This window comes from Hafnia sp. CBA7124, from assembly GCF_002355555.1.
In the GTDB taxonomy this organism is placed as follows: domain Bacteria; phylum Pseudomonadota; class Gammaproteobacteria; order Enterobacterales; family Enterobacteriaceae; genus Hafnia; species Hafnia alvei.
Map to the genome: position 1 here is coordinate 2,703,780 of NZ_AP017469.1, position 115,343 is coordinate 2,819,122.

The following is a 115,343-nucleotide window of genomic DNA, read 5'->3' on the forward strand; positions in this document are numbered from 1 at the left end:
AAAAAAAATGCAATAAATCGAGCGAAAAAAGCAATTATGACTAAAGTTATTGGCTGCCGGGCCGATGGTACAAACAGAGAAAAACACGTTGTCGCTGTGTTTAATGACAGAACAGGCTAGCGCCAACTAACCAGTGAGATAATGACAATGAGCATAGATCGCACCCATTCGCTGAGTGGTGTAAGCCCGATTCAGCCAAGAGAAGCATCCGAAATTCAGCAACAGAAACGCAAAGAGGCAGCCAGCCAACCTGCGGTTGACGGCGCACAGGTTAAATTAAGCGATGCGCAGTCACGCTTGATGCAGCCTAACGGCCAAGATATCAACGTTGAACGCGTTGAAGCATTAAAGCTGGCTATCCGCAACGGCGAACTGAGCATGGATACCGGAAAAATTGCCGACGCGCTGTTGCAGGACACCCACGATTTACTGAAATCAAACGACTGACAGGTAGTCATTTATGCCCGGAACGTTAGACGTGCTGCAACACATGTTGGACACCCTGAAAACGCTTGAAGTTGAGCTCGAAAACGAACAGTCACTATTGTGTGCCGGTCGTGTAGACGCAGTGCGTTTACAGGCCGCCACGTTAGAAAAAGAGAATCTGCTCGCCACGCTTCGCCATCAGGAACAGCATCGTCATAATACCGGCGATCAAGCCCCCTATTCAGAAGATGCCGAACTTTCCACGCTGTGGCAAAACATCATGGATCTCACCAAGAGATTACACGATATGAACCAGCACAACGGCATGTTGCTTAACCAACACCTCACTCGCAATCAAGGCGCACTAGATACGCTGAAAAGCCGTCATGGCCAGTCGCTGTATGGCCCTGATGGACAAGCGCAAAGCGGGATGATTACGGGTAGGAAGTTGAGTATTTAGTTCTTACTTTCAGAAATACCCCCTCCCAGCCTCCCCCCCTTCGCAGGGGGAGGAGCAGATTAAGATATTCTTATATCTCGAAGATAGCATTTGTACTTCCCCACCTACGGCATAGATAACCTCCCTTTTTTAAAAGAAAAGCAGATCGAGGTTCCTAGATATCTACACGGTTTGGTTCCCTCCCCCATTAAAGGGAGGGATGGGTATTAGCGCTCGTCAATGTTTAAAAAGGTGAGATGGTTCGCCTCAGCGATAATTCACAATCACCTGCTGACTCACCACACGCACCGGTGGGTAAATCACGCCTTTCCCCGGGATTTGTAGCGTCATCGTCAACGGAGATGCGGCGGATTCGCCTTGTAGCGCAGAGCTTTGTCCATTGGCACTGTCCAGCCAAAAGCAACGTAGCGGAGAGCAAAGCTGTACTGCTAATCCTGCTGGCGCAGGATTGAGCAGTTGATAACGCCAAACCACATCTTGAATCGTGGCTCCAGCAGGAATTCCCACCGAAGGACTTAACGAACGTGACGTGACGCTTACGCCCTTATGGCTGAGCGTTGCACCAGTGCTATCCGCCGACCAACTACCGCCCGCGGCGCTGGCACAACCGGATGAGATCATCAAAAGAGCGAGTGAGATTACGCGTTTCATTATGCTGAACCAATGGTTGACGTCATTCGTATCTGGCGGTTGTCGCTGATTTCCATATTTGACAATACCACCAACTGAGGCAACGAACGGTGCAAGAAACGCGCGAGCAGTGGGCGCAGCGCATGGTTGACCAGCAATACCGGCGGTGCGCCGAGCAATTCCTGACGCTGCAATGCCTGTTGCGCCTGCTCTAATAAGCGATCGGCCAAACCGGGTTCTAAACCACCACCGCCTTGTAATGCCTGTAATAACAAGCGCTCAAGCGGCGTGTCCAAACCAATGACTTGAATCTCGCCTTCGCCTGGGAACCACTGTTGAGTAATCGCACGGCCTAGCGCCACGCGGATCACCGACGTCAACTCATAAGGATCGCTTTGCGTCGGCGCATGTTCAGACAGCGTTTCAATGATCGTACGCATATCGCGGATTGAGACCTTTTCCGCCAGTAGATTTTGCAGAACTTTGTGCAACGTCGTGAGGGTGACGGTGCCCGGGATCAGATCGTCGGTCAGCTTAGGCATTTCCTGCGTAACGCGCTCTAACAGCTGCTGGGCTTCTTGGCGACCAAACAGTTCGCTGGCATGATTTCCAACCAAGTGGTTGAGGTGCGTTGCCACCACCGTGCTGGCTTCGACCACGGTGAAGCCTTGAATCTGCGCTTGTTCACGCAGGGCGTTATCAATCCAAATAGCAGGCAGACCGAACGCCGGATCGACCGTGGCTTCGCCTTCTAAGGTGCCCGCCGCGCTGCCCGGATTAATCGCCAACCAGCGGCCCGGATGTGCCTCACCGCGTCCCGCTTCAATCCCTTTGAGCAGAATACGATAGCCTGACGGACTGAGCTCCAGATTGTCACGGATATGTACCACCGGCGGTAAAAAGCCCATGGTTTGTGCAAACTTCTTACGAATGCTGCGGATACGCCCGAGCAATTCGCCGTTTTGTTGGAAATCGACCATTGGGATCAGGCGATAGCCCACCTCCAGACCCAGCGGATCTTCAAGCTGGACATCTTCCCACGTGGCTTCGACTACCGGTGGCGCTTCAGGGATGGCTTGCTCTGCCTGCGAAGGTGCCGCGCGCCCTTCTCGCTTGCTGATCCAATAGGCAATACCCAGTAGTGCTGCGGTAAATAGCAGGAACACCAGATTTGGCATCCCCGGAACAAGGCCCAATAGCCCGAGCACCGAAGCACTTAAAATCATGACGCGTGGATTGCTAAACAGCTGGTTCACCATCTGCTCGCCAACGTCTTGATCGGTACTGACGCGCGTCACGATCACACCCGCCGCGGTGGAGATAACCAGCGCAGGGATCTGCGCAACCAGCCCGTCACCGATGGTCAGCAAGGTGTAGGTTTCCGCCGCTTGCCCAACGGGCATACCGTGCTGAATAACCCCCACCAGCAGTCCGCCAACCACGTTGAGCGCCATGATCATCAGCCCCGCAACCGCATCACCGCGCACGAATTTACTCGCACCGTCCATGGAACCGTAGAAGTCGGCTTCCTGCGTCACTTCGGAGCGGCGTTTTTTCGCCTCATCTTCACCAATCAAACCGGCGTTAAGATCGGCGTCAATCGCCATCTGTTTGCCCGGCATACCGTCTAAAACAAAGCGAGCTCCAACTTCAGCAATACGCCCCGCACCCTTGGTGATAACCATGAAGTTGATCAGCACCAAAATGATGAAAACCACGATGCCGATGGCAAAGTTACCGCCTACCAAGAAGTGACCAAACGCTTCGATAACCCGACCCGCTGCGGCACCACCGGTATGCCCATCTAGCAAGATAACGCGCGTGGATGCCACGTTCAGCGAGAGTCGCAGTAAGGTGGAGAACAGCAGGATAGTGGGGAACGCCGCAAACTCCAGCGTGCGCTGGGTAAACATCGCCACCAGCAGCACCATAATCGACAGCGCAATGTTGAAGGTAAACAATAAATCTAGAATGAATGGCGGCAGCGGTAGCACCATCATGGAAAGGATCATCAGGATCAGGATTGGGCCAGCCAGCACCTTCCACTGGGCTCCATTCATTCCCTGTATGCGTAATAACGCAGCCAAATTACTCATCGGTGGTCTTCTCTCCGGCAAAATCCAGTGCTTCCGGCACTGGCAAGTTTTGTGGTTTCTTCGGTGCTAAACCGCCCTCTTTCTGCCAACGTTTTAGCTGGTAGACCCACGCTAAAACTTCGGCAACCGCGGCGTAAAGCGTGGCGGGAATATGGTGCCCAATCTCGCTGTGTTTATAGAGCGCACGGGCGAGCGGCGGTGCTTCTAGCTGAGGGATTCGATGCTGATTCCCCAGCTCTTTGATACGTAGCGCGATTTCTCCGGCTCCTTTCGCTAAAACTTTGGGAGCACTCATTTTGTTTTCCTGATACTGCAAGGCCACCGCATAGTGTGTCGGGTTGGTCACAATCACATCGGCCTTAGGTACATCGCTCATCATACGGCGGCGCGCGGCAGCACGCTGTTGCTGGCGAATGCGTCCCTTGACGTGGGGATCGCCCTCTTGTTCTTTAAATTCGTCTTTGATTTCCTGCTTGGTCATTTTGAGTTTGTTGATGTTGCTCCAGATCTGGTAGAAGACGTCGAACGCCACCATCGGCACCAGCCCTAATACAATCAACAACCCGCACATCCCAATCAGATGCAGCGCATCACCCATCGCGTCGAGTGGCGACTCTGCAATTAAGGCCAGCATTTGTCCCCAGTAATGCCAGATAAACCACCCGGCAACCCAGCTAACCAGAACCACCTTCAGCACGCCTTTCAACAACTCCGCTAACGCTTGGCTTGAAAACAAGCGCTTTAATCCCGACAGCAGACTCATCTTGCTTAAATCAAACTTGATCGAACCCGGATTAAAGAAAAAACCGCCGATCAGCATCGGCGCGGCCCAGCCGACCATCATCAGCCCCAACAGCACGGGCATGAGCGCCGCCACGGCCTGCTGCAATAAGTTGCCAAGCTGGCGCAACATCTGTTTGTCATTGCTTATTAATAGCTGGTCGAACTGTAAGCCCTGCGAAATCATCGCCGAAAGCTGGCGCGCCAAATGCTCTCCGCCGATCAATAGAATAGAAATACCCGCCGCCAGCATCAGCATCGAGGTGAGCTCACGCGAACGCGGTACTTGCCCTTTCTCACGTGCTTTTTCAAGTTTGTGGGATGTGGGGTCTTCTGTTTTTTCTAGATCGCTATCTTCTGACACCGCGCAATCCCAAGGCTTTTGCTAAAGATGAAAATTAGTCAGTGCATAGGATGACAGATGAGAAAAAAAGCCATGGCGAGAATAAAGGGGGGAAATTTAGGTTTATTGCGGGATCGTTTGGGGTTGCTCCTCCCCTTGCTTGGGGAGGAGGAAAAACAAAGAGGGACACAGTGCTAAAGGTTAGCAATCAACCACTTTGGTTAAATCGCTCTTCTCGGTATCCGCGCTATCTTGAGCGAAGAAATCCAAATTAAAATAGGTGTCTTCGGTCAGCAGCTCGACTTTGTGCCAGTATTGCGGCGGTGAAACGCCAAATTGGCCTGCATTGATAGTGACTTCAATTTCTGGCGTCTGCGCCTGTTCGTTGGCAAAACCATAATATTTGACCGCGCCCTGCATCACAGAAAGTCGGCCATATACACCGGCTTTGGTGTTGTGGTGGCTTAGCAGCGCCGCAGGTACGGTCTGACGATTGAAGAACGGTGTGCTACGAGTAACATGATAGTTTGCTGGGATCTTGAACATAGTCTTCACCTTTTCATTTTATATTGAGAGCTGACGCAGCAGCGCCAAACCTTGCATTTGTGCGGTGCCGCCCGCGATATAACCCACTAATTTATCGTCGCGATAGGCCTTTGCCAGCAGGCTGTCGGCATCCTGTTCGATCTGCCAATCTACGTCGGCAGCCCGTGTTTCCCCCGCTAGCTGTAGCGGGAAACGCGGCGTTTTTACATTGACCGGCATCACCGGCAGCGTGACGTGGGTCGGTTCACCCGCGATCGTTTTAGCCAACGCGGCGGCACACTGCGAAATCGGCTGTAAGAATGGCCATAAGCGACCATCGATCTGCGCCACATCACCCAAGGCGTAAATATCGGGATCGGAGGTACGAAGCTGGCTATCAACCACGATGCCGCGTTCAACGTTCAGCCCCGCCAGTGCTGCAAGCTCGCTATTTGGGCGTAGGCCTGCGGCACAAATAACATGGTCGAACTCGCGAGCTTCTCCGTTAGTAAAAGTCGCTCGCACGCCGTGAGGCAGACGCTGTAGCATCTCCAACGTATTGTTCAGTAACAGATCGCAAGATAGCGTTTGTAACGTTTCTGCCAGTCGCTGCGCGGCAAAATCAGGTAAAAGATTCGCCAGAAGCTGCGCGGAAGGATCGCATACGCTAACCTGTTTACCCGCAACGGCGAGATCGTGCGCAATTTCAGTGCCGATCAAACCACCGCCGAGCACCAAAACTCGCTCGCCTTGCATCATTCGTTCACGCAGGTGGCGATATTCTTGCAGGCTGTTGAGCGTTTTGATGTCATCACTCGCATCTCCCGCTACCGGAGGAACAAAAGCGCGAGCCCCCGTGGCTAAAACCAGTTTGCTATAGGCCAACGTACGACCGTTGACCACAATCGTTTGTTCCGCGGGATGAATTTCCTCAACGCGCTGTTCGGTGAGCAGCATCATTTTTAGCTCTTGGCGCAGTTCCTGAGCGGTTTTGCGCGTCAACTGCTCTGCGCTTTGTTGCTGGCTAAAAGCATGGCTCAGCTGCGGTTTGGCGTAATCTACGCCGTCATCGGCGCAGATCATCACTAACCCTGAGGTCGGCTGTAACCGGCGCACATTGCGCGCCAGTTGCAGCCCTGCATGACCACTTCCAACAATAATGACAGGATGATTCTCAGCCATAGTCTGTTCCTCAATCGGCAGGATAGAAGTCGTCTTTACCCATCAGGCACACTGGGCAGAGGAAACTGTCTGGCACGTCTTCCCATGCGGTACCGGCCGGAACGCCCTGATTTGGCTCGCCAAGTTCAGGATCGTAAACCCATGAACAGGTGCGGCAGATCCATTTACCTGAAGAGGATTTTTCTGCGCCTGCGCAACCGCTGTCACAACATGCTGGAGCACCAAGCTGACGGGCAAATTCAGCGCCGAAGGCTTCACACTGAGCAACCGCGTCTTCGGTCGGTTTCCACTCGGCTTTGATGCCGCGCATCATCATAAATCCGCAATCTTGCAGGCGCGAAGAGATACGGTCGACGGCACCACCGCTCCAGCCGTGGCTACCAAACGCCGCCGCGGCTTTGCCGGTAAAGCGCAGGCCCTGCATCTCTTCTAGTAACCCTGCCACCTGCGGCAGCATCACGTTATTGACCGTTGGAGATCCAACTAAAATCCCTTTGGATTTAAACACTTCGGTCAGTACGTCATTCTTATCTGAGTTTGCCAGATTGAACTGTTTGACCACCACGCTAGGATCGGCCTGACGAATACCGCGAGCAATCGCCTCAGACATGGTGCGCGTGCCGTTCCACATGGTGTCGTAAATCAGGGTAATTTGGTTTTCCTGATAGCTGTCTGCCCATTTGAGATAGTTTTCAACGATCTGCGCCGGATTATCGCGCCAGATAATGCCGTGCGAAGTACAGATCATATCGAGCGGCAAATTCAGTGATAACACCTCTTCAATCTTTTTCGTGACCAGTTTGCTGAACGGCGTCAGGATATTGGCGAAGTACTTGATGCATTCGTTATACAGTTCGTTTTGGTCAATTTCGTCATTGAACAAACACGCACTGGCGAGATGCTGGCCAAAAGCGTCGTTACTAAACAGCAGAGCGTCTTCCGTCATGTACGTCATCATGCTGTCTGGCCAATGCAGCATTGGCGCTTCAACGAACACTAATTTTTTGCCGTTGCCGATATCAATAGAATCGCCGGTTTTTACCACGCGGAAATTCCAGTCTTGGTGATAATGACCTTTGATGGAGTTCACGCCGTTGGCGGTGCAGTAAATGGGGGTGTTCGGAATTTTGGCCATCAGCGCAGGCAATGCGCCGCTGTGGTCGCTTTCTGCGTGGTTGGCAATGATGTAATCAATTTTATCTAAATCGATTTCACGCTCTAAATTCGCCACAAATTCGGCGGCGTAAGGTGTCCAGACGGTATCGATCAGAACGTTCTTTTCTTCTTTAATCAGATAGCTGTTGTAGCTAGAGCCTTTGTGAGTCGAGTATTCGCTGCCGTGAAATTCGCGCAGTTCCCAGTCTTGTTTACCAACCCAGTAGACGTTGTTTTTTACCTGAATAGCCATGACCCACTCCTGATTATTGCTCTTTCTCAAATATGCATTTCAAATGCGACTTTGAAATTATAGTATTTAATATGCATTTCAAATGCAACTTAAAGAATGCACTTTTTCTTAGGATAACCCTTGAGGAGTATCTGCGAGGTTTGGTTGCTAAAACAAAAAACGCCAGCAAGATGCTGGCGTTAGAGTTGTAAGTTTAGGCTCTTATCTCATTCATATTTCAGCTAAATCTTCTGGAACAGTCCCTCACCTAGGTAGTGGTTTTTATCTTTCACTCCCGGCAAAACAAAGAAGTATCCACCGCCAATCGGTTTGATATATTCCTCTAACGCTTCGCCGTTCAGGCGTTTTTGCACGGTAATAAAGCCTTTATCCAGATCGTGCTGATAGCACACAAACAGCAATCCCATATCCAACTGGCCGGAATTGGATACGCCCTGTGAATAGCTGTAGCCCCGACGCATCATTAAGCTGCTGTGCGTTTCTTGAGTGCGAGGATTAGCCAGACGAATATGCGCATCCAGCGGAATCACTTTTCCCTCAGGATCCTGAGTGTAATCCGGTTCATCGTGTTCATGCGTCATGCCGAGTGGCGCGCCGCTCGCTTTATCACGACCGAAAATTGTTTGCTGCTCTTGCAGCGGTGTGCGATCCCAAAACTCCACGCGGAAACGAATAATCCGCACCGCCTGATAACTGCCGCCCACCGCCCATGCTGGTTCTTTTTGGTCAGCGGTGACCCACACGATGTCGTTCATCAGAGGCTTGTCGTCGGCGTTTGGGTTTGCCGTACCATCTTTGAACCCCAGAAGATTGATCGGCGTTTCTTTGCCGTGGCTTTGTGCCGCATGGGTTGAGATGAAACCCTCCCGCCGCCAGCGCACGCTGAGTAGGTCGGGCGTGTATTTGATAATGTCGCGCAGTGCGTGGATCACGCTGTCGTTGCTGTTACTGCAAATTTGGAGCAACAGGTCGCCGTGACAGATCGCCGCATCCAGCGAGTCATTAGGGAAACGCGTCATTTTTTGCAATTGAAGCGGCTTGAGCGCAGCCAAGCCAAAACGCTGATCGAACAGGGAATCCCCTACTGACACGGTAATCGTCAAATTATCAGGATAAATGTCCGGCCCCATGATGCCGGAATCCATCGGTGGCAATTTGGCATCTGCGTGCGGGGCTTCGCCGCCGTGCGTCAAAAAGGCAATCCGCTCGGTGAGCAGTTTCATTAAGCGTTGTAAATCTTGAGCATTCGTCGCCAGCACGTCAAAAGCCACCAGCATGGCTGAAGCCTGCTGCGGCGTCAGTACGCCAGCCTGGTGTTCCCCATAGAAAGGCTGCTTCTGCCAGCGCGCATTCTCGGGGGATTTATCCGTCGCTAACGGTTTGGTGCCGGTATCGGCCTTCACTGATCCACCTAATACCAAGGCGCCGCTTAATACGCCAGCGCCTAACAGTAAACGGCGGCGGGAAGGCATTTCGGCCTCCCCTGTCAGCCCGGTGATCGGGCATCCTTTACCACTCATTTCTCTAACCCCAGTATTTCGAATCCCAATTTTGTGCAACTAGCGTGCTAAGCGCATCGAGGATCTTAATCGAGCCCTAACACACCACGCAGCTGTGCCAAATCTTCTGCCAGCGCAGTGATCGGTCCTTTCATCGCATTGCGATCTGCGGTGGTGAGTTTTTCATAGGACTCATAGCCGTCTTTGGTGCGGTATTTGTCTAAGATGGAATCAACGGTTTTAAAGTTGGCGTCAATTTTGGCGAGCAGTTGAGGATTCGCTTTTTCCAGCATCGGACGCAGCAGATTCACAATCTTTTGCGCACCATCGACGTTGGCACGGAAATCCCACAGGTCGGTGCGGCTGTAGCGATCTTCTTCACCGCTAATTTTGCTTGCAGCCACTTCTTCGATAAGACCTGCCGCGCCACCGACAACTTTGCTTGGAGCAAAGGTCAGCGTCGTCACGCGGGTTTGTAGTTCGAGCACGTCTTTCATCAGACGATCCGCATAGCCGTCCATTCCTTTGGTGGTTTTGTCACCAAACAACACTTTTTCTAGACGGTGGAAACCGGTGAAATTAGGATCTTGGGCCTTTTGTTCGTAGTCGTCTTCACGCGCATCAATGCTGCCATCGAGATCGGAGAACAATTCTGCAATCGGTTCGATACGTTCATAATGCTGACGCGTTGGAGCATAAAGTTTTTGTGCCGTTGCCAGATCGCCTTTTTTCACTGCATCGGTGAAGGCTTTAGTCTGCTCAACCAGCTGCTTAACTTCTTGCATGACATAAATTTTGTATTCTGCAATCGGCCCCACCAGCGCCATTGCGTCAGTCTTTACCGCGGCTGCGCCGTCGGCGGCTTGAACAATGATTTTTCCTTTCGGATTACTGAGCAGCCCGCAGGTCATATCGTATTCGCCCGGCTCAAGGGTTGCCGTCATTTTTTGGGTGAACCCTGGGGCGATGTTTTCGCGCTCTTCCACCACCATGACGCCTTTAAGGATTTCCCATTCCAGACCTTTTTGGCTGTTGTTATGCACGATGAACTGGGTTTTTCCGGCAGGAATTGTGAGCGTCATCGGCTCGCACTGTTTGTCATTGACCGCGATTTTCACCTGCGGCAATGCGTCAGCGGCAAGTGCCGCGGTCGCAGGTAAAGTCAGTAAAGCTAAAGACAGCGCAGTGCGGCGAAAAGTCGTGCTAGACATAGAAATAACTCCCTGAAAAATAGGATAATAGTATTGAAAACTCATTAGCGTGAATGATCTGCTTTACCGTTTACCGCCGCGACATCTGTGCGCTGTGGCATGAAGAAGAAAATCAGTGCTGGGATCAGATACAGGAAATAGACCAACACTTCGCTCACCGAAGGGGCCTCTTGATAGCCTAAAATGCCTTCTAAAAAGGTTCCTAACAGTGAATGGGTTGAAAGCACGTCGGTGAGATTGAAGGCGATATCTTGCAAATAATTCCATAGTCCAGCCTCATGGAAAGCGCGGATAGCACCTGCGGCAAGGCCTGCAGCAACAAACAGAATGAAGAGGCTTGTCCATTTAAAGAACTTAGCTAAGTGCAGTTTTATCCCCCCCCAATAAATCATCATGCCGACGAGAATTGCTGCGACCAAACCCAGTACCGCGCCGATGGGCGCCTGAACGCCAACATCTTGCTGAAATGCCGCCAATAGGAAGAAGACCGACTCTAGTCCCTCTCGCGCCACGGCGAAGAAAACCATCGCTACCAGCGCCCAGCCCTGACCTTTGCCTGCGCTGAGTGCGTTATCAATCGCCCCTTCGATATGTGTTTTTACCGAGCGGGAAACTTTACGCATCCAGAAAACCATGTAGGTCAGAATGCAGACCGCGACCACGGCAACCAGTCCCTCGAACAATTCCTGCTGTTTTTGTGGGAATTCGCCAGTAGTTTCATTGATGAAGATCCCCAATCCTAAACAGAGCGCAGCGGCGAGGATTACACCAATCCAGACGACGCCCAACCACTGCGAACGCTGGGTTCTCTTTAAATAACTGGCGATAAGACTGACGATCAACGCAGCCTCAAGGCCTTCGCGGAACATGATGAGGAAGGGAACAAACATGCTTTTCTCTCTTGCCTGCGCACAATGCGCATGTAAAGAACCGTAAAAATAATGATACCGATTATCATTACGGTTAATAAAAAAACAAGCGTTCACCTCATATTATTTGTGAATTAAAGTGTGGCTAGTTGTTACCTTCTGGTATTTGAAATGAAAATAACTTTTAAAAACAAAGCAATGGTTTTTTTAAGTGGGATTTTTTGCAGAGAAAGAAAGAACCATGCGAGTGAAAAATAGGCATCGACATCACTGGAAAGTTATTCAATTTTTATCACCATAGACATCGGTTCTTTTCACTATTTATCTGGGCCAGCTTAGTCTATTTTATAATTCATTCCTTATTTGAATATCTTTGAATATCCAAATATTCAATAAGATAAACAGTTTCTGTTTATTCTTTAGCCCGATGTATTGAGGAGAGAAGCATGAGTTTTTCAGTTGGTGATAGCGTGCAAAAAACCAGCGGTGGCCCACGTATGACTGTTGTCGCGGTTAACGACAATGAGATTACCTGTTCATGGAATGAACTAGGAAACGAAAAACAGGAAACTATAGTGGCTTCCCATCTGGCCCTCTATCAAGAAGACGGTGATTTTGGCGTTTGCTAATTACTGGTAAATTTTCATCTAATCAGCCCAATGATTTAACGCCGCATTGATAACCCAAGCGGCGTTTTTTTTATTACAAAATATCATTCACTATGGAAACGCTCAGCCGTTTTCACTCGCTGAGTTCTTATCACCTGAAGCCTTGATAGCTTAAGGCTATCTTAAGTTTGGCTCGCTAATCTGCCCCACTATAAAGCGGTTTTATTTATTACGCTTAATTCTTGTCCACTGTTCTATAAGACATGGTCATTTAACAGGTTTTGGGGAGCGTTTACCTTGCAGCGAAAGGCGTTGAGAGTCAGTTTTTTATCACTGACCATTATTTTGGCCATTTACTTTACTCTCGTAGTTAACTTACCGATTTTATTGCATTTCTATCGAATTTTGACTTCGCTAGATAACTATAAGCTTGGCTTTGCATTTTCAATCCCACTGGTGCTGATTGCTGCCCTGAACTTTGTTTTTACACCGTTCACGTTTAAACCGATTTTCAAACCTTTCTTTTGCGTCATTCTGGTGGTCAGCGCCTTTGCTAGCTATGCACAATTGAAATACAAGATCATTTTCGATCGATCGATGATTGAAAACATTTTTGAAACCAATCCCGCCGAAGCTTCGTCGTACTACAATTTCTCGGTGGTATTGTGGGTGTTATTCACCGGCATTCTGCCCTGCGTGATATTAATGAGAACCCAGATTATCTATGCGCACGGCTTTCTCGCCCGCTTTGGGCTGCGTTTAGTTTCTATGCTGGTGTCACTTTTGATTATTGCGTTGGTTGCTAGCCTCTATTACCAAGACTACGCGTCCGTTGGACGTAATAACCGCTCGCTCAATTTGGAGATTGTGCCAACTAACTATCTCTATAGCGCTTCGCAGTATATTAATCGCCGCTATCTGACCAAACCCATTCCGTTCCGTAAAATCGGTGACGATGCGAAACTGGTGCAGAAAACGGGCAGTAAACCAACGCTGGTCTTTCTAATCGTTGGGGAAACGGCTCGCCATCAGAATCAGCAGCTACAGGGATATGCTCGCCCAACCAACCCTTATACCAGCCAAGAACCCGACCTGATTTATTTCTCAAAGGTCAGTTCATGTGGTACAGCAACGGCCATTTCAGTGCCTTGTATGTTCTCGAATATGCCGCGTACACACTTTGATAATAACATTGCCCGCAACAGTGAAGGATTGATGGATATCTTGCAAAAAGCAGGGGTGTCTACTTACTGGAAAGACAATGATGAAGGATGTAAGGGCGCCTGCGATCGCATCCCAACACAAATAGTGCCAGCGAACAGCGACAAAAATCTTTGCGATGGCGAAACCTGCTACGATGCCGTGCTATTAAACGATTTGGATAAGCTCATTCCAGCAGATGGGAAAAATAAGACGCTAGCATTCCACCTTATCGGCAGCCATGGTCCAACCTACTATAAACGCTATCCTAAAGAGTTTCGTTTCTTTGTCCCTGACTGCCAGCGTAGTGATATTGAAAACTGTACCCAGCAGGAATTAGTGAATACCTATGATAACACCATCCGGTATACGGACTATGTTGTGAGCCAGTTCATTCAACGGCTTAAAGGATACGAAAAAGACTATAACGTTGCGTTGTATTATGTGTCTGACCATGGTGAATCATTGGGCGAAGACGGTTTGTATTTACATGGAACACCTTATAAGTTTGCACCTGATGAGCAAACTAAGGTCCCAATGGAAATGTGGCTATCAGATGGCTTTGTTCAAGCCAATGGAATCGATCGTGATTGTGTCGCCAAGCTGGCCAAGACAAACGACTATTCACACGATAATCTCTTCCATACCATGCTGGCCATGATGAATGTGCAGACTAAGGAATACGATCCTAGCTTGGATATTCTTAAAAGCTGCCGGACAGCGAAACCGTGATAGCGCCATGAATAGGATGATCGTTATCACAATTTGAATTATTAGAAAGCCACGAATACAACGTGGCTTTTTTATTTGAATTAAATTACTCATAACAAATGCACCACATTCCTTAGAGTTAGAGAGCAGAGGAAACTCCGGTAATAAAACTTCCGCCATAATGGCCTTGTATTTGTAAGCACTAATCCCCTTGCGGAATAAACTCTTCCGCAGATTAACAACCTGAATGAACACGCCTCCACTTCATATTTGTTTTTATAATGTAAATTATTAGTTTAATTGAAAAAATAGATAATAAATGTCACAATTCAGCTATTCAGAGAATTTTCAGTTCTACTGTAATCTACAGATATCATTCTCCTATACGCTTGAATGTATGCGGTGAAATTATATTTTTACATTAACTCTAACCGACTAATGCGAACTCGCGATGGCTTTTAAATTCAGCTCAAACTTGAGAAAACAAATAACGGCGTTTATTGTCACTCTGCTTTTTTTCCCCATCGCTCGCAGTATCTCTCCGCATGCCGTTATCTATTACGAGAACGTTCATTTAGCTTATTTACCCGTCAGTTTAGCGACGGCAATGATCCTGCTATTTGGGCGAAATGTATTAATCCCGCTGACGGCGGCGTACTGCCTCAGCTATCTGATGATCCCTTTCTTCACGCCCTCATCGGCAGTGGCAATGACCTTGAGTATCGTTATCCCTTTGGCTGGCTGCTCATGGATCGTTGAGATAATTTTAGGCAAACGCTGGCGCTATAATATCGGCAATAAAGGGATCGGTGTACGCCTGTTTTGGCTAGGGCTAATTGCCCCATTCTGGATGAAGGTCATGATTGTGGCTTGCGGCACGCTCATCGACGCACCGCCAACGCTTGAGCGCTATTTTAGTCTGAGTGCTGATGTCTATACGCTGATCAATATTCAAAATCTGATCATCGCTGCGGTTATCTTTAGCATCATATTCTATTACGGCATAAGAATGTTGCTAAATTGGCGCTATGCTCGAACCTTTTTCTTGTTTGACCTAAAGTTGGCAGTGAGCAATGAAGGCCGCTTAATCAATATCTGTTGGTTTGTATTACTTGCCCTATTCTTGATTGTATTTTGCTTACCCTTCAATACCGTATTGTTTTCAGGCTTTGTTGCCCCCGCGATATTTGTTCATTTTAACTACGGCATCAAACGCTTTAGTACCCGCTTAATCATTATGCTGTGGTCGTTTACTGCTCTTATGCTACTAACCTATAGCAAAAGTTTTTTACACATCGCCAATAATGCCTTTGAGCTTACCTTTATCTCCTCGGTATTTATCGCATTCACTGTTTCTATTTTTTATCTGTCGATGATGTTTAAGAAAAGTGATTGGATGCAGAAAGTCTACGCGCTAATGGCGTTGACCGATCCCATGACGAAGCTACCCAATTTACGTGCGCTCGAACATCATGTCCGCGCACATACTAAAGGCGTGCTGTGTCACCTGCATCTTTCCAGCCTTGAGTTGCTTAGCCGTCATTATGGGCTTCGTATGCGGATCCATTGTAAACAAAGTATTGCTGCCATCATCCATAGCCACTTAGACAGCGGTGAGCATGTATATCAATTGCCTAGCTGCGATTTACTTATTTTTCTATCTGGCAGTGAAGACGAGAATATTCCCCGTTTAAATGCACTCCGCCAAAAGCTCAAAGAATATCCGCTAAGCTGGAATAATATTCAGGTTGAACTGCACTATGGATTATCTTACGGCGAATTTAATCGTGACACCGATAACCTTCATCGCTGCATTGGCCAGCTAAGTTATCTGTGCGAAAAAGCATGTGAAGAGGATCGTCTCTTATGCCTCGATGAAGGCAATCAGGTCGTCGCAAGTCAGGTTTCAGACCGTGTGGTGCTGTTACAAAAAATCAAAAATGCCCTTAATGAAAATAACATCATGCTGCATGCACAGCCGATTGAGCACAAAAATGGCACCCGCTATTACGAAATTTTGGCACGTCTAAAAGATAACAATGAGATTATTACGCCAGATAAATTTATTCCTTTAATTGCAGAATTTAACCTGAGTCCACGCTTCGATCTGCTGATGGTAGAAAACGTGGTCAAATACATACGGTCGCAAAATCTAGATACAGAAGAAATATGCTTCTCCGTTAATCTGATGCCTCTAACGTTGATGCAGCACCGTATTGCCGAGCGCATCATTGCTATTTTTGAACAACACCAAGTTCCCCCTTCTGCCGTTGTTTTTGAAGTGACCGAAGAACAAGGCTTCATCAATGCCGCGGCTGCCCACCATTGCATCAGTACGTTACGCGACTATCATTTTCAAATTGCCATTGACGACTTTGGTACCGGATTTGCCAACTATGAGCGATTAAAAAAGTTGAATGCCGACATCATCAAAATCGATGGTTATTTCGTCAAAAACATTACTAGCAACCGCGTTGATCAGATGATCATAAAATCTATCTGCGAAATTGCGGGGGAAATGAAATTAAAAGTCGTCGCGGAATACGTGGAAACACAAGAACAGCGCGATGTATTGATCACCTTGGGCGTAGAGTATCTGCAAGGGTATCTTTTAGGCAAACCCGAGCCTTTAATTATTACATAGCAACATATTGATTTATTTATTCAAGCGAGCAACAGCGTGGGCTTAATCACAGACTAATTGTAAAAAAAGTGATTATCTACGCGCCTTAGTTTACTGTTTTATCCTTACGCTTTTTCATGATAAAACAGTGGTGAATAAACCATCATGTTGCGAGCATTCTAATGATTAAGTGGCCTTGGAACGCAGGTGAAAATCGCCCTCTTGCCAATTATCCCTGGGATGAGGCGTTAGCTATTCCTCTGCTTGCAACCCTCACACCAGCCGAATCGTATAAATTAACGCTGATTGCCTCAAAATTCTTACAGCTGAAACGCATTGTTCCATTACAGGAGCTCTGTCTTTCCCCCTTGCTTGAGGCTCGCATCGCGTTACTCTTTTCACTCCCCGTGCTCGAACTTGGTATTGATTGGCTTGATGGCTTTCATGAGATTCTGCTCTACCCTGAGCCTTTTATTTTTCATGAAGAATGGCAAGATGACATCGGCCTCGTTCATACCGGCCCTATGGTGCAAGCAGGACAATGTTCGGCGCAGGGACCGGTTATCTTGAACTTGATGGATGTGAAAGACTCTTTCGATCTTTCTGGCTATAACCTTATCATCCATGAAACGGCACATAAGCTCGATATGCGTAACGCTGGCGTCGCTACCGGTATTCCCCCCATTGCGCTTAAAGACGTTGCTCAGTGGGAATATGATCTGCAAGCGGCGATGAACGCGATTCAAGACGAAGTGGACGTTGTCGGAGAGGCAGCCACCAGCCTTGATGCTTATGCAGCAAGCGAACCAGCAGAATGCTTTGCAGTGCTTTCTGAATACTTTTTTAGCGCACCGGAACTACTCTACGGACGTTTTCCCTGCATGTATGCGCATTTTGTAAAATTCTATCAGCAGGACCCACTTGCTCGACAGCAGCGCGCACAGGCGAGCGATCTGTGCGCCATGAATGTTAAATAGCTATTCGTGCTGTTCTCTCATTGACCAGAATAGTGCGTTGGAAATGACGCAGAGAGAATTCAGGGTCGTGGCTTATCGCTATCACGGTAGTTCCTTGATGACGATTTTCTTCCAACCAAGCTTCAAAAATCCCCATCCAATACGGATCAAAATCTCGGCTCGGCTCGTCTAAAAGGAGTAAGGGGGGCCGCATAGCACATAGGCACGCAACGGCGACCATACGGCGCTGTCCACTGTGTAAATCGAGCGGGTGTTTATTCGCAACGTCGGCTAAGCCACATGTTTCGAGAGCATGTTGAACTCGCGCCTCAATAATTGCCGACGACAAACGCTGTAACCGCAGTCCAAACCGGATTTCATCTCGTACTGAACTATGGAACAACTGACGTTCAACTTCCTGAAATAAAAAACCAATCTGGGCCGATTTTTCTACTGACTTCAATTGCGCAAGATCTACGCCATTCAAATACACCGATCCACTGCTCGGTTTAAGTAAGCCCGCAGCGAGCCGAAGCAGAGTCGATTTCCCCGCACCGTTTTCTCCGGTAATCACCCATTGTTCACCATGTTTGATATGCAAGTTCACATCTTGAAGGCAGTCACTCTCCGCCTCCCAACCAAACGCCATATTTTCTATGTTTAGCATCGCTGGCAGCCTCGCATAAAAGGAGTAAACACCTGCGATATCTCATTGAGACTCTGAGTTTCTTGCAGCAATTCCGTTTTCAGCTGTTCGGGCAATACCACTTGTTGCATTAATGACGTAGGAAGCGCTTCATCAAAAGAGCTAGTTCTGCCTTCTTTCAGTAATACACGCTGCGGGCAATAATCTGCCGCAGGGAATAGACGATGTTCAAGCATAATCACCGAACACTGCAACTCTTGCACATAGCATTGAATAGCATCCAGTACTTGGTACGTTGCCTCTTGGCTTAATCGCCCTAACGCCTGATCGAGCACTAATAATTTTGGGTGCATGACCAAAGCACAGGCGAGTAATACCCTCTGCGCTTCGCCACCCGATAGCGTTTGAGGGTTACGTAACCGGAGATGTTGGCACTTAAAGCGCGTCAACGCAGTCTCCACCCGACTCATTATTTCAGCTTTAGGCAATGCTAAATTCTGTGGTCCAAAGGCTATTTCATCCTCAACGGTAAAGCAGCAGCCAGAGAACTGTAAATAGGGCGATTGTTGAACCCACTGGCAAGTGTGCTTCATCTCATTCTCAAGCAAAATGTTGCTCCCCAACACCTCGCCCCTACCGTCAACATGCCGCAACGAGCGAGCCTCAAGAACGCCAACCAAAAATTTAGCCAGCAGACTTTTTCCAGAACCATTGCCCCCTAGAACGGCAAGCCATTGTCCTTCTTCTAGCTTTAAGGTTATTGGCCCTAGCTGAAAAACATCGTGCACATCCACCACTAGCCGATCGATATCGAGTGATAAAGCCAAAACGCACCTCCTTCGACGAGCAAACAGCAAAGTAAAACAACGCGTAAAAAGGGCTCCCAGCGATGTTCGAAGATAGGTTTCAGCACGGTACGATGTGGATAGCGACGAAATGCCCGCGCATCTAGCGCAGAACTTCGCGTAGTTAAATCATTGAGGCTTTGCAATAGTAGAGGTGAAAGCAATGGCACAATCGTTTTCAGCCGCTGAATAAGGGTCCCATCAAAACTCACGCCACGCGCGCTTTGCGCTTCTTTAATCGAGGCTAATTGCTGCTTAAGCTGCTCCTTAAGCAGCAGAGGGCCAGCGCACAAATAAGCGATGCCAACAGGTAAACGGCTAGAGAATAAGGCAGCAACAAACAGCTGAGTGGGCACCTTTTGCAGCCACAGTTGGGCGGCGGCAACGAAAACGAGCAGGCGTAGCCACAATTCGACGGCAAAGATGGGAGCGGCAAAACTGATTTTGTCACTATGAGAAAACAACGATTGCAGCCAGTGGCTATGAACGAGCCACAGCCCCATCCCCATAGGGATCATAAATGCCATCACAATTTTGATACGCCAGCGAGCTTGTGGCCACATCATAATCATGGCCACAGGCGCCATGCTCCACCCCATGAGAATCGGCAGAGGTAGAAACAGCGCGCTAACGGAATACCAGAGCCAGAGCGCTAGCCATGTGAAAGCATGCATTAACGTATCGGAGCCATATGAGGGAAATTATGGCGTGTGCGCTCTGGCATGCGGCGTAGAAGCGCCCATACGATCAACGCGGTTAAGATTTTATCAATGAGATTCACACCGACAACGGTGAAGGCAACGGACTCTTGCAGCCCTTCGCCCACAGCATGCAAATAAGCCACCACGAAGTCAGCACCGCTTCCTGTCGCCCCACCAAACAGATAAGATCGAATAGGCACAGCGACTACCGTTAAACACAATGTGATTACTACGCCAGTTATCACGACACGGCCAAACGATTTAAACCACCCCGCACGCGCCATCACACCGGCAACACAGCCAATAACCATGGAAACAGGCGCAAAAGCAGCCGCAATCGGGCCAGTTAAAAGCCCCCAGAGTAAGTTAGTCACTAGCCCTGTAAACAACGCAACCCACGGTCCCGCCAGCACTGCGCATAGCACCGTGCCAATCGAATCTAAAAAAAGTGGCAGTTTAAGCATAGAAATCATCTGCCCTGCGATCATGTTAATCGCGACACAAATGACAATCAGAACTAAGCTACGGCTAGAAAATTGGCGTTTCTCTTTCATTTACGCTCATCCTTAAGATTGTTGCGGGGTGCGATAGCTAACTCTCCGTAGCCAGATAAAACACAGTGCTGACGCGAAAAATCGGCATCACACAGCTCACCAATGATGACTTCTAACGTCGTTCTAACGATATTTCCAGGCATAACATGGCCGCCGATCATTCGTCCGGTTTCATCGGCAACCGACATGTGCAGATGTTCGAATTGGCTATCTAAAGTTCCACCGAGGGCGATAACTTCAAATTTCCCTTCAATTAAGCTAGTGCGCTCGCATCCAGCGTACCGCAATGAAACGGTCGAGAGGCTTCCAACTACCGAAGCGATCCAACCAGCTTTAATATGATTATTGGCAATAAACTGCCTTAACTCGGCAATTAACTCTGTTCCCGGCAGCAGTCTGAGGGGATAGAACTGGCTCGATGAGACTAAATCCTTAGCACGCATAAGTATTCCAGTATGTGATTAAACCGCACAATAGTAAGAAAAATAAAAGAGTTACTTTGCGATAAAGAACAAAGTTTTAGCTTTTTGTGCACTTAATCAGCAATCAATCTCACTATTTTAATTAGCCGTTGACAGTCACCGCCGTGCTCGCTAATATCTGCCCCGTTCAAACGATTCCTCTGTAGTTCAGTCGGTAGAACGGCGGACTGTTAATCCGTATGTCACTGGTTCGAGTCCAGTCAGAGGAGCCATATTTGAAAAGCCTGCTTAAGGAAACTTAAGCGGGCTTTTTGCTTTTTGGTTTTCAGCAAAAAAGCTTGCTTCGCTTTTCAGTCATAATTAGTGGCAAAGAGACAAATATTCATCATTCTGCTTAGAAGATAAGCGAACAGCGTAAAAATAGCGATTTAGGCTTTACAGTCTCATGGCAGGCCGCTATTATTCGCCTCGTTCAAACGATTCCTCTGTAGTTCAGTCGGTAGAACGGCGGACTGTTAATCCGTATGTCACTGGTTCGAGTCCAGTCAGAGGAGCCATATTTAAGAAGCCTGCTTAAGGAAACTTGAGCGGGCTTTTTGTTATGTTAATCTAAGAAACTTGATCCACTGAAATTCATATAGTTGCCCGCCATCTATTCAACATACACCCACTTTTGCAGGTTTTATCTTTCAAATGCATACAAGCCAACAAATGATGAAAAATCATCTATATAATTCAAAAAAATCAACGTGATGAAGATAAATTAATCAAATAAACCTTATTTCATTTTTAACGCTTTACAGCCGAATACGTACTCGCTATTATTCGCCCCGTTCACACGATTCCTCTGTAGTTCAGTCGGTAGAACGGCGGACTGTTAATCCGTATGTCACTGGTTCGAGTCCAGTCAGAGGAGCCATATTTAACGCCTTGCACTTCGAAAGAAATGCGAGGCGTTTTTCATTTCTAGACTTGAAACTTTATTGCTCACAAATTAGATCTTGTGGAACTTGTATTGCATCCACACCATACCGTCCTGCAGTGTTTCAACCGATTTGAGTTCCAGTGCCTGACCTGCGGCTGGAAGTTCGTCTGCTTTTCCACGATATTCAAATATAGAAGACACCCCAGAAAGACCATCAATGCCTGGATAAATAAGCAAGCTCAGTGCATCTAACAGCCCTGCTTTCAGGAAGGTGCCATTGATCGTCCCACCGCCCTCAAGTCGTAGGTGAGTAAAGCCAAAGTCACTGCCGAGAACATCCATCGCCTTCGACATATCTTTTCCATCAGAGCCTGCAAAAATCCAAGAAACATTGCATTCACGCAGGTGCGCTAAGTAACGGTCGGAGACCTGCTTATTTAGCAAAGTAATAAAATGATAGTCAGAGTTCTTTTCATACATCACTTTTCCGTTTGGGTCGGTAACGATGAAAATACGTTTACCTGAACGTGCCGCATTATAATTTTCACTGCTTTGCGTTGGGGCTTCGCCCCGATGCTTAAAGCTATTCAGTGACAGAAACTCTTGCAGAGTGACTCGTCCGAGAATTGTGGCTTCCCCTCCCACCTTTTCCGCCACACGGAAATAGATATCTAATACTTCATCCGTGGTCTTGCCACTGAATGGCTGACTATAACGAGTAGTGACCAAACGTCCATCGACAGTAGCTTCCATATGAACAGTAATTTGCGGTTTCATCATGCAGTCCTTATTTCATAATAATGGCACACCGGTGTCTCACTGATTCTCTATTTGCTCAGCCTCCGGCTCCATAAAAATGTTCAATATCGATTGATATGAGCACTTTCGACGAAGAGAAATACTATCGTTCAGCGTGATGAATGTAATGCCTGATACAAGCAAATTATTGCCCAATTCTCTCACATCATAGTTAGAGCATTTGTATTCCGAATCAGCCGCAACTATGCTGAACACCTGAAATATCTCCGTGCAAATGTGATGAAAACAATTTACGGCCACTTAAAACAACAGCTGCAAGATCTACTCCCTGCTACAGGCAAAACGAGTTCATTAATTGATGGGCTTGAGCTTATCCGACGCGATCGCGCTGCACGCGATGAAAGCTGTATATACCAGCCAGCGATTGAGTTTATTGTGCAAGGACAGATGGAATCGCTGACCGGCAATGAACGGTTGGCGTATGGTGAAGGCCAGATTATGGTCACTGGCATCGATGCACCTTGCATAATCAATGACATCAAGGTTGCGGCTGATGCACCTTTTCTCTGCGTAGATCTCGTTTTGGACTTAGCATTAGTTACTGAAATATCGGTAAATATGGGAACAATCAACCCTTGTAATTCACATAAGGGAATTTGCGTTATTCCGTCCACACCAGAAATAGCCGATGCTTTTTTGAGACTAATTCGTCTGTTACACACGCCACAGCACATCGAAGTGCTTGCCCCGTTGATCATCCGGGAGATTCACTATTACCTGCTCATTGGAGAGATGGGAGAATACCTACGTGCTTTAGCGACCGAAGGCTCTCACAACCAGCGCGTGGCGAAATCAGTCAGCCGGCTACGAGATAACTTTCTCGCTCCACTGGAAATTGAACAACTAGCCAACCTCGCTCATATGTCGGTCTCAACCTTTCACCGTCATTTTCGTAAAGTCACCTCTTTTAGCCCCCTGCAATTTCAAAAACGCCTGCGTTTGTATGAGGCTCAGAGGTTAATGCTAGTGGAAGAACTTGATGGTGCTACTGCAGCGTTTCAAGTTGGATATGAAAGCGCTTCCCAGTTCAACCGTGAGTACAAGAGAGAATTTGGCAATCCACCGCAGCGTGATGTCGATCGGATGCGTGTAGCCAGCGTTTAACACCGCACAATCCTTGCTGCGATATTGATGTAAACTGCAATTGCAGCACAACCCTGTACCATAACCTGCTAAAAAAACGACATTTTGCTGATTTGCTAAGCAATCAAACCGGATATTTGTTTTTGAGCTTTACAAGGTAGGGTAAGCTCGCTAATATTCGCCTCGTTCAAACGATTCCTCTGTAGTTCAGTCGGTAGAACGGCGGACTGTTAATCCGTATGTCACTGGTTCGAGTCCAGTCAGAGGAGCCATATTTAAGAAACCTGCTTAGGAAACTAAGCGGGTTTTTTGCTTTTTATTACACACCTTATATTCAAACCGAATCTAAGCGAGCGAGGGATTTCATAAAAAAATACGCATGGTGTGATAAGAATGGAACAACCTAATGGGGGTGCAGGCAGAGCGGAGTGCCCTGCCTGTGGGATAGGATCTTACTTAGCTTCGCCTTCGCCCAACGCTTTAAGCTTTTTGGAAAGCTCACGACGCTCTTTAGACAGATCGGCGTTCTTGATGATGTAGTCATCAACACGATCTTCGTAGTTGCCACGCATATCGGCAATGATCGCCTGAATCGCTTCAACACTCATACCTGGCTTGATGTATTCACTCAGGTTGTCTAACAACAACACGCGTTTCTGGTTATCACGGATTTTTTTCTCATTATCCACGATTTCACGCTGTAACTTGTTTTTACGGCGGAACATACGCACAAATTCCAGAACGTTTTGGAAAGTCGGCTTATTCACATTTTCCATCTTGATACCTTTGCTTAAGTAGAAAACTTCAAATCAGGCTGTGACTAACAAGATACCGTTTCACGGCTTCGAGGTATAGCCTCTCACTATTCTTATATTACCCAGTTTAGCCACTCGGCAACATGATAAAAACACCTCGAATAGTGAATAAAGATGACTAAATGCTGCAATTTCGAGCAAACGCATCGATTTTGGGCGAAAAAAATCCGGGCAAGCCCGGATCTAGGTATCTACGCTTAAATGCGCAAAATATTAGTCTTGCAGCCACTCGGTGTGGAATACGCCTTCTTTGTCAGTGCGCTTATAAGTATGTGCGCCAAAGTAGTCGCGCTGCGCCTGAATCAGGTTAGCTGGCAGTACCGCCGAGCGATAGCTGTCGTAGTAAGAAATCGCAGCAGAGAAAGTTGGCGTTGGGATACCATTCTGTACAGCGTAAGACACCACGTCACGCAGCGCTTGCTGGTATTCATCAGCAACTTGCTTGAAGTACGGAGCCAGCAGCAGGTTTGCAATTGAGGCATCCTGAGCATAGGCGTCAGTGATTTTCTGCAGGAACTGTGCACGAATAATGCAGCCGGCACGGAAGATTTTAGCAATCTCACCGTAGTTCAAATCCCAGCTGTATTCTTCTGATGCAGCACGCAGCTGAGAGAAGCCCTGCGCGTAAGAAACGATTTTACCGAGGTACAGTGCACGGCGAACTTTCTCGACGAACTCAGCTTTATCACCGCTAAAGACCTGAGCTTTCGGCCCAGACAGTACTTTAGATGCTGCGACGCGCTGATCCTTCAACGAGGAGATGTAACGCGCAAACACTGACTCGGTGATCAGTGACAGCGGCTCACCCAGATCCAGAGAGCTCTGGCTGGTCCATTTACCGGTGCCTTTGTTTGCAGCTTCATCCAAGATCACATCAACCAGATATTTACCTTCTTCATCTTTTTTGGTGAAGATATCTTTGGTAATGTCGATCAGATAACTGTTCAGTTCACCTTTATTCCATTCGGTAAAGGTTGTTGCCAGTTCATCGTTAGACAGATTTAAACCATGTTTCAGCAGAGAATACGCTTCAGCAATCAGCTGCATATCACCGTATTCGATACCGTTGTGAACCATTTTCACATAGTGGCCAGCGCCATCAGAACCGATGTAGGTTACGCATGCTTCGCCGTCTTCTGCAACTGCAGCAATTTTTTTCAGGATAGGAGCAACCAGTTCATAGGCATGCTTCTGACCACCAGGCATGATCGATGGCCCTTTCAGCGCACCTTCTTCACCACCAGAAACACCGGTACCAATGAAGTTAAAACCTTCGGCAGACAGTTCGCGGTTACGACGAATCGTGTCTTGGAAGAAGGTATTACCGCCATCGATCAGGATGTCGCCTTTTTCCAGATAAGGCTTCAGAGAATCGATAGTCTTATCGGTAGCTTCACCAGCCTTCACCATCAACAGGATACGACGAGGCTTCTCAAGGGATTCAACGAATTCCTGTACCGTATAATAAGGTACTAAATTCTTACCCGGGTTCTCAGCAACGACTTCGTCGGTCTTGTCCGTGGAACGGTTAAAGATGGATACGGTATAACCGCGGCTTTCGATGTTGAGCGCAAGGTTACGCCCCATCACTGCCATACCGACAACGCCGATCTGTTGTTTGGACATTGGAAACTCCTGTCTAAGGGATGATACCTGCGAGGACTCTCCTCACAGCACATGTGTGGCAGCTATGTTAACTCAGCTTGCAGTTAATGGGATAGCGATTGATGCGATAGATGTTTCAAGCGTTCAGAAGGTGTACGCATACGTTTGCTAAAACTGTGAGTTTAAAATATAAAAAAAGCCCGCAAGCGGGCTTTTACATTTAGTTCACGAACTCGCGTGCTCACTAAGGATTAATCGCCTCCAAATAGATCGCGGGTATAGACTTTATTCGCCACATCCATCAACGGCTCATCCATGCGGTTAGAGATAATAATGTCAGAACGTGCTTTAAATGCGTCCAGATCGCGCATCACTGGCGAATTAAAGAAGCTATCTTCTTCCATCACCGGCTCATAGATCACTACCTCAACGCCTTTCGCTTTGATGCGTTTCATGATCCCTTGAATCGACGACGCCCGGAAGTTATCGGAACCGCTCTTCATGATCAAACGGTAAATACCTACCGTTTTGGGCTGATGCGACAAAATCGATTCGGCAATAAAATCTTTACGCGTGCGGTTTGCATCAACGATAGCGCCGATGAGATTATTCGGTACTGATGAATAGTTAGCCAGTAGCTGCTTAGTATCTTTCGGTAAGCAATATCCACCATAACCAAACGATGGATTATTGTAATGATTACCGATACGGGGATCTAAGCAGACACCATCAATAATCTGACGCGTGTTCAAACCAAGCGCTTCTGCATAGCTATCCAGCTCATTAAAGTAAGCCACACGCATCGCCAAATAGGTATTGGCGAATAATTTAATGGCCTCTGCTTCAGTTGAATCAGTGAAAAGGACCTGAATATCTTCTTTGATTGCACCTTCAACTAGCAGCGCGGCAAATTTCTCTGCCCGCTCTGATCGTTCACCAATCACAATTCTCGACGGATAAAGATTATCGTAAAGCGCGCGCCCTTCACGTAAAAACTCAGGTGAGAAGAAAATGTTATCAATCCCAAACTCTTCACGAATTTTCTGCGTGTAACCAACTGGCACCGTTGACTTAATCACCATCACCGCATCAGGATTTATCGTCAGCACATCTCTAATGACTGACTCCACCGACGTTGTGTTGAAATAGTTGGTTTTAGGATCGTAATCCGTTGGCGTTGCAATGATGACAAAGTCAGCGCCTAGATATGCATCTTCTTTATCGATGGTTGCACGAAAGTTAAGAGGTTTGTGGGCTAAATAACTCTCAATTTCTTTATCAACGATAGGTGATTTTTTTTGATTTAATAACTCTACCTTTGATTTAATAATATCTAACGCGACAACTTCATGATTTTGAGCGATCAAGAGACCATTAGATAACCCAACATAACCCGTACCACTAATTGCAATTTTCATGAAAATTTCTCTGAAAAAATGAATTGTTAAGGTATCGAATAATATATTAAAAAATCAACAATATATCTAACGAACTCTAAATCGAAAGAGTCTTTTAACAAATCATTTCATTCTTAATTGATACCTAGATTGATTTCTGCAGCTGTTTTAACCAATTTTTGAATGCGGTCCCCTGTGATGGGTGATTCAGACCATAAGCGACAAACGCCTCAGCATAACCAAGCTTTTCACCACAGTTGTATGCCTTACCTACTAATCGATAGGCTTCAACAGGTAGATGCTGCAGCATCGTTGCAATGGCATCCGAAAGCTGAATACGCTCCCAAGCGCCATAACCAGTGGTTTCAAGAATAGGCCAAATAGCGCTAGAAAGAACATAACGACCCACCGCTGATAAATCGGAATTATACATCTCCGCATTTTCAGGTTTTTCTACGATAGACGTCATACGCGCAGCTTGCCCCGGCTCAAGGACTTCATTGTCGCAGTTAATTACCGAATACTCTGATAACTCTTCGATAGGCGTCGATTGCACAAGCACCTGACTTCGGCCTGTTTCACTGAAACGTTGTACCATCGATGCTAAATTCTCTCTCGAAGCATCATAGGTAGAGTCGTCCAAAAGGATATCAGGCAACACCACCACAAACGGGTTATTACCTACTAGTGGTTTGGCACAAAGAATAGCATGGCCCAAACCAAGTTGTTTGTGCTGACGTACGCTGTTAATCGTAACGCCTTTCGGACAGATTGACTGAACTTCAGCCAATAACTGACGTTTTACACGAGCTTCCAGCAATGCTTCCAATTCGTAAGAAGTATCAAAGTGGTTTTCGATTGCATTCTTAGAAGAGTTAGTGACCAAAATAATTTCTTTGATGCCCGCAGCAACACACTCATTTACGATCTTCTGAATAAGCGGAATATCAACAATTGGCAAAAGTTCTTTCGGAATAGCTTTAGTTGCAGGCAGCATTTTCATGCCAAGGCCTGCGACGGGGATGACGGCTTTGATGTTTGTCATTTTAATGCTTTTCCAGAAATTCATGGCGGACGGTATTTGCAATTCCCTGTTCAAGCGTTACTGGCGGCTTAAACCCAGTAGCAGTAATACTATGAGATTTAAATTGAGTACGCGCGCAGAATTTTTTAACACGAATACAGCTCACTGGGAATTCTTTTCCCGTGATCTTAGACAGTATGTCAAGGCAATAACCACCAGCAATCCCGATTGCATATGGAATTCGAATATTATTCTTTTTCCTATGCAAGGCAGAGCAAATAACATCGGTAAGTTCGTTCATTGTAAAATCAGGTTTATCGATGTAGTTAAATACATGACGTCCTGACCCAAATGTTGTAGCAAACTTTAAGAATGCTGCAATATTCTCAACGTAAGCCATAGACTTTTGGTTATTACCAGCACCAATCATCAGGAACTTACCTGAAGCAATCTGGCGGAATAAATTATAAACATTGCCTCGGTTATTTTCGCCAAATACAACTGTAGGACGAATTGTAACGAGTGTACGTTCTGTATCCCTTGCTTGCCATGAATCATAAACATATTCAGCTTCAAGCTTAGATTTACCATAGTCGTTGAACGGATGAAACTCACCATCCTCACCTGTTTCTTTTTCTACAAATCCATAAACAGCGACAGATGATGTGAATACAATATGCTTAATTCCTAATTGTTCAACTGCGTCACAAACATTCTTAGCGCCTTGCACATTAACATCATAATAGAGACTAATTGGATGGACATTATCTTTATGCTCTGCCGCAAGGTTTATAACAACGCTACTTCCAGATAATGCTTCTAGTAATGAACTAGTATTAGTCACATCACCATATAACCATTGAGATGCATACTCAGTACTTTTTCTAATATCGACAATTCTAAAATTAATATTTGCACTAGCAAGCGCATGGGCCAACCTTGTTCCTATAAACCCGGCACCACCAATTATAGTTACTAACTCACTCATTTTTTAACTCCATGTTTTTTAACGGCTCTAATCGCGTAATGTGAAAAATAATATGCCGATTTTAAAATACTAAACTTGAGGTAATGACGATAAAAAGACCACTGTGTAAAGAGAATCTTCATCTTATTTGAGGACAAGCTAGCATTGCCTTCCCTATAAAAAGCTAAAGGCTCTGATATGCAATACGCAAAATCAATCCTCTCCAAAATTGTCAGCCATAGTGCCATATCCTGTCGTTTTCTAATAGATGGCATCAAAACTTTACCAAGTATCTCAGCATCGTAAATAGCGGTAAGACACCCTATAACATTCGATTTCAAAAGCTCATTGTAATTAACTCGTTCAGGAGGAACTATATGAGCGAAAACATCACCATCACTATTTATTTTTTTATATTCGCTGTATGTGAGCACATAATTATTTTTTTTCATGAAACTTATTTGTTTTTCAAGTTTGTCATTTCTCCATAGATCATCACTATCTAGAAATGCGATATATCGTCCATTGGATTTAGTTATGCTATTATTTCTAGAGCAACCAGCACCTAAATTTTTCTCATTGAAAAAAGGTTTTATCCGATGATCTTTTGCGCTGAAAAACTCTATTATACTTTTTGTTCCATCTGTAGACATATCATCAGTAATTAATAATTCCCAGTTTTCATATGATTGAGAAAGAACTGATGAAATGCTGTCAGTTATAGTTTTCTCTGAATTAAACGAGGGCATTATTATTGACACTAGGTCTTCCATAAATCACCTTAAATTATAGCCACATGATATTATATTTTAATAAAAATATTTAGTTACATCAAAAAAATGAAACGTATTTTTTAATTTTATATTATTTTCATTATTATTAACATTGCTTGAATAAAGGCTTTCTGATAAGCAATTAATCAATACAGGAAAATGCACATTGTGTGCATAAACTCGACTAGATTTATATCCATTCTTAAGTGTCATTGCCTTATACCAAATATCGTCTGCTTTAGGTGCAACACTAAGAAACTTGTCTGAACTCGAAACCTCTCGGGATATAGACCCTATGGGATAAGCAACACCTGAGCACCCTGTAGGTAATAAACTGTAATTTGGCTCACTTCCTGAAACGTTAAGGCTCATAGATTTTTTATAATCAAAGATGCCATTATAAATGCGCAAATCATGTCCTCGAAAGCATGAAACACAATTATCCTTCATACTTTTTAAAAGCAATTCTTCACTCCAATATTTAGGATAAAGCACATCATCGTCTGCCGTAATAACATGCTTAATCCCGGTAACTTGTATGAGAAGATCGTTTATATATGATAGCTTTTTGTACGAACCAATGTCATCATTTTTGATATGAATAATTAGCCCATCATTTTCAAGCCGTTTAATTCTTTTTGGTATACCACCATATATATCTAAATCTTTTTTTGATAACCAAAGATGAATCTCTCGTGGCTTTAATTTTTGATAAAAAAATGATTCCAATACTAAATGTAGTGTACCAAACCTCTTATGATACGAAGTCAGTGATATAATATATGAAGATGATTGCTCTAGTTGGGGACGCTTCCAAGAAAAAAAATAAGATAAAAAAATAAATTTAACAGTCTCAAAAAAAGAGCTAATTAGAAATAGAATCTTATTTATTAAAATATTCATTTAACTCATCCGCTGAACCATGCTGAAAATAAAAATGCCTATCACTCATATTTATCGGTCTATCCCTTCCATATCCAATTGGTAAATAATTATAATTGCCAATGGCTTTGGAAAACATATTCTGAAGTCGCCATGTTATTTTCTTAATAAATTTTGACCGCGATGAAATAAGCAAAAACTTCGGAATGAAGAAAAACCAATCAGATGTTGCCAATGCAAACTTTCTCTCAGGAGGCATCTCTGAATCAGAGAATGGTATTAGAAATATTTTCGCAAGAAAACTATCTATATATTCTTTTTTAATAATAAAAAAAGATTGCTGCAAGGGGTTGTTAAAATCTTTGCACTTCCCAAACATGTACGGCTTATTCATTTTCGCTATACAATTTTCTATTATTTTTTCTCCAAAAATAAGTGCATCTTGCTCAATGTATACATAGTAATCACAATCGCAATTTTGTGCGTAGGACATTGAATGTATGACAGACCGCATCCATCCAGAATATTTTCCAGTATGGTTAGTTGAATGTCCTGCATTCTCATTTAAGGAGATAACCTTTAAACCAATTTCCCATTTTGGCTTTATTGGCGAATTACTATCTACAATAATAATTTCAGTTGGCGATGTATATTTACGAATAGCAGCATACCAATGATAATGAAAGTTTTCATTTCTAATATCATTATCTCCATATAACTTTTCTCTTTCATCATCAGAACTAGAACACCACCACCCACTGCCAATAATATATTTCATATTTTTCCCTATATATTATTAAACTCAAGATACCATCCACGACACCACATTATAAAACAACGATTCTTTGTTAAAAAAAGTAATATTATAATCACCTAAATCATTTAACACTACAAATCTGATAAATACAAAAATAATAAAAATAAAAAAAACAGTTTCAATAAACATTGAAATATTTTTATATTCTGATTTTAGAATAATGTTTGATATATGATAAAAAAATAATGGCGCTAGAAAGACCACAATCATAGATATTCTTTCGGGAAGAATACCATACTCTCTAAAAAAGAGGATTAAAAAATAGAACACAATAAAAAATAAAGAAATAGAATCCAATGGCCTTTTATATCTCGACATCATCGAATATAGCAAGAGAATAAAGCTCATATGCAAAGGAATTAAAATAAGACTATAAAGTGTCAAACTTGAATTGGATAAATTATTATTTAGATAAAAACCTATTTTCCGGTCTATTGATGGCGCGAAATTTTTCGCTAAATTTACTATTTGATTTATAATTTCTGAGTTTAAGGGAAAAAAAATAACAGCAAAATAGAACAATAATATCCAACGCACCTTCACTCTATTTTTTATAAAATTAGAAATATAGAAAACAAAAATATATAAAATAGAAATAGAATGAGCAAGAACAGACAATAAAGAGTATATAGTTGATTTCACCCGAGGGAACAATTCACTCTTCGGTTGCGTGACTAATAACATAAAGAATACTATAGACAGCGACTGCCTTGAAAGATATAGCCCTTGCTGTATATAAATAGGATATAGAATTATAATAGGATAGTACTTTATGCCCCTCCAGCCAAAATGGCGATGAACTATTATAGCGAGACATATATTAATAAATAAGGATTGAGTAAATAAAACAAATCTGAAATCAGCATCAAAAAAACCTAAGACAGAATAAAACAACATGAGCAAAGGCTCAGTCAAAAACTCATCAACATAACCGGAATGAATTACGTCCAAGTAGATAATTTTATAATTGCTGATGTCTCCAGAAATATCTACATTTGAGTTGAATAATGCTGAGGCCAAAATTAAAACAATCAATGCCAAAAACTTAATATTTCCACTAGAGAAATACACAGTTATAGAAAGCAGAACTAGTACAATCCAAATAGGTAGAAAAATCAAAGCACTAGCTAAAAATACAAAAAGCAGTCCAATAAAAATATTAGATTTATATGTAAGCGGTTCTATAGTGGTCATATATACTCATTAAGCCTGTATCGGGATTGAATACAAACAAAGCCAATTTAATACTTACTGCATGTAATCCCTGTTATTTCATTTGGCTAGTGTATTAATCAACGAATTTATAGTGTACTTTTCTTTAATTTCTCTAGAAATTTCAACATAAGGTAACCGCATAAAACCCGTGAGAATGCGTGTAGTAATCATCTCTTTTTCAATTATTAGTATATTATTTTTGTGATAAAAATCATAGCATGAAATATCAGTGTTATCTGTTATTAATTTTTTGCCAAAAAAAAGAGACTCAAGTGCTCTTAGAGTCAAGCCACTTTGCCCTTTCTGTATGATCTCAACTATACACTCAGAGTTTATCAATATGTCTAAATAGTCAGAATAAGCTATATCTTCATCCTTGAGCATACAGTCTTTTACTACAGCATCGCTGAAGTTATTTATATGGTCACGAGTTATGTGATGAAAAAATTTTAGGTTTGAGTTAATAAAAATTTCAGATATTATTTTTACTTTATCAATTCTACCTTTATTTTTCCCAACAAAAAAACCAGAATAAATTGATTTTTCTTTGTTTATAGCATATTCATCGACTATTTTTTGTGAGTAAATTTGATGATGATAAAAAAGCCCAAACTTTGATGCGTCATCCTTATCAAACGTCCAGATTTTTATACCAATGAACTTCATTATAAAAAATATAATTCGAAGTTCAATTGTTGTTCTTGCAATTGATGAGCAGGGGTTCCATAGCCATAAACTTTGCTTTTTATACTTCAAACATTTTTTAAAAATTAGAGCTAAAAGATTAAACTGATCAATACCATAATAGATAACACATCCTCTTTTATTTTTTTTAAAAAAGAAAAGAATGCCATATACTGAAAACAAAAAAAATACTATCAGTCTATAGTAAATACGCAAAAACAATTTCTTGCTATTAGACTTTGATAGATCAACAAATTCATCCATGGAATGCAAATGAATATCTTTAGAATTCAAATCTTTTAATACGTATTCAGTTAGCAAAAAGTTATTTTTTACAATATGTATCATTATAATTCCTAGCGGTATTAAATTAATCTTTTATAGCTTTATAAAATGAGCGCATAATTAAGCCTAGCAATAAAAACTCGCTAAGTGTAGCTGAAATTGCCCCAGCATAATTACTAAATGTAATCGATAAAATAACACAGACAACAATATTTATCACACCAACAATAATAACATTTTTTGAGAATTCTTTCATTTTCCCAATTGATACTAAGCCTAAAATGCCATAAAAATAATTAAGACCACCAAATAAAATGACACCAGAAAAAATAACAAAATTTATAATAACAGATATATCTTGATTATGGTAAAATATATTAGTTATAACAGGGGTGAATAGTATAAATATTAAAGTAAGAGAAATATAAAAATAAAAAACTTTTCTTCCATACTTCTTAAAAAAACGTTTTATGTAATCAGAATCGTTTTTATTTTTATTATTAAAAAATGGAAATACCGCATCACCAATGACATTCTGAACCATCTGAACACTACGAACAACCCTTTCACAAATCGAATAACTCCCTACAACAGCAGGAGAAGAGAACATGCTCATTATTACTATGTTTGAATTTTTATAAAGAGTTGAAGCAACTCTAGACACAAAAATATGCCAGCCGTCGATTAGATATTTTTGGATTACAGATATTTTAATCAACTTCACTGTCATGTTAAATTTTCTCCCAGCGATAATCATCCCCAATATACATGACAACAGTGAAGCACCACCATTAATAAGAGGCACAAGAAATGCGTCATCGCTATTTTTTGTCATAACAAATATCAATATTGTTCCAAATATTTTTGTAGCTGTGTTAATTATTGTAATAAACTTCATATTTTCCATCCCCTGAAAAAACCATACAGGAAATAGAGACTGCCCGACTATAATAAGATATGAATATATATATATATCAAGTGACATGCTATAAATTGATATATTTTTTATTATCAAGAAAAAAATAAAAAAACAGACAAATAAAAAAGATACTTTTATATAGAACACAGCACTAAATATCTCGACTAACCTCTCATGGTTCTCTCTATTTTCAGCAACATCACGAGTTGCGGTAAGATTAAACCCATAGTCAGATACCATTTGAAAGTAAATACACAACGCTGATGCCGTGGCAATTACTCCAACATTATTAATCCCGATATGAATAACTAAATATGGAATTAAAATTAATGGCAATATGTAGTTGATCAACTGAAGCATTGCGAGAGAGAAAATATTACCTAGTAATCTCTTCACATCACCTTTCATTGCCAACAATGAAATAAATTTTGAGGGCATATCCGACTCTAGTTTTTATGTTTATAATTCTTAAACTCAGAATTAGCTCCATGAACTAATAATATGATTTCGCTGTACTATATCTAGATGGATAATTTACTATTCATTGATGTTATTGTTTTTTTTATCTTTAATAGACAGAATAGGCTCAATCCCTACCCCCCAGTTGATATTTATTAGCGGGTCATTCCATTTTATTCCTCGTTCGTATGCCGCACTGTAATAATTAGTAGTTTTATAGCAAAATTCGACCTCGTCACTTAAAGCCAAAAAACCATGCGCAAACCCTTCAGGAATCCATAGCTGTCTCTTGTTCTCAGCAGATAGGTTAACTCCCACCCATTTACCAAAGGTATCTGAATCCTTTCTAATATCGACAGCAACATCAAAAACCTCTCCCGCTACGCACCGAACCAGCTTACCTTGTGCAAACGGCGCAAGTTGATAATGTAAACCACGCAAAACACCCTTTGATGATTTAGAGTGGTTGTCCTGAACAAAGTGTACAGGGTAACCAACAGCCTCTTCGAAAACTTTTTGGTTGAAACTTTCAAAGAAAAAACCACGCTCATCACCAAAAACTTTTGGTTCAAAAATCAAAACATCTGGAATTTCAGTTTTAATAACGTTCATAAATTAGCGGCCTTTAACCATCTTCAACAAATACTGACCATATGCATTCTTAGCCAACGGGGCTGCTAATGCTCTTACCTGCTCAGCATTAATAAAACCTTTGCGATATGCAATTTCCTCTGGGCATGCCACCTTCAATCCTTGACGAGTCTCTATCGTCTGAATGAAATTCGCCGCTTCAATCAAACTCTCATGCGTACCAGTATCAAGCCAAGCATACCCACGCCCCATCATGGCAACAGATAAATTACCCTGCTCTAAATAGATGCGGTTGATATCGGTGATCTCTAGCTCGCCACGTGCGGATGGCTTTAAATTTTTAGCCATTTGCACAACTCGGTTGTCATAGAAATATAAACCGGTTACTGCATAGTTACTCTTAGGTTCAGCTGGTTTTTCTTCTAAAGAAATAGCCTTGCCGTTGGCATCAAACTCAACAACACCATAGCGCTCAGGATCATTGACATGATAAGCAAACACTGTTGCGCCAGACTCTTTCGTGATGGCGGCTTCAAGTTGTTTTTGCAAGTCATGACCGTAGAAAATGTTGTCGCCTAGAACCAATGCGCAGTTGTCACTGCCAATGAACTCCTCACCCAAAATAAAGGCTTGAGCCAATCCATCTGGGCTTTCCTGAACTTTATATTGCAGTTTCAATCCCCATTGGCTGCCGTCCCCCAGCAACTGCTCAAATCTTGGCGTATCTTGCGGTGTGCTGATAATTAAGATGTCGCGAATACCCGCTAGCATTAACGTACTGAGCGGGTAATAAATCATTGGCTTGTCATAAATAGGAAGTAGCTGTTTACTTACCGCCATTGTTACAGGATACAAACGAGTCCCAGAGCCACCGGCTAATACAATCCCTTTACGAGTTGTCATTCTTTAATCTCTTTTATTTAATCTGTTAATTGATACTGAATTTTAATTGAAGGGAATTATTTTACAGATGCAGAAAATAGCTCATGCAACATGCGCTTAACACCAACGTCCCAATTCGGCAATTCAAGGCCAAATGTTTGTCTAAATTTGGTTGTATCAAGTCTTGAATTGAGAGGCCGCACAGCTGGCGTAGGGTAAGACGAGGTGGTAACAGGCAACGTCTTTTTTACTTTTAATTCAATTCCTGCTGCTTGTGCTTCTGCAAACACCAGGTTAGCAAACTCAAACCACGTTGTGGTACCGGAAGCTACAAGATGATAGATCCCTGCGACATTAGGGTTAGATAACGCTTTTTGTATTGCATGGGCTGTACAATCAGCCAATAATTCAGCGCCTGTCGGAGCACCATGCTGATCATCAATTATAGAGAGTTCTTCACGCTCAACGCCTAAACGAAGCATGGTCTTAACAAAGTTATTTCCCTTACTTGCATATACCCAGCTCGTTCTGAAGATGAGGTGTTTTGTACATTTCTTTTGAATGGCCCGCTCACCAGCAAGTTTAGTTTCACCATAAATGTTCAAAGGCGATGGCTCGTCAGTCTCTACCCATGGCTTATCACCAGTTCCTGGCAATACATAATCGGTTGAATAGTGAATTAGCCATGCACCAATTACTTCAGCCTCTCTAGCTATTGCCTCTACGCTGGTAGCATTCAACAACTGAGCAAATTCTTGCTCACTTTCTGCTTTATCTACAGCGGTATGTGCGGCCGCATTAACAATAATATCAGGCTTAATTTTACGAACGGTTTCTGCTACCCCTTCAGGATTACTAAAATCACCGCAATATTCTGACGAATCATAATCAACAGCGATTATATTACCGAGTGGAGCCAAAGAGCGCTGAAGCTCCCAACCAACCTGACCATTTTTACCAAATAATAATATATTCATTTTACTGTGCTCCACGGCTTTCTTAATTTTATAAAGTTAAGATCAGCTTTTTAGAATTATTTTTTGCGATTATATTTTATACCTGCAGTGGTATTACATATGTCTCGTCAGAATCCTTCCGTTATATCTAGACTCGCTGATAAATATCGGCCGTTAATTCATCTGAGAAATCATCAAAATCTTATATAAAACATATAATCTTTAAAAGGTCTCACCCACGCTACCGCCCTTGGCTCGTCAGCTACCAATGCACTGTTAAAAATCGCGGCGATGTAGGCCTTATGAGGCTGCTGGCAGGGTACACTCCTGTCGGATGCCCCCACCTCAGATAATTCTTAACCCAGTCCCTTTTTAGGAACTTTCACTCTTCTCACTATTTCTTACACTTTTCAGTGCGGGCTAATTCTCATACTTCTAGCGGCCTGATACAAGGATAAATATGCACAAAAAGTTTAGCTGTTTTAGAAATGCACAAATTGACATACAAATTGAACTTTTTGTTGAATATCCATAGTTACCGCAAGCCCTTTGCACGCTTGCACTTGAATTTATCGCTCGAACCACCGATCATTCTCTGAGAATAATTGTAACAACTCTGAAGGTATAACGAAGCGTATGGAATGGATCGCCGATCCGACTATTTGGGCAGGGCTGGCAACACTGGTCGTGCTTGAGATTGTGCTAGGTATTGATAACCTAGTTTTTATTGCGATTTTGGCAGAGAAACTACCTCGTCAACAGCGTGACAAAGCGCGTATCGTTGGCTTATTGCTGGCGCTCGTGATGCGCCTTGTGCTGCTGGCGTCCATTTCTTGGCTGGCAACGCTAACCAAGCCAATCCTGACCCTCAACGGGCACGGCTTTAGTGCTCGCGATCTGATTATGTTGACTGGTGGGATATTCTTACTCTTCAAAGCCACCGTTGAATTGAACGAGCGGCTTGAGGGCAAAGACCATGAGAGCCACAACCAGCGCAAAGGCGCCAAGTTCTGGCCAGTGGTGATCCAAATTGTGGTGCTTGATGCAGTGTTCTCACTGGATTCAGTTATCACCGCCGTGGGCATGGTTGAACATCTTGCCGTTATGATGGCAGCCGTATGTATTGCCATCAGCCTGATGTTGCTTGCCAGTAAGCCGCTAACCAATTTTGTGAATGCCCACCCCACTATCATCATTCTGTGTTTGAGCTTCCTGCTGATGATTGGCTTTAGCTTAGTCGCAGAAGGCTTCGGTTATCTGATTCCAAAAGGCTATCTGTATGCAGCCATCGGTTTCTCAGTAATTATCGAGGTCTTGAATCAGCTTTCTCAATATAACCGGCGACGATTCCTCTCGTCATCACGCCCACTACGTGAGCGCACCGCTGAAGCCGTTTTACGCTTGTTGAGTGGCAAACATGAAGAAGCACAGCTCGATGCCAATACCTCTAGCCTAATTGCCGATAATCGCGGTGAGGCCGACCTGTTTATTCCGCAAGAACGCATGATGATCGAGCGCGTGTTAGGCATGGCACAACGCACCGTGAGTAGCATAATGACATCCCGCCACGATGTTGAGCAGTTGGACCTCAGCGATCCGCAAAGTAAGCTGGATGAGCTATTACAAAAAAACCTGCATACGCGCATTGTAGTAACCGATGATAATGCCGCCGATGAACCATTGGGCGTTATTCATGTCATCGACCTGCTGAGGCAACAGTTGCAAGGCGAGAAACTCGATCTTAGGGCGTTGGTGAAGCAACCACTGATTTTCCCTGAAGGCGTGTCGTTGTTGATGGCTTTAGAGCAGTTCAGGCAGGCGCAGACTCACTTTGCCTTTGTGGTTGATGAGTTTGGTTCCGTTGAGGGCGTAGTCACGCTGACAGACGTCATGGAGACCATTGCCGGTAATCTTCCTGTTGCCGGTGAAGACATCGACCCGCGCCATGATATCCAGCAAAACGACGATGGCACGTGGATCGCCAACGGTTATATGCCGCTAGAGGACTTAGTGCTTTATATGCCATTGCCAATCGATGAGAAGCGCGAATACCACACGCTAGCGGGTTTATTGATGGAGTATCTGCAGCGCATTCCGAACGTGGGTGAGCAAATTAGAATTGGTGATTATATGTTCGAGCCGTTAGAAATTAACAGCCACAGGATCCTGAAAATTAAAATCACGCCCCTTGCGGTGCCTGACGATGATTATGAAGTCTAAATTACGTCTCGGATAATATTTATCGATTAAAAAAGCGGGCTTTGCCCGCTTTTGTGTATCTGTAATATATAACTGTTATTACAAATGAATAGGAACCAGAATTTCAGTTGCAACTATAACCACAATCAGTCCAACCAGCACAGGTACAGAAGTACGCTTCACCACTTCAAACGGAGAGATCTTTGCCATCCCCGCCACGGCCACCACCACACCAGAAACAGGTGACAATGTACGGCCTAGGTTAGATGCCTGTAGCATGGGTATCGTCAAATAGGCGGGGTTGACGCCCATCTGAGCTGAAAGTTTAGGGATCAGTTCCACAAACGCGTAGAAAGGCGCATTGCCAGATCCTGTGGTCATTGCAGCCAACATGGTAATCACCACCAGAACCAGCATCATGATAATTCCACCGGTGCCAAACGACTGTGCTAAATCTATCAAGCTGCTGATAAAGCCTACGGTGCTTAGCCCTTGAGCAAAAACGCCTGCAGCAACTAAGAGCATTACGACACTAGCAAAAGCGTCTGCCATACCGCGATATGCCACTTCCAATCCCACAAAGACTTTCTGCGCATCAAAGCCGCGCAGGAATTCAATGATTGCTGCACCAAGCATGCAAATCACAAGAACGGTAATGATGTGCAGCTCTGGACCCCATTTGCCGTCAAAAATTAAAACTCCTAGAATGGGCGTAAATGGTAGCAAGGCGTAGAAGCTAGGTGCGTTGGTTTTAATTTCACTCACATCCAGCATTTCATGAGAGACATTTTCTTTTTTGTCTAAATAACGTTGCCAGAAAAAATGAGCAATCGCCATGCAAATAATGGCTGCAATAGAAATGGGAAGCGTGGTTTTAAACGCAAAATCAATCAGCGGCATTTCAGAGGCTTTGGCAGCCAGCACCACGTCGCCTGACGTTGGTGCAAGTATGATCGCTGCCGGTGATGCACAGATCGCGGCCGCAGCACCTCGGCTAATCCCAACGTTCACCATCACAGGGAACAGCGTCGCCATCAGCAATACACCTAACCCTGTCGCCGAAGAAACGGCCAGTGACATCAGACAAGCGACGAAATACGCCGCAATCATCAATAAATAGGGAGAATTGATGTACTGCAAAGGACGAGATGCCAGTTTCACCACCATATCATTCGCCCCGATATGGGTCATATAGGCGGCAAATCCACAGAGCATCATAATCATCATGCCTAAATCGCCACCACGGCTCATCAGCAAGACTTTAATATATTCGACAATGTCAGTTGCGCTCAGCCCTGTCGGTTTTGCACTCGCCGGTAATATCTGGTGCCCCATCAAAGCACTAATAATCAGCAGTAGGATCCCACCAACCATTAATACTCCGGTAGCCGAATAGCCTTTGATGATGTATCGACCTACCCCCGTCGCCACGATGACACCAATTAACAACTCAATCATATAAAAGCCTCTATAGGTATTGCTTTAAATAAGTTCTCTGCGGAACTTGAATAGCCTCAATGGCGAAAAAACGAACAAGCCACCACCACTGCGCCAGTTAACCAATTAAACTATCGAACTCTGCCGAAAAAGGCAGACGATTTTACTGACTTTGGTCAACGATTTCCCGTGTTTGTTTTTGCCGTAACAAGTTTGTGATTGGTCACTTGCTTCAAGGAATCTCAATTGCATTTCATCTTTTTTTTGAAATAAGAAAAAATCAGAAATTAAAATAGAAAAGCCGCAGCAAAATTGCTGCGGCTTAATGTGAAATCACACCTTAAGTCTTTAAAGCTTCTTCAGTAAGCGCTCTAAATCTTTCTTCTCTTTCGAATCTTGGTGTTTTCCAAGCCAATTATTTAATGCATCTTTGGCTTTTTGCTCCAGCTCGCTGCGTAATACCTTATCAACATCCAGCGAGTAACTCAGCTCTTGCCAAGGGCCGTAAATTCGTAGTGGGATCACCGCTTTTTGCAAGGTTTTAACCACGTTGCTTTTGCCCTTCCACCCATCAAGAACGCGAACATTTAAGCTCATATCACAACGTTGTTTATCAAGGTTTATCAGTCCAGAGCCACCCGCGGTTAAAATTTCAGAGCGGCCAAAGAACTGAGTAATACGCAGATTACCCTGTCGCAGTACAGTATCCGCTTTGAGCTCCTGAATTTTGGTGTAATCCGTGTAGCTATCTGCAGCGGTAACCTCTGAGTGGCTACGAACAACCGCTTGCTGTATCAACTGCTGAATATTCATACCGTTAAGCCGTGCGTTAGCCATCGATATATGTGCATGACCGTCCCAACGTTGCATAACGTCTGCTAATGTGACGCCTGAACCATTAAACTTTCCGGTTAGCGTGAGATCGCCCACAAACGTTTCTGGCTGCCCAAACGCATGCAACACGGGCCCCATCGCGATATTTTCAATCTGCGGCGTAAGCGTCATTTGCGCAGGTTGATTATCAACGACAGAGATCGTCCCTTGCGTTTTAAACGTTCCATGCCCAAGCTTGCCGCTAAGGTCCTGCAACGTCGCTGTACCCTGCTGGTTTTGCGCCTGCAGAGAAAAATCAGCGATCGTCAATCCATGATAGACAATTTGGTTGGCCTGAATTTTTACGTCGGCATTAAAGTCGCGTAAAAATGCCATTTCGCCAGGCTGAGAAATAGTTTGAGAATTAGAGGTAACGGGCGAGCGAGGGCCACTCTGCTGAGAGGTGTTGGCACTGCCTGCATCTGAATCACTTGGCGGCTGCCAGCCCAATAAATTATCTAGGTTGAGCGCCGCTGATGTTAAATCAACTTTGTATGTTGACTCACCATCGGCCTGCACTGAGCCTTGAACGCGCCCCTGAAGCTGGCTTTGGTTAGCCGTTATCTGCAAATTCGAGATATCTAGCAACTGTGGCTGTAATTGATAACTGACCGTTGCACTTCCCTGCCCTGCAATCCCATCCGTAGGTAATCCAACGCCTGCCAAATGATAGTCAAAACTGGAAACAATGGCGCTATAGCGCTGTGGGTAACTACTCAAATCTACGTTTGCCGCCAGCTTAAAGCTGAGATCGCGTTGGTTACGATTAATACGGCTCGAAAACTCAATATAGGCCTGACGTTCGCTGTCTTGATCGATCGACAAATTAATATCGCGCATATTAATTTGGTCATCTTTATCTTGTTGCCAAATTAACAAACTGTCTTTGATCTGAACTTTTTTAATGTTCAGCTTCCACGCAACGTCTTTAGACGGTTCTCGCGAACCCGAGGGAGCAATTGGTGAATTCTCCGGCTTCTGCGCGTCGCTGTCTGGCGTTAAGCGAATCACTGCACCCTTCAGCATCACCTGCTTAACATCAAGCTGATGAGATAAGAGTGGCCACAAGGCAACGTCCAAACGCATGTTTTCCGCACTGACCACAGGTTGCGCAGCGCCTGGAGCCGTCAGCGACATCCGCCCAGACAAAATACTAAGACGAGGCCAAACATGCCAACGCAGAGAGCCATCTAGCTGTAGGTCATAGCCTGTACGCTGCTGCACCTCCTTCGCCATATAGCTACGAAAGTCATTGGGATTCACCAGCAATACCAGCGCCGTCATACCAACCGCTAACACAACCAGTAAAATGACTATGGTCGTCAGAAATCGTCTCATGCCATCCTCTATCTCAAGGCAAGCGTTGTAAAACCGTAGTGTTTAGGTTCGGGATAAACTGCGTCGAAAACTCACACCCGCGGCAATTATACACATCAATCTTTATCGATACGGCTCGCGACAGCACCCTGCTGATCACGATATTTTGCATCTTGGCGGCTGTTGTAAGGACGTGCAGCAGGGCCAGATAACGGTTCGAAACTCAGTGCGCCAATCGGCATTCCGGGGCGCAATGCCAAAGGCAATTTTCCAGAATTATAAAACTCTAATACGATACATCCCTGCCAGCCTGGATCGATGCGATGTGCCGTAACGTGCACCATCAATCCTAGGCGTGCAAGCGAAGAGCGTCCATCCAACCAACCAACTAAATCAGCGGGTAATGTCACAGATTCTAACGTAACGGCTAACGCCAATTCGCCCGGATGCAAGAAAAAGGCCTCTTCTTCACCGAGGATAATTTCATCGCTCATGACACGTTCTAGCGCTTCGGCAACTTCCGCCTTCGGTCCGCTCAGATCGATATAAGGTGCTGTATGCCCGCGGAAAACACGAAACTTATTTCCCAAGCGCACGTCGACGGTGGCACCGTTGATACGATCTACCGGTGGGCGAGGTGAAATAGTGAGTTTTCCCGCGTCTAGCCAAGCTTCAATATCGCGGTCACAAAGTCTCATGGTTTTCTCTCCGTTACAGGCAAAGCAGCAATGGCTGCAAACTAAGAAGACATAGTACCTGAACCCCTAATATTCTGAAATGATTCAAACGGTTTGTTGCTTTTAAAATAGACATCGTTTCCCAAATATTACGACAATTAACAAAACTGGCCGACAAAAAAGCCCGCATTAAGCGGGCTTTAATAGAAAACGAAATCGGTTATTCAAAAAACTGGCTGATCTTAGCTTTCAGAATATCAATCGCAATACGGTTTTTCCCACCCCGTGGCACGATAATGTCGGCATATTGCTTAGACGGCTCAATAAACTGCAGGAACATTGGGCGCACTGTTTTTTGATACTGAGCCATAACAGAATCCATTGAACGACCACGTTCGTTAACGTCCCGCTTCATTCGACGCATGAGGCAAATATCAAGCGGAGTATCAACAAAAATAGAGAAGTTCAGTTCATTACGCAGGCGTGCATCGGTCAGCAGTAAAATGCCTTCCAAAATAATCACTTTCTTAGGTTCTAAATGAATGGTGCCTTGCTTGCGGGTATGTTCAACGTAGCTATACTGCGGAAGTTCGATGGCTTTGCCTGCTTTTAACATCTGTAAATGCTGAAACAGCAAGCTATGGTCCATCGAGCTTGGGTGATCGTAGTTCGTTTTAACCCGCTCTTCCATCGTCAGATCGCTTTGGTCTTTATAGTAACAATCTTCCGGGATCACACCGATGTGCTCCTCACCCACTTGTTCACGTAATTCACGATAAAGTGTGCTGGCGATCAAACTTTTGCCTGAGGCAGATGCGCCCGTGATGCCAATAATGACGCACTGATGGGAGTTGTCAGTCATATAATTTTTAAGACCTGGTGTTAAATGTTCGACGGGAGGCTAAGCAGAGACAGCTCAGGGCTGCGTGCTTGGGACGCGGCAATTATAGGGAGTAAAGCTGGCTGATACCAGAATTTTGCAGGTTTTAATCAGTGAAAATACGGACATCTGCTGGGATGCCCGTTTTATATTCAAAATGTCATTGCAACGTTTACAGCGCGCGGAATGCAATCTCGGTCGGGATTGATTCACCCTGCCAGTACAGCTGGGCTGCAACGTTAGCTGCTAATTGGCGGTAAATAAGTGAGAATTCGCTGTCTGGACGACAGGCCATGGTTGGCTCACCACGATCTAAATCCTCGCGCAGCGAAATATGCAGCGGCAGTTGACCGAGCAGACGGATCTTATATTTCTCTGCCAGTTTCTCTGCACCACCGGTGCCAAAAATTGGCTCGTGGAATCCACAGTTGCTGCACACATGGATACTCATGTTCTCAACCACGCCCAATACGGGCACATGGACTTTCTCAAACATGACGATGCCTTTCATCGCATCCAATAGCGCAATATCCTGCGGTGTTGTCACAACTACTGCACCGGTAACCGGGATGTTCTGTGCCAGCGTAAGCTGGATATCGCCGGTGCCTGGCGGCATATCCAGCACCAAATAATCCAGATCAGGCCACAGCGTATCCTGTAGTAATTGCAGCAACGCTTTGCTGGCCATTGGGCCACGCCACACCATCGCATTATCATCGGTGACTAAATATCCGATGGAATTCGTTGCCAGACCATGCGCCATGATCGGCGCCATATGCTGACCGTCAGGTGACGTAGGACGCTCGTTTGGCGTACCTAGCATCATTGGAATCGATGGGCCGTAGATATCGGCGTCCAAAATCCCGACCTTCGCGCCTTCAGCGGCTAACGCTAGCGCCAGATTCACGGCGGTGCTGGATTTACCCACCCCGCCCTTGCCAGAACTCACGGCAATAATATTACGAACACCCTTCACTCCGGCCTGATCGTTGGCTCGTTTCAAGGTTGCAATATTATGTGAAAGACGCCATTCAACCGCTTTTGCACCGCTCACGCGCAACAACTCGGCACTGGTGGCCTCTTTCAATGCGGCAAAACCACTTTGCCACGCAAATGGCATCATCAGTTCAATATGCAGGGTGTTATCGAGCAGTGCACAATGATGCAGAGCTTTAAGCGCACTCAGCGGGTGATTCAGTGTTGGGTGGGTAAAGGCAGCGAGAATTTCACTGACCTGCGTCCGCAGTGCTTCGGGAGTGGACGTTTCATGGGATTTATTGCTCATCCCGGCTCCTTGTGTCATTCATTTTTATCTTCAGATGGCGCTGTAAAGCGTATTTATACCCAAATAATTCGAGCGGCATGAAGGCGACGACGCACATGCAACTTGAAGTATGACGGGTATATTTTTGTCCGCTGACATAATTCACTTATACAGCCATTTTGCTAATCGACAGAACGTTAATAAGCATACCAGAACTCCATTCACTGCGCGTTATGCAACTTACTTTCCCTGCATTAACAAAGAAAATGACTTAACAAACACAGCAGCCTAGCGGCATCGGACTCAATCAGGTAACATCTTTAGCACCGTTCCATTCTTAAAAGAGACAGCAAATCCACTATGGCTTCAGTCACCTCCCAAGCAAGCGCAAGAAAAATTCTAGTGACGTGCGCGCTTCCGTACGCCAACGGCTCAATTCACCTCGGCCACATGCTCGAGCACATTCAGGCAGACGTATGGGTTCGTTTTCAGCGAATGCGCGGCAACGAAGTGCACTTTATCTGCGCGGACGATGCCCACGGGACACCTATCATGCTGAAAGCTCAGCAGTTAGGTATTGAGCCTGAGCAGATGATTGCTGCCGTGAGTCAGGAACATCAGAAAGATTTCTCCGACTTTAATATCAGCTACGACAACTACCACTCCACGCACAGCGAAGAGAACCGTGAACTGTCTAGCCTGATTTATGGTCGCCTGAAAGAAAACGGTTTTATTAAAAACCGCACTATCTCTCAGCTTTACGATCCGGAAAAAGGCATGTTCCTGCCAGACCGTTTCGTGAAAGGCACCTGCCCGAAATGTAAGTCACCAGACCAATATGGCGATAACTGCGAAGTTTGCGGCGCGACCTATAGCCCAACCGAGCTTATCGAGCCTAAATCTGTTGTCTCTGGTGCCACGCCGATTATGCGTGAATCCGAGCACTTCTTCTTCGATCTGCCGTCGTTTAGCGAAATGCTGCAGGCATGGACCCGTTCTGGTGCACTGCAAGAACAGGTCGCGAACAAAATGCAGGAATGGTTTGAATCTGGCCTACAGCAGTGGGATATCACCCGCGATGCACCTTATTTCGGTTTTGAAATTCCTGATGCGCCGGGTAAATATTTCTACGTATGGCTAGATGCGCCTATCGGCTACATGGGTTCATTTAAAAACCTGTGCGACAAGCGTGGCGATCTGGACTTCGACGAGTTCTGGAAAAAAGACTCCTCTACCGAGCTGTATCACTTCATCGGTAAAGATATCGTCTACTTCCACAGCCTGTTCTGGCCGGCCATGTTGGAAGGCAGTAACTTCCGCAAGCCAAGCAACGTATTCGTCCATGGTTATGTCACCGTTAACGGTGCCAAAATGTCCAAATCCCGTGGCACCTTTATTCAGGCGCGCACTTATCTGGACCATTTGGATGCCGATTGCCTGCGCTACTACTATGCGGCAAAACTCTCCTCGCGTATCGACGATATCGACCTAAATCTGGAAGACTTCGTACAGCGTGTGAATGCCGATATTGTTAACAAAGTTGTGAACTTAGCTTCTCGTAACGCCGGTTTCATCAATAAACGCTTTGGCGGCAAGTTGTCTGAACACTTAGCCGATCCTGCGCTTTATCAGACCTTTGTTGACGCTGCGGATGAAATTGCTCAAGCCTATGAAAGCCGTGAGTCAGGTAAAGCTATTCGTGAAATTATGGCGTTAGCCGATCTGGCCAACCGTTATGTTGATGAACAAGCTCCGTGGGTCGTCGCGAAGCAAGAAGGCCGCGATACCGATTTGCAAGCCATCTGCTCAATGGGGATTAACCTGTTCCGCGTTCTGATGACTTACCTGAAACCGGTTCTGCCTTCATTAAGCGAGCGTACTGAAGCGTTCCTGAATACCGAACTGACCTGGGACAGCATCTCCCAACCGTTGCTCGACCATCAGGTTAACGCTTTCAAAGCGCTGTTTAACCGTATTGAAATGACGAAAGTTGAAGCCATGATTGAAGAAGGTAAAGCCGCTGCGGCAGCCGCCGTTGCAGCATCCAAACCAGCGACTGGCCCATTAGCCGACGAGCCGATTCAAGAGACCATCACCTTTGATGATTTCGCCAAAGTGGATATGCGCATTGCTGAAATCAAAAGCGCCGAGTTCGTTGAAGGTTCGGACAAATTGCTGAAGTTGATGCTTGATCTCGGCGGTGAAACCCGTCAGGTATTCTCTGGTATTCGCTCTGCCTATCCGGATCCAAGTGTGTTGGTTGGCCGTTTAACCGTAATGGTGGCTAACTTGGCTCCGCGTAAAATGCGCTTCGGCATGTCTGAAGGCATGGTGATGGCCGCAGGCCCTGGTGGAAAAGATATCTTCCTGCTCAGCCCTGACAGCGGTGCACAACCGGGTCATCAGGTTAAATAATTTCCTGAACCAACAAAAAACCCGCCAATCTGGCGGGTTTTTTTATACAGTACGTTCAATCAAACAATGAATTAGAACGTGTAATCTGCAGCCACAAAGTAGCGACGGCCTTCTTCGTTATAGCTGTAATCATCACGATTCAGATCTTTATCCAACAGGTTCAACACGCCTGCGCGCAGCTTCAGATCTTTGGTCATCTGATAAGCACCACCGGTGTTCCAAACGGTATAGCCGCCAGATGGTTTATCCGAGCTAGACACCACGCGGCGCTTGCCAGAATAGTTAGCCGATACATAGAATGACCAATCTTCGATTGGCTTCCAGTCTAACGTACTGTTCGCCGTATGGAACGGTTGAGTGCTCAGTGGACGATCATTGGTTAAGTCACGTGCATCGTTGTAGGTATAGTTCATGCTCATGCTTATCGCATCGGTAAACGGCACTTTCAACTCGGTTTCAACGCCCTTGATGCGCGCTTTATCAACGTTGTAGTAACGGAAAATGGGCTTACCCTCTTTATCAAAACCAACAAAGTTTGGATAGGAAGGTGCAGCCGATTTATCAGAAGTACGATTAACGTTAATCATGTCCTTCACATTGTTTTGGAACACCGTCACGCTGGCATTCACACCGTCCAACATCCCTTCATCACCAGCATAGTACAAGCCCAGTTCGAAGCTTTCGGACGTTTCAGGATCCAGATCCTTGCTACCGACGATACTACAAGCCCCGCGGCAAGAAGCTGACTGCCAATCAGGGCTCAGTTCTAATAACGATGGCGCTTTAAACGCAGTTGCCCAGCCACCTTTTACCGTCACGGTGTCCGTCGCGTTATAAACTAAATAGGCACGCGGACTCCAGTGAACACCATAATCTTCGTGGTTATCCATACGAACGCCGCCGGTGAAGGCCAACGGCTCGAAGATCCGCCATTCATCTTCCACAAACAGCGCGTATTGATTGGCCGACGTTGAACCGCTGCCCTTCAGATTACCCGGATCGCTCAGTTTATCGTTACGGTATTCACCACCCAGTGTGAATAGCTGATTCAGCTCACCGAGGGGCACAACAACTTTCCCGTCGATGGCGTTATTTTTCGCCGTAATACGGTTTTCGTTGTAGTTATCAATCTTTTCACCATAGGCGCGAATTTCGGTATTCGCTAAATCCCAACGCCCGTTGTGACCAATCGAGTAGTTCTGACGCTCCAGACGGTTTTTATCCAAAGAATCAGAATCACGATCCTGACGGTCAAAACCATAGCCAAAGGTCATGTCCTGATTCGCTTCTGGCGTCCATGCGAACTCAACGTTAGCATCACGCGTGGTGTATCCTTCTATGCGCCCCGATTCGCCCGTTTTGCTGGTCGTCGATTTCTGGGCATCATCTTTTTCGCGCTTGCCCAAATTACCAAAGACTTTTACCCCGAGCACATCATCAATCAACGGGCCGCTGGTATAGAAGCTACCGTTATAGCTATCGCCGCGATCGCGGTGTTCCTGAATAGTGCTATCGGCACTCAGGGAACCGTGCCACTCTTTACCCACTTTGCGGGTAATGATGTTCACTACGCCGCCTAAAGCATCAGAGCCGTAAAGCGAAGACATTGGGCCGCGCACCACTTCGATACGCTCAATCGCCTCAGCGGGTACCCAGCTTAGGTCATAATCGTTATGGCGGAACACCGCCGTACGTGAGCTGACCCGCTTGCCATCCACCAAGATCAGCGTATAGCTACTGTCTAAACCACGGATACTCACGCCTTTGCGGTTATCACCTTCGTTAGTCAGCTGCACGCCCGGCACTTCTTGCAAAATGTCTTTCAAGTTCTGAATCGGCTTTTTAGCCAAGTCTTCGCGTGTAATGACGCTAATACTGGCTGGTGCATCTTTCAGGTTTTGTTCAGTTGCTGAAGCGGTGACAACCATCACATCGTCCCCTTCCGCGGCCATCACTGGTGCTGCTGCGATGAATAACGGTACGCAAAGCCCCCCGCGCAATAAAGTTGCTAACGGGTTAAGTTTTGCCTTAGCCATTTGGTAAATCTCCATGAGGTTAATTTTAAATAATTATTAGAATGATTATTATTTAATAGGTGTAGCGCTCTTATGGCGCCGTTCAGCCCACTTTTTCACTTCAATAAAAATGCCTACTTCTACAAAAACATCTGTTCTGGTGATAGACAAAAGCTATCGCATCGGGCTATCCGCAACGGATAGCCCAATTAAATGATAACAGGTAGCGCCGTTATTCATGCGCTGGCAGGGAAAGGGTTAGATGGAGGGTTCCGCAACCAATCCGTCGATCACAACCTGAGGCATTCCCTGCGAACAGTGTTCTATGCGTCCACGGACGCCATACACGCGAGCCAAACTTTCTGGCGTAATCACTTCAGCGGGTTTGCCATCCGCAATCAGCTTTCCGTTTTCTAACATCAATACATGATCGCCATGACGCAGCGCGATATTGATATCGTGTACGACCACCACGGTGACAATATTGCGGCGTGCAGTCTCACGGCGTACCAAGTCCATCACGTGGAATTGATAATTCAAATCCAAGGCACTCAGCGGTTCATCAAGCAGCAACAGCGAAGGCTGGCGAATCAATGATTGAGCCAATCCCACCAGTTGCTTTTGACCTCCAGACAGCTGATCCAAATAGCTCAGCGCTAAATGTGAAATCCCAAGCTGCTCCAGCAAACGCATCACTTCCGTTTCATTGCCTTGGCGACTCAGACCACCGGACGCTCGCTGCGCCACGATAATGGACTCCAACACATGAAGATGAACGCCCGCCGGTAAAGACTGCGGCAGATAAACCACCTGCTTGGCTCGTTCACTGAATGGCTGTGCCATCAGATCGTTGCCATCGAGTAAAAGCTGGCCAGAAGCGCGATTTAACCCCGCCAAAGAGCGCAGCAGCGTGGATTTTCCGCAGCCGTTTGGCCCTAACAGAACGGTGATTTTCCCGCGGGGCAGCGTAGATACACATAGATCCTCAATCACCGCACGACGCGGATACCCCGCATTAAAATGTGAAATCTCTAATCCAAGATTCATACATTCCCCCTATGGCGCAAAATGATGCTGAGGAAGAAAGGTACGCCCACCAGCGATGTCACAATGCCGACAGGAATAATTACGCCTGGGATCAGATTTTTTGACGCCACGGACGCCATCGACAGCACCAGCGCACCAATCAATGCGCTGGCCGGTAAATAAAACCGATGATCTTCACCGAAAATCAAACGGGCAATATGCGGAGCCACTAAGCCAATAAAACCAATCGGCCCCACAAACGCCACGGCTAATGCAGACAAGATACTGATACGCAGCAATGTGCCTAAACGCAGACGCTTAACGTCAATACCAAAACTCACGGCACGATCTTCACCTAAACGCAGCGCGGTTAATTTCCACGAGCTCATCATTGAAATCGGCATCAGAATGGCAAAGGCCAACAGTAAAATGCCCAGTTTTTCCCATGAGGCACGCGCAAGGCTTCCCATGGTCCAAAAAACTAAGCCTTGCAACGTATCTTCCGTGGCAATGAACTGCATCATCGAAACTAAAGCGTTAAAGGTAAAGACCAGCGCAATACCAAACAGCACCACGCCCGATGTCGCAACCCGCGTCCAGCGCGTAATACCGTCCAACATCAACGCCGCAAACAGCGCGAAGATAAAGGCGTTTGCGGAGATAAACCACTGATCGGGGATACCCGGAAAACCAATGCCCAAAACAATAGCCAGTGCGGCACCAAAGGCCGCCGCGGAAGATACGCCCAGCGTGAACGGGCTGGCCAGCGGATTATTCAGGATGGTTTGCATCTCGGCACCGGCTAACCCTAACGCTAAGCCAACAACGATAGCCATCAACGCATAAGGCAGACGAATATCCCAAACAATAACGCGGGTGCCTGCATCCGCGATTTCGGGCTGCCACAGCGTTTGCCATAACGTACTTAATGACAAACCAGAAGGCCCCATAGTGAAATCAAGGATTAGCGATCCTAAAATAGCTAACACGATGACGCCCATTATCATCAAACGATGACGCACAATACGCTGGTAGTGACCTTTGACTTCGCTGGCATCGTAACGTTTTGCAGCGCTCATTGGCTCAGTGGTTGAACTCATGTTGTTACCTGTGACGGGTCACCCCTGCTGGCGGCGGCTGGCAGGAGTGATTCTTATTACTGATTCGACGCTTTAGCATCAACCCAATAGGTGCCGCTTGGGTCGACAGCAAGAAACTGCTGATACATGGAATCCATGGTCTTTTTAGGATCTAACGAAGCAAACTTCTCTGGATAAATCCATTTAGCAAAGGCTTGAACCGCTAAAACGTTATATGGCGAGTTATAGTAGCTATGCCAAATAGCGTGAGAATTGCCATCCTGCACCGCTTTCAATGTGCTGATACCGGTGCGCTGCATCGCCGAGTTCAAGCTGTCTCTTGCCTGCTGCTCGGTAACCTTCGCACCTAATTTAATACCGGGATCTTTAGCATCAGGAGCTTTCGCACCGCTAGCAATGTAAACATCTGGATTCGCTGACAGCACTTTTTCGAGGTTGATTTGCCCAAGCGCGCCCGGCAGTAAGCCTTTCGCGATGTTGTTACCACCGGCCAAATCAATGAAATCACCCATATTGCCGTTACCCGCGGTACCGCAGCAATCATCGCTGGTCGCAGCTTTTAGCTCAATGAAAACGCTAGGCTTTTGGCTATCAGGGATCTTGCTGGTGACATCAGTAACCAAGCGCACGTTATCTTGATAGAAATTGATGTAATTCTCAGCCTGCTGCTCACGGTGCAGAACTTTGCCCAGCAAACGCATACTCGGTAAGGTATTTTTCAGCGGTGAAGTACGGAAATCGACAAACACGACCGGAACACCGGCTTTTTCTAGCTGTTTCACCAGTTGGCTATCGCGGCCAGGACCATGGCCTGAGAGGCCGAAGATCGCCACGTCAGGATTTAGCGTCAATACTTTTTCTGGGCTGACGCTATCTGCGGTAGTGTTACCAATCAGAGGGATTTTATCGATTTCAGGGAATTTAGCCTGATAGACAGAGTATGTCTGTGGATCGAGTTTGCGGAAGTCACCTTGCCAACCCACAATGCGGTCGAACGGTTTTTTGCCTTCAAGCAGGGAGACTGCATAGAATAAACGCCCTTCTCCAAGGAGAATTCGGTCAACCTTAGCCGGGATTTCTACGCTACGCCCGGCGATATCCGTTACTGTGGCAGCCCAAGAACTGATACTTCCCATCAGAGTCGCCGCAGCGAGTAATTGAATACCCCAACGCGATTTTCTTCCATTAACGGTGTCTTTCACCTTCACCACTCCTGCTCTAATTCCATAAGTGCACAAAATGGTAAAGCAAATGATAATACTTATCAATGTGATTTATTTATTTTATTGCCCCTATTTCTCATACTGTTAAGTCCGATAACTTATTAATTTCACTGGTCTTTTAATTAGAAAGGTTATTATTTCTTTTCTAGCCATTTTTGATTGGTGATGTTTAGCCTCTCCCAGTACGCAAAAAGGCGACCCACAGGCCGCCTTTTAAAGGATTAACGATCAGGTTCAGTCGTCAATCTTAGTCACTGGGAATTCCATCTCGCTATAGGGAACAAAATGCGTTCCTTTCACTAGCTTGTAGCCGAACCAAATAATCAGGAACAACGGTAAACCGATGTAGGTTGCCGTTACGCCATACCAATCGATACGGTCATCGAGGAATGCTTCATAGTTCTGACCGAGCGTAATAATCAGGCAAAGGATAAAGGCAAAGATTGGCCCTACTGGGAAGAAGCCTGACTGATAAGGCAGTGCGTTCAGATCCAGCCCTTTTCTGACATAGCCGCGACGGAAACGATAATGGCTGATGGCAATCCCCAGCCAGGCGATAAAACCCGTCATGCCTGAAGTATTCAGCAACCACAGATACACTTCTTGGTTACCAAACATCGAGGTCAGGAAGCACAGACCCGCAACAACCGTGGTCGCATACAGCGCATTACGTGGAACACCGCCTGCAGAAAGCTTGGCAAAAATACGCGGCGCTTTCCCTTCGGAGGCCAGCGTAAACAGCATACGCGTTGAGGCATACATCCCCGAGTTACCCGCAGACAGTACCGCCGTCAGGATAACGGCGTTCATTACCGCTGCCGCAGACAACAGACCCGCATTCTGGAACACCAACGTGAACGGACTCACAGAGATATCTTTCACGTCGTTACGCAGCAGGTTTGGATCGGTATAAGGAATAATCAGGCTGATAATCAAGATCGCCAGCACATAGAACAGCAGGATACGCCAGAATACCTGACGGATCGCCATTGGGATATTCTTGCCCGGATCTTTAGATTCGCCCGCCGCAATACCGATAAGCTCTGTCCCTTGGAACGAAAAGCCCACGATCATCGCGACACCGATCATAGAGGCGAAGCCTCCTGCAAACGGCGCATCACCAATCGTCCAGTTATGGAAACCGGCCTGCTCTCCCCCTTTCAAGATACCCGCGATCATCGCAACACCGACAATGATGAAGATGATGACCGTTGTCACTTTAATCAGAGAGAACCAATATTCCGCTTCACCAAAACCTTTAACGGAGATGTAGTTCAGCAAGAACATCAAGCCAAGGAATAGCGCACTCCAAATCCAGCCTGGCGTATCGGGGAACCAATACCCCATCACAAGCTGCGCTGCCACCAAGTCAACCGCGATAGTTACCGCCCAGTTGTACCAATAGTTCCAACCTAGCGCAAAACCGAAACCTTCTTCTACGTAGCGTGAACCGTAGGTAGAGAATGAGCCTGATACTGGCATAAATGCCGCCAGCTCACCCAAACTGGTCATTAAGAAATACACCATCAAGCCGATGATGATATAGGAAAGCAAAGCGCCGCCTGGCCCTGCTTGTGAAACGGTAGCACCTGATGCAACAAATAGCCCAGTACCGATAGAACCGCCGATAGCAATCATCGACAGATGCCGCGCTTTTAATTCCCGGCGCAGCGCCGGTGCTCGCCCCGTGGAGGAGGTCTTAGTGTTTGTCTGAGCCATTAGAACCCTATATCTGCTCTATAATTAGTGAAGAGGCCGGATTGTAACAAATCCGGCCCCTGCATAAAGTAACAATCTGATCTTATTAGAGAGCTTCATGATTGCCGGTAGATTATTAGCGTCAGCTGTTAATCCACTGTTAAGTGTAGCGTCTATTTGTTCATCTGCTATTGCTAAAAGATGAATCGTCTCTGAGTACCTAGCTACAGTAGCTTAGGAAACGTTCGAGCGCCTTGGACATATGCTTCTGGCGGTGATGAATAAGATAAAGCGCGCGATTAAGCCGCGGTAGCGGCACGGGAACTTCTACCAATACGCCCGTTTGCAGCTGCTCTTCAATGACGCGGCGTGACAAACAGCTAATGCCGATGCCATAGCGCACCGCATGCTTAATGGCCTCTGAGTTTCCCAGCTCCATCACTAAATCAAAGTGCGACAGGTGTGACAGCAGAATATGCTCGACCACCTCACGCGTGCCCGATCCTGCCTCACGCAGGATCCACGGTGCCTGAGCTAGCGCATCTAACGTAACTGGCGCTTGCAAAAGCGGATGGTCTGGCGCGGCAAACACCACCAATTCATCTTGTTGCCATGTCTGAGTTAATAAATCAGGCATATGACATGGGCCCTCAATCAGCCCTAAATCCACGCGGAAATCGGCAACTGCATTAATCACATCTCGGCTATTGCCCACATTCAGCTCAAGCGGTACTGCAGGAAAATCGCGACGATAGCCTGCAATCATTTTTGGCAGAATATAGTTGCCAATCGTACTGCTCGCCGCTATCCGCAACGCACCCGCTTCACTTTGGAACAGATGCTCAATTTCACCTGCCTGCTCCAGTAACGCCATGGCTTTGGGATAAAGCAAACGACCGTGCTCATTGACAACTAAACGCTTTCCTACTCGGTCAAACAAACGCACCGAGAGTTGGGTTTCCAAATCAGATAACGCAGCGCTCACCGCCGATTGAGAAAGGGAAAGCGCGCTCGATGCTTGGGTCGTCGAGCCACACTTAAGAACTTCGGTAAAAACTTCCAGCTGGCGCAAGGTAATGTGCATAAAAAAGATCCAAGGCAGTCAAAATATATTTATAAAATGTATGCCCTATGCCTATCTGCGCAGCATATATCAGCCTCCAACATAGAGGGCTAGGGATTTGTGAAGTATAACGCGAATGCCCCTATTTATAGGAGGCTTAACGATAATTTTAGATTTTAAGCTAGTCGTTGCCATTAGCGACTACCGAGTACTTACGGCAGCGATGAGAGTGGAATGAATGAATTAGCATGGTAATAATCTTATTCTCCGTGATTGCATATAAGTTACGCAACTATGCAAAGCAACCACGGAGCACTCTATATCTATAACGCTAGGCACAACTCCTAGCTAACTTGCTCTTAGCGAACGACAAGCACCGAGGTCTTAGCATGTCGCACAACACGCGCGGCATTAGAACCTATTAAATAAGTCGACATGCTTGGGCGCCGCGAGCCTACGACAATTAAATCCGCGTTGCACGCTTCGGCCTCTTTTAAAATTTCATCATAAATCGAACCCCACGTCACCATGACGGAGACTTGATCTGATGACAAATCAAGGGAAGCACCCAGTGCCTCTAACTCTTTATGCACTTTAGTTGTGGCGTCATCCTGAATTTTCATTAATTGCTGAGGATGCTCACCCATATAATATGTTGGGATAGAAGGACGTACGTTCATCAAGCGAATTTTGGCATGCGACATTTTAGCCAAATGGGCCGCATGGTTAAGCGCCCCTTCGGTAAGCTTGGGTTCTTCAATATCAACAGGAACCAGAATGACTTTATAGGCGTAATCCATTTCACTTCTCCTTCTGTTCAACATGTGTCGTTCACTTCCCTTGTAATAGCACATTTGAACGGTCGATAGATATTTCAGCCACGAAAGTGTGAGGTGTGGCTTAATTAGCATTGCACGCGATTAACCCAGCCACGCTTTGAGCGAAAAACTCCACAATAAATACTTAATTTCTCCATATTTTCTCCACATTCGATATAATAAATTAGCTATATAAATCATTAGATTACTAATTTATCCATTTAAGATTAAACCTATATTTTGGCTGAAATTCAAATACTATTCTGCGGTCGAAATAACGATTCCAATAGGCCTTATAAAATGAAAATTATGATTAAAATAGCAGCGTTATTATTAATATCGGCATCATTAAGCGGATGTATTGTCAGAGGCCATCATGGCCATTCGTCGCCTCCACCGCATTACGATTGGCACCAAGGCAACGGTTCCCATAACAACGGTGGAAACCATGGTAATCATCATGGCAACGGCGGCCATAACGGCGGTCATCATCGCTAATTTGGCGTAACCGACAAAGACTCTCTCTGTCGGTTATCCATCCTCATTACCACTTATATCGTTAGGTTATAAATATATAATCAATTTCTTTTTTAAGCTGTCTGCCGCTACTCTATTCGCATCAGTAATACAGCAATAGGTACGATAGCCATGCACGCAAACAGTGCTTTCGAACAAAAAAATTCTCCCCATTATTTCCATGCACTTGGAAATTTGCTTCCTGGGCTCGTTCTTGCGGGAGCTATTACCGCCGTTGCCATGTGGGCCGGCAATATCGCCTGGGTTGAAAATCTCGGTTTCGGTGCTCTGACGCTGGCCATCATCTTCGGGATTATTTTAGGTAATACGATCTACCCCAGCATTGAAGCACCCTGCGCCGTCGGGGTTCATATTTCCAAGCAAAAGCTCCTGCGTTTGGGGATTATTCTGTATGGTTTCCGTCTGACGTTTCAGCAAATAGCCGACGTTGGTATGACTGGGATCGTCACTGATGCCATAACGCTAACATCCACTTTTTTGCTGGCCATGTGGGTCGGACGTAAAGTTTTTGGTATGGATAGCCAAACCGTGATGCTGATCGGTGCCGGTAGCAGTATTTGCGGCGCAGCAGCCGTCATGGCAACAGAACCCGTGGTGAAAGCCGATGCCAGCAAAGTGGCCGTTGCGGTATCTACCGTGGTCATTTTCGGTACTATCGCGATCTTTTTCTATCCGTGGCTGTACCAGCTCAATGAACATTACCAATGGTTGCAAACTACGCAAGAAGGCTTCGGTATTTACATCGGCTCCACCATCCATGAGGTTGCACAGGTAGTTGCAGCAGGACGTGCTATCAGCGATGAGGCGGGTAATGCGGCGGTTATCACGAAGATGATCCGCGTGATGATGCTGGCGCCGTTCCTCGTCATTTTATCCAGCTTTATTGCACGCAGTGTGCCAAGCAGCAAGCAAAGTGCAACTAAACAAAAATCAGCCATCACCATTCCATGGTTCGCGGTGTTCTTTATCGTTGTCGCTGGTTTTAACTCATTCGATCTGCTGCCTGCGGCGCTCGTGCACCAGCTCATTACCTTGGACACCATTTTGCTAGCCATGGCGATGGCTGCGTTAGGCCTAACTACCCATATCAGCGCAATCCGTCAGGCAGGGATCAAACCTATTTTGCTGGCGAGTATTTTATTTGTTTGGTTGGTAGTTGGTGGGGCGTTGATTAATCATTTTGTGGGAATGTGGATATAGGCGGCGCTTTTATAAAGCGGTGGTGTAAGGTTTCGACTGCCAAGTGCCTATGCTGAATTGGTGTAAGGTTTCGTTCGCCTATCCGCCACTGCATTCACATACAAACTAAGTAGAAGGCGACCGAGTCGGGTGCGCCAGCGCGCGCACCCAACACCCGCGCGCTTTTATCCGAGACGCCATCTCCGCGCCGGGTCGGCATGCGCCATCCTTGGCGCCTCCTCCCCTCGTGAAAACATCCTGTTTTCACTGCTCTAAATACCATGACTTAAACTTAAAACAGATAAGATTTTGTCTTTTGTCTTTTGTCTTTTGTCTTTTGTCTTTTGGGTTTGACCTTTTCCGGCACGTTGTTCTTCAGCCGAATAGAGGAATGAAGGCTAGAATTTGCCGACTGGACGTCGGCAAAAGAGCGACGGAGGCATGGACAAATTTGCCGGGAGCAAATTTGAACAACGCTAGCGTTGGCCCCGTAGGGGTGAGGCGCAAGGATGCGCCGAATATCCGCGATTGTCGCTCGTTCCGTTAAAGCCGGAATGACGAGATGAGGGAACCTGCGAAGCAGGCTGAAGAACGGTGCCAAGCCGGGTTGTTAGGGGGCGGCGATTGGCCCCCTAACACGGACGCCTGCACGATGCATAGGTAGAATTCAGGATTTTAGGCGGACGTAACCTTTCCCCATACTTAAGCTATAAAGGCAATTGAGCCCCCTTGCTCGAACGTCTGCACGATGCACAGGCAGAGTTCGGGGTTTTAGGAGGACGTAACCTCCCACCTATTCATTCGCCTCCCCATCAATGCCATAATGCCTCCCAAAATGAGGAGAAAAAAATGAAATTTGTTGGAGCCCATGTCAGTGCCTCCGGCGGCGTTGATCAGGCCGTCATTCGCGCACACGAATTAAATGCAACGGCGTTTGCGCTGTTCACTAAAAATCAGCGCCAGTGGAAAGCCGCCCCGCTTAGCAGCGACGTTATCGATAAATTTAAGTCTGCGTGTGCTCAATATCACTATCAACCCGCGCAAATTCTGCCGCACGACAGCTATCTTATTAATCTTGGGCATCCCGTTGAGGAAGCGCTAGAGAAATCGCGTGAAGCTTTTATCGACGAACTAGAGCGTTGCTCAGAGCTGGGGCTGACGCTGCTGAACTTCCATCCGGGCAGTCATTTGATGCAGATTGACGAAGACAAATGCCTCGCACGCATTGCTGAATCCATCAACATTGCTTTGGATAAAACACAGGGCGTGACTGCGGTGATTGAAAACACCGCAGGTCAGGGCAGCAACCTCGGTTTTCGCTTCGAACATTTAGCTGCCATTATTGATGGAGTTGAAGACAAATCGCGCGTCGGTGTTTGTATCGACACCTGCCATGCCTTTGCCGCAGGATACGATTTACGTACCGAGGAAGAATGCAGCAAAACTTTTGCTCACTTTGAGCGTATCGTTGGTTTTAACTACCTGCGCGGTATGCATCTTAACGATGCGAAGAGCACCTTCGATAGCCGTGTCGATCGCCATCACAGCTTAGGTGAAGGTAACATTGGCAAAACGGCCTTTAGTTGGATCATGCGCGATCCGCGCTTTGACGGAATTCCATTGATTTTAGAAACCGTTAATCCTGATATCTGGGCCGAAGAAATTGCTTGGTTGAAAGAGCAAGAATCCGCCGAGCAGGCCGCATAACCGACCCGAACACAGAAATAGCTAAAAAAATGGGTGCCGCGTGGGCACCCATTTTCATATCAGCGATAACCGTGAGTTACGCTAATTTCTCTTCCGCAATTTCCACGTCTGGACGTTTCAGCAGGGCGTACAAACCACCGGCTAGCAGCGTACCCGCCACAATCGCAATCAGATATTGAATCACTGGAGTGATTGCGCCAGGGATGAGCAATACGAACAGGCCGCCGTGTGGAGCCATCAGTTTAGCCCCGAAGAACATCGACAACGCACCAGTCAACGCACCGCCCGCGATACAGCAAGGTAGAACGCGCATTGGGTCACGCGCAGCAAACGGAATGGCCCCTTCGGAGATAAAGCACAGCCCCAGAACCAGCGCTGCTTTGCCACCTTCGCGTTCGCTTTGGGCAAACTTATTACGTGCAACCAATGTGGCAAAGCCCATCGCCAACGGAGGCACCATACCTGCGGCCATAATCGCCGCCATCGGTGCGTAGGTCTGGGTACTCAGCAGCGCCACACCAAAGGCGTAAGCCGCTTTGTTCACAGGACCACCCATATCGGTACACATCATCGCGCCTAAAATAGCACCCAAGATCACCGCGTTAGCCGTGCCCATCGCCTGCAGCCAATGTGTCAGACCTTCCATAATGGCGGCAACAGGTTTACCAACGATGTAAATCATCGCCAAACCGGTGATCAAGCTCGCCACCAATGGAATAATCAGGATCGGCTTCAGCGCTTCCATACTTTGCGGCAAATGCAATTTCGAGCTGATTGCTTTCGCCACATAGCCTGCCAAGAAACCAGCGATAATACCGCCTAAGAATCCTGCACCGGTGCTGACCGCCAACATCCCGCCAATCAGACCTGGGGTTAAACCCGGACGGTCAGCAATGGAGAAGGCAATGTAACCCGCCAATACCGGCACCATCAGTGCGAAGGCTGAACCACCACCGATCTGCATCAACGCAGCAGCCAGCGTGCCCTGCTGTTTAAATGCCTCAATACCAAACACGAACGACAGCGCGATACACAAACCACCGGCCACCACCATTGGCAGCATATAGGAAACACCGGTCAGCAAATGACGATATGCCCCTGCGCTTTCTTTCTTCTTGCTAGACGTTGATGAGGTCGATTTCATCGCCGTAAAGGTTTCAGACTCCACCAGCGCTTTGTCCAGCTCCTGCGCGGTTTTCTTCAATGCTAAGCCGGTAGACGTGCGGTACATCGGTTTGCCCGAAAACTTGTTCAGGTCAACTTCAATATCCGCAGCCACGATCACGAGATCCGCAGCAGCAACTTCTTCTGGCGTGATTTCGTTACCCGCGCCCACAGAACCGCGCGTTTCAACCTTCACCCACCAGCCACGTTTTTTGGCTTCAGCTTCAATAGCTTCTGCGGCCATAAAGGTATGCGCTACGCCGGTTGGACACGCCGTTACGGCTACCACGCGCATTTGGCCTTTGGCCGGAGCAGCCACCGCCGCGTTAGCAAACTGATAGGGCTGAGCTTCTGCTTTTGCCTGAGCCAAGAATGCTTCGGGTTCACGAATCGCTTTTTCTGCGCTGCCGACAAACAGACGTTTACCGTTTAACGTAGCGTCTTGAGGCTGTTCATCACCGATAACGACGATAAGCTCCGCGTCCTGAGCCGCCTCTACCAACTCGATATCCTGTTTTGCTACAACACTTTCCAGCATGCGCTTAGCGAGATAGCTACGAGCCTGTCCCTGAGCGCCTTCGGTTAACAATAAGGTTTTCATGTGGCCATCCTCAATTAATTAAAAGGCTTCAGGTCAACACGCGCCATCATGGCGGCCAACTGGGTACGATCGGAAATGCCGACGTTGCTTTGGCTTACGGCCAGTGCAGCCACCGCCGTTGCCAAGCGCAGCGTATGATCGCTGGATTCGCGCATCATCAGACCATAGATCAACCCGCCAACCATGGAGTCACCGGCACCGACCGTGCTAACAACTTCACAGGCCGGTGGCTTAGCCAACCATGCACCCGACGCGTTAACCCACAGCGCGCCTTCAGCACCGAGAGAAATCACCACGTGGGCAATGCCCTGATCGCGCAGCGCATGGGCCGCACCCACCACATCATCCAGCGTTGGCAATTCACGGCCAGCCCAGATTTCTAATTCACGACGGTTTGGTTTCACTAACCAAGGCGCAGCTTTTAATCCTGCAACCAGCGCTTCACGGCTGCTATCAAAAATGATGCACGGGCATTGGCTACGCAGGCGACGCATCCAATCGGTGAAGTCATCAGGATCCACGCCAGCCGGAAGGCTGCCGCTCACACATACCATATCGAACTGTCCCAGCCAGCTTAGAGAATCGTTAACAAAACGCTCCCAGTCCTGCTTGGTCACTTCAAAGCCAGAGAAGTTAAAGTCAGAAACTTCGCCGTCTTTTTCGGTCAGCTTCACGTTGATGCGTGTACGGCCCGCAACGACCTGAAAACGGTTGGCGATACCCAGCTCACTGAACAACTGCTGAAATCCGTCTTGGTTCTCTTTGCCAAGGAACCCACCCACGGTCACGTCAATACCGAGATCTTTCAGCACTTTGGCCACGTTAATGCCTTTACCCGCGGCATGCAGGCCGGCGGTCTGAACGCGGTTTACTTCGCCACGCTCAATTTCCGCGCAATAGCCAACCAAGTCATAGGCCGGATTCAGTGTAATTGTTGCTACTCTTCTGCTCATTCTTATGCCCCTTCGCCTAGACCATCATTGATAGCCTGACCAATTGCTTCTAATGCTTGCGCCGCGTCGCTACCGTTGGCAGTGAAACGCAGTCGATGACCTTTTTTAACGCCCAGCGCAACAACTTTCATCAGGCTGCGCCCATTTGCTGGAACCCCAGAACCGTCAAGATTGGTGACGGTGATCTGGCTTTCAAATTTCTTAATGGTGTTAACCAGCAGCGTGCCAGGACGAGCGTGTAAACCATGCTCGTTACGCAGCACGAATTCAGCGCTGACGATGGAATCTTCTTCCGCCACATCACTGGTCAGCAAAGCCACCAGCGATGCGGCATCAGCTGCTTTCAGCAAACGATCGGCTTGGTTGTTTTGCAGCAGCGAACTTAGATAACCCAGCATGCCTTCAGGCTGTGCATCGGCCATCGCCACGGTCAGCAACAATCCAACCTGCTCGCCATCCACTTCAAACGGAGTTTGTGGACGCGCAGCCGCTGCGGCGCTTGCCTGATTGCCGAGCGCGCTATCGCTGAGCCAAATACCCTGCCCCAGATTTAACGGCGCGCGAGTAATCACATCGCTGACAAACTCTGCGTTAACGGCGCCTGCCTGCTGTAAACGACCGGCGTTAATGGCTTGCAACGTCATCAGGCTGTCAGCGGCAATATCTAAGGCCACCATGGTTGCATCAAAACGGAAAGCCGCAACGCTTCTTTCGCCCATCAGCAAGCTGCGCAACTCTTCTGCTGAAGTGGTTTGCGCCATCTGCTGCGCCACGCTGTCATCGCTTAGCACATGCGTCAGCTGACGCAGCAAGGCCAGATGCTCATCAGAGCGCGCCGCGATACCAATCACAACGTAGGCTCTTTGCCCTTCGCTCCACTCAACGCCTTGCGGGAACTGGAAAACTTTCACGCCCGTTTTCAGAACCATTTCGCGGGTATCGGTGGTTCCGTGCGGAATCGCAATCCCACTCCCCAAATAGGTCGAGGTTTGTTTTTCACGATTGAGCATGCCCTGTACGTAGCCTTCGCTTACATACCCAGCCTGAGTCAGTGCTGCTGCAATTTGTTGAATTGCTTCTTCTTTATTACTTGCCGTAGCGGCAAGATGAATATCTTGTGGGGACAGGTGAAACATAAACGCTCCTCTCACACTGGGCAAAATTCAAGATTGAATCGTTTCAGCTCTTTTTGGAAAAAAGTGCGCTGTATTTTCAATAACAGATCGAATACAACGCTGAATCGTTTCGATGAGTTTGGCCTTTGGCCTTTTTATAAGCAAGATATTCGCAGAAGGAGTTTTCTATTTTTTGAAGAACAGCACACTTTTGCTGAAGTGCTGTTATTAAATCGATGAAGCTGAGATAATTTGCTGAAGCTTGCTGATGGAGAGTATCAATGACAGTTAAAGTCGGCGTTGGTGTGATTATCGCCAACCCACAAGGGCAAATATTACTTGGGAAACGCTGCGGTAGCCACGCGCCCTTCTGGTCTATTCCGGGTGGACACTTAGAAGAAGGTGAAACTTTCGAGCAGGCCGCCATTCGCGAAGTAGAAGAAGAGACTGGGCTGATTGTGGCTGAACCTCGTCTGATCGGCGTCACCAATAATTTAGGCACCTGGATTGACGAAGGTGTGCATAATGTCTCCATGATTATGGTTGCCACCTATTTGCGCGGCGAACCGCAATTGCGCGAACCTGAAAAGTGCGAGCAGTGGCGTTGGTGTAACCCTCAGCGTATGCCTGAGCCATGCTTTGAAGCGTGCCGTCACGGTGTTCAGCTTTGGCTAAACGGCGAGTTTTATCATCCACCCATCACCAAATAATTTTCATCACTACACGTTTAACGCAAAAACACGAAAAATGATTACGGCATTTTCAACGCTGAATTTGCCGTATAGTTTGCCAACCCCAAACGCTTCTCACCCAATAAATGCACTTTTTCAGTGCAAAAATCTCTTCCCTCTCGGCAAAAGTTAGATTTAGTTATCACAACTGAAACAAAATTGTTAAATTTAGATTGTGAAATCGACACTTTTCCCTTAAATCTACTGCGGTGCACCACAAGCGTCACTGACGCACCATAATGGGGCACCATAAAAATGCAGATATCAGATTAACCTTATGCGAATCGGTTAATTTGCACCCACAACATCCAATAACCATTTGATATACATATAAAATAAATAGTTGGCATGATTTTTTCATTACCAATCAAGTAAACACAAATGGGCCATCCCGAAATTTAAGGAATTTTTGCTTATGAAATCTGTAATTAAAGCATCTGTAGCCGCTCTCGCCTTAGCTTTTGCCATGAGCTCTCATGCCGCTGAGAAACAGCTTATCGTGGCTACCGATACCGCATTTGTTCCTTTCGAATTCAAACAGGGTGATAAGTACGTTGGTTTCGACATCGATTTATGGGATGCGATTGCCAAACAGCTGAATCTTTCTTATACCCTCAAGCCAATGGATTTCAGCGGGATTATTCCTGGTCTGCAGACCCGTAACGTTGATTTAGCGTTAGCAGGGATCAGCATCACCGACGAACGTAAAAAGGCGATCGACTTCTCCGATGGCTATTACAACAGCGGTCTGCTGGTTATGGTGAAAAAAGATAACAACGACGTAAAAAGTGTGAAAGATCTGAACGGAAAAGTCGTCGCGGTTAAAAGCGGAACTGCTGGTGTTGATTACGCGAAAGCCAACATCAAAACCAAAGACCTACGTCAGTTCCCAAATATCGACAACGCCTATCTTGAGTTAGGCACCGGTAACGCAGACGCCGTACTGCACGACACCCCAAACATTCTGTATTTCATCAAAACCGCGGGTCATGGCCAGTTCAAAGCCGTGGGTGACTCTTTAGAAGCCCAACAATACGGCATCGCTTTCCCTAAAGGCAGCGATTTACGTGAAAAGGTCAACGGCGCGTTAAAAACGCTGCGTGACAACGGTACGTACAACGAAATCTACAAAAAATGGTTTGGCGTAGAACCTAAATAAGCACGTTATTACACAAATATAGCCTGACTCTCTGGAGGCGCTGACTCAGTAGTGCCTCCAGACTTTGACCCATTTATACCCGTCATACTTCAAGCTGCTTATGCGTTGGCTGCTCCCGCTCACCCCAGTCACTTACTTGAGTAAGCTCCTGAGGATTCACGGGTTTGCCGCCTTCAAGCAACTTGAATTATTTTGGGTAATAGAAACATATTGCTGTTATTAGTAGGTTTTTTTAGTTTCCAGGAGAATACAACATGCAGTTTGAGTGGAGCGCCATTTGGGACGCTATTCCTATCCTGCTCGAAGGGGCCAAGCTGACGCTGTGGATTTCAGTGGTCGGTTTGCTTGGTGGCTTGGTTATCGGCCTCGTGGCAGGTTTCGCCCGCGCCTATGGTGGCTGGTTAAGCAACCACATCGCGCTGGTTTTCATTGAGCTGATTCGCGGCACCCCTATCGTGGTGCAGGTGATGTTCATCTACTTCGCACTGCCGATGATGCTGCAGGCTTTCATGCCGGTACGTATTGATCCGCTCACCGCCGCGGTTGTCACCATCATGATCAACTCTGGCGCGTACATTGCGGAAATCACGCGCGGTGCAGTGCTCTCTATTCACAATGGTTTTCGTGAAGCGGGTTTGGCTCTTGGCCTCTCCAAACGCGACACCCTGCGTTATGTCATCATGCCGCTGGCATTACGCCGCATGCTGCCACCGCTGGGCAACCAATGGATCGTCAGCATCAAGGATACGTCTCTGTTTATCGTCATCGGCGTTGCCGAACTGACCCGTCAGGGACAAGAAATTATTGCCGGTAACTTCCGCGCAATGGAGATTTGGAGCGCAGTCGCGGTGATTTATCTGATCATCACATTGGCACTGAGCTATGTATTACGTCGTCTGGAAAGAAGATTGAAAATAATATGATTGAATTTAAACATGTTGATAAAAGCTTCGGTCAGACTGCGGTACTGCATGACATTAACCTGAATATTAATCAGGGCGAAGTGGTGGTTATCATCGGGCCGTCGGGTTCTGGAAAATCAACGTTGCTGCGCTGCATCAACAAGCTGGAAGAGATCAGCGCGGGTCAGCTGATTATCGACGGCATGGACGTGAGCGACCCTAAAGTCGACGAGCGCTTGATTCGCCAAGAAGCTGGCATGGTTTTCCAACAGTTTTATCTGTTCCCACACCTCACCGCGCTGGAAAACGTGATGTTTGGGCCAATCCGTGTTCGCCGCATGAAGAAAGAAGATGCGGAAAAACGCGCACGCGAGCTGTTGGCGAAAGTCGGCTTGTCTGAACGTGCCGATCACTATCCGTCTGAACTTTCTGGCGGTCAGCAACAGCGTGTGGCTATTGCCCGTGCGTTGGCCGTTAAGCCGAAAATGATGCTGTTTGATGAACCCACCTCCGCCCTCGATCCAGAACTGCGTCATGAAGTGCTGACGGTGATGAAAGATCTGGCTGAAGAAGGCATGACGATGGTTATCGTTACTCATGAAATCGGCTTTGCGCAGAAAGTGGCATCGCGATTGATTTTCGTCGATAAGGGCCGCATCACCGAAGACGGTGAACCTGACGCGTTGATCACCAATCCGCCAAGCGATCGCCTGCGTGAATTCCTGCAACACGTTTCCTGATATTTCCTCTAAAATAAAAGGGCTCGGTATAGACTGAGCCCTCGCTTCCCTGATTTGACGTAAGCAATAAATCAGCTATCTGTGAACGGCCGTCATTACCTTAACCATGCTTTCCCGCATTTTCTGGCACCATTAACATAATTGAAAGAATTGCCAATACACAAAATGCCACGTTAACCAGCAGCCCCGCAGACGCCGCCACAGCGCCTCCCAATGGCAATAGGGCCGTATAGACTGAAGCAGAGATCGCCATCCCAAAGGCACCACCTAGTGAACTCGCCATTTTATAAATACCTGACGCAACGCCAATTTTGTCGGCTGAAGCGCTGGATATTGCCGTATCGGTTGACGGAGTTGCATAAAATCCCAACCCTAAGCCAAATAGGATATAGCCGACAAAAACAACCACGACATAAGTTGTGTTGGGTAAAAACGTCAATGCCATAATCGCGACCCCAATACCAGTCGTCAGCGTTCCCCACACCATCGGTTTTTTAGCGCCAACCTTTTGTAGGATCTTCTCACCAACCCTAATCATTCCCAGTACGGCAATCAGGTAACCAATTGTCAATGCGCCAGATTGAAAAGCCGTGAAACCACGCTCTTGCTGTACATAGATACTAGCTACCAGCAACGTTCCAGCCACTGCATTAAGCATAAAATTAGAAAAACTCGCACCAGTGTAAGGACGGTTATCAAACAGAGCAAAGTCAATGAAACTACGCTCTTTCTTTAACTGCTCCACACGAAAGAAAATAAACAGCGATACCACGAAGATCACCAACAAACAGCCAACCTCAGCGCTGGTCCAACCAAATTTAGCACCTTTGGTAATAACCAGATTCAATGATATCAACGCTATCACAAAGCTTATCAAGCCCGAGTAATCAAATGGCTGTTTTTGCGACTCTTCAATTTTACTCTCCGGCGTTCCTCGGATCAGTAACATCCCTACAACAGAGAAGATGATTGAAAAAATAAAGATCCATTTCCAACCAAGGTAGGTTGCAATAGCGCCGCCCGCTAAGGAGCAAAGGCCAGATCCGCCCCACGAACCTATTGACCAAAAACTCAATGCCCGTTGCCGCTCACTGCCAGCATAGTAAGTTTTAATCAGCGCCAGAGTGGCTGGCATAATACAGGCGGCTGAGAGTCCTTGAATAATACGGCCAAAGGTAAACAACAGCGTTCCTTGCGCCAGAATCAAGCATAAACAGCCAAGGATACTGAGTATAAAACCGATATAAGTCATTTTTACTCGGCCAAAAGTATCCGCTAGCCCACCAATTACGACAATAAAACAACCTGAAAATAAAGCAGATAAACTCACTGCTAAATTTAGAGACTCAAGAGGAATATCAATATCTGCCCGAACTGCGGGGATGATATTGACCATAGACTGTGCAAATAACCAAAAGGTCAGAACGCCAAAAACCATACCCAACGTTAGGCGATCGTTGCCTTTAAAAGAACTCTGTCCGACGTCTACATCGCTGACCAGTGACATAATGAACCTCCTCTGTTTATTACCACCATGCGAGGTACAGCATGCATATTTCTGCGCCCCACACGTTGGATTTATAGGGTCATTTCCATATATGGAACTGAGCGGTACCTAGTTAAATCATTGCAAATAGGCCTGTGCTAACTCACACCAATATGCCGCACCGGGAAGTAATAACTCATCGTCAAAATCATAGGCGGGGCTATGCACTCGCGGAACATCAGCCCCCTCTCCTGCGCCAATCATTAAGTAGGAGCCATTAGGGTTTGCCTCCAACATAAAAGCAAAGTCTTCACTACCGGTCAGCGCTTTAGCATCGGTGCATACCCGAGCCTCGCCAAACAGATTCTGCGCAACTGAAATAGCAAACTGTGTGGCCTCAGCGCCATTAACCAATACGGGGCTACCATTGATATGCTCCAGCGTGGCTGTGGCTCCGAAACTTACAGCCTGCGCCGTTGCAATTTCTTGAATACGCTTTAGCACGAGTTGGCGCACGTCAGCATTTAGCGTGCGAATAGTTAATTTAAGCAGTGCATTGGCATTGATGATATTGGGAGCTTCCCCCGACTGTATGCTGCCGACGGTTACTACTGCTGGCTCAAAAGGCGTTACGTTACGAGAAACAATCGTTTGCAGCGCTACTGCAATTTGACAGGCAACAAGCCCCGCATCAACGGTCAATTCGGGAATACCGCCGTGCCCACCCACACCTTTCACATGGATATGCACCGTATCTGAAGAGGCCATCATCGCGCCGGTTTTGAAGTAAAAATGACCTTTTCTCAAACCAGGCATATTGTGCAAGGCAAAAATAGCGTCGCAGGGATAGCGCTTGAATAGGCCGTCCTCTAACATTAAGCGGCCGCCATACAGCAACTCTTCACCTGGCTGAAAAATCAGATGTAACGTCCCGTCAAAATTGCGGGTTTGGGCAAGATATTCAGCTGCATAGAGCAACGTTGTGGTATGTCCATCATGCCCGCAACCATGAAATTTACCGGTAAGCACGCTGCACCACGGTTTTCCACTATTCTCCTGCATTGGAAGTGCATCCATATCCGCTCGTAAACCTAACCTTTTACTTCCTCCTCCAACTTTTAGTGTCCCTACAACGCCAGTTTTACCCATGCCACGATCTACGTCATAACCCCATGCCTGCAGTTTGGCTGCTACGATATCACTGGTATTATGCTCTTCTAGGCCGATTTCCGGGTGACGGTGCAAGCTGCGCCGCAGCTCAATGTAGCGATCCTGATAACGTTCTAACACATCAATTATTTTTTTCATTGCCATTCCCTTTCTATCCGATATTGCTGTTTATTATTCGAGCATCAGCGTCTACATCCAAGGTCGGCGCTTGGGCAGAACATCCGTTTTTTTGCTCATTTATGTGAAGCTAAAAATAAAAACGCAAAAAAAAGCATGACAATATATGACCAACGTAGGGAACGCCGAGAGAATCAACATGGATGGAAAAATCAAGTCACTGTTAGATGACTATTTATTAGAGATCGGAAATGTTATTTATCACCCCACCGCAGCAATTAGCGGTATTAGCCTACTTTTCGTATTACAGGGAGAGATTGATATCGTTATTGATGAAAAACTTCAGCGGCTAGGTGCTAATCAAATTGCAATCGTTAACCATAATAGTCATTTCAGTATTAGCGGGGAAAGCGATAACATTTTGATCAAATTAGTCATCAATAGCCGATATTTTTTGCGTTACTTTCCAAACTATTATCAGTTTCGCTACCTCATACCTTTTCAATCACCAGATTATTATTATAAATACTTATGCAGTCTGCGAGCTCTGATTGCCAAACTCACTATAACACAGTTGCGAGGCAGCCAAGAAAGTTCCCAACTAGAAGCTAATAGCTACTTATCAGAAATACTATTATTACTGGTGGTTTATTTTAAAGAGAAAGAGAAAAAAAATACCGATAGTCTCAATCACTCCCCTTATAGCAGAAGAATAGATAATATTATTGAGTTTATTAGCAAAAATAGCCACCGGCCTCTTTCTCTGCGCCAAATCGCCGAGCAAGAACATGTCTCTTTTGCTTATTTATCGCGCTTATTTAAAAAAGAGGTCAGTATTAATTTCACTGAATACCTTAGCCAATTACGTCTTAAAAATGCAATGCATACATTATCAACGACGTCTAAACCTATCTACCAAATCGCCGAAGAATGTGGTTTTACTCGCACACGCCACCTCAGCGATCTCTTTCATCGCCGATACGGAAAATCAGCACATCAGCTTCGGTAAGAAAATCGTAGCTCAACGTACTTAGATTCTCAACACACTGCAGTCTCTGCCTGTGTAGCTGGAAGCCAATACCTAGAGCGACCATTGAAACATCACCAATTACTACAGTTGCTCACTCAGACGGTCAATGAAAACAGCGATCGGCGCCTATATCATCGGATACCGATTAGAGAACAAAAACTGCATTTATCTGGAACAAAGAAAACAATAAAAGAGCCCCCAAACATTACTTTAATGGTTGGTGAAATATCCCAGATACTTAAATATTCTATTCAGCAACAAATCAGTCTGACTCACAAAGAAATTGGCGTTGCATACGTTGAGGTTTACCACCTCATATCCGGTGATAGTATTCTTCCTGAGTTTATTTCAGATGAATACAAGCCTTCATTTTCACCCTATGATAATACCGATGAAGCCATAGCTTTTCTGCACCGCCATAAAATTGGTCTCATACTCAGACTCTACATGCATAAAATATCCTGTGAGCCCGAGCAATATCTCACTAAGCTAAGCCGATTTATTCAGCACAACATTAATATGTTTGGCATGCGTTATCTTCAATCATGGCGTTTTATCTGTTATCCCACTGACGAAAACCAGAGGCAGAATGCCAATATTTCGCTAATTTTTCAATCGGTTTATGAGGTCATCAAAAAATGGTTACCCAAGGCGGAAATTGGTATTTTCCATTCATTTCATGCCGATAAAAATGAGCTTAGCAATGACCCATTTTTCCATAGCCGCATGGCAAAATTAGTCGATTTTATTGGCTATGCGGCTAATCCAAATGAGCAAATTAATTTAGCTAAATTACAAGAAGAGATAAAGCATAATCACGATGAATTCATTCAGCGACGCACCCTACTTATTTTAGCTCAGCTCCATCGACATAATATTAACGCATCGCTTTATCTCGCCTCGTGGAATACCCTAACTGGCGATACGCGTCATACAAATGGCCGCTTCTTTCGTGGTGCATTGCTCATCCGTGCTCTGCTAAAGCTGCCACCGCAGGTTAGTACGGTTGGATTTTGGATTAATTCTGAAATTCAGCATGAAGCGCTGAGCGCAACCTACATAGATATTCGCAGTTTGGCACTGTTTTACATCAGCAATACTCGCAGGCCTATTTATCATGTGCTGCGCTTAAATACGCGTCTACGTGGAAACATCATGTCTCAGAGCGAACACTACTTGTTAACCCAGATTGAAAACGGGTATCAACTCCTGCTTACCAACCCAGTCATTTTTCACCCCTATCTATCGATGCAAGAACAAATCATTCAAGATTTAAAAATACGCCTAACCTTTGATTTTTCAGGCCTTAAAAATGGAAGCTACCAAGTCAAAAAGTGGATATTTGATCAGCAACACGGCGCGCTATACCGCGAATTTGAACGCCAACAAACCAGTTATGGCCGAGATGATGAAATCATGCAGGCCATTGAACGTCAGGCAATGCCTTATCTTTGCGTTAACGATATTGATATTATCAATTCATGGAGTATTTCCGATGAATTAGACATTAACGCTATCCACTTTTACGAGCTAAAAGAAATACTGCAATAGGCCACAATGGGCGCATATCCAGCGCCCTTTTTTTGCTCAAATCTGATTATCACCTCAATTACGCACGAATCGCTCACGAATACTCAGCAAAATCTGCTCGTTATTCCTATACTTAAACGCATATCGCTCAATCATCCCCGCTATCGGCAACGGTAAACGAGGGTCTGATGCCTATATCGTTCACTCAAAACCCCATCGCCAAGTCCTGTTTTCCGCTTGTTTAATGGAGCTTTTTTATGCTACAGGGAGCCCGCCTTATCCCCTTTTTTACTCGGTACCTCGTTTTACTCGCCGTTCTCTTTTTTTCATGCTCAGCCAGCGTGAATGCCGTTGAACCCCAAAAGGAAACGGATTCTAAAGCAGCCTATTCCGCATTAGCTGACATTCTGTCTGACACCAACAGCCGCGATGCGCTGATTGCTGAACTGCGTGACAGCGCCAAAACCGGTAAACCACTGGCAGAAAAAAGCGCCAGTACTGTCCCTGCTGAAACCCGCGATGAAACCTTTGCTGACCAGCTTGATTCCAATATTCAAGGCTACCTCACCGTCGCGCAGAGCAAATTGGACAGGTTAATTACGGCGCTGAAATCGCCACCGCATAAAACGTTTAACCCCCAAACGTTTTGGCCTGCCCTCACTCATTTCCTGTTCACCGTTGCTGTGACCTTTGCGCTATTTTTAGCGATTCGTTTTTTTGCTACGCCGTTTTATAAGCGAATTGGCAGTTGGGGGCACAAAGCACGTGAGAAACGAGCAGACTGGGCGCGACGCCCAACCGCCATTATCAGCGCATTCGTTATTGATTTACTGATCCTGCTGTTTTGCGTCACCGCCGGAAACATTATCGCGACCACCTTCGGCACTAACAGTCCGGTTACGATGCGCCAGCAAGCCCTTTTCCTGAACGCTTTTGCCCTGATTGAGTTTTTCAAAGCCATATTGCGCCTGATATTCGCGCCTAAATTTGACTATCTACGCCCGTTCCCTTTTAGCGACGCAACCGCAAAATATTGGAATACACGCCTCGCATGGCTAAGCGGCCTTATTGGCTATGGGTTGATGGTGGTGGTGCCTATTATTCAGGTGCAGCTCGGGGCTTCATCTGCCGTGCTGGTGAACTTCTGCATAATGTTGGCTCTGACCGTTTATGCTATTGGCTTGATACTGGTCAACCGCCTGCGGATACAGAAAGAAATCGCCGCGCTTGGCAACCGCTCGCTGGCCTTTTTCGGCGTATTTTTACATGCGCTTTCACACATTTGGCATATTCTGGCCATCGTTTATTTTCTGGTTCTGTTTTTACTGTCACAGTTCGACCCCGGCAGCAGCCTCGCTTTCATGATGAGTGCCACGATTAAAAGCCTGATCGTCGTTGGCTCCGGTGCGCTTATTTCAGGCCTGCTCACCCGCTGGATCTCACGCCGCATCACGCTGCCTGCCGACATCAAGCTCAAATACCCGATGCTGGAACGGCGCGTAAACTCCTATATTCCTAGCGCGCTGCAAATCATGCGGTTTATCGTTGTGGTGGCGATCCTGCTGTTCCTGCTCGATGCATGGCACATATTCGGCCTTCGGGCATGGCTAGACTCGGCCACCGGTGAAAAAATTATTGGCGGATTGGTTCATATTCTGCTGATCATGTTTATTGCGGTTCTGGGATGGACACTGCTCGCCAGCGTGATTGAACATCGGCTCAGCCTTGAAATGGATAATCCCAAGCACCCTGGTGCTCGTGAACGTACGCTGCTGACGCTATTCCGCAATGTGTTATCCATCGTGATTACCACGATCACCGTGATGATCATCCTGTCACAGATCGGCATCAACATTGCACCACTGCTGGCGGGCGCTGGAGCATTAACGCTCGCCGTCAGCTTTGGTGCTCAAACGTTGGTTAAAGACGTCATTAACGGCATATTCATCCAGTTTGAAAATGGCATGAATACCGGTGAATACGTCACCGTATTTGGCATTACCGGCACCGTCGAGCGCATGACTATTCGTTCTATCGGCCTGCGGGACGATTATGGCGTTTATCATCTGGTGCCCTACTCGTCGATCACCACCGTGGCTAACTATGCACGTGAATTCGGTGTATATCGCGCCAACTACGTGATTAGTCGCGATGAAGATATCGAGAAAGCCAACGAAGTATTGAAACAGGCGGTCGCTGAATTACGCGATAATCCGCGCTTAAAAAGCTTACTTATTGGTGAACCCGCGTTTAACGGCGTGGTGAAATTGGATGATGTGTCATTTACGCTACGCACGACAATTCGCACCGTTGCACTGCAACAGTGGACGATTCAATATGCGTTAGACAAACTGGTGAAAGAGCATTTCCAGCGGGCTGGAATTAAAACGCCGCATCAAAATGTTCAAATCAGCTATGCGGCACCGGAACAACAGGCTTTGTTACCACCGCAGAACGACACAAATAACGTTGAAAAATAATGGGTAAGAATGCCTCTCCATTTGGAGAGGCATTAAAGATTGCGTGGAGATTAGCGGATTTTACGCTTGTTCTCTGGCAAGAACGTCCATGCAATAAAGCGGCTAACTTTCTGCCCTTGAGACATTTCAATAGTGCGAACGTCCAGCGCCTCCACCTCTTCCAAGGCTTCATAAATCGCGGGCAAGTTCTCCTGACGAGAAACCAAACTGGTGAACCAACCTACCTGCTTGGCAAAAGATTCGCTCTCTTCGATCATTTTGGTGATGAACGCAACTTCACCGCCTTCACACCACAGCTCACCGGCTTTTCCACCGAAGTTCAGCACCGGTGCGCTGGCGTCACGACCCAAGTTAGTCAGTTTACGACGGGTGCCGCTCAGCGCATCTTCCGCAGAACGGTGGAACGGCGGATTACACATCGTGGCGGCATAATGCTCACCGCTCTTGATCGCCCCTTTCAGAATTTTGTTCGGGTCTTGCTGCTGGCGCAGACGAATATTTTTTGCTGCTTGCGGATTTGCCTTGATAACGGCACCCGCTGATTTTAGCGCCACCGTATCGACTTCAGTACCGGTAAAACGCCAGCCATACGCGTGCTGGCCAATCAGTGGATAAATACAGTTTGCGCCAACGCCGATATCAAGAATGCACACATTCTGCCCACGAGGAACCTGATAGCCGTGATCTGCCGCCAGCACATCAGCCAAATAATGCAGATAATCTGCACGGCCAGGGATCGGTGGACACAGATAGCCTTCTGGAATATCCCAGTGTTCAACCTGATAAAAATGCTTCAGCAAGGCGCTGTTTAATGCTTTCACCGCCAATGGCTCGGCAAAATCAATGCTGTCATCGCCCCATTGGTTGCGGAAAACAAACGCTTTTAGCTCCGGCGAAGTTTCGCATAAAGTGGTGAAATCATAACGTTCACGATGAAGGTTACGAGGATGCAAATTGGTTTTCTGTGCAGGAAAGTTCTTTTTCTTTGGATTTTTCATTCGGCGATTTCGATCAACGTTAAGACATCATGAGTGTATTCCCCTATGCGCTTTGCCGCCTAAAAGCCGCCAGCGCCGTCGGTCAGAGGAATAAAATAGGGAAATTAGCCGGAGTATACCCTAAATGGCTGGCGTTGCGTTAAGGGGCAGAGCCAACACAGCCACACCGATAGCACCAAGCCGCACCTGTTTATACTGTAAGCTGTTGCTAATTCTGTTCAATGCGTAAGGATGTTATATGTCTTCACCCTTTGAGTATTACAGCTATCAGCCTCGCCAAGGGCATGGATTAAGCCACGATCCGCTTAATGCCATTATTGGCCCCCGCCCAATTGGCTGGATCAGTTCAATCAGCGCCGACGGCAAACACAATCTGGCTCCCTACAGCTTTTTCAACTGTTTCAGCTATCATCCGCCGGTGATTGGCTTCGCTAGCAGCGGCTGGAAAGACAGCGTGGCGAACATCAATGAAACCGGCGAATTTGTTTGGAATCTTGCGACGATAGAAACGGCAGAAGCTATGAACCAAAGCTCCGCGGCGCTCTCTCGCGGGGAAGACGAATTTGTATTTTCCGGTGTGAATATGCAGACCAGCCAGTGGGTGAAGGCCGCGCGCGTTGCGGAAAGTCCGGTCAATTTTGAGTGCAAGCTAACGCAGTGTATTCAGTTGCAAGACCAATATGGTCAGCCATTTGATTCGTGGCTGATATTAGGTGAAGTTATCGGCATTCATATCGCGAAAAATCTACTCAACAATCAAGGCGTATATCAAACCGCAGCGGCAAATCCTATTTTGCGAGCCGGAGGCCCTTCGGCCTATTACACGATCAGCGATGAAAATCGCTTTGATATGCTCCGGCCGATAATAAAATAAAACGTTTCAAGCGGTTAAAAAAAACACAATTAGATATATGAAGCCTTTTATATTAAATATATTTGGCTTCATATAGTTAGCCCAATAGCAGACATCTTCTCGTCATCATAATTCACATTAAATAAACATTTTTCATTTTTAATTAATCCCTTAGCAATAGAATTATTCATATCAAAAAGAAATATCCCTGTATTTATTAATGGAAATATCATATTTTCTTCCTAGAAAAATCCTAATCAATAACGACAGGTGTTCCTTAATTTACTCAGGACCCAATTTTATCTAGGAACAGCGGCATGGTGTTACCCTCAGCCTTGTACAGAAAACCCGTTTCAACATCATTACGCATCTTGATATCAACGTTAATTGCGGCGCTTGTAGCCATTGTTTTCGTTATTCTGGCTGGACATGCTATACAGCACCAACGCCAAAACCAGCAATATGAATTGGCAAAAACAGGGCTGATGTACGCCACACATTTGGCCGATGACTTAGACCAAAAAATGGTCTCGCTTCTTCCTCTTACCGCGCTCGACTGTGAGAGCGTGGTGAACACCTTGGCAAGCAAAGCCGTATTCAGCGGCGGCGTTCGGGCCTATATTCTGGTTCGTGACGGCATTGCCGTTTGCTCAAGCGTCACACATAGCATGTCATCACCGGCATCAAAAATTTATCCCAAGCTTGACCTAAATCGTGATTCCGACATGGTGCTACAGCAGGGAACTCCGCTGGTTCCCGATCGCCCCGTGATTGCATTTTGGCACTCTATCGGTGATGGAACCCGCACCGGCGTATTGCTGACGCTGGATATCAATCCGGCGCCCTACATGCTGTTTTTTAGCCGTGAGCGCACCATCTCAGGCCTAGCGCTAACCATAAAAGATCGTGCTATCAGCACTTTTGAGCCAAAAATCGTTGCCGAGAGCGCGCTGCCCGCTCATCCCGATATCATTATGCAGGATGAAAAGAACCGCTTTACCTTCCGCCTTTATGGTAGCCCGTTATCAGCCGGCGATTTAGGCCTGCTTGGTCTTGTGACTTTGCTGGTTGCTATGGTGGCTTGGCTCATCACCTTCTATGTACTATCGCAGCAAAGACGGCTCGATCGCGATATTTTACAAGGGATCAAGCGCGGTCAGTTTTTCCTTGTTTACCAGCCAGTCATTCATTCAGAGACTCAGCTGCCCGGGGGATTTGAAGCGCTGATTCGTTGGAAACACCCTAAACTCGGGTTGGTTCCACCAGACGAATTTATTCCCTACTGTGAATCCGAAGGGCTTATCGATCGTTTGACCCAGCACATTATGGAGCTGGCGGCTCAAGACGCGCATCGACTGATCGATTTCGTGCCCAAAGGCACCAAGTTAGGACTGAATATTTCTCCTCTACACATGACGTTAGACAGTTTTAAAGCTGACGTGCGCCATTTCCTCGATTTGATGCCCACCGAGCATTTCATTCCGTTGTTCGAAATTACCGAACGCAGCATGGTGCAAGACGGCGGCGCTGAGAAAATTTTCGATTGGCTGCACGCGTGTGGCATTGAACTGGCCATCGACGATTTCGGCACCGGCCACAGCGCACTGATTTATCTCCAGCGCTACAAAATTGATTATTTAAAAATAGACCGCGGTTTTGTGAACTCTATCGGCTTAGAAACCGTCACCGCGCCGGTTTTAGATGCGGTTCTGGAATTAGCACAAAAGTTGAAGCTACAAATCGTTGCCGAAGGGATAGAAACGGAGGAGCAGGCCGAATATCTGCGCCAACGCCACGTAGATTATTTACAGGGTTATCTCTTCTGCCGCCCTCTTCCGTTGGAACAACTGTGCGATTACTATCAGCAGCACGTCAACGGTAAATTGGTCTGAATTGCGTCGTTTTGCAAAGAACTTAGAACAAAAAGTGCAATGAATTGAAACTTTTATCCCTTGCTTGGCATAACATTGCTATTCTTGGTACATCCGCAGGGTTGCGGAGCATTTAATGGCGTAAAACGCGATAGCCGCATAGTCATAGTTGTGCCGCGTAGCCATTGTTGACCTGATTGATATGTCATATATACCTAGAGCATTCTAGGCGTTAAGCAGGAGCTAACACATTCATGTACTCGCGCCTTCTAAAGACCTTGTGCACGGTGGTCCCCATTGTGGCCGCCTTCAGTTTCAACCTTCGCGCAGACGTCATTAACGAAAGCTACGCTTTTGCTATTTTAGGCGAGCCCAAATACAGCAGTGACTTCACTCACTTCGACTATGTCAATCCCGCTGCTCCCAAGGGCGGCGATATTACGCTTTCTGCGCTGGGCACCTACGACAGCTTCAATAGTTATGCCTCACGTGGCCACCCGGCGGTGCGTGCTAACCAGCTGTACGACACGCTGTTTACCAATTCAGCGGATGAAATAGGCAGCTACTATCCGCTGATTGGCGAAACCGTACGCTATGACGACAAATTCAGTTGGGCAGAAGTTAACATTAACGCCGACGCACGTTTCCAAGACAATACCCCGATCACCGCACAGGACGTCCAATTCAGCTTTAATAAATTTATGACCGAAGGCGTACCGCAATATCGGAGTTATTACCAAGGCGTAAAAGTTAAGGCGATTTCTCGATTAACCGTACGCTTTGAGCTTCCCAAGCCCGACAAAGAGATGATGCTCAGCCTGATTGGCGGCTTAAAGGTGATGCCAGAAAGTTTCTGGAAAAATCACAAATTATCCGAGCCACTCAATACGCCACCGCTCGGCAGCGGCCCGTACCGTATTTCTGATTATCGCCTCGGTCAGTTTGTCACCTATTCGCGGGTCACCAACTATTGGGCGGCAAATTTGCCGGTCAACCGTGGGCAATATAATTTCGACACCATTCGCTACGACTATTATTTGGATGACAAAGTGGCCTTAGAGGCTTTCAAAGCGGGCGCTTTTGATTTCCGCATGGAGACGTCACCCAAGAATTGGGCAACACAGTATAGCGGCGGAAACTTTGCCAAAAACTACATTGTTAAATCCGACGAAACCAACCAGTCGGCACAGGATACACGCTGGCTAGCCTTCAATACCCAACGTCCTATTTTTGCCGACAGGCGAGTGCGTGAGGCGATTTCGTTGGCGTTTGATTTTGAGTGGATGAATAAGGCGCTGTATTACGACGCCTATCAGCGCACTAACAGCTACTTCCAAAATACCCAGTATGCCGCCCGTGGTTATCCTGATTCGGCTGAACTAGCGTGGCTTGCGCCGCTGAAAGGCAAAATTCCGGCGGAAGTGTTCAATCAGGTTTACCAGCCTGCCGCCACCGACGGCAGCGGCAACGACCGCGAAAACCTGCTGAAAGCGACCAAACTGTTAGAAGACGCGGGTTGGACAATCAAAGATCAACGCTTAGTTAACAAAGTCACGGGAAAACCCTTCGCCTTTGAGCTGCTACTGCCAAGCAGCAGCAATTTCCAATATGTGATGCCGTTTAAACACAATTTGGAAAAGCTCGGTATTACGCTGAACCTGCGTGAAGTTGATACCTCGCAATACAGCAACCGCGTTCGTTCTCGTGATTTTGATATGTTCCCTACCGTATACGGCGGCATGAACTATCCCGATCCTTCGCTGAAAATTCTCTGGCGCTCAGACTACATCAGCTCAACGTGGAACAGCGCGGGCGTGCAAGATCCCGCGGTTGATAGCCTGATTGATAGCATCATTAGCCATCAAGGCCAGCCAGACGCCCTACTCTCACTCGGGCGCGCATTAGACCGCGTACTGACATGGAATTACTACATGCTGCCCATGTGGTATTCCAACCATGACCGCATTGCCTACTGGGATAAATTCTCGATGCCGGCTCTACGTCCGGCATACGATCTCGGCTTTGATACATGGTGGTATGACATCAACCGCGCGGCGAATCTACCGCAACAACGGCGTTAAGAGGTGTTCTGATGACCGCTTATCTTATTCGCCGTTTGCTTCTGATCATTCCCACTCTGTGGGCCATCATCACCATTAATTTTTTTATCGTGCAAATTGCCCCCGGTGGCCCGGTTGATCAGGCCATCGCCAATATCGAAATGGGGCAAAACGCCGGTTTTGGTGCCGGTGGTGGCGCGCATGTCGGCGCCGCACACACAGGCATTGCCGCCAGCAACGTGGGTGAAGGCCAATATCGTGGCGCTCGAGGCCTCGATCCCCAGATTATTGCTGAAATTGAAAAGCGCTTTGGCTTCGACAAACCGCTCCACCAGCGTTACTTCGATATGCTGTGGAACTACATTCGCTTTGATTTCGGCGATAGCCTGTTTCGTGGCGGCTCCGTAATGTCGCTGGTTAAACAAAGCCTGCCGGTGTCCGTCTCCCTCGGGTTATGGAGCACTTTAATCATTTATCTGGTGTCGATACCGCTGGGTATTCGCAAAGCCGTTCACAACGGTTCTCGATTCGATACCTGGAGCAGTACGCTGATCATTATCGGCTACGCTATTCCTGCATTTTTATTTGCCATCATGCTGATTGTGCTGTTTGCTGGCGGTAGCTATTGGGATTGGTTCCCCCTGCGTGGCTTAGTTTCCAGCAATTTCAGCTCGCTATCGTGGTATGACAAAATCACCGATTATCTCTGGCATATCACGTTGCCAGTGCTTGCCACCGTCATCGGCGGTTTCGCCAGTTTAACCATGCTAACCAAAAACTCTTTTTTGGATGAAGTACGCAAACAATATGTGGTTACCGCGCGCGCCAAAGGGCTAGATGACAAAAAAATCCTTTATCGCCATGTGTTCCGCAACGCCATGCTGCTGGTCATCGCTGGCTTTCCAGCTACTTTCATCAGTATGTTTTTCACCGGTTCGCTGCTCATCGAAGTGATGTTTTCGCTTAACGGTTTAGGATTGCTGGGCTATGACGCTATTTTACAGCGTGATTATCCAGTGATGTTCGGCACGCTGTATATCTTCACCCTGCTGGGATTACTGCTGAATATCATCAGCGACATCACCTACACGTTGGTCGACCCACGTATTGACTTCGAGGCTCGCCACTGATGAAACTCAACCCAATCAATCAGGCGCGCTGGCAGCGTTTTAAAACCAATCGCCGTGGCTATTGGTCCATGTGGATCTTCCTGCTGGTTTTTATCATGAGCTTAGGCTCAGAGCTGATCGCCAACGACAAGCCGCTTCTGCTGCGTTATGACCAACACTGGTACGCGCCTTTCTTGGTCAACTATCCTGAAACCACGTTCGGTGGCGATTTCAAAACCGCTACCGATTATCAAGATCCGCTGATCCGCAGCAATATTGAGCAACATGGCTGGGCAATTTGGGCGCCGATTCGTTACAGCTACAACAGCATTAATTTTGCCACCGAGGTGCCATTTCCTTCTCCGCCGTCTGCTCAGCACTGGCTCGGCACCAATGAGAACGGCAACGATATTTTAGCCCAGGTGCTGTACGGACTCCGAGTTTCTATTTTATTTGGCCTGATGCTGACGGTGCTTTCTAGCGTGATTGGTATTACCGTGGGTGCCACGCAGGGCTTTTACGGCGGAAAAGTCGACCTTATCGGGCAGCGTTTTATTGAAGTCTGGTCAGGCATGCCAACCTTATTCCTGATTATTTTGCTCTCCAGCGTGGTTCAGCCTAACTTTTGGTGGCTGCTGGCAATCACGGTGATTTTTGGCTGGATGGGGTTAGTCGGCGTGGTGCGTGCAGAGTTTTTACGCACGCGAAATTTCGATTATATCCGTGCCGCCCGCGCCATGGGGGTGAGCGATCGTACCATCATGCTGCGCCATATGCTGCCTAATGCGATGGTCGCAACGCTGACGTTTTTACCGTTTATTCTGTGCGGCGCCATTACCACCCTCACCTCACTCGATTTTTTAGGCTTCGGCTTGCCTACAGGCTCTCCATCGCTCGGCAGTTTACTGCTGCAAGGTAAAAATAACCTGCAGGCGCCTTGGCTTGGCATTACCGCATTTGCCGTGCTGGCCATTTTGTTGTCGTTGCTGATCTTTATGTTCGAAGCGGTACGTGACGCTTTCGACCCATCGAAGGTGAATTGATATGGCTAAACATTCACAACCCCCACTGCTCAGCATTCGCGATCTGAACATTTGTTTTCGCAGCGGTGAAGTGACACGTCCGGTGGTTAACGGCGTTTCGCTTGAGATCAACGCAGGAGAAACGCTCGCCTTGGTTGGGGAGTCAGGCTCAGGAAAAAGCGTGACCGCGCTGTCTATTTTGCGGTTGCTTTCATCGCCTCCCGCCGAATATCCACAAGGCGATATTCTGTTTAACGGCCAATCCTTGCTGCATGCCACAGAACCCTACTTACGCAGCGTACGTGGCAATGAAATTGCCATGATTTTTCAAGAGCCGATGGTTTCCCTCAATCCCTTACACAGCATCGAGAAACAGCTGGCTGAAGTGCTTTCTTTGCATCGAGGCATGCGTCGAACTCAGGCACGCGCGGAAATCCTTCGCTGCTTAGAGCGAGTTGGGATCCGTTCACCAGAAAAGCGCCTTAACGATTATCCACACCAGCTTTCCGGCGGCGAACGTCAGCGCATCATGATTGCGATGGCGATTTTAACCCGCCCTAAACTGTTGATTGCCGATGAACCCACCACCGCGCTGGATGTTTCCGTGCAGGCGCAAATTTTAGAACTGCTGGCAGAGCTCAAGCAGGAGCTTAATATGGGGATGCTGTTTATCACCCATAACCTCAACATTGTGAAGCGCTTAGCCGATCGCGTAGCCGTTATGCATGATGGCAACATTGTGGAAATCGGAGAATGCCAGTCGCTGTTTGCCGCCCCGCAGCATCCCTACACCAAACAATTGCTTGATGCTATTCCCTCGGGCGATCCTGTTGCGCTCCCGCAGCCAACGCAAACGCTGCTGGAAGTGAAAGATCTCAGCGTACGCTTTCCTATTCGGCAAGGCATTCTGCGCCGCACGGTCGGCTACAACGCTATTGTTAATCAGCTTAATTTCACGCTACGTCGCGGTGAAAGCTTAGGCTTAGTGGGCGAGTCTGGCTCAGGTAAAAGCACCACAGGGCTGGCTTTGTTACGCTTGCTTCCCTCACAGGGAGAGATTTGGTTTGAGGGCACGCCGCTGCATCAGTTGAATTTAAAACAGCTTCAGCCTTATCGCAGCCAGATTCAAGTGGTGTTCCAAGATCCCTACTCGGCGCTGAACCCGCGTTTAAACGTGCAGCAAATCATTGCCGAAGGGTTGCAGGTCCATCAGAAGCTCAGCGCGCAGGAACGGGAACAGCGCGTGATTAGCGCCATGACCGAGGTGGGGCTCGATCCTGAAACGCGCCACCGCTACCCAACAGAGTTTTCTGGCGGACAGCGTCAGCGTATTGCGATTGCGCGCGCGCTTATTCTTGAGCCGCGTTTGTTGATACTGGATGAGCCCACCTCATCGTTAGACAGATCGGTACAGGCGCAGATTTTAGCCCTGCTGAAAAATCTTCAGCAACGCCATCAGCTCACCTATCTGTTCATCAGCCACGATTTACAGGTCGTTCGCTCGCTGTGCCATCAGGTGATGGTGATGCGTAATGGAAAAGTGATTGAGCACGGAGATTGCGCTGAGGTCTTTGCTCGCCCCGCACAAGATTACACTCGGCAGCTGCTAGCATTTGCAGACACGCCGTGACTGGAAAAATAGGCAAGTTGATTTAAACACCGGCAGCCTGATGGGCGTGCCGGTATTCTGCTCTAAGCGCCTTTCAACGATCAGAACGGATACTGGGCGACAATCGGTTCAGCGATAGCTACACCGACGTTTTTTAGGCGACACATCGCCGCACTTTCATCTTCAAGATGAACAAATAGACAAGGTTCACCGTCAAGCTCAACGACAGAGCAGTTTACCTGCATCTCTTGTAAAGACTGATTCAGACGTTTCATGATTTGCCAAGCTGCTTCTCCCTCTTCACTCAGGAGCTTCAGGCCAATCAAACTATTATTATCAATAGCGTTATTATCGATAACAGTATTATTAACGTCCGTATTCTCAGCGCCAGTCGTTTTCGCCAAATAAATGGGTTCAACCTGCACACCGGTGAGCCCTGATGACCAGCGGTAGCTCTGAGGCAACCGGTGGACTATCGAAAGCTGGAAACTATTCACATTTTTACCCTGATTAAAAACTAACTACAATTTTTTCACAAAAAACTCACATCGTAAACCACAGATCGCACTATTTAGGCTATTTGATGACTTAATCGTCATTTTATTGTGGTTTTGTTTATTACATTTCGGTAACACCGAAGTAAAAACGACCGAAACAACGATCAATCTGGCACTACCCCATTTTTTCTTCAGAAATACCACGATGGGAGGAACTTCTGCTGCTGCGGTTATATGTATACTTTTCTCTTTATTACCACAACCATTTTTGTTTCATTTTAATTACTTTGTCGTATTTTTCAATTTACATAAGAAATACAATAACTCCCTGAATCTCGATCAAAGAAATTAGCTAATCATTTGTTTTAAAACAATATTAATTAATAGGTTAATAATTAATAGTTTTAATGTTTTCTTTGTTTTTAAGGGTTTCTATCTGTTTTGGTAAAAAATACTGTTAACGAAATGAAAAACCCATCACAAAATCGCACGAAAAATATAGTTAGCATGATTATGTTTTCATAGGAATTTATAATTTAGGAAAGCGTTTGCTTTTATTTGTATGACAGACGTTTGCGAGGATGAATATTAATGGGAAAACATGTAGTAATGGCGTTCGCTGCTCTGCTGGGCAAACCAAACGGCAGTAAATAAAGGTGGCGACAGGGTTACTTGAGATTTTCGTTTGGCACGATAGCTTGCTGCGCTACCGACTGGATTTTCCACTTCCCTTTCTCCTTCACCATACAGTCAATGACCGTGTGGGACATATCTTTCCCATAAGCAACGTAAACATTCAGGCAAACCGGATCGAGATCGGAAGAAACCACGGTGACATTTTTCGGCCAATCAGCCCCAATGTCTTGTGAACGAGTAAAAAAGTCGGCGTCATAGAATTCATCATCGCTATTCACTGCCTTATGCAGCTTTCCCAACGTCTCTGCGGTTACGTATTCACTCATTTCTGGGCTACGATTTCCTAGCAGCGGATAGACATCTTTTTCAATCTGTTGCAGATACCATTTATTGAATTCTAGAGCCGCCTTTGTGGCGTTGTTAATATCGCTGACAGCAAAGACGGGTGAAGAAATAAAAAATAGTAATATCAATAATCTACTCATGTCATCCCTGTGAGTTTTTTATTTGAACGTTTTGTTCCACGGATACGAAACCGAGGCAAAATACCTAAGCTGCCTGTACGGCAGTGAACGGTGTGTTGCGTTGTGTTTCCATACCGACTATTTTCTAAGCTGCCTGTACGGCAGTGAACTCACGTCAGTTAAATACGGCGTTCCTGATGTTTTTCTAAACTGCCTGTACGGCAGTGAACCGGACTAATAGCCGCGTTAGGTAAAACAACTTTTTCTAAGCTGCCTGTACGGCAGTGAACTTTGAATGCATACGGCGAGGCTGGAATATGTGTTTCTAAGCTGCCTGTACGGCAGTGAACATGGTGTCAGCGGTTCGTCTCTGTGGCCATTTTTTCTAAGCTGCCTGTACGGCAGTGAACACCATTGGTCCGAGAAACTTGCGATGGGTGCTTTTCTAAGCTGCCTGTACGGCAGTGAACTTCGCTTGCTCAAAACAAATGACTAATATTTTTTTCTAAGCTGCCTGTACGGCAGTGAACCGCAAGCTTACGGCCCGCCGGTGACTCAGCCGTTTCTAAGCTGCCTGTACGGCAGTGAACTTCAATTAAAGCCGACATACCATCATGAGTTATTTCTAAGCTGCCTGTACGGCAGTGAACGCAAATTCAATCCTACCGAAATTAAGAGAGGCTTTCTAAGCTGCCTGTACGGCAGTGAACGCGCGGACCATACGCCAATGCAGATAGGGCATTTTCTAAGCTGCCTGTACGGCAGTGAACGCTGCGAGCCATCTAAAAATACAGCGCCTACCTTTCTAAGCTGCCTGTACGGCAGTGAACGTTATTACGATTGCATTAAAGATCGCATGGTTTTTCTAAGCTGCCTGTACGGCAGTGAACATGATGCGCGATTTGGACGCACTGCGTTTCATTTTCTAAGCTGCCTGTACGGCAGTGAACTCCTACAGCTGAAGAATGCGCGGGCTTTGATTTTTCTAAGCTGCCTGTACGGCAGTGAACAAGGTTTACTGGCAGTATCGCCACCCAGAGACTTTCTAAGCTGCCTGTACGGCAGTGAACAACATCGCAAAGCGGCTTGAGTATTTTTTGTTTTTCTAAGCTGCCTGTACGGCAGTGAACTTGCTAAACTTCGAGGTGTGGAGGTTGGTACTTTTCTAAGCTGCCTGTACGGCAGTGAACAAACCTACATCCGGTACCGCATCACAGATACATTTCTAAGCTGCCTGTACGGCAGTGAACTAACAGAGTTATACCGTTGTGACTTTCATGATTTTCTAAGCTGCCTGTACGGCAGTGAACGGCATACATGGGCGAGCTGGTTAGTTCAAGCTTTTCTAAGCTGCCTGTACGGCAGTGAACCGTATGTATCCGCAACAACAATCATTTCACCGTTTCTAAGCTGCCTGTACGGCAGTGAACTTACTTCTGCTTGAGTTTCCTACCGCGCCAGCAGTTTCTAAGCTGCCTGTACGGCAGTGAACTTACTTTGTATTCGCCGACTTCACGAATGGCATTTCTAAGCTGCCTGTACGGCAGTGAACCTGTCCCAGAGAATTACCGCAGGCCACTGATATTTCTAAGCTGCCTGTACGGCAGTGAACTTGTTCGAAGAGGCATGCCTGCGCTGGATAGATTTCTAAGCTGCCTGTACGGCAGTGAACTGTAAGGAGTGGAATATGGCTTTAGGGCGTGTTTTCTAAGCTGCCTGTACGGCAGTGAACTGTAGAATATTCGTATAAAGCTTCGAATAATCAGATCTGTAACTCATTTTTCACTGCATTACCCTTTTTTATCTTCGTGATAAACTATTACATAAAATCAAAGGGTTATAAATAGGCGAAAAAAAAGGGTTCGTGGAAGCTTATCGTATTTAGGGGAATCGCTAGAGAGTGGCGTTCGGATCACACAGGAAAGATGGGGGCAGATTAACGCTTTCAGCTCATCTGAGCCCTACATTGCTAGCGCTCTGCAAACAGGCAAACATATGTCTGTTGCATATGCCAAATAAAGAGCGGCGATTGCTAATGGCCTCCCCGCCTATTTTTATCAGCGGGGAGCCAAAGCGCTTAGGCGGGATCGATACGGTTGCTAGCCTTAGCAGGTCTAGAGGCATACAGGAACAGCATCATGGCAGCAAAGATACACAGGAACATGGAGCTTACCATCGGCCATTCGCTTCGTGCAGAAGCAAGCGCCAGTAGCGTTCCCACTACGGCACCGAGGCTAAAGCGCAGCGTTCCTGCCAGCGAGGATGCGGTTCCTGCCATATGCGGGAAATCGTCCAAGATCACCGCCATCGCGTTAGATGTGATCATGGCGATACAGCCAACATAGGCGGCGACGCCAATTACCAGCGACCAAAAACCTAAGTCCAGCATGGCGGTAATGACCAACCAGATGCCCATCACGAACTGCACCAGCAGACCAAAACGCAGCATGTTGATCGCGCCAAAACGACGCACGTTGCGGCTATTAATCAGCGTCATAATGAACAAGAAAACGATATTTAGCGCAAAGTAATAGCCGAAATGCTGCGGCGATACGCCGTTCAGATCGATATACACAAATGGCCCCGCGCTGAGGAACGAGAACATCCCTGCAAAAGAGAAGCCACTGGCTAACATGTAACACAGCACGCGTTTATGACGAAACAACGAGGCAAAATTCCCCAGCGTCGTGCGTAAGCGGAACTTTTGCCGTTTCTCTTTGGGTAGCGTTTCTTTGATGAAAATCGCCACCAGCACGGTACCCAACAGCGCCGCACCCGCCATCGCCCAGAAAATCGCATGCCAGCTAAACCAAATCAGCAGCGCCCCGCCCATAATCGGTGCAAGCAACGGCGCAATGGTCATCACCAGCACCACAAACGACATCATGCGCGCAAAATCATCCTTGGTGAACATGTCACGCATCAGCGCATTAATCACCACGCTGGCGGCCGCAGCGGCTAAACCGTGGATTAAACGCATCACAATCAGCTGATCGACCGACTGCGCCATCGCACACGCAGCACCCGCCAAGGCGAAGAACAACGTGCCATACATAATGACCGGTTTACGCCCAATGCTATCGGCCATGGGGCCGTAAAGCATTTGTCCAAATGCAAAGCCCAGCGTGTAGGCGCTGAGCGTCATCTGTACATCACCACTCGGCACACCAAATTGTTCGGCAATCACCGGCATACTCGGCAAATACATGTCGATAGCCAACGGCATCAACATTGATAACAAACCGAGGATCAGGATCAACCCAAGATGGGAACTACGGGGTGTCTGCACGCAGCATCTTCCTTTTTAATCAAAAAGTTATACCCAAAATAGTTGGCATTGTGTCACGGCGGCCAACGCGTGCCGCCAACACAGAAACAACGTTAAGTATGACGGGTAATTAATCTTTCGCTAACAGTTCAGCAGGCAAACCTACGCTGGCGATCTCTTCCTCGGTCAGAGGACGATATTCACCCGGTTCTAAATCTTCATCCAACACGATGTCGCCGATACGCTCACGGTGCAGTTCCACCACGCGGTTACCCACTGCGGCAAACATACGTTTTACCTGATGATAGCGGCCTTCGCTGATCGTCAAACGCACCACGTTGGCATCTAGCTGCTCAAGCGTGGCAGGCTTGGTGAGATCTTTTTCGCCGTGCAACTGCACGCCCTGAGCAAACTGCTCGGCGGTATCATCTGCCAGCGGATGTTCCAGCGTCACTAAATAGGTTTTATCGCACTGGTGTTTTGGCGATGTAATACGGTGTGACCACTGGCCATCGTCGGTCAGCAGCACCAGACCCGTGGTGTCCAGATCCAGTCGCCCTGCCGCGTGCAGTTTCTCCGCTAACGGTTCTTCGATGAAGTAAAGGATCGTTGAATGATCGGGATCGTCAGTGGAGCACACATAGCCCTCAGGCTTATGCAGCATGAAATAACGCGGGCCGTGGATCTGTTCCAGCACCTGACCATCAAAGGCCACTTCTTGTTCTGGGGTGAGCTTATGCGCACCACTTTTTACAACTTCGCCGTCTACAGTGACGCGTTTAGCACGCAGTTCTCGGGCGATCAGCGCACGGCTGATACCTAACTGCTGAGATAAAAACTTGTCCAGTCGCATGGAACCTGCTTTGTATTTCTATAAGAATCGGAGGGTTTCATTGTGCGCACGCAGCATGGCTGTCTGAATAAAAAGACGGCCTGAATATCTGGGCATCGTTTGGAAACCAAAGAAGAACCGCGGATTATAGCGACTCTTCACCCTCACGCCTATCCTAAGCGTAGTTTAATTCAACCTATTCGGCGCAAAGCCCAAGCGAGTTTGTTTGCTTGGCGATAAGTTAGCCAGCAGCCTGAATTGCTAAACGACGCTACCCAGCGTCATGCGGTATAATGACGCCCTTCATCGAACATTAATCACAGGAATTACTCAGATGTCATCTATTCACGGTCATGAAGTTTTAAACATGATGATTGAGTCTGGCGAACAATTTTCAACCGAAAGTCTGGTTGCCAGCATCGAACAACGTTTTGGCGCCGATGCCCGTTTCCATACGTGCTCGCAGCAGGATTTAACGGCCGCTCAGTTGGTGGAATTCTTAGCATCTCGCGGCAAATTTATTCCTAGCGACAGTGGTTTCAATACCCACAGCAGCAAAATCTGCCAGCACTGATTATATTGTTGATGACATATTAATGGCCTTTACTCTTCGTCCTTATCAGCGTGAGGCGGTGGAAGCCACCATCGCGCATTTTAGAAAACACCAAGAGCCTGCGGTTATTGTCTTGCCTACCGGAGCGGGAAAGAGCTTGGTGATTGCTGAGTTGGCGAAAATTGCGCGTGGCCGCGTTCTAGTGTTAGCCCACGTGAAAGAGCTGGTGGCGCAAAACCACAGTAAATATTGTGCCTATGGTTTAGAGGCCGATATTTTTTCAGCCGGTTTACAGCAAAAAGAGAGCAGCGGAAAAGTGGTGTTTGGCAGCGTGCAGTCGGTGGCGCGCAATCTTCCGCTGTTTGACGGCGAATTTTCGCTGCTGATCGTGGATGAATGCCACCGCATCAGCGACAGCGATGACAGCCAGTATCAGCAAATCCTTCAGCATTTACGTAATAATAATCCGAAGCTGCGCTTATTAGGGCTAACGGCAACCCCCTATCGTCTGGGCAAAGGCTGGATTTATCAGTATCACTATCACGGCATCACGCGTGGCGATAGCAACAGCCTATTTCGTGACTGTATTTACGAATTGCCGCTGCGCTATATGATTAAAAACAAATTTTTGGTCCCGCCGGAACGATTAGACATGCCGGTAGTGCAATACGATTTCAGCCGATTAGAACCGAGCAGCAATGGGCTATTTCGCGAAGTCGATCTCAACCGCGAATTAAAAGATCAACAGCGCATAACGCCGCATATCGTTAGCCAAATCATGGAATTTGCCGCCACGCGTAAAGGCGTGATGATTTTCGCCTCCACCGTTGAGCACGCGCGCGAAATCCACGGCTTGCTGCCGCCGGAACAGGCCGCGCTCGTCAGTGCCGAAACGCCGGGCGACGAACGTGACGCCATCATTAATGCGTTTAAGCGCCAAGAGCTGTTATATCTGGTGAACGTTGCCGTGCTCACCACCGGATTTGATGCGCCCCATGTCGATCTCATCGCCATTTTGCGGCCCACCGAATCCATCAGCCTGTATCAACAAATTGTTGGTCGCGGCCTGCGATTATCGCCGGGCAAAACGGATTGTTTGATCCTCGATTACGCAGGAAATCCACACGATCTATTTACCCCGGAAGTCGGGACCACCAAACCGCACAGCGACAGCCAACCGGTACAGGTATTTTGTCCAGGCTGTGGTTTTGCCAACACGTTCTGGGGTAAAACCACGGAAAATGGCGATATTATCGAGCACTATGGCCGCCGCTGTCAGGGCTGGCTAGAAGACGATGAAGGTGGACGCGAGCAGTGTGACTATCGTTTTCGCTTTAAAACCTGCCCGCACTGCGGCGCGGAAAATGACATTGCGGCACGCCGCTGCCATCAATGCAATCAGGTGTTAGTCGATCCCGACGACATGCTGAAAGAAGCGTTGAAACTCAAAGACGCCTTGGTGCTACGCTGTGGCGGTATGCAGCTTCAGCATGGGGAAGATGACAAAGGCGAGTGGCTGTCAATCACCTATTACGACGAAGACGGTGCTGACGTGAGCGAGCGTTTCCGTCTTAACACGCCCGCTCAGCGTACCGCATTTATGCAGCTATTCCTCCGGCCGCACCTGCGCGCGCCCGGCATTGAGCTGGTCTGGAAAAAGGCGACAGACATCGTGGCGCAGCAAGATAAACTGCGTTATCCCGATTTTGTTGTCGCCCGAATGAAAGGCCGGTTTTGGCAGATCAGACAAAAAGTTTTCGATTATCAAGGGCGCTATCGCAAAGCCGATTCTCTCAGCGGTTAGGCGTTGCAACAATGAGCGGGCAGATATATTTGCCGTAAGCCCCGTATTTCGTTAGAATGCCGCCCGCTTTTACTATTAAAAGCAGAATCTCCTGCCTGTTGCTGGGTCGCCTGTAACAGGTCTAAATTTTATATAGAGATACAATTATGTTCACTATTGAAGCAACTGCACGTAAAGAGCAGGGTAAGGGTGCGAGCCGCCGCCTGCGTACTTCTGGTAAGTTCCCTGCTATCGTTTATGGCGGAAACCAAGAGCCAGTAGCCGTAGAAATCGATCACGACACTACTTGGAACATGCAAGAGAAAGAAGGCTTTTACGAACAAGTAATCGCTCTGATGATCGACGGCAAAGAAACCAAAGTTAAGGTTCAAGCTGTTCAGCGTCACCCGTTCAAACGTAAACTGACTCACGTTGACTTCGTTCGCGCTTAATCGCCGACTGAATCACGTTTGTTTGAATAAAACGTTTTGAAATAGAAAACGCCGCAATTGCGGCGTTTTTTTTTGTCTGTAATTCAGCGTGAAAGATTAATTTCCACCGCCGCTACGGCGCTGTAGCTGGTCACGCAAATTCGGCGGCGTGCCTTTAATGGTCAGCGTATCCGTCGCCGGATCCCAGAAAATACGTTCGCCCAGCAGCATCGCATCGAAATTGATGGTCAAACCACCGCCGCTGCCCGCCATTTTAGTGAGCTGACGCAGCGTGCTACGATCGGCTGGGAAGCTTTCTTCCAAATCATAGCCCTGCTCTACGGTAAACTGCTGGAAATCTTTTTCGCCTACGGCCGGAATTTCTTTCGCTAACGCTTCCAGTTCAATTTCTTCGCCGGCCTGCAATTGTCCATTACAGTAGCTATATACCTGCTGGCGATAGGCCTGACGCTCGTTCTTATCGAGCTGACCTTCGGCGCAATAATCATCAACCGCTTGCAACAGGCCACGGTTTTGCGCTTTGGCGTCCAAACCTTCGCTGGCTGCCAAGAAGTCCATAAAGAAGTCAGAAACTTTTCGCCCGACTCGACCTTTCAGGAAGGTTAAGTAACGGTGAGATTCAGGATTCGTTTCCCATTCGGTCAAATCGACACGCGCCACGATATCGGCACGCATAATGTCCAGATAGTGGGTGCTGCTGATATCCAACTCTTCATTAACACGCATGCTGCTACAGCTGTTAAGCACCGCAATCAGCAAATATTCTACCGCCAGATAGCGATATTGGCAGAACAGCACCACGCCACCGTCGGCAAACGGATATTTTGCCAGCTCGTCACGCAGACGGCCGGTTGCTGCACGGCTGAACGCCAGAAAATCTTCGTTGCCACGGCGATAGTTACGTAATGCCTCTGCTAACTCGCTCTCTTCGGAGAAGGTGCCATAGGCTTTACTTTTTGCGCTATACACACGGTGCAGCTCGGCCATCATCTCTTCTACTGCGGCATTTTTTGCCAGCAAAGAGTCACGCAGCACCACGTCTAGCTGTTGTTCGTCGCGTTTAACCAACTGATGCAACGCAATCTGTTCGAGATCCAGACTCATTTTTTTCTTCTCCCCTTTCGCCTCGGACACATTTGATGGCGTATTCAAACACTGTTGATACCCGCTCGCAAGCAGCCATCGCATATTGATGAATTCAATGGTGAGAGCTAAGGTATAATCAATAACGCAACAAACGTATAAAAGAGCGGAAAATCACGCGTCTATACGGTAAGATATGGCACTTTGTCAGTCTGAGAAGCTTAATTCTATGCCACAATCATCCCGTTACAGTGACGAACACGTTGAACAACTGCTCAGTGAGCTGGCCAACGTACTGGAATCGCACCACACGCCAAACGATCTTTCTTTGATGGTTTTGGGCAATATGGTCACGAATCTAATTAACACCAGCATCGCACCCGCTCAGCGCCGTGCTATTGCGCGCTCTTTTGCTGAAGCTCTACAGGCTTCGATTCGGGAAGATAAAGCCCATTAATTTTTGCTCGGACGTATAGACATACTTTTATGGTGACAAACCGTCAGCGATACCGTGAAAAAGTTTCCCAGATGATCAGCTGGGGGCATTGGTTCGCTCTGTTTAATATTCTGCTCGGTCTGCTTTTGGGCAGCCGTTATCTGTTTGTCGCCGATTGGCCATCCTCATTGTTTGGTCGTGTCTATGCGATGATCAGCTGGTTAGGGCACTTTAGCTTTATTGGCTTTGCTGCCTATCTGCTGATCATTTTCCCGCTCACGTTTGTGGTGATGTCGCAGCGATTGCTGCGCTTTCTTTCTGCCGCGCTGGCGACCGCAGGGCTAACGCTACTGTTGGTTGATGCAGAAGTGTTCACCCGTTTCCACCTCCATCTTAATCCGGTGGTGTGGGAGTTGGTCGTTAACCCCGATCAAGGTGAGCTGGCGCGCGATTGGCAGCTCATGTTTATCTGCGTGCCGGTCATTTTTCTCGTCGAAATGCTGTTTGGTACTTGGAGCTGGCAGAAACTACGTAGCCTCAATCGGCAGAAATTTGGCAAGCCGTTAGCCGGTTTGTTTATTACCGCGTTTTTCGCATCTCATCTCATCTACATCTGGGCCGATGCTAATTTCTATCGCCCAATAACCATGCAACGCTCCAATCTTCCGCTCTCATATCCAATGACAGCGCGTCGTTTCTTGGAAAAGCATGGTCTATTGGATGCCCAAGAGTTCCAGAACAAGTTAACGCAAACGGGCAGCCCTGAAGCGGTATCCGTTGAATATCCGCTCAATAAGCTGAGCTTTGCCGATAAAGGTGCAGGCTACAACCTGCTGGTGATTGCGGTCGATGGTCTACGTGCTGACGATCTCAAGCAAGATTTACCGCAGCTTGCTGCCTTCGGTAACGATAATCTCGAATTCACCCAGCATTACAGCTCAGGGAATAATCTGGATAACGGGCTCTTTGGTCTGTTCTATGGCATCTCACCATCTTATCTCGAAGGTATTCTGGCGGGACGTAAGCCATCGGCGTTAATCAGCGCGCTCAGCCAGCAAAACTATCAGTTTGGCCTATTCTCCTCTGATGGTTTCAGCGCCCCACTCTATCGTCAGGCGCTACTGACTGATTTCTCGCTGCCTGCGCCAATTCGTCAAAGCGACGCGGCCACTACAAAACAGTGGCAACAGTGGCTATCAACCCAAACCACGCAGTCACCTTGGTTCTCATATGTGAATCTTAACGGCACGCGCAGCGCTCTGGCAGATGCCTCCCAGCACAAGCCTGAAGATTACATGGTGAGATATCAACGGGCAGCCGAAGGCGTAGATGGGCAGATCGCCGCCATACTTAATACGCTAAAACAGCGTGGTGAACTGGACAAAACCGTTGTGGTGATCACCGCAAGCCACGGCATTGAATTCAACGATAGCGGCAAAGGTGATTGGGGCTTCGGTACCAACTACAGCCGTTATCAGCTTCAGGTGCCATTGATTATTCACTGGCCAGGAACGCCTGCGCAAACCATCAACAAACTCACCAGCCATGAAGATGTGATGGCAACGCTGATGCAGCGCTTACTCCACGTTGACACCCGAGCCGTAGATTATACGCAGGGTGAAGATCTGTTCGCGCCAACGCGCAAACATAACTGGCTGGCGTTAGGTGATAGCAGCGAGTTGGTGATCGTTACGCCGAAAGAAACCGTCATTCTCGATAAGAATGGCCGCTATCGTACCTATGACGCTGACAATGAAGAGATGAAGGGCGAAAAACCGCAGCTCGCACTGTTGCTGCAGGTGCTGACGGATGTGAAGCGGTTCATTGCCAACTAAAATTGGCTAAAGCGCACACAATCACAACGCCATGCTCTTGAAAACCGTTGGGTTTTGAGTAGTATAAAGGCAGTTCGGCACGTAGCGCAGCCTGGTAGCGCACCGTCATGGGGTGTCGGGGGTCGGAGGTTCAAATCCTCTCGTGCCGACCAAATAATCCCAAGAAAACCAACCTATTATGGTTGGTTTTTTTATGTCTGAAATTAAATTAACACACCATGTCTAATCCAATACTCCCATAGCGACTGGCTTGCATATCGTTCAGGGCCATTCTCACAAACTCCTGAGTATTCTCCGGCAGGTTTTGTACGTCACTCCACATCAGCCCTGCGCACTTATCGGGTTCTTGGTTAATCGGTACGCCGTCAAAGCGTTCGGCTTCAAACCACAGATCGATATAAGTTCTTTCATCTGATTTGCGATGCAGTGTATACACCAGATTTAGCGCCGATGAGGGAATGACAATACCAATTTCTTCTTCGGCCTCACGTATCGCGGCAGTCAGCGCTGACTCTCCCTCTTCTACATGCCCTGCGGGTAAAGACCATTTGCCATCGTCAAATCCCGTATTTTTGCGCTGAAGCAGTAAAATACGTTGCTGCTGGCGAACAATAATATACACCGCCAGATAAGGTTGAAACTTAGACATCACCAACTCCCTCTGCGCTAAAAGCGTTATGGTAACAGCCTCTCACTGAGCTATATACCAATAGCCCACCACTTTTTGGCATGTTAAATCAAGATTGCTAGCTGTGTCATAACGCAAGCACACCACTTATGCTACGCTCCGCCCCTCAAAAATAACTAAGAGAGCTCCCATGCGCAAAATAACCATCGTCATGATCATCATGGCTGCCGCGGTATACGCATACAACTATATGTAACGTTGCTTTATGTAACGTAGCTTTGATGTAATGTGGTTTTGATTTGCTAATACGCTGGCGCTGCTTCCCTTGGCATCGCCCTTTACTCTCCCTTCACGCCTCTCGCCTTTTCATAATAAATCCCAGCGCTTTGCTCCTGATAGCCCATAATAAATTTCAATTGTTCTCTTAAATCTATTAGAGTTGCCGTCCCAAATTATTAGGCACATATCAATGATCGAGCTTACTGAAAAGAATGCGCAATCCCGAACGCTAACGCTGCATAACAGGCTAAAAGTCGCTGAGATCCGCGCCGTAAAAATGAATGTGAGCTGGTTGTTAAGCGTGCAAATCGCGTTTGTCTTATTTGTTTTTTGTCGCGAGTATTTTTACGTCAGTCATAACATTCCAGCGGCTCCCGTTATATCCACGGTGCTCGAACACGCGCTCATCGTGATCATGGCGATACTATGCGGTTACATGATCGTTTTACGTTTTACTCGCGTTTTGGAAAAACAGTTTAAGCCTGCCATGCTGGTCATCACGTTAAGCATTGGGGTGATATGGTGCTTTATTCTATCGCTGTTGTTCTACAGTGAATTTGGTCATCTTATTTTTGCGATTTCAACGCTGCTGATGCTGTCGTCATTGATTGCGCTCTATCCTTCATCGCACCACCTTTTTTTCGCCACTACGCCGATATGGGCCATCATCGTTGCACACGCGATGTTTTTTAGCGGCACCTTAAGCTTGGTTTATCTCGCAGGATATCTGGTCTTTGCCGTCTTGTTCGAAACCGGACGCCGACTATTACGCCGCTGGTTTGTGCTGGCGGTGATGCGTGAGCATCAAAATGTTCGGTTGGCCAATAAGCTCACGTTGATGTCGCAGCAAGATCCGCTTACGGCATTGGCTAATCGCCGCTATTTCGATCATGCATTACAGCGAGCTATTGAAGCCGCGACAAAAACGGCTCAACCCTTGTCTATTATCTTGATTGATGTCGATTACTTTAAAAAATATAACGACCGCTATGGCCACCAAGCGGGTGATTCATGCTTGACCCAATTAGCAAAATGCTTCCAACAGACCGTGCGTAACGCGCAGGATTTAGTGGGCCGCTATGGCGGTGAGGAGTTTATTATTTTACTGTCGGATCAGGATAAACACGCCGCAGAAAAGGTCGCTGAACGTCTTAAAATTTCCGTTTTCGCTTTAGCGCTACCTCACGATCAATCAGACGTTTCACCGTATGTTTCACTCAGCCAAGGCATAGCGCAGTGGCGCAATGGTATGGATGCAAAAACGCTGATCGAAAATGCCGACCGCGCGCTGTATCTGGCTAAACAGCAAGGACGCAATACCGCTCGTCTCGCACCATAAACAAAAAAGCCAACCCGAAGGTTGGCTTTTAGCACGCATTAAACGCAAGAATTACGCCGTGGTGGCTGGTTTCTTGTTGCCACGATACGGACGACGCTGCTGTGACGAAGGCGCATCACCACGGGCTTCAGGTTTACGACCTTCTCCCGCCGCACGGCGCTGGCCGCCGTTGTTGCTGCGTGGTTTCTCGCCTGAACGAGCACCATCGCGCGACTGACCATTACCTTGGCTGCGTCCCTGAGACTGACCGCGACCTTGGCCTTGCCCACGTCCCTGACCACGACCTTGGCTTTGACGGCCATTTTGAATCGGATCGGCTTTAATGCTTGGATCCGGCTCATAGCCTTCAATCGCAATGCGTGGGATCTCACGTTTCAGCAAACGTTCGATATCTCGCAGCAGCTTATGCTCATCCACACAGACTAAAGACAACGCCTCGCCGGTAGATTCGGCACGGCCAGTACGGCCAATACGGTGCACGTAATCTTCTGGCACGTTTGGCAGCTCAAAGTTAACCACGTGCGGTAGCTGATCGATATCTAAACCACGCGCGGCAATATCCGTCGCCACAAGAACGCGAATCGAACCGGCTTTAAAATCAGCTAACGCACGAGTACGTGCGCCCTGGCTCTTGTTACCGTGGATCGCCGCGGCGGTAATACCATCTTTATTCAGCTGTTCAGCCAAATGGTTAGCCCCGTACTTAGTACGAGTGAAAACCAGAACCTGCTGCCAGTTATGAGTGCCAATCAGCTGAGCCAGTAGCTCGCGCTTGCGGCGCTTATCCACGAAATGTACCGACTGTTCAACCTGTTCAGACGCCGTGTTGCGACGCGCCACTTCAACGGAAGCAGGATTGGTCAGTAACTTATTAGCCAACTCTTTGATTTCATCAGAGAACGTCGCAGAGAACAGCAGGTTTTGGCGCTTGGCTGGCAGCTTAGCCAATACACGACGGATATCGTGAATAAAGCCCATATCCAGCATACGGTCAGCTTCGTCCAGTACCAGAATTTCAACGTTGGATAAATCAACCGCACGTTGATGTTCCAAGTCCAGCAAACGACCCGGCGTTGCCACCAGAACGTCAACGCCACCGCGCAGCTTCATCATCTGCGGGTTAATGCTCACGCCGCCGAAAACTACCAGCGAACGGATATTTAAATATTTGCTGTAATCACGCACGTTCTCGCCGATCTGGGCAGCCAGTTCGCGCGTTGGCGTTAAGATAAGCGCACGCACAGGACGACGGCCTTTTACCGGCTGCGCATCCTTAGAAAGCAGCTGTAACAGCGGCAGCGTAAAGCCTGCGGTTTTGCCGGTACCGGTTTGGGCACTGGCCATCAGGTCACGGCGTTGTAAAACCACCGGGATCGCTTGAGATTGAATAGGCGTAGGCTCGCGATAGCCCTGTTCTTCAACAGCGCGCAACAATTCGGCACTCAGGCCGAGAGTATCAAAAGACATATTAGGGTAAAACTCCAAATCCACCTTGACCCGAAAGGTCGGGTGCAGTTTCCGGGTGGATTTATCAGACGCGGTAGATAGGTGATCACCACGAGGGATAGGCACAAACTGCGAGTGCAACATAATTGTGGTGGATTCTAACAGAAAATGTGATCGGCGTCTGATATGTTTTTATTATTGTGGTTTTTGTACTCGTATGCAGCAACCCCCTCCCAGCCTCCCCCTTCACAGGGGGAGGAGCCGATCGAGAATCTTTCAGCAGGCACCAAACGGTTCCCTCCCCTGACAAGGGGAGGGTTAGGGTGGGGTCTATCAACATAGCAACACAAGGGATCTTGCCAGCCTCACCGCTCCCTCAGCGCCTCTTTCACCTTATTCAACGGCTTGATCAAATAGTCCAGCACGGTTTTCTGGCCGGTTTTAATCTCTACGCTGGCCACCATGCCGGGCAGGATCGGGAATTTTCGCCCTGCTTTATTTCTGAGCTCCGCGCTCTTGGTGCGCACGTACACGCGGTAATAATATTGATCGCGACGCACTTCATCTTGCAACGTATCCGGCGACACAATTTCAACCGTGCCATCCAAATTGCCATAAATCGAAGAGTCATAGGCGGTAATTTTCACCGTTGCTGGCAGGCCTGGACGGATATAGGCGATATCACGCGGGTTGATGCGCGTTTCAATCAACAGCTGATCTTCCAGCGGCACGATTTCCATCAGCTTGCCGCCGGGTTGCAGCACGCCGCCAACGGTCATCACCTGAATATCCTTCACAATGCCGCGCACCGGTGAAATCATGGTAACGCGGTCGAGCTGATCTTCTTTCCCCGCCATCACTTCAAGCTGAGCGTCCAGATCTGCGTTATTTTTTACCTGCTCTTCACGCGCTCTCAGCGCGTATTGGTTGCGCGCATCGTCAATTTTGCCCTGCAATTCGCTGGCCTGCCGCTGCAAACGAATCACCTCAACCTGACTCGCCGCGCCTTTCGCCACCAACGGCTGCGTCATTTTTAGCTCGGCGATCACCAAGCGGTACGACTCTTGTAGATTCGCCACGGTTTCATTGAGGTTGCGTCGGCGCGAGTCATAAAGCTGTCGCTCACGTGCGACCAACGCCGGTTCAGCTAACGTACTGGCGCTAAACTTGAGCGGCTCTCCGGTTAGTTCTGAACGTAATCGCTCCGACGATGCCCGCAGCGCACGCGCTCTGGCCGCCGCTTCGCCATAGTTAGATTGGAAGCGTTTCGGATCGAGCCGCGCCAAAATCTGCCCTTTTTTGACAATATCGCCTTCATGCACCAGCAGCGCCGAAACAATACCGCCGTCTAAGCTCTCAATCAGCTGGGCGCGGATCGAGGTGGTGACTTTACCCGTGCCCACCGTCACTTCATCCAGCGTGGCAAAATAAGACCAAACAAAAAAGAACGTCATTCCCGCCAACGTTAACCACACCACCGAGGAGTAAAAGCGCGACTGGCGTGCCATGTCTTCCTGCATTGTGAGCTCTGCCATACCGACTCCCCTTAGGCCACAACCGACGTCACGTTGTTATTACGCTGCGTTTGGCCGAGAATTTCATCTCGCGAACCATCAGCAACCACTTTTCCGCCGTCCATCACAATAATTCGGTCAACCAATGACAGCAGCGCCGGACGGTGCGTCACCAAGATCAAGGTTCGCCCCGCCATCCAGCTCTGTAGCTGCCTTATCACATAGCTTTCGAGCTGTTCATCCATCGAGGCGGTCGGTTCGTCCAGCAGAACGACCTGTGGATTACGCACAATCATGCGGCTCAGCATCACCATTTGCCGCTGCCCACCGGACAAACCACGCCCGCCTTCGTTGATCATACGATCGAGGCTGGCGGCATCTTTTTGTACCATGCTCAATGCACCGCTGATCCGCAGCGCTTGAATCAATTCCTGATCCGTCGCATGCGGATGGCCAAGCATTAGGTTTTGCCGCAGGGTGCCAAAAAATAGCCGTGAATCCTGCGAAAGTAGCCCAATTTGGCGTCGCACATCGACCGGATCGATATGCGCCATATCCACGCCGTCGATAATCAGCTTACCTTTGCTGGCTTCGGCTTGGCCTGACAACAGTTTCAGCAAGGTCGATTTGCCTGCGCCCACTTTGCCAATCAGCGCCACGCGTTCGCCCGGCTTAATCTCAAGTTCAGGGATATATAGCGCCTGTTCACCTTTTTCGATGTCGTAACTATATTGCACATTATCAAGCTGATAATGACCCGCCAGCGCCGGACAGTGCGCCATTTTATGCTCGGGATCGCGGTCGAGCGGTTTCTTCAACAAATCGTTTAAACCGGTCATCGCGCTCTTGGCATGTTGCCAGCGCGAAAACACCATGGTGAGCTGCATTAAAGGCGCAATCGTACGCGAAGACAGCAGACTACAGGCCACCATGGTGCCGGTAGTAATGTCGCCCGCTAAGACCAGATAGGTTCCCAGCACCAACATGCCCGCATAGGTCACCTGCTGCACGGTCGATGCCCAGCCGCTCAAGCGCGCACCCCAGACACGCTGCTTCATCCCGATAGCGGCGCTCACGTGATGCGTTTGCTCCCATTGACGCTGAAAATAGGGTTCAGCCTGTAGCACTTTGATATCCTCAACACCTTCAATCGATTCCACCAATACCGCATTACGAATCGCACTTTCGCGCATCCCTTCTTTAGCCAGTTTCGCCAGCGGCCACTGGATCAGAATGCCAGGGATAACAATCAGCGGAATCGCTATCAGCGGGATCGCCACCAGCGGCCCCCCCACCATCGCCATAATCACCAAAAACAGCAGCACAAACGGCATGTCCATCGCCGCGCCCACCGTGGTGGAGGTCAGCAGCTCGCGCACCTGATCGATTTCACGCAGTTGAGAAATAAAAGAGCCGGTCGATTTTGGCCGCGCATCGTTTTTAATCGCCAGCGCGCGGGCAAAGAACATCGACGACACTTTTAGGTCAATATGCTTGCCCATCAAATCGGAGATATGCGTACGCGAGAGGCGGATGAAATACTCTAAAAATGCGGCAAACAAAACGCCGACAAACAGCACCCACAGCGTGGGATATGACTGCGCAGGGATCACGCGGTCATACACCTGCATGGAAAACAAGATCCCCGCCAGCGCCAACACGTTGCCCAGCACCGAGGCCATGGAGATCTCTGAAAGCTTGCGGCCTGCATGCTTAAAGTGATGCCAAAACCAATGCTGTTTATACGGCTGCACAAAATCATCGATGCGTGAATCATGCCCGCGCGCGGCGATGCCGAGCAGCACCACGTCTGGCTGAATGCGGCCAAGCAGAATCTCAAGTTCTTCTTCTCGCACCATATCGCCGCAGTCGCTTAGCCAATAGCTAACGTGCTTTTCAGCATCGAGGTTTTCCAAGATCAACACCGAACCATCTTCGAGCTGCGCCATCACCGGCATTACTTCGTTGCGCCAGCTCACGCTGCTTTTCGGTCGAATGGTAATCTGTAAACCCAGCAACGCGCCTATCCGCTCTAAGCGGCGCTGCAACGGGAGATTTTCAAACCAGCGCATCTGCTGACGCAGCGCCGGAATATCGCAGGGAAGTCCAAAGCGCCCTGCGGCGCGCACCATCGCTAAAATCCATTTATCGGCGCCTGAATGTTGCTCTGCTGCCATCACATACCTCTTCTGGATTTAACGCGCTTGTTATAATGCCGGCAGGGTGTCACCCGTGACCTTTGGCCGAGAAATATTCAGCATATCTAATAAGTTATCGACGGCACCCGCATAGCGAACCGCCGCATCCCAAACGTCATAGCGAGCCACTATCGCCGCGCTATCGGCCTGTAAGACGTCTTGCTCAACGCTGAGCAGATCGTTCAGACTACGTTTGCTGAGCTTGTATTCATCCTGATACACGCTGCGCGTATTTTCCGCCGAGCTAAACTGTTCTTCGCCCGCCTCTTGGCGCTGCTGTGCGCCAATCAAATCGGCATAGGCTACCGAGGCTTTTTGGTTAATATCCAGCTTGCTGGCTTCTACTTCCGCCAGCGCCGCTTGGCGATCGCCCTCTGCCGCATCCACCTTGGCACTGGTTGCACCGCCCTGATAGATTGGCGCTTGCACCACTAACTGCACGCGGTCGTCCCAGTAAGAACTGTCGCTGTTTTCATAACGGGTTCGCCCGGCCTGCACAGAAATTGTCGGCCAATGCTGAGCCTCCGCCTGTCGCACGCGCTGCTCAGCGGCTAATTGCTTAGCCTGAGCGCTACGCACCGCGCTGTTCTGTTCATAAGGAAGATCTTTGATGGTGACCTTTTGATCGAGCAGGTCTTTGGGGAGGTCGGGAAGGTTTTCTGATACCACGCCGGTCAGCACCGTCAGGTTGGCCTGAGCGGAGCGTTCCTGTGCGCGATATTGTTCGTAGGTGGCGTTCATGCCCGCGATGCGGGTTTCCGCTTGTAAAACGTCAGACTGAGAGCTGAGCCCAGCGTCTGCGCGCAGTTTTGACATCTCTTTCACCGATTCCAGCGAGGCCAAATTGCGCTTTGCCGCCGCCATCAGTTCTTGATAGCGTTTTACCTGTAAATACGCCTGAACCGTTTGCTGACCCACGTTATTAAGCACCGTATAGAGCTGATAATCGTAGGCCGCGCCCAGATTGTGTTGCTCATCAATGCTGCCGCTGGTTTTACCAAAGTCATACAGCAGCTGGTTCAGCGTTACCCCCGTAGACGCATTGCTGTTGAGCGAACCGGAGGAGTCCGTTTGATGCGAACGCCCCGCCGCGCTTTGTAACGACACCTGAGGATACCAAGCGCTTTTTGCCACGGTAAGATTCGCTTCCCCGACGTGGATCTGCGCCGACGCCTGAGCAATTTGCGGATGACGGCCAAATGCTCGCAGGATCGCTTCTTTAATCGTAAGTTCATCTTGTGTCTGTTCAGAAGGCGCGGATTGCCACTGATAGTTGGTTGTGGTGGTTTTCGCCCACACCGGTAACACAGAAAAACAGCCCAAACCACAACACATCCAGACCGTTACCGGCCATTTTTTTATGCGCTTATTCATCGTGCCCCACCTTTACATCGTGATGATGGCTTATCGGTTTTATGTGTTAGAGCTCATCCTGCTCTGTGTTTAATTTTGCATTTACGGCTGACCGCTGTACTGACCCCCTCCCAGCCTCCCCCTTGACAGGGGAGGAGCACACCGTGCTTCCCTCCAGTTGCTCAGCCTCCAATTAATGAGAAAGAGCGCACCGTGATACCATGACACCTCAGACCGGTTCCCTCCCCTGACAAGGGGAGGGTTAGGGTGGGGTTATTGCTCCCCTTCGCAGAGGGAAAGTGAATACACCTACATCAAGTTCACATGCAGACCTTGTTGAATCAGCACGTCTCCCAACGTACTGCTGCCGGTTGAGGAGTTGTGGTAAACGTCGTAGGTCACGCCGTTGACTTCACGTTGTCCGCTGACATCCCAGATATCGCCCTGTCCATGCACCAGATTGACCCGATCGCCGATGCTGCCTTTGATCAATAAGTCATCCTGAGGTTTATCCGTGACGTTCAGCGCTTCCTTAAGATCCAAGGTGATGGCGTTGTTACCCGCTTTGCCGAGGTCGAAAATCTCGATGTGCTCGACTTTCAGCCCCAGCGAAGTGAGATCCAGATTGAGGTTGCTGCCGTCCAGCACCAGCGTATCGGTGCCCGCACCACCGTCGATGTGAGTAAAACCAGCGTCGGTTACGTGAACCTTATCGCTCCCCGTACTGCCGGTGACGGAGGCACCGCTGTTATGCGTGCCATCGGCCAAATCGATAGTGACGCCGCCGATGGTGAAGGTGCCAGAAGTGGATGCCGTTGCCGAATCATCAAGACTGCTGGTCGACAGGCTTTGCGACAGGTGATCCTGAGAACCAGAGTGGCTGGCCGCAACATCATCAATGCTCATCGCCATCATCATTGCCGGTGCTGGCGCAGAAGTTGGCGTCACATCGATAATATGACCATCCAGACCGACGTTAACGATCACACCGTTGCCCGCAGAGTCATGTGCGCTAAGGTTCACCACTTTATTGAGCAAGAGAAGTTGCAGCAGGTTTAGCGTTAAGCCCAGCGACGCAGACCAGTTGCCGTTACTGTCAACCGTGGTATCAGCCGCAAGCGTATCGTTCAGCAGCGAAACGTGAAGCGCGGCGCCGTTCTGCAAGTTTTTAGACGTACCGGTTATCACCAACAGTTTGCCGCCAAGCAGCAGATCGCCTAGTGAAGGCAGCGTCACTACGTTGAGCCCCAATAGCGGTTGACTTAGTTTGATCCCAACATCAACGCCGGTGCTGTTGGTATTGCCTACTACGTCGGTGACTTTGACACCGATATGTAGCGAACCATCGGTCAACGATTTCAGCTGAGTTGACGTTAAGTTGAGCGACCATGTTCCATTCGCATTCACCGTGGCCTGATAATCTACGGTGCCGACTGTCACCACCACTTTGGCACCCGGCAACGCGCTCGTTACCGTACCGGTAAGCAGTTGTGAAACGCCGGACTCAGCGATATTCAGAATGCCATCACCAAATATGCCGCTCGATATCCCCACGGTTGGCAAGTGGGTGATCACATTGAGTGAACCACCAGCGCTCGTCGTGTTACCAATTGGGTTAGTCAGCGATACGTTGACGCCCAAATTGCCGTCGCCTAGCAGGGACAAATCGGTTTTAGGAACGCTGATACTCCATGAGCCGTCATTACCTACGGTAGTGAGGTAAGACTTGCCGCCCAACGTCACGGTCAGCTGCGAGCCTTGCGCGTTGGTACTGGTACCGCTGATCACCTGCGCACTGACTAAATCGCCGATATTCAGGCCACCGTCGCCAAAAATGCTGCCAATAGTCAGCGTTGGTAACGCGTGCGTCACGACCGACAATATGCCGCTGGCACTCGCAGGGTTACCTGCCGCATCTTTCGCCGTTATGCCGACCGTCAGATTTCCGTCGAGTAACGCTTTGAGATCAAGCGGAGAAACGGACAGACTCCATGCCCCGCCGCTGCCCACTGGCACCGTGTAGATTTTCGACCCCAGCGTTAGCGTGAGAGAACCGCCTGCCAGATTAGAGGTGGTACCGCTAATCAGTTGTGACGTCAGCAAATCACCTACGCTCAGCACCCCATCGCCAAACAGGCTACCCAGCGTAATCGTCGGTAAGTTGTGCGTCAGCGTAGTCAGTATCGTCGGTAGCGAGCTGGTATTGCCCACCGCGTCAGTAACGCTCACGTTGATATTCAGCGGCCCATCGGCTAATCCACTCAGCAATCCTGCCTTCAGCGTGGCGCTCCACGTTCCGTTCGGATTGATGGTCGCCGTTAGCGGCGTACCGTTAACTGTGATATTCACCGTACCGGAAGTCAGGTTGGTTACTTTGCCGCTGATGACTTGATCCACCAGCGATTCTGCTTTATTGAGGAATCCGTCACCGCTCAACAGCGGATCGAGCGTGATAGTTGGCAGATTGGTCAGCCCCACCTTCACGCCAGCCGTGGTCGAAGACGTATTGCCGCTTGGCGTGGTCACGGTGACCGTTGCCGTGAGGCTGCCATCCGGCAACTGAGCGAGATTGGCTGGCGTTAACACAATGCTAAATGTGCCATTGGCTAACGTCACACCCGTAAAGGTTTTGCCACCGATCAGCACGTTGACCGTTGACCCCAACGGCGCTCCGGTCGCCGTACCGGTAATCAGTTGGTTAGTCGTCGCGTCTACCGCGTTCAGCAAACCATCGCCGAACAGGGAAATGCCGCTCAGGATTGGTGGTGTCAGGTCAAGTTTCAGCCCAACGGTTTGGTCAACTGGGTTACCGGCAACGTCGTTGCCTTTCACCTCAACCGTCACGTTGCCGCCGACGACACCTTCAAGAATGCCGAGGATTTGCGGCGTGACCACAATGCTCCACTTGCCGTTAGCACCCACGACCGCCGTCGCCACCTGAGATCCACCAATCAATACCTGTAGCGTTTGCCCCACCATACCGCTGGTAGAACCGCCAATCGACAGGCCGCCCGCTAGCGCCTCGGTTAATGACAGCACGCCGTCGCCAAACAGCGGGTCTAGCACCAACGTTGGCAGGTTATGAGTAATTACGCTCAGGTTGGTGTTGCTGGTCACCACGTTGCCCGCCGGATCGGTGGCGATAATCACCACTTTCACCGAGCCATCTTGCAAACCAGCCAAGACATTTTGCGGAATGGTGGCGCTCCACGTGCCGTTGGCGTTCACCGTCGCATGGAAAGTGCCAATCCCCAGCTGTACGTCAACCGTGGTACCCGCGACCATATTGCCGAGTGTTCCAGTGACCACATTATTCGCGGTGCTTTCCAATTGGTTCAGGAAACCATCACCTATCGCAACCACGTTTTGAATCAGCGGCAGATCGGTCAGCGCCAAGTCCACATGTACCGGCGTATGCACGATATTGCCGTTTGGATCGGTGAGCACCAGATCGAAATCCAAGGTTTTCCCGAGCGCAGATGAAAGCCAGAAGCTTGGGTCAATATTGATGCTCCATTTACCGTTGTTACCCACGTCGGCGGTAAACAGTTGGCCCAGAATAGTGGCCGAAACTTTTGCACCGGTGTAATTCCCACTCACGGTGCCAGTCAGCACTTGCGTCAGCAGTGACTCCGCCAGATTCAGCACACCGTTGCCACCAATCAGCGTATTGAGCGTATCGCCGAATCCCTGATTCAGTGCCACGTTTAAACCGACGTTAACAGGAACGCTAACGTTGCCCGCGCTGTCGGTGCTGGTGACGGTAATCACCTGCGGGCCGTCGGTCAGGCCTTGTAAATCTACTTTAGGAACGTTTAACGACCATTGGCCCAAGTTGTCCGTCTGAATAGTGACGCCCGCTAGCGTCCCTACTTTAATCGTGACGCTGCTGTTCGGTTCTGCCGATCCGTTTAACAGTATGCCCAGACCAATATTGACAGAGTTAAGCAAGCCGCCAACGCTGAGAGGGTTAATGCTGACTAACGGGATAGTGGTATCGACGAGAATCGGATGGTCAACTTCAACGCTGTTACCCGCTTTATCTGCCAGCTTCGCCACAATCGTTGAACCGTTTTGCCCCAGCGCAGCCATATCGGAGACAGGAATAATCACCGACCATTTAGCACCGCCTGCGCCATCGCTCACTACGGCGGCGCTGTAGTTTTTGCTGTTCAGCGTGATCAGTACGTTCTGGCCAATTTCCGTCACGCTCGCGGTACCGCTGAGCGTTTGCGGCACCGCCGCCTCAGAGGCATTCAGTATGTCATTGCCCGCAAAGGCGTTAACGGTCAACGTTGGCGCGGTAAGATCGACGTTGATACCTAAGTTTGTCGTCAGTAGTGGTAGCCCTGCGACCACCGTAGCAGTAACCGTGTGGCCTCCCTCAGTGAATGTGCCGCTTGGGACATTCACCTGCCACGACCCGTCTAAGCCAATGACAACTGGGATTGTGAAAGGCGGTGCCCCGCTTACCGTCACCTGGAGCGTACTCAACGGGCTTAGCCCCGAAGAATGACCGCTAACAATCACCGTGCCTGAAATGAGATCGCTGGTTCCTAGCAGGTTGTCCACGCTGATAGGGTCAATCGTCAGCACCGGCACCGCTGACAGTGGGTCAACGATGTAGGTGGTTGGCAGAGATGCCGCAGGGTTACCCGCCGCATCGGTGGCAGTAACGACCAGTGAACCATTCGGGATATCCACCAAATCAGTGATTTTCAGCGTATAGCTCCATGAGCCGTCGCCGTTTACCGTAGTCGTAAATGGTTTTCCACCAATGTTGATGGTGATATTTTGCCCTACCGATAGCCCCGTAGAGCTGCCGGTAATGGTCTGCGAGGCATGCAGATCGGCGTAATCGATCACGCCGTCGGTGATAAAGTTGGAATTCACCGTAATCGTCGGCTGGGTCAGCGCAATTAGCGCCTGTCCGGTCGAGGTGTTGGTGTTTAATCCTTCGTCAGTTACCGTGACCTTGATATCTTGCAGGCCGCTGCCCAGATTGGCCGTTGTTAACTGACCAGGAGACAAACTCAGCGTCCATGAATTTCCGCTTGGATCTATGGTGGCAGTAAAATCATGATTGTTGATAGTGACGGTGACGACTGAGCCAGCAACCGACGAATTATTCAATGTCAGCGAGCCATGCAGCGTTTGTGTACTTGCACTTTCACTAATGCTCAGTGCGCCGTCGACAAACGGGGTATCCAGCGTCACGCTTGGCGGCGTCAGATAAGCAACAAAGGATGGCGCTGGCGTTATCGTAGCCGAGTTACCTGCGGCATCTTGCGCGGTAAGCGTAATTTCATGCTCGCCGTTGCCGATACCCAGCAATGCTTTCGGTGGCAACGTCACCGTCCAGTTGCCGCTGCCGTCTACAACGCCGGTATAGGTCACGCCGTCGATATCAATACTCAACTTAACGACCTGATTCGGGCCGACAGAGCCCGTCTTCCCTGTCAGCGTCAGCGTGTCATTCGCCTCGCTGATATTCAAGAATCCATCGCTAAACAGCGGGTTAATAGTTGGAACAGGTAAATTCAAGCTGGCGGTAAAGCTACCATTCACCGAGCCAACGTTGCCTGCATGATCGGTCACCTCAACGTGAATAATCCCTGGACCATTGGTTACGGTGGCTAAAGCGTTTGGAAGAACCGACAGTGTCCACTGCCCATCAGTCGTCACCACAGCGTTCAGCGTTTGCGTTCCGATGGTGACTTTAACAATCTGCCCTGCGCCGGTAATACCGGTGCTCCCCGTCAATATTTGCGACGCTCCGGCTTCGGCAATGCTCAGCAGGCCATCACCAAACGGCAGGTTAATGGTTGGCAACGGCAAGACGTGAGTCAGAACCTCGGCGGTTTGCGTTGGTGATGTCACCACGTTACCCGCCGCGTCTTTCACCGTCACCGACAGTGACCAGATACCATCTGGTAGACCCTGTAGCGTTGGGGCATCGAGCGGCAGCGTCCAACTACCGTTAGGATTCACGGTCGCCGTGACCGGCGTACCGTTGATGTTGACGATAACGCTCACGCCCACGTTGGTGGCTAATCCAGACAAACCATGCAGGGTGGTAGCCGTTTGTGCATCCACAAAGTTCAGAATGCCGTCGCCAAACGGCGTATCCAAGGTTGGGATCGGCAGCGTGATTTTTGCCGTAAAGTTTGCCGAGCTGCTGGTTTCGGTATTGCCTGCGCGATCCGTGAGCGTCACGCTCAGGGTATGGCTGCTATCGCTCAGCACGCTGAGCACGTTAGACGGCAGCTGCACCGTCCAATTACCGTTCGCGTCTACAGCCCCTACATATTTGGTGCCATCCAGCGTGATGTACACCGTTTGTCCCGCACCCAGCAGGCCTGAATTACCGGTCAGCGTTTGCCCCAGTAAGGCTTCAGCATTGTTCAGCACGTTGTCACCAAACAGCGGCAGCGTTAGCGTCGCGGTAGGTTCGAGGTGCGCCAATACATCCAACTGCCCCGTTGCGCTGCCGATGTTGCCGTAGCTATCGGTTGCGGTAACGGTAATGGTTGCTTTACCGTCGGCTAAAACATCCAGAAGGTGCCCAGCCACCGGAATCGACCAATCGCCATTGGCTCCCACGCTGCCAATGATCTGCACGCCGCCGATGTTGACCGTGATTTTGGTACCTTGCAGCAAGTGCGTCGAGGTGCCGGTTAGCACCCCACCCGTCGCCGACTCGACAATGCTCAGAATGCCATCAACAAACGGCGTATCTAACGTGAGAGTCGGCAGCAGATGAGTGCCAACATTCAGAGACAGATCTTTACTCGTGGTATTGCCTGCGCTATCGGTCGCCGTTACCGTGATGGTGTTGGTGCCATCCGGCAGCGCCTGAAGATCACCGGCTGAAACCGTCAGTTTCCAGATGCCGTTACCGTCAGCGGTTACCTGTACCGTTTTGTTGTTGATGGTGACGCTGACCGTTTGGCCCGCGTCTGTTTTACCGCTTAATATTTGTGAAACCAGCGCTTCAGCGTAGTTCAGCACGTTATCAGTAACGAAGAGATCGATGCTCAGCAACGGTGCCTGTGTATCCACCTGCACGTTATGGGTATCGCTGGCTGGGTTTTTCGCTACGTCGTTCACGTTGGCAACGATGTTTTGTGAGCCCTGATCCAGTTTTTGCACGTCAGCAGCAGGAACCGTGACGCTCCACAGCCCGTTGGCATCGACGCTGCCGATATAGGTTTTGCCGCCCAGCGTAACGGTAACCGTTTGTCCATTGGACACATGGGTGGTGGTACCGGTAATTTGCAGGTCGCTTTGCGCTTCTTTGGCGTTAATCACGTTATCACCGGCCACGGTGTTCACGTGAATCGTCGGCAAATCGGCGGGCTGCGCGATAACGGTCACATTGTGGGAATCCGTCGCTGGGTTTCCGCTGGTATCACTCACCGACACGTTAATGCCATCAATGCCGTCTGGCAGTTGCTTAACATCAGCGGTTGGAATGTTGTAGCTCCAGCTACCGTCTGCGTTCACGCTGGTAGTGTAGGTTTTGCCGTTCAACGTAATCGTGACGATTTGGTTTGCTTCAACGTTCGTTGAGGTACCAGAAATCGTCAGCGGAGCGTTAATCTCCGAGGCGTTGATATAGTCATCGCCAGAGACCGTGCCAATGTGAATGGTTGGTTGGTTCGCCGCCGAGGCATCCAATTTAACCACTTGGTTAATGGTGCCGGTATTGCCTGCAACATCGGTGAGTGACGCGTTGAACACAATATTGCCATCGCTAACACCGTTAAGCGCGCCCGCAGGTAACGTAAGGTTCCAAGTCCCGTCTGGATTCACGTTGGCGGTGTAAGTCGCGCCGTTAACCACCACTTTGACAACCACGGACTGTCCGCTGTCGCTAACCGGCGCGGTGCCTGAAATGACAATCGGGCTATGCGCTTCCGCAGCGTTAATCACGTTGTCGCCGGTGATTGGATTAATAGTCAACACCGGTAGCGTTTTGTCGATCTGAGCGCTGCCGCTGATGTTATTGCTGTTGCCGACCGCATCGGTTGCCGTCACGGTAATTGGCTGCGGGCCATCCTTCAGGTTGGTGAAATCACCGCTTGGAATATTCACCGTCCAGTTGCCCTGTGCATCAACCGTCGCGGTATAGTTTTTGCCGCCAAAGTTGACTGTCACCTGCTGGCCTGCACCCGCCACACCGGTGGTTCCGCTCAGTTGCTGGTTACTGCCCGCTTCTGCGGCATTCAGATAACCATCGCCAAACGGCGCATTGAGGGTTGGATGCGGAGCCGTGTGGGTAATAATTTCAAAGTTCTGGCTAGAGGAAACCGGATTCCCTGCGTTATCTAATCCAGATACCGTCAGCGTCGCAGTGCCATCAGGAATCGCTTGAGCGGCATCCGCTGGCACGGTAACGCTCCACGTGCCACCCGCTTTAATCGTCGTGGTATAGGTGACCCCATTGAGGGTCACTTCTATCTTCCCACCAACCGGAATATTGACGGAGGTTCCGTTAACCACCAGCCCTGAAGCGACTTCAGCTGAGTTAACCAGGTTGTCACCGGTAAGCGGTGATACGGTTAAAGCGCTGGCGGTCGTGTTGACGGTGAAATCATGGCTAGCCTGCGCGCTGTTGCCGCTCAGATCGCTCACTTTAACGTCAAGTGTGTAGCTACCGTTGTTCAAGCCGCTTAGTGCGCCTGCCGGAATGTTCACCGACCAAGTGCCATCGGCCTTCACCGTGCCGGTATAGCTGCTACCGCCGATGGTGACCGTGACGACCTGTCCAGCTTCTACGTATAGGGCTTTACCGGTGACCGTCTGCGGATTCTGGCGTTCACC

The 115,343-nt window shown here is 47.8% G+C and carries 89 protein-coding genes, 5 tRNA genes and 1 CRISPR repeat array (1 of these 95 only partly in view); of the genes, 36 read left to right on the forward strand and 58 right to left on the reverse strand.

Features of this window, described 5'->3' with window-relative positions:
• The first annotated feature begins 147 nt into the window (after positions 1-147).
• Positions 148-447, forward strand: coding sequence for a flagellar biosynthesis anti-sigma factor FlgM (gene flgM, locus CPY98_RS12670; protein ID WP_025802300.1), 300 nt, complete (start codon positions 148-150; stop codon positions 445-447).
• A gap of 13 nt (positions 448-460) precedes the next feature.
• Entirely contained in the window at positions 461-886 is a 426-nt protein-coding gene (locus CPY98_RS12675) for a flagella synthesis protein FlgN (protein ID WP_025802302.1), read from the forward strand.
• 246 nt (positions 887-1,132) lie between these two features.
• Here CPY98_RS12675 and CPY98_RS12680 read toward each other — a convergent pair whose 3' ends face one another.
• The 9 genes from CPY98_RS12680 to efeU all read right to left on the reverse strand — a co-directional run bounded on the left by CPY98_RS12680 (position 1,133) and on the right by efeU (position 11,450).
• On the reverse strand, positions 1,133-1,537 hold the full coding sequence (locus CPY98_RS12680; RefSeq protein ID WP_043493777.1) for a flagellar protein FlhE: 405 nt from the start codon (positions 1,535-1,537) through the stop codon (positions 1,133-1,135).
• Positions 1,537-3,612 (reverse strand): flagellar biosynthesis protein FlhA, encoded by a 2,076-nt coding sequence (flhA, locus tag CPY98_RS12685; protein WP_043493780.1) that lies wholly within the window; start codon positions 3,610-3,612, stop codon positions 1,537-1,539. The genes CPY98_RS12680 and flhA overlap by 1 nt, the downstream gene beginning before the upstream one ends.
• Positions 3,605-4,756 (reverse strand): flagellar biosynthesis protein FlhB, encoded by a 1,152-nt coding sequence (gene flhB, locus CPY98_RS12690; RefSeq protein ID WP_043493782.1) that lies wholly within the window; start codon positions 4,754-4,756, stop codon positions 3,605-3,607. Before flhB ends, flhA begins: the two co-directional genes overlap by 8 nt.
• Before the next feature lie 180 nt (positions 4,757-4,936).
• Positions 4,937-5,281, reverse strand: coding sequence for a DUF1971 domain-containing protein (locus CPY98_RS12695; protein ID WP_061553938.1), 345 nt, complete (start codon positions 5,279-5,281; stop codon positions 4,937-4,939).
• Between the two features lie 18 nt (positions 5,282-5,299).
• On the reverse strand, positions 5,300-6,442 hold the full coding sequence (gene norW, locus CPY98_RS12700; protein WP_096387934.1) for an NADH:flavorubredoxin reductase NorW: 1,143 nt from the start codon (positions 6,440-6,442) through the stop codon (positions 5,300-5,302).
• A 10-nt stretch (positions 6,443-6,452) separates the two neighbouring features.
• Complete coding sequence (gene norV / locus CPY98_RS12705) at positions 6,453-7,850, reverse strand: anaerobic nitric oxide reductase flavorubredoxin (protein WP_096387936.1); 1,398 nt, start codon at positions 7,848-7,850, stop codon at positions 6,453-6,455.
• Positions 7,851-8,071: 221 nt separating this feature from the next.
• On the reverse strand, positions 8,072-9,370 hold the full coding sequence (efeB, locus tag CPY98_RS12710) for an iron uptake transporter deferrochelatase/peroxidase subunit (RefSeq protein ID WP_096387938.1): 1,299 nt from the start codon (positions 9,368-9,370) through the stop codon (positions 8,072-8,074).
• Between the two features lie 65 nt (positions 9,371-9,435).
• The gene (gene efeO, locus CPY98_RS12715; protein ID WP_043493791.1) at positions 9,436-10,560 is read right to left on the reverse strand and encodes an iron uptake system protein EfeO; all 1,125 of its coding nucleotides are present in this window, start codon (positions 10,558-10,560) and stop codon (positions 9,436-9,438) included.
• Between the two features lie 44 nt (positions 10,561-10,604).
• Positions 10,605-11,450, reverse strand: a complete 846-nt coding sequence (gene efeU, locus CPY98_RS12720; protein WP_046450499.1) for an iron uptake transporter permease EfeU — start codon at positions 11,448-11,450, stop codon at positions 10,605-10,607.
• 425 nt (positions 11,451-11,875) lie between these two features.
• Between efeU and CPY98_RS12725 the strand changes: the two genes are divergently transcribed.
• From CPY98_RS12725 to mtfA, 4 genes are all read left to right on the forward strand, one after another.
• Positions 11,876-12,058 (forward strand): YodC family protein, encoded by a 183-nt coding sequence (locus CPY98_RS12725; protein WP_096387940.1) that lies wholly within the window; start codon positions 11,876-11,878, stop codon positions 12,056-12,058.
• 276 nt (positions 12,059-12,334) lie between these two features.
• The gene (locus CPY98_RS12730; RefSeq protein WP_096387942.1) at positions 12,335-13,969 is read left to right on the forward strand and encodes a phosphoethanolamine transferase; all 1,635 of its coding nucleotides are present in this window, start codon (positions 12,335-12,337) and stop codon (positions 13,967-13,969) included.
• A gap of 430 nt (positions 13,970-14,399) precedes the next feature.
• Complete coding sequence (locus tag CPY98_RS12735) at positions 14,400-16,592, forward strand: EAL domain-containing protein (RefSeq protein WP_096387944.1); 2,193 nt, start codon at positions 14,400-14,402, stop codon at positions 16,590-16,592.
• 161 nt (positions 16,593-16,753) lie between these two features.
• Positions 16,754-17,548 carry a DgsA anti-repressor MtfA gene (gene mtfA / locus CPY98_RS12740; RefSeq protein WP_043493800.1) on the forward strand — a complete coding sequence of 265 codons (795 nt, stop codon included), beginning with the start codon at positions 16,754-16,756 and terminating at the stop codon, positions 17,546-17,548.
• Here the strand turns inward: mtfA and CPY98_RS12745 are convergent.
• From CPY98_RS12745 to CPY98_RS12765, 5 genes are all read right to left on the reverse strand, one after another.
• Complete coding sequence (locus CPY98_RS12745) at positions 17,541-18,194, reverse strand: energy-coupling factor ABC transporter ATP-binding protein (RefSeq protein ID WP_043493802.1); 654 nt, start codon at positions 18,192-18,194, stop codon at positions 17,541-17,543. The genes mtfA and CPY98_RS12745 overlap by 8 nt on opposite strands.
• Positions 18,188-19,000 carry an energy-coupling factor ABC transporter ATP-binding protein gene (locus tag CPY98_RS12750; protein ID WP_096387946.1) on the reverse strand — a complete coding sequence of 271 codons (813 nt, stop codon included), beginning with the start codon at positions 18,998-19,000 and terminating at the stop codon, positions 18,188-18,190. The genes CPY98_RS12745 and CPY98_RS12750 overlap by 7 nt, the downstream gene beginning before the upstream one ends.
• On the reverse strand, positions 18,970-19,605 hold the full coding sequence (locus CPY98_RS12755) for an energy-coupling factor transporter transmembrane component T (protein WP_231899411.1): 636 nt from the start codon (positions 19,603-19,605) through the stop codon (positions 18,970-18,972). The genes CPY98_RS12750 and CPY98_RS12755 overlap by 31 nt, the downstream gene beginning before the upstream one ends.
• 86 nt (positions 19,606-19,691) lie before the next feature.
• On the reverse strand, positions 19,692-20,273 hold the full coding sequence (locus CPY98_RS12760) for an ECF transporter S component (protein ID WP_096387950.1): 582 nt from the start codon (positions 20,271-20,273) through the stop codon (positions 19,692-19,694).
• Positions 20,270-20,716 (reverse strand): PPC domain-containing DNA-binding protein, encoded by a 447-nt coding sequence (locus tag CPY98_RS12765; protein ID WP_096387952.1) that lies wholly within the window; start codon positions 20,714-20,716, stop codon positions 20,270-20,272. Before CPY98_RS12765 ends, CPY98_RS12760 begins: the two co-directional genes overlap by 4 nt.
• A 175-nt stretch (positions 20,717-20,891) precedes the next feature.
• Between CPY98_RS12765 and CPY98_RS12770 the strand changes: the two genes are divergently transcribed.
• From CPY98_RS12770 to CPY98_RS12780, 3 genes are all read left to right on the forward strand, one after another.
• A tRNA-Asn gene (locus CPY98_RS12770) sits at positions 20,892-20,967 on the forward strand.
• A gap of 209 nt (positions 20,968-21,176) precedes the next feature.
• A tRNA-Asn gene (locus CPY98_RS12775) sits at positions 21,177-21,252 on the forward strand.
• A gap of 286 nt (positions 21,253-21,538) precedes the next feature.
• Positions 21,539-21,614: transfer RNA gene (locus CPY98_RS12780), tRNA-Asn, on the forward strand.
• 75 nt (positions 21,615-21,689) lie between these two features.
• Here the strand turns inward: CPY98_RS12780 and CPY98_RS12785 are convergent.
• The gene (locus CPY98_RS12785) at positions 21,690-22,400 is read right to left on the reverse strand and encodes a dihydrofolate reductase family protein (protein WP_096387954.1); all 711 of its coding nucleotides are present in this window, start codon (positions 22,398-22,400) and stop codon (positions 21,690-21,692) included.
• Between the two features lie 258 nt (positions 22,401-22,658).
• Between CPY98_RS12785 and CPY98_RS12790 the strand changes: the two genes are divergently transcribed.
• A complete protein-coding gene (locus CPY98_RS12790) occupies positions 22,659-23,543 on the forward strand; it encodes an AraC family transcriptional regulator (protein WP_096387956.1) in 885 nt (294 codons plus the stop codon).
• 175 nt (positions 23,544-23,718) lie between these two features.
• A tRNA-Asn gene (locus CPY98_RS12795) sits at positions 23,719-23,794 on the forward strand.
• 180 nt (positions 23,795-23,974) lie between these two features.
• Here the strand turns inward: CPY98_RS12795 and tmaR are convergent.
• The 14 genes from tmaR to rfbD all read right to left on the reverse strand — a co-directional run bounded on the left by tmaR (position 23,975) and on the right by rfbD (position 37,829).
• Positions 23,975-24,298, reverse strand: a complete 324-nt coding sequence (gene tmaR / locus CPY98_RS12800; RefSeq protein ID WP_025798203.1) for a PTS system regulator TmaR — start codon at positions 24,296-24,298, stop codon at positions 23,975-23,977.
• A gap of 252 nt (positions 24,299-24,550) precedes the next feature.
• Positions 24,551-25,963, reverse strand: a complete 1,413-nt coding sequence (gene gndA, locus CPY98_RS12805) for an NADP-dependent phosphogluconate dehydrogenase (RefSeq protein WP_025798201.1) — start codon at positions 25,961-25,963, stop codon at positions 24,551-24,553.
• A gap of 230 nt (positions 25,964-26,193) precedes the next feature.
• Positions 26,194-27,360 (reverse strand): UDP-glucose 6-dehydrogenase, encoded by a 1,167-nt coding sequence (gene ugd / locus CPY98_RS12810; RefSeq protein ID WP_096387958.1) that lies wholly within the window; start codon positions 27,358-27,360, stop codon positions 26,194-26,196.
• 124 nt (positions 27,361-27,484) lie between these two features.
• Positions 27,485-28,384, reverse strand: coding sequence for a sugar phosphate nucleotidyltransferase (locus CPY98_RS12815; RefSeq protein ID WP_096387960.1), 900 nt, complete (start codon positions 28,382-28,384; stop codon positions 27,485-27,487).
• Between the two features lies 1 nt (position 28,385).
• Positions 28,386-29,351, reverse strand: a complete 966-nt coding sequence (locus tag CPY98_RS12820; protein WP_096387962.1) for an NAD(P)-dependent oxidoreductase — start codon at positions 29,349-29,351, stop codon at positions 28,386-28,388.
• Positions 29,348-30,103 (reverse strand): glycosyltransferase family 2 protein, encoded by a 756-nt coding sequence (locus CPY98_RS12825; protein WP_096387964.1) that lies wholly within the window; start codon positions 30,101-30,103, stop codon positions 29,348-29,350. Before CPY98_RS12825 ends, CPY98_RS12820 begins: the two co-directional genes overlap by 4 nt.
• A gap of 36 nt (positions 30,104-30,139) precedes the next feature.
• Positions 30,140-31,006 carry a hypothetical protein gene (locus CPY98_RS12830; RefSeq protein ID WP_096387966.1) on the reverse strand — a complete coding sequence of 289 codons (867 nt, stop codon included), beginning with the start codon at positions 31,004-31,006 and terminating at the stop codon, positions 30,140-30,142.
• The gene (locus tag CPY98_RS12835; RefSeq protein WP_096387968.1) at positions 30,987-31,763 is read right to left on the reverse strand and encodes a hypothetical protein; all 777 of its coding nucleotides are present in this window, start codon (positions 31,761-31,763) and stop codon (positions 30,987-30,989) included. The genes CPY98_RS12830 and CPY98_RS12835 overlap by 20 nt, the downstream gene beginning before the upstream one ends.
• Positions 31,764-31,787: 24 nt before the next feature.
• Positions 31,788-32,996 (reverse strand): EpsG family protein, encoded by a 1,209-nt coding sequence (locus tag CPY98_RS12840; protein WP_096387970.1) that lies wholly within the window; start codon positions 32,994-32,996, stop codon positions 31,788-31,790.
• Between the two features lie 78 nt (positions 32,997-33,074).
• The gene (locus tag CPY98_RS12845; RefSeq protein WP_096387972.1) at positions 33,075-34,049 is read right to left on the reverse strand and encodes a hypothetical protein; all 975 of its coding nucleotides are present in this window, start codon (positions 34,047-34,049) and stop codon (positions 33,075-33,077) included.
• A gap of 22 nt (positions 34,050-34,071) precedes the next feature.
• Positions 34,072-35,343: an oligosaccharide flippase family protein gene (locus CPY98_RS12850; protein ID WP_096387974.1), complete on the reverse strand. Its 1,272-nt coding sequence runs from the start codon at positions 35,341-35,343 to the stop codon at positions 34,072-34,074.
• Between the two features lie 99 nt (positions 35,344-35,442).
• A complete protein-coding gene (gene rfbC / locus CPY98_RS12855; RefSeq protein ID WP_096387976.1) occupies positions 35,443-35,976 on the reverse strand; it encodes a dTDP-4-dehydrorhamnose 3,5-epimerase in 534 nt (177 codons plus the stop codon).
• Positions 35,977-35,979: 3 nt separating this feature from the next.
• Entirely contained in the window at positions 35,980-36,858 is an 879-nt protein-coding gene (rfbA, locus tag CPY98_RS12860) for a glucose-1-phosphate thymidylyltransferase RfbA (RefSeq protein ID WP_096387978.1), read from the reverse strand.
• Between the two features lie 56 nt (positions 36,859-36,914).
• Complete coding sequence (rfbD, locus tag CPY98_RS12865; RefSeq protein ID WP_227743403.1) at positions 36,915-37,829, reverse strand: dTDP-4-dehydrorhamnose reductase; 915 nt, start codon at positions 37,827-37,829, stop codon at positions 36,915-36,917.
• Between the two features lie 600 nt (positions 37,830-38,429).
• Between rfbD and CPY98_RS12870 the strand changes: the two genes are divergently transcribed.
• A complete protein-coding gene (locus CPY98_RS12870; RefSeq protein WP_025798175.1) occupies positions 38,430-40,013 on the forward strand; it encodes a TerC family protein in 1,584 nt (527 codons plus the stop codon).
• 78 nt (positions 40,014-40,091) lie between these two features.
• Here CPY98_RS12870 and dcuC read toward each other — a convergent pair whose 3' ends face one another.
• The 5 genes from dcuC to apbC form a co-directional block, all read right to left on the reverse strand.
• Positions 40,092-41,450: an anaerobic C4-dicarboxylate transporter DcuC gene (dcuC, locus tag CPY98_RS12875; RefSeq protein WP_025798173.1), complete on the reverse strand. Its 1,359-nt coding sequence runs from the start codon at positions 41,448-41,450 to the stop codon at positions 40,092-40,094.
• Positions 41,451-41,777: 327 nt separating this feature from the next.
• Positions 41,778-43,640 (reverse strand): outer membrane assembly protein AsmA, encoded by a 1,863-nt coding sequence (asmA, locus tag CPY98_RS12880; protein WP_043493917.1) that lies wholly within the window; start codon positions 43,638-43,640, stop codon positions 41,778-41,780.
• A gap of 95 nt (positions 43,641-43,735) precedes the next feature.
• On the reverse strand, positions 43,736-44,317 hold the full coding sequence (dcd, locus tag CPY98_RS12885) for a dCTP deaminase (protein WP_025798169.1): 582 nt from the start codon (positions 44,315-44,317) through the stop codon (positions 43,736-43,738).
• A 199-nt stretch (positions 44,318-44,516) separates the two neighbouring features.
• Complete coding sequence (udk, locus tag CPY98_RS12890) at positions 44,517-45,158, reverse strand: uridine kinase (RefSeq protein WP_025798168.1); 642 nt, start codon at positions 45,156-45,158, stop codon at positions 44,517-44,519.
• 190 nt (positions 45,159-45,348) lie between these two features.
• The gene (gene apbC, locus CPY98_RS12895) at positions 45,349-46,461 is read right to left on the reverse strand and encodes an iron-sulfur cluster carrier protein ApbC (RefSeq protein WP_040044606.1); all 1,113 of its coding nucleotides are present in this window, start codon (positions 46,459-46,461) and stop codon (positions 45,349-45,351) included.
• A gap of 339 nt (positions 46,462-46,800) precedes the next feature.
• Here apbC and metG point away from each other — a divergent pair, with 339 nt between their 5' ends.
• Positions 46,801-48,855, forward strand: a complete 2,055-nt coding sequence (gene metG, locus CPY98_RS12900; RefSeq protein ID WP_096387982.1) for a methionine--tRNA ligase — start codon at positions 46,801-46,803, stop codon at positions 48,853-48,855.
• 71 nt (positions 48,856-48,926) lie between these two features.
• Here metG and cirA read toward each other — a convergent pair whose 3' ends face one another.
• The 7 genes from cirA to CPY98_RS12935 all read right to left on the reverse strand — a co-directional run bounded on the left by cirA (position 48,927) and on the right by CPY98_RS12935 (position 57,780).
• Complete coding sequence (cirA, locus tag CPY98_RS12905) at positions 48,927-50,891, reverse strand: catecholate siderophore receptor CirA (RefSeq protein WP_157743847.1); 1,965 nt, start codon at positions 50,889-50,891, stop codon at positions 48,927-48,929.
• Between the two features lie 237 nt (positions 50,892-51,128).
• Positions 51,129-51,917, reverse strand: a complete 789-nt coding sequence (locus CPY98_RS12910) for an ABC transporter ATP-binding protein (RefSeq protein WP_043493926.1) — start codon at positions 51,915-51,917, stop codon at positions 51,129-51,131.
• Positions 51,914-52,996 carry an iron ABC transporter permease gene (locus CPY98_RS12915; protein ID WP_040044609.1) on the reverse strand — a complete coding sequence of 361 codons (1,083 nt, stop codon included), beginning with the start codon at positions 52,994-52,996 and terminating at the stop codon, positions 51,914-51,916. Before CPY98_RS12915 ends, CPY98_RS12910 begins: the two co-directional genes overlap by 4 nt.
• A gap of 56 nt (positions 52,997-53,052) precedes the next feature.
• A complete protein-coding gene (locus tag CPY98_RS12920) occupies positions 53,053-54,132 on the reverse strand; it encodes an ABC transporter substrate-binding protein (protein WP_227660675.1) in 1,080 nt (359 codons plus the stop codon).
• Positions 54,133-54,453: 321 nt separating this feature from the next.
• Complete coding sequence (locus CPY98_RS12925; RefSeq protein WP_025798155.1) at positions 54,454-55,938, reverse strand: amino acid permease; 1,485 nt, start codon at positions 55,936-55,938, stop codon at positions 54,454-54,456.
• Between the two features lie 199 nt (positions 55,939-56,137).
• Positions 56,138-57,001, reverse strand: coding sequence for a DNA-binding transcriptional regulator YeiE (yieE, locus tag CPY98_RS12930; protein ID WP_025798153.1), 864 nt, complete (start codon positions 56,999-57,001; stop codon positions 56,138-56,140).
• Positions 57,002-57,339: 338 nt separating this feature from the next.
• Entirely contained in the window at positions 57,340-57,780 is a 441-nt protein-coding gene (locus tag CPY98_RS12935) for a universal stress protein (RefSeq protein WP_043493930.1), read from the reverse strand.
• Between the two features lie 394 nt (positions 57,781-58,174).
• Between CPY98_RS12935 and CPY98_RS21075 the strand changes: the two genes are divergently transcribed.
• The 3 genes from CPY98_RS21075 (at position 58,175) to nfo (ending at position 61,221) form a co-directional block, all read left to right on the forward strand.
• The gene (locus CPY98_RS21075) at positions 58,175-58,306 is read left to right on the forward strand and encodes a hypothetical protein (RefSeq protein WP_255407691.1); all 132 of its coding nucleotides are present in this window, start codon (positions 58,175-58,177) and stop codon (positions 58,304-58,306) included.
• Between the two features lie 140 nt (positions 58,307-58,446).
• Positions 58,447-59,535, forward strand: a complete 1,089-nt coding sequence (locus CPY98_RS12940; RefSeq protein WP_040044613.1) for a YeiH family protein — start codon at positions 58,447-58,449, stop codon at positions 59,533-59,535.
• An 828-nt stretch (positions 59,536-60,363) separates the two neighbouring features.
• Positions 60,364-61,221, forward strand: coding sequence for a deoxyribonuclease IV (gene nfo / locus CPY98_RS12945; protein WP_096387986.1), 858 nt, complete (start codon positions 60,364-60,366; stop codon positions 61,219-61,221).
• Between the two features lie 76 nt (positions 61,222-61,297).
• Here the strand turns inward: nfo and fruA are convergent, their stop codons facing one another.
• Genes fruA through fruB form a run of 3 tightly spaced genes read right to left on the reverse strand, consistent with a single transcriptional unit; the run spans position 61,298 to position 65,075 of the window.
• Positions 61,298-62,986: a PTS fructose transporter subunit IIBC gene (fruA, locus tag CPY98_RS12950; RefSeq protein ID WP_096387988.1), complete on the reverse strand. Its 1,689-nt coding sequence runs from the start codon at positions 62,984-62,986 to the stop codon at positions 61,298-61,300.
• A gap of 14 nt (positions 62,987-63,000) precedes the next feature.
• Positions 63,001-63,939 (reverse strand): 1-phosphofructokinase, encoded by a 939-nt coding sequence (fruK, locus tag CPY98_RS12955; RefSeq protein WP_025798139.1) that lies wholly within the window; start codon positions 63,937-63,939, stop codon positions 63,001-63,003.
• Positions 63,940-63,941: 2 nt separating this feature from the next.
• Positions 63,942-65,075 carry a fused PTS fructose transporter subunit IIA/HPr protein gene (gene fruB, locus CPY98_RS12960; protein WP_096387990.1) on the reverse strand — a complete coding sequence of 378 codons (1,134 nt, stop codon included), beginning with the start codon at positions 65,073-65,075 and terminating at the stop codon, positions 63,942-63,944.
• 260 nt (positions 65,076-65,335) lie between these two features.
• Here fruB and CPY98_RS12965 point away from each other — a divergent pair, with 260 nt between their 5' ends.
• From CPY98_RS12965 to glnQ, 4 genes are all read left to right on the forward strand, one after another.
• On the forward strand, positions 65,336-65,764 hold the full coding sequence (locus CPY98_RS12965) for an NUDIX hydrolase (protein ID WP_043493944.1): 429 nt from the start codon (positions 65,336-65,338) through the stop codon (positions 65,762-65,764).
• Positions 65,765-66,200: 436 nt separating this feature from the next.
• The gene (gene glnH / locus CPY98_RS12970) at positions 66,201-66,944 is read left to right on the forward strand and encodes a glutamine ABC transporter substrate-binding protein GlnH (protein ID WP_025798133.1); all 744 of its coding nucleotides are present in this window, start codon (positions 66,201-66,203) and stop codon (positions 66,942-66,944) included.
• 254 nt (positions 66,945-67,198) lie between these two features.
• Positions 67,199-67,867, forward strand: coding sequence for a glutamine ABC transporter permease GlnP (gene glnP, locus CPY98_RS12975; RefSeq protein ID WP_025798130.1), 669 nt, complete (start codon positions 67,199-67,201; stop codon positions 67,865-67,867).
• Entirely contained in the window at positions 67,864-68,586 is a 723-nt protein-coding gene (glnQ, locus tag CPY98_RS12980; RefSeq protein ID WP_096387992.1) for a glutamine ABC transporter ATP-binding protein GlnQ, read from the forward strand. The genes glnP and glnQ overlap by 4 nt, the downstream gene beginning before the upstream one ends.
• A gap of 100 nt (positions 68,587-68,686) precedes the next feature.
• Here the strand turns inward: glnQ and CPY98_RS12985 are convergent, their stop codons facing one another.
• Complete coding sequence (locus CPY98_RS12985) at positions 68,687-70,093, reverse strand: MFS transporter (protein WP_025798126.1); 1,407 nt, start codon at positions 70,091-70,093, stop codon at positions 68,687-68,689.
• A 117-nt stretch (positions 70,094-70,210) separates the two neighbouring features.
• Positions 70,211-71,380 carry a M20 aminoacylase family protein gene (locus CPY98_RS12990; RefSeq protein ID WP_025798124.1) on the reverse strand — a complete coding sequence of 390 codons (1,170 nt, stop codon included), beginning with the start codon at positions 71,378-71,380 and terminating at the stop codon, positions 70,211-70,213.
• 178 nt (positions 71,381-71,558) lie between these two features.
• Between CPY98_RS12990 and CPY98_RS12995 the strand changes: the two genes are divergently transcribed.
• The 3 genes from CPY98_RS12995 (at position 71,559) to ybiO (ending at position 76,399) form a co-directional block, all read left to right on the forward strand.
• Positions 71,559-72,368 (forward strand): AraC family transcriptional regulator, encoded by an 810-nt coding sequence (locus CPY98_RS12995; RefSeq protein WP_157743848.1) that lies wholly within the window; start codon positions 71,559-71,561, stop codon positions 72,366-72,368.
• An 84-nt stretch (positions 72,369-72,452) separates the two neighbouring features.
• Entirely contained in the window at positions 72,453-73,940 is a 1,488-nt protein-coding gene (locus CPY98_RS13000; protein WP_157743849.1) for a hypothetical protein, read from the forward strand.
• Between the two features lie 236 nt (positions 73,941-74,176).
• The gene (gene ybiO, locus CPY98_RS13005; protein ID WP_096387998.1) at positions 74,177-76,399 is read left to right on the forward strand and encodes a mechanosensitive channel protein; all 2,223 of its coding nucleotides are present in this window, start codon (positions 74,177-74,179) and stop codon (positions 76,397-76,399) included.
• Between the two features lie 50 nt (positions 76,400-76,449).
• On the opposite strand, the gene rlmF is transcribed toward ybiO, so the two are convergent.
• Positions 76,450-77,397 carry a 23S rRNA (adenine(1618)-N(6))-methyltransferase RlmF gene (gene rlmF / locus CPY98_RS13010; RefSeq protein WP_096388000.1) on the reverse strand — a complete coding sequence of 316 codons (948 nt, stop codon included), beginning with the start codon at positions 77,395-77,397 and terminating at the stop codon, positions 76,450-76,452.
• A gap of 238 nt (positions 77,398-77,635) precedes the next feature.
• Between rlmF and CPY98_RS13015 the strand changes: the two genes are divergently transcribed.
• The 6 genes from CPY98_RS13015 (at position 77,636) to yejF (ending at position 85,942) form a co-directional block, all read left to right on the forward strand.
• Positions 77,636-78,271 (forward strand): flavin reductase family protein, encoded by a 636-nt coding sequence (locus tag CPY98_RS13015; protein WP_096388002.1) that lies wholly within the window; start codon positions 77,636-77,638, stop codon positions 78,269-78,271.
• 296 nt (positions 78,272-78,567) lie between these two features.
• Positions 78,568-80,142, forward strand: coding sequence for a cyclic di-GMP phosphodiesterase (locus CPY98_RS13020; RefSeq protein WP_046450259.1), 1,575 nt, complete (start codon positions 78,568-78,570; stop codon positions 80,140-80,142).
• A 233-nt stretch (positions 80,143-80,375) separates the two neighbouring features.
• On the forward strand, positions 80,376-82,202 hold the full coding sequence (locus tag CPY98_RS13025; protein ID WP_096388003.1) for an extracellular solute-binding protein: 1,827 nt from the start codon (positions 80,376-80,378) through the stop codon (positions 82,200-82,202).
• Between the two features lie 11 nt (positions 82,203-82,213).
• The gene (locus CPY98_RS13030; protein WP_043493963.1) at positions 82,214-83,311 is read left to right on the forward strand and encodes a microcin C ABC transporter permease YejB; all 1,098 of its coding nucleotides are present in this window, start codon (positions 82,214-82,216) and stop codon (positions 83,309-83,311) included.
• Complete coding sequence (locus CPY98_RS13035) at positions 83,311-84,333, forward strand: ABC transporter permease (RefSeq protein ID WP_038502345.1); 1,023 nt, start codon at positions 83,311-83,313, stop codon at positions 84,331-84,333. The genes CPY98_RS13030 and CPY98_RS13035 overlap by 1 nt, the downstream gene beginning before the upstream one ends.
• Before the next feature lies 1 nt (position 84,334).
• Entirely contained in the window at positions 84,335-85,942 is a 1,608-nt protein-coding gene (yejF, locus tag CPY98_RS13040) for a microcin C ABC transporter ATP-binding protein YejF (RefSeq protein WP_096388005.1), read from the forward strand.
• An 80-nt stretch (positions 85,943-86,022) separates the two neighbouring features.
• Here yejF and CPY98_RS13045 read toward each other — a convergent pair whose 3' ends face one another.
• The 4 genes from CPY98_RS13045 to rsuA form a co-directional block, all read right to left on the reverse strand.
• A complete protein-coding gene (locus tag CPY98_RS13045; RefSeq protein ID WP_043493971.1) occupies positions 86,023-86,418 on the reverse strand; it encodes a YejG family protein in 396 nt (131 codons plus the stop codon).
• A 668-nt stretch (positions 86,419-87,086) separates the two neighbouring features.
• The gene (locus CPY98_RS13050) at positions 87,087-87,539 is read right to left on the reverse strand and encodes a DUF3828 domain-containing protein (RefSeq protein WP_096388007.1); all 453 of its coding nucleotides are present in this window, start codon (positions 87,537-87,539) and stop codon (positions 87,087-87,089) included.
• Between the two features lie 61 nt (positions 87,540-87,600).
• A CRISPR array of direct repeats spans positions 87,601-89,250; the repeat unit is 28 nt; unit sequence TTTCTAAGCTGCCTGTACGGCAGTGAAC.
• A 345-nt stretch (positions 89,251-89,595) separates the two neighbouring features.
• Entirely contained in the window at positions 89,596-90,807 is a 1,212-nt protein-coding gene (locus CPY98_RS13055) for a Bcr/CflA family multidrug efflux MFS transporter (protein WP_038502349.1), read from the reverse strand.
• Positions 90,808-90,916: 109 nt separating this feature from the next.
• Positions 90,917-91,639: a 16S rRNA pseudouridine(516) synthase RsuA gene (gene rsuA / locus CPY98_RS13060; RefSeq protein WP_025798102.1), complete on the reverse strand. Its 723-nt coding sequence runs from the start codon at positions 91,637-91,639 to the stop codon at positions 90,917-90,919.
• A gap of 313 nt (positions 91,640-91,952) precedes the next feature.
• Between rsuA and CPY98_RS13065 the strand changes: the two genes are divergently transcribed.
• The 3 genes from CPY98_RS13065 to rplY all read left to right on the forward strand — a co-directional run bounded on the left by CPY98_RS13065 (position 91,953) and on the right by rplY (position 94,406).
• Positions 91,953-92,192 (forward strand): YecH family metal-binding protein, encoded by a 240-nt coding sequence (locus CPY98_RS13065; RefSeq protein ID WP_043493974.1) that lies wholly within the window; start codon positions 91,953-91,955, stop codon positions 92,190-92,192.
• 22 nt (positions 92,193-92,214) lie between these two features.
• Positions 92,215-93,975, forward strand: a complete 1,761-nt coding sequence (locus CPY98_RS13070) for a DEAD/DEAH box helicase (RefSeq protein WP_046450254.1) — start codon at positions 92,215-92,217, stop codon at positions 93,973-93,975.
• A gap of 146 nt (positions 93,976-94,121) precedes the next feature.
• On the forward strand, positions 94,122-94,406 hold the full coding sequence (rplY, locus tag CPY98_RS13075; RefSeq protein WP_004089547.1) for a 50S ribosomal protein L25: 285 nt from the start codon (positions 94,122-94,124) through the stop codon (positions 94,404-94,406).
• Positions 94,407-94,502: 96 nt separating this feature from the next.
• Here rplY and yejK read toward each other — a convergent pair whose 3' ends face one another.
• Positions 94,503-95,510, reverse strand: a complete 1,008-nt coding sequence (gene yejK / locus CPY98_RS13080; RefSeq protein WP_096388009.1) for a nucleoid-associated protein YejK — start codon at positions 95,508-95,510, stop codon at positions 94,503-94,505.
• A gap of 208 nt (positions 95,511-95,718) precedes the next feature.
• Here yejK and CPY98_RS13085 point away from each other — a divergent pair, with 208 nt between their 5' ends.
• From CPY98_RS13085 to CPY98_RS13095, 3 genes are all read left to right on the forward strand, one after another.
• Positions 95,719-95,946: a YejL family protein gene (locus CPY98_RS13085; protein ID WP_025798093.1), complete on the forward strand. Its 228-nt coding sequence runs from the start codon at positions 95,719-95,721 to the stop codon at positions 95,944-95,946.
• A gap of 29 nt (positions 95,947-95,975) precedes the next feature.
• Entirely contained in the window at positions 95,976-97,760 is a 1,785-nt protein-coding gene (yejM, locus tag CPY98_RS13090) for an LPS biosynthesis-modulating metalloenzyme YejM (protein ID WP_096388011.1), read from the forward strand.
• 75 nt (positions 97,761-97,835) lie between these two features.
• Positions 97,836-97,912 (forward strand) — tRNA-Pro (locus CPY98_RS13095).
• Between the two features lie 56 nt (positions 97,913-97,968).
• Here CPY98_RS13095 and CPY98_RS13100 read toward each other — a convergent pair.
• Positions 97,969-98,409 (reverse strand): NUDIX domain-containing protein, encoded by a 441-nt coding sequence (locus tag CPY98_RS13100; RefSeq protein WP_096388013.1) that lies wholly within the window; start codon positions 98,407-98,409, stop codon positions 97,969-97,971.
• Between the two features lie 448 nt (positions 98,410-98,857).
• Here CPY98_RS13100 and CPY98_RS13105 point away from each other — a divergent pair, with 448 nt between their 5' ends.
• Positions 98,858-100,006, forward strand: coding sequence for a diguanylate cyclase (locus tag CPY98_RS13105; protein WP_096388015.1), 1,149 nt, complete (start codon positions 98,858-98,860; stop codon positions 100,004-100,006).
• A 51-nt stretch (positions 100,007-100,057) separates the two neighbouring features.
• On the opposite strand, the gene rhlE is transcribed toward CPY98_RS13105, so the two are convergent.
• From rhlE to CPY98_RS13130, 5 genes are all read right to left on the reverse strand, one after another.
• A complete protein-coding gene (gene rhlE / locus CPY98_RS13110) occupies positions 100,058-101,473 on the reverse strand; it encodes an ATP-dependent RNA helicase RhlE (RefSeq protein ID WP_043493987.1) in 1,416 nt (471 codons plus the stop codon).
• A gap of 344 nt (positions 101,474-101,817) precedes the next feature.
• Complete coding sequence (locus CPY98_RS13115) at positions 101,818-102,987, reverse strand: HlyD family efflux transporter periplasmic adaptor subunit (protein ID WP_040044644.1); 1,170 nt, start codon at positions 102,985-102,987, stop codon at positions 101,818-101,820.
• Between the two features lie 11 nt (positions 102,988-102,998).
• Positions 102,999-105,143, reverse strand: a complete 2,145-nt coding sequence (locus tag CPY98_RS13120) for a type I secretion system permease/ATPase (protein WP_096388017.1) — start codon at positions 105,141-105,143, stop codon at positions 102,999-103,001.
• Between the two features lie 30 nt (positions 105,144-105,173).
• Positions 105,174-106,538, reverse strand: a complete 1,365-nt coding sequence (locus tag CPY98_RS13125; protein WP_096388019.1) for a TolC family outer membrane protein — start codon at positions 106,536-106,538, stop codon at positions 105,174-105,176.
• 288 nt (positions 106,539-106,826) lie between these two features.
• Positions 106,827-115,343, reverse strand: partial view of an Ig-like domain-containing protein gene (locus CPY98_RS13130; RefSeq protein ID WP_231899412.1) — the 3' portion only. It continues 4,899 nt past the right edge of the window; 8,517 of the gene's 13,416 nt are visible here — the last part of the coding sequence; its start codon lies beyond the right edge, outside the window — the gene reads right to left on this strand; its stop codon occupies positions 106,827-106,829.

What these genes read in the sequence shown, in the direction of transcription:
- CPY98_RS13065 (WP_043493974.1), top strand. Translation starts at nt 91,953, where the DNA reads ATGTCATCTATTCACGGTCATGAAGTTTTAAACATGATGATTGAGTCT.
- CPY98_RS13120 (WP_096388017.1), bottom strand. Translation starts at nt 105,143, where the DNA reads ATGGCAGCAGAGCAACATTCAGGCGCCGATAAATGGATTTTAGCGATG.
- dcd (WP_025798169.1), bottom strand. Translation starts at nt 44,317, where the DNA reads ATGAGACTTTGTGACCGCGATATTGAAGCTTGGCTAGACGCGGGAAAA.
- CPY98_RS12790 (WP_096387956.1), top strand. Translation starts at nt 22,659, where the DNA reads ATGAAAACAATTTACGGCCACTTAAAACAACAGCTGCAAGATCTACTC.
- CPY98_RS12825 (WP_096387964.1), bottom strand. Translation starts at nt 30,103, where the DNA reads ATGGAAGACCTAGTGTCAATAATAATGCCCTCGTTTAATTCAGAGAAA.
- mtfA (WP_043493800.1), top strand. Translation starts at nt 16,754, where the DNA reads ATGATTAAGTGGCCTTGGAACGCAGGTGAAAATCGCCCTCTTGCCAAT.
- rfbC (WP_096387976.1), bottom strand. Translation starts at nt 35,976, where the DNA reads ATGAACGTTATTAAAACTGAAATTCCAGATGTTTTGATTTTTGAACCA.
- CPY98_RS12935 (WP_043493930.1), bottom strand. Translation starts at nt 57,780, where the DNA reads ATGGATTACGCCTATAAAGTCATTCTGGTTCCTGTTGATATTGAAGAA.
- efeB (WP_096387938.1), bottom strand. Translation starts at nt 9,370, where the DNA reads ATGAGTGGTAAAGGATGCCCGATCACCGGGCTGACAGGGGAGGCCGAA.
- glnQ (WP_096387992.1), top strand. Translation starts at nt 67,864, where the DNA reads ATGATTGAATTTAAACATGTTGATAAAAGCTTCGGTCAGACTGCGGTA.
- efeO (WP_043493791.1), bottom strand. Translation starts at nt 10,560, where the DNA reads ATGTCTAGCACGACTTTTCGCCGCACTGCGCTGTCTTTAGCTTTACTG.
- CPY98_RS12915 (WP_040044609.1), bottom strand. Translation starts at nt 52,996, where the DNA reads ATGAGTTCAACCACTGAGCCAATGAGCGCTGCAAAACGTTACGATGCC.
- CPY98_RS13030 (WP_043493963.1), top strand. Translation starts at nt 82,214, where the DNA reads ATGACCGCTTATCTTATTCGCCGTTTGCTTCTGATCATTCCCACTCTG.
- CPY98_RS12985 (WP_025798126.1), bottom strand. Translation starts at nt 70,093, where the DNA reads ATGTCACTGGTCAGCGATGTAGACGTCGGACAGAGTTCTTTTAAAGGC.
- udk (WP_025798168.1), bottom strand. Translation starts at nt 45,158, where the DNA reads ATGACTGACAACTCCCATCAGTGCGTCATTATTGGCATCACGGGCGCA.
- CPY98_RS13020 (WP_046450259.1), top strand. Translation starts at nt 78,568, where the DNA reads ATGGTGTTACCCTCAGCCTTGTACAGAAAACCCGTTTCAACATCATTA.
- fruK (WP_025798139.1), bottom strand. Translation starts at nt 63,939, where the DNA reads ATGAGCAGAAGAGTAGCAACAATTACACTGAATCCGGCCTATGACTTG.
- yieE (WP_025798153.1), bottom strand. Translation starts at nt 57,001, where the DNA reads ATGCACATTACCTTGCGCCAGCTGGAAGTTTTTACCGAAGTTCTTAAG.
- glnH (WP_025798133.1), top strand. Translation starts at nt 66,201, where the DNA reads ATGAAATCTGTAATTAAAGCATCTGTAGCCGCTCTCGCCTTAGCTTTT.
- CPY98_RS12870 (WP_025798175.1), top strand. Translation starts at nt 38,430, where the DNA reads ATGGAATGGATCGCCGATCCGACTATTTGGGCAGGGCTGGCAACACTG.
- dcuC (WP_025798173.1), bottom strand. Translation starts at nt 41,450, where the DNA reads ATGATTGAGTTGTTAATTGGTGTCATCGTGGCGACGGGGGTAGGTCGA.
- asmA (WP_043493917.1), bottom strand. Translation starts at nt 43,640, where the DNA reads ATGAGACGATTTCTGACGACCATAGTCATTTTACTGGTTGTGTTAGCG.
- yejK (WP_096388009.1), bottom strand. Translation starts at nt 95,510, where the DNA reads ATGAGTCTGGATCTCGAACAGATTGCGTTGCATCAGTTGGTTAAACGC.
- flhA (WP_043493780.1), bottom strand. Translation starts at nt 3,612, where the DNA reads ATGAGTAATTTGGCTGCGTTATTACGCATACAGGGAATGAATGGAGCC.
- CPY98_RS13085 (WP_025798093.1), top strand. Translation starts at nt 95,719, where the DNA reads ATGCCACAATCATCCCGTTACAGTGACGAACACGTTGAACAACTGCTC.
- glnP (WP_025798130.1), top strand. Translation starts at nt 67,199, where the DNA reads ATGCAGTTTGAGTGGAGCGCCATTTGGGACGCTATTCCTATCCTGCTC.
- rplY (WP_004089547.1), top strand. Translation starts at nt 94,122, where the DNA reads ATGTTCACTATTGAAGCAACTGCACGTAAAGAGCAGGGTAAGGGTGCG.
- CPY98_RS13070 (WP_046450254.1), top strand. Translation starts at nt 92,215, where the DNA reads ATGGCCTTTACTCTTCGTCCTTATCAGCGTGAGGCGGTGGAAGCCACC.
- CPY98_RS12920 (WP_227660675.1), bottom strand. Translation starts at nt 54,132, where the DNA reads ATGGGAAGTATCAGTTCTTGGGCTGCCACAGTAACGGATATCGCCGGG.
- nfo (WP_096387986.1), top strand. Translation starts at nt 60,364, where the DNA reads ATGAAATTTGTTGGAGCCCATGTCAGTGCCTCCGGCGGCGTTGATCAG.
- metG (WP_096387982.1), top strand. Translation starts at nt 46,801, where the DNA reads ATGGCTTCAGTCACCTCCCAAGCAAGCGCAAGAAAAATTCTAGTGACG.
- CPY98_RS12965 (WP_043493944.1), top strand. Translation starts at nt 65,336, where the DNA reads ATGACAGTTAAAGTCGGCGTTGGTGTGATTATCGCCAACCCACAAGGG.
- CPY98_RS12675 (WP_025802302.1), top strand. Translation starts at nt 461, where the DNA reads ATGCCCGGAACGTTAGACGTGCTGCAACACATGTTGGACACCCTGAAA.
- CPY98_RS12830 (WP_096387966.1), bottom strand. Translation starts at nt 31,006, where the DNA reads ATGAATATTTTAATAAATAAGATTCTATTTCTAATTAGCTCTTTTTTT.
- norW (WP_096387934.1), bottom strand. Translation starts at nt 6,442, where the DNA reads ATGGCTGAGAATCATCCTGTCATTATTGTTGGAAGTGGTCATGCAGGG.
- gndA (WP_025798201.1), bottom strand. Translation starts at nt 25,963, where the DNA reads ATGTCCAAACAACAGATCGGCGTTGTCGGTATGGCAGTGATGGGGCGT.
- ybiO (WP_096387998.1), top strand. Translation starts at nt 74,177, where the DNA reads ATGCTACAGGGAGCCCGCCTTATCCCCTTTTTTACTCGGTACCTCGTT.
- rlmF (WP_096388000.1), bottom strand. Translation starts at nt 77,397, where the DNA reads ATGAAAAATCCAAAGAAAAAGAACTTTCCTGCACAGAAAACCAATTTG.
- CPY98_RS13100 (WP_096388013.1), bottom strand. Translation starts at nt 98,409, where the DNA reads ATGTCTAAGTTTCAACCTTATCTGGCGGTGTATATTATTGTTCGCCAG.
- tmaR (WP_025798203.1), bottom strand. Translation starts at nt 24,298, where the DNA reads ATGGAAAATGTGAATAAGCCGACTTTCCAAAACGTTCTGGAATTTGTG.
- CPY98_RS13035 (WP_038502345.1), top strand. Translation starts at nt 83,311, where the DNA reads ATGAAACTCAACCCAATCAATCAGGCGCGCTGGCAGCGTTTTAAAACC.
- ugd (WP_096387958.1), bottom strand. Translation starts at nt 27,360, where the DNA reads ATGAAAATTGCAATTAGTGGTACGGGTTATGTTGGGTTATCTAATGGT.
- fruA (WP_096387988.1), bottom strand. Translation starts at nt 62,986, where the DNA reads ATGAAAACCTTATTGTTAACCGAAGGCGCTCAGGGACAGGCTCGTAGC.
- CPY98_RS12840 (WP_096387970.1), bottom strand. Translation starts at nt 32,996, where the DNA reads ATGACCACTATAGAACCGCTTACATATAAATCTAATATTTTTATTGGA.
- CPY98_RS12735 (WP_096387944.1), top strand. Translation starts at nt 14,400, where the DNA reads ATGGCTTTTAAATTCAGCTCAAACTTGAGAAAACAAATAACGGCGTTT.
- yejM (WP_096388011.1), top strand. Translation starts at nt 95,976, where the DNA reads ATGGTGACAAACCGTCAGCGATACCGTGAAAAAGTTTCCCAGATGATC.
- CPY98_RS13025 (WP_096388003.1), top strand. Translation starts at nt 80,376, where the DNA reads ATGTACTCGCGCCTTCTAAAGACCTTGTGCACGGTGGTCCCCATTGTG.
- CPY98_RS12850 (WP_096387974.1), bottom strand. Translation starts at nt 35,343, where the DNA reads ATGCCCTCAAAATTTATTTCATTGTTGGCAATGAAAGGTGATGTGAAG.
- CPY98_RS13115 (WP_040044644.1), bottom strand. Translation starts at nt 102,987, where the DNA reads ATGGCAGAGCTCACAATGCAGGAAGACATGGCACGCCAGTCGCGCTTT.
- norV (WP_096387936.1), bottom strand. Translation starts at nt 7,850, where the DNA reads ATGGCTATTCAGGTAAAAAACAACGTCTACTGGGTTGGTAAACAAGAC.
- fruB (WP_096387990.1), bottom strand. Translation starts at nt 65,075, where the DNA reads ATGTTTCACCTGTCCCCACAAGATATTCATCTTGCCGCTACGGCAAGT.
- CPY98_RS13105 (WP_096388015.1), top strand. Translation starts at nt 98,858, where the DNA reads ATGATCGAGCTTACTGAAAAGAATGCGCAATCCCGAACGCTAACGCTG.
- CPY98_RS12745 (WP_043493802.1), bottom strand. Translation starts at nt 18,194, where the DNA reads ATGCTAAACATAGAAAATATGGCGTTTGGTTGGGAGGCGGAGAGTGAC.
- CPY98_RS12815 (WP_096387960.1), bottom strand. Translation starts at nt 28,384, where the DNA reads ATGACAAACATCAAAGCCGTCATCCCCGTCGCAGGCCTTGGCATGAAA.
- CPY98_RS12990 (WP_025798124.1), bottom strand. Translation starts at nt 71,380, where the DNA reads ATGAAAAAAATAATTGATGTGTTAGAACGTTATCAGGATCGCTACATT.
- apbC (WP_040044606.1), bottom strand. Translation starts at nt 46,461, where the DNA reads ATGAGCAATAAATCCCATGAAACGTCCACTCCCGAAGCACTGCGGACG.
- yejF (WP_096388005.1), top strand. Translation starts at nt 84,335, where the DNA reads ATGGCTAAACATTCACAACCCCCACTGCTCAGCATTCGCGATCTGAAC.
- CPY98_RS12845 (WP_096387972.1), bottom strand. Translation starts at nt 34,049, where the DNA reads ATGATACATATTGTAAAAAATAACTTTTTGCTAACTGAATACGTATTA.
- CPY98_RS12680 (WP_043493777.1), bottom strand. Translation starts at nt 1,537, where the DNA reads ATGAAACGCGTAATCTCACTCGCTCTTTTGATGATCTCATCCGGTTGT.
- CPY98_RS12910 (WP_043493926.1), bottom strand. Translation starts at nt 51,917, where the DNA reads ATGAATCTTGGATTAGAGATTTCACATTTTAATGCGGGGTATCCGCGT.
- CPY98_RS12835 (WP_096387968.1), bottom strand. Translation starts at nt 31,763, where the DNA reads ATGAAATATATTATTGGCAGTGGGTGGTGGTGTTCTAGTTCTGATGAT.
- CPY98_RS12755 (WP_231899411.1), bottom strand. Translation starts at nt 19,605, where the DNA reads ATGGCGCCTGTGGCCATGATTATGATGTGGCCACAAGCTCGCTGGCGT.
- CPY98_RS12820 (WP_096387962.1), bottom strand. Translation starts at nt 29,351, where the DNA reads ATGAGTGAGTTAGTAACTATAATTGGTGGTGCCGGGTTTATAGGAACA.
- cirA (WP_157743847.1), bottom strand. Translation starts at nt 50,891, where the DNA reads ATGGCTAAGGCAAAACTTAACCCGTTAGCAACTTTATTGCGCGGGGGG.
- rfbA (WP_096387978.1), bottom strand. Translation starts at nt 36,858, where the DNA reads ATGACAACTCGTAAAGGGATTGTATTAGCCGGTGGCTCTGGGACTCGT.
- CPY98_RS12785 (WP_096387954.1), bottom strand. Translation starts at nt 22,400, where the DNA reads ATGATGAAACCGCAAATTACTGTTCATATGGAAGCTACTGTCGATGGA.
- CPY98_RS12725 (WP_096387940.1), top strand. Translation starts at nt 11,876, where the DNA reads ATGAGTTTTTCAGTTGGTGATAGCGTGCAAAAAACCAGCGGTGGCCCA.
- rsuA (WP_025798102.1), bottom strand. Translation starts at nt 91,639, where the DNA reads ATGCGACTGGACAAGTTTTTATCTCAGCAGTTAGGTATCAGCCGTGCG.
- CPY98_RS21075 (WP_255407691.1), top strand. Translation starts at nt 58,175, where the DNA reads ATGGCCATTCGTCGCCTCCACCGCATTACGATTGGCACCAAGGCAACG.
- CPY98_RS13015 (WP_096388002.1), top strand. Translation starts at nt 77,636, where the DNA reads ATGTCTTCACCCTTTGAGTATTACAGCTATCAGCCTCGCCAAGGGCAT.
- CPY98_RS12760 (WP_096387950.1), bottom strand. Translation starts at nt 20,273, where the DNA reads ATGAAAGAGAAACGCCAATTTTCTAGCCGTAGCTTAGTTCTGATTGTC.
- flgM (WP_025802300.1), top strand. Translation starts at nt 148, where the DNA reads ATGAGCATAGATCGCACCCATTCGCTGAGTGGTGTAAGCCCGATTCAG.
- CPY98_RS12940 (WP_040044613.1), top strand. Translation starts at nt 58,447, where the DNA reads ATGCACGCAAACAGTGCTTTCGAACAAAAAAATTCTCCCCATTATTTC.
- CPY98_RS12925 (WP_025798155.1), bottom strand. Translation starts at nt 55,938, where the DNA reads ATGGCTCAGACAAACACTAAGACCTCCTCCACGGGGCGAGCACCGGCG.
- efeU (WP_046450499.1), bottom strand. Translation starts at nt 11,450, where the DNA reads ATGTTTGTTCCCTTCCTCATCATGTTCCGCGAAGGCCTTGAGGCTGCG.
- CPY98_RS13125 (WP_096388019.1), bottom strand. Translation starts at nt 106,538, where the DNA reads ATGAATAAGCGCATAAAAAAATGGCCGGTAACGGTCTGGATGTGTTGT.
- rhlE (WP_043493987.1), bottom strand. Translation starts at nt 101,473, where the DNA reads ATGTCTTTTGATACTCTCGGCCTGAGTGCCGAATTGTTGCGCGCTGTT.
- CPY98_RS12695 (WP_061553938.1), bottom strand. Translation starts at nt 5,281, where the DNA reads ATGTTCAAGATCCCAGCAAACTATCATGTTACTCGTAGCACACCGTTC.
- CPY98_RS12765 (WP_096387952.1), bottom strand. Translation starts at nt 20,716, where the DNA reads ATGCGTGCTAAGGATTTAGTCTCATCGAGCCAGTTCTATCCCCTCAGA.
- CPY98_RS13050 (WP_096388007.1), bottom strand. Translation starts at nt 87,539, where the DNA reads ATGAGTAGATTATTGATATTACTATTTTTTATTTCTTCACCCGTCTTT.
- CPY98_RS12995 (WP_157743848.1), top strand. Translation starts at nt 71,559, where the DNA reads ATGGATGGAAAAATCAAGTCACTGTTAGATGACTATTTATTAGAGATC.